At 69.4% G+C, this 96265-nt stretch carries 94 protein-coding genes and 2 rRNA genes; 46 read left to right on the top strand and 50 right to left on the bottom strand.

Going from position 1 to position 96265, the window contains the following annotated elements:
- Together E1292_RS09285 and rrf are read left to right on the top strand one after the other, a co-directional pair.
- Positions 1-114 (top strand): 23S ribosomal RNA (locus tag E1292_RS09285); the annotation flags it as partial.
- Positions 115-255: 141 nt separating this feature from the next.
- A 5S ribosomal RNA gene (rrf, locus tag E1292_RS09280) occupies positions 256-372 on the top strand.
- Between the two features lie 61 nt (positions 373-433).
- Here the strand turns inward: rrf and E1292_RS09275 are convergent.
- Positions 434-892: an Lrp/AsnC family transcriptional regulator gene (locus E1292_RS09275; protein WP_132594049.1), complete on the bottom strand. Its 459-nt coding sequence runs from the start codon at positions 890-892 to the stop codon at positions 434-436.
- 127 nt (positions 893-1019) lie between these two features.
- On the opposite strand from E1292_RS09275, the gene E1292_RS09270 reads away from it, so the two are divergent.
- Positions 1020-1907 carry a phenylalanine 4-monooxygenase gene (locus E1292_RS09270; protein ID WP_132594047.1) on the top strand — a complete coding sequence of 296 codons (888 nt, stop codon included), beginning with the start codon at positions 1020-1022 and terminating at the stop codon, positions 1905-1907.
- A gap of 460 nt (positions 1908-2367) precedes the next feature.
- Here the strand turns inward: E1292_RS09270 and E1292_RS09260 are convergent, their stop codons facing one another.
- Positions 2368-2850 (bottom strand): SRPBCC family protein, encoded by a 483-nt coding sequence (locus E1292_RS09260; protein ID WP_132594045.1) that lies wholly within the window; start codon positions 2848-2850, stop codon positions 2368-2370.
- A 384-nt stretch (positions 2851-3234) separates the two neighbouring features.
- Between E1292_RS09260 and E1292_RS09255 the strand changes: the two genes are divergently transcribed.
- A complete protein-coding gene (locus E1292_RS09255) occupies positions 3235-4176 on the top strand; it encodes a serine hydrolase (protein WP_246090019.1) in 942 nt (313 codons plus the stop codon).
- On the opposite strand, the gene E1292_RS09250 is transcribed toward E1292_RS09255, so the two are convergent.
- Genes E1292_RS09250 through pstS form a run of 5 tightly spaced genes read right to left on the bottom strand, consistent with a single transcriptional unit; the run spans position 4145 to position 8618 of the window.
- Positions 4145-4870, bottom strand: a complete 726-nt coding sequence (locus tag E1292_RS09250; RefSeq protein WP_132594043.1) for a winged helix-turn-helix transcriptional regulator — start codon at positions 4868-4870, stop codon at positions 4145-4147. The genes E1292_RS09255 and E1292_RS09250 overlap by 32 nt on opposite strands.
- On the bottom strand, positions 4870-5646 hold the full coding sequence (gene pstB, locus E1292_RS09245) for a phosphate ABC transporter ATP-binding protein PstB (RefSeq protein ID WP_132594041.1): 777 nt from the start codon (positions 5644-5646) through the stop codon (positions 4870-4872). The genes E1292_RS09250 and pstB overlap by 1 nt, the downstream gene beginning before the upstream one ends.
- Positions 5647-5661: 15 nt before the next feature.
- Positions 5662-6537 (bottom strand): phosphate ABC transporter permease PstA, encoded by an 876-nt coding sequence (gene pstA / locus E1292_RS09240; RefSeq protein WP_132594039.1) that lies wholly within the window; start codon positions 6535-6537, stop codon positions 5662-5664.
- Positions 6534-7514 carry a phosphate ABC transporter permease subunit PstC gene (pstC, locus tag E1292_RS09235; RefSeq protein WP_132594037.1) on the bottom strand — a complete coding sequence of 327 codons (981 nt, stop codon included), beginning with the start codon at positions 7512-7514 and terminating at the stop codon, positions 6534-6536. The genes pstA and pstC overlap by 4 nt, the downstream gene beginning before the upstream one ends.
- Positions 7515-7520: 6 nt before the next feature.
- Complete coding sequence (gene pstS, locus E1292_RS09230; RefSeq protein ID WP_132594035.1) at positions 7521-8618, bottom strand: phosphate ABC transporter substrate-binding protein PstS; 1098 nt, start codon at positions 8616-8618, stop codon at positions 7521-7523.
- A gap of 146 nt (positions 8619-8764) precedes the next feature.
- On the opposite strand from pstS, the gene E1292_RS09225 reads away from it, so the two are divergent.
- Both E1292_RS09225 and E1292_RS09220 read left to right on the top strand, forming a co-directional pair.
- The gene (locus E1292_RS09225; protein ID WP_246090018.1) at positions 8765-9211 is read left to right on the top strand and encodes a low molecular weight protein-tyrosine-phosphatase; all 447 of its coding nucleotides are present in this window, start codon (positions 8765-8767) and stop codon (positions 9209-9211) included.
- A complete protein-coding gene (locus E1292_RS09220) occupies positions 9198-9995 on the top strand; it encodes a fructosamine kinase family protein (protein ID WP_132594031.1) in 798 nt (265 codons plus the stop codon). The genes E1292_RS09225 and E1292_RS09220 overlap by 14 nt, the downstream gene beginning before the upstream one ends.
- On the opposite strand, the gene E1292_RS09215 is transcribed toward E1292_RS09220, so the two are convergent.
- The gene (locus tag E1292_RS09215) at positions 9992-10834 is read right to left on the bottom strand and encodes a TetR/AcrR family transcriptional regulator (RefSeq protein ID WP_132594029.1); all 843 of its coding nucleotides are present in this window, start codon (positions 10832-10834) and stop codon (positions 9992-9994) included. The two genes, E1292_RS09220 and E1292_RS09215, sit on opposite strands and share 4 nt — an antisense overlap.
- Positions 10835-10897: 63 nt before the next feature.
- On the opposite strand from E1292_RS09215, the gene E1292_RS09210 reads away from it, so the two are divergent.
- On the top strand, positions 10898-12604 hold the full coding sequence (locus tag E1292_RS09210; RefSeq protein ID WP_132594027.1) for a right-handed parallel beta-helix repeat-containing protein: 1707 nt from the start codon (positions 10898-10900) through the stop codon (positions 12602-12604).
- On the opposite strand, the gene hisN is transcribed toward E1292_RS09210, so the two are convergent.
- From hisN to aroA, 3 genes are all read right to left on the bottom strand, one after another.
- The gene (hisN, locus tag E1292_RS09205) at positions 12594-13412 is read right to left on the bottom strand and encodes a histidinol-phosphatase (RefSeq protein WP_439331881.1); all 819 of its coding nucleotides are present in this window, start codon (positions 13410-13412) and stop codon (positions 12594-12596) included. The two genes, E1292_RS09210 and hisN, sit on opposite strands and share 11 nt — an antisense overlap.
- Positions 13413-13595: 183 nt before the next feature.
- Entirely contained in the window at positions 13596-14639 is a 1044-nt protein-coding gene (gene rsgA / locus E1292_RS09200) for a ribosome small subunit-dependent GTPase A (protein WP_132594023.1), read from the bottom strand.
- 174 nt (positions 14640-14813) lie between these two features.
- Positions 14814-16085: a 3-phosphoshikimate 1-carboxyvinyltransferase gene (gene aroA / locus E1292_RS09195; RefSeq protein WP_132594021.1), complete on the bottom strand. Its 1272-nt coding sequence runs from the start codon at positions 16083-16085 to the stop codon at positions 14814-14816.
- 97 nt (positions 16086-16182) lie between these two features.
- Between aroA and E1292_RS09190 the strand changes: the two genes are divergently transcribed.
- Entirely contained in the window at positions 16183-16926 is a 744-nt protein-coding gene (locus E1292_RS09190) for an SOS response-associated peptidase (protein ID WP_132594019.1), read from the top strand.
- A gap of 158 nt (positions 16927-17084) precedes the next feature.
- Positions 17085-17417 carry a TraR/DksA family transcriptional regulator gene (locus tag E1292_RS09185; protein ID WP_132510083.1) on the top strand — a complete coding sequence of 111 codons (333 nt, stop codon included), beginning with the start codon at positions 17085-17087 and terminating at the stop codon, positions 17415-17417.
- A gap of 80 nt (positions 17418-17497) precedes the next feature.
- On the opposite strand, the gene E1292_RS09180 is transcribed toward E1292_RS09185, so the two are convergent.
- A complete protein-coding gene (locus E1292_RS09180) occupies positions 17498-18238 on the bottom strand; it encodes a class I SAM-dependent methyltransferase (RefSeq protein WP_132594017.1) in 741 nt (246 codons plus the stop codon).
- A 234-nt stretch (positions 18239-18472) separates the two neighbouring features.
- On the opposite strand from E1292_RS09180, the gene E1292_RS09175 reads away from it, so the two are divergent.
- The 7 genes from E1292_RS09175 to E1292_RS09145 all read left to right on the top strand — a co-directional run bounded on the left by E1292_RS09175 (position 18473) and on the right by E1292_RS09145 (position 24917).
- Positions 18473-19078: a sigma-70 family RNA polymerase sigma factor gene (locus tag E1292_RS09175; RefSeq protein ID WP_132510087.1), complete on the top strand. Its 606-nt coding sequence runs from the start codon at positions 18473-18475 to the stop codon at positions 19076-19078.
- Positions 19075-19341, top strand: a complete 267-nt coding sequence (rsrA, locus tag E1292_RS09170; RefSeq protein ID WP_132594015.1) for a mycothiol system anti-sigma-R factor — start codon at positions 19075-19077, stop codon at positions 19339-19341. The genes E1292_RS09175 and rsrA overlap by 4 nt, the downstream gene beginning before the upstream one ends.
- Before the next feature lie 10 nt (positions 19342-19351).
- On the top strand, positions 19352-20293 hold the full coding sequence (locus tag E1292_RS09165; RefSeq protein ID WP_132594013.1) for an NAD-dependent epimerase/dehydratase family protein: 942 nt from the start codon (positions 19352-19354) through the stop codon (positions 20291-20293).
- A gap of 223 nt (positions 20294-20516) precedes the next feature.
- Positions 20517-21872, top strand: a complete 1356-nt coding sequence (locus E1292_RS09160) for an HD-GYP domain-containing protein (protein WP_132594011.1) — start codon at positions 20517-20519, stop codon at positions 21870-21872.
- Positions 21869-23164 carry an HD-GYP domain-containing protein gene (locus E1292_RS09155; RefSeq protein ID WP_132594009.1) on the top strand — a complete coding sequence of 432 codons (1296 nt, stop codon included), beginning with the start codon at positions 21869-21871 and terminating at the stop codon, positions 23162-23164. Before E1292_RS09160 ends, E1292_RS09155 begins: the two co-directional genes overlap by 4 nt.
- Before the next feature lie 132 nt (positions 23165-23296).
- Positions 23297-24661 carry an acetyl-CoA carboxylase biotin carboxylase subunit gene (locus tag E1292_RS09150; protein WP_246090017.1) on the top strand — a complete coding sequence of 455 codons (1365 nt, stop codon included), beginning with the start codon at positions 23297-23299 and terminating at the stop codon, positions 24659-24661.
- A 40-nt stretch (positions 24662-24701) separates the two neighbouring features.
- Positions 24702-24917 carry a biotin/lipoyl-binding carrier protein gene (locus E1292_RS09145; RefSeq protein WP_132336371.1) on the top strand — a complete coding sequence of 72 codons (216 nt, stop codon included), beginning with the start codon at positions 24702-24704 and terminating at the stop codon, positions 24915-24917.
- Between the two features lie 7 nt (positions 24918-24924).
- On the opposite strand, the gene E1292_RS09140 is transcribed toward E1292_RS09145, so the two are convergent.
- Positions 24925-25314 (bottom strand): thioesterase family protein, encoded by a 390-nt coding sequence (locus E1292_RS09140; protein WP_132594005.1) that lies wholly within the window; start codon positions 25312-25314, stop codon positions 24925-24927.
- A gap of 274 nt (positions 25315-25588) precedes the next feature.
- On the opposite strand from E1292_RS09140, the gene E1292_RS09135 reads away from it, so the two are divergent.
- Positions 25589-27115: a protein kinase domain-containing protein gene (locus E1292_RS09135; RefSeq protein ID WP_246090016.1), complete on the top strand. Its 1527-nt coding sequence runs from the start codon at positions 25589-25591 to the stop codon at positions 27113-27115.
- Between the two features lie 66 nt (positions 27116-27181).
- Here the strand turns inward: E1292_RS09135 and E1292_RS09130 are convergent, their stop codons facing one another.
- From E1292_RS09130 to E1292_RS09105, 6 genes are all read right to left on the bottom strand, one after another.
- Positions 27182-28828 carry an acetolactate synthase gene (locus E1292_RS09130; protein WP_132594001.1) on the bottom strand — a complete coding sequence of 549 codons (1647 nt, stop codon included), beginning with the start codon at positions 28826-28828 and terminating at the stop codon, positions 27182-27184.
- 63 nt (positions 28829-28891) lie between these two features.
- Entirely contained in the window at positions 28892-29668 is a 777-nt protein-coding gene (locus tag E1292_RS09125; protein WP_132593999.1) for a DUF4097 family beta strand repeat-containing protein, read from the bottom strand.
- Positions 29665-30321, bottom strand: coding sequence for a response regulator transcription factor (locus E1292_RS09120; RefSeq protein ID WP_132593997.1), 657 nt, complete (start codon positions 30319-30321; stop codon positions 29665-29667). Before E1292_RS09120 ends, E1292_RS09125 begins: the two co-directional genes overlap by 4 nt.
- Positions 30312-31472, bottom strand: a complete 1161-nt coding sequence (locus E1292_RS09115) for a sensor histidine kinase (protein ID WP_132593995.1) — start codon at positions 31470-31472, stop codon at positions 30312-30314. The genes E1292_RS09120 and E1292_RS09115 overlap by 10 nt, the downstream gene beginning before the upstream one ends.
- Before the next feature lie 94 nt (positions 31473-31566).
- Positions 31567-32280: a dethiobiotin synthase gene (gene bioD / locus E1292_RS09110; protein WP_132593993.1), complete on the bottom strand. Its 714-nt coding sequence runs from the start codon at positions 32278-32280 to the stop codon at positions 31567-31569.
- A gap of 150 nt (positions 32281-32430) precedes the next feature.
- Positions 32431-33150: a GntR family transcriptional regulator gene (locus tag E1292_RS09105; protein WP_132331367.1), complete on the bottom strand. Its 720-nt coding sequence runs from the start codon at positions 33148-33150 to the stop codon at positions 32431-32433.
- 517 nt (positions 33151-33667) lie between these two features.
- Here E1292_RS09105 and E1292_RS09100 point away from each other — a divergent pair.
- Entirely contained in the window at positions 33668-35137 is a 1470-nt protein-coding gene (locus tag E1292_RS09100) for a PAS domain-containing sensor histidine kinase (protein ID WP_132593991.1), read from the top strand.
- A gap of 75 nt (positions 35138-35212) precedes the next feature.
- Here E1292_RS09100 and E1292_RS09095 read toward each other — a convergent pair whose 3' ends face one another.
- Positions 35213-35467, bottom strand: a complete 255-nt coding sequence (locus E1292_RS09095; protein ID WP_132593989.1) for a WhiB family transcriptional regulator — start codon at positions 35465-35467, stop codon at positions 35213-35215.
- A 275-nt stretch (positions 35468-35742) separates the two neighbouring features.
- Positions 35743-36702 (bottom strand): diacylglycerol/lipid kinase family protein, encoded by a 960-nt coding sequence (locus E1292_RS09090; protein ID WP_132593987.1) that lies wholly within the window; start codon positions 36700-36702, stop codon positions 35743-35745.
- An 89-nt stretch (positions 36703-36791) separates the two neighbouring features.
- Here E1292_RS09090 and E1292_RS09085 point away from each other — a divergent pair, with 89 nt between their 5' ends.
- Complete coding sequence (locus tag E1292_RS09085; protein ID WP_132593985.1) at positions 36792-37175, top strand: hypothetical protein; 384 nt, start codon at positions 36792-36794, stop codon at positions 37173-37175.
- Here the strand turns inward: E1292_RS09085 and E1292_RS09080 are convergent.
- The 3 genes from E1292_RS09080 to sodN form a co-directional block, all read right to left on the bottom strand.
- Positions 37172-37951: an RNA polymerase sigma factor SigF gene (locus E1292_RS09080; RefSeq protein WP_171055307.1), complete on the bottom strand. Its 780-nt coding sequence runs from the start codon at positions 37949-37951 to the stop codon at positions 37172-37174. The two genes, E1292_RS09085 and E1292_RS09080, sit on opposite strands and share 4 nt — an antisense overlap.
- 17 nt (positions 37952-37968) lie before the next feature.
- Entirely contained in the window at positions 37969-38415 is a 447-nt protein-coding gene (locus E1292_RS09075) for an ATP-binding protein (protein WP_132510121.1), read from the bottom strand.
- Positions 38416-38588: 173 nt separating this feature from the next.
- Complete coding sequence (gene sodN, locus E1292_RS09070) at positions 38589-38990, bottom strand: superoxide dismutase, Ni (RefSeq protein WP_132331356.1); 402 nt, start codon at positions 38988-38990, stop codon at positions 38589-38591.
- A gap of 17 nt (positions 38991-39007) precedes the next feature.
- On the opposite strand from sodN, the gene E1292_RS09065 reads away from it, so the two are divergent.
- Positions 39008-39430 (top strand): S24 family peptidase, encoded by a 423-nt coding sequence (locus E1292_RS09065; RefSeq protein ID WP_220446742.1) that lies wholly within the window; start codon positions 39008-39010, stop codon positions 39428-39430.
- A 1-nt stretch (position 39431) separates the two neighbouring features.
- Here the strand turns inward: E1292_RS09065 and E1292_RS09060 are convergent, their stop codons facing one another.
- From E1292_RS09060 to E1292_RS09045, 4 genes are all read right to left on the bottom strand, one after another.
- Entirely contained in the window at positions 39432-39857 is a 426-nt protein-coding gene (locus E1292_RS09060) for a CGNR zinc finger domain-containing protein (protein WP_132593981.1), read from the bottom strand.
- Positions 39858-39924: 67 nt separating this feature from the next.
- Complete coding sequence (locus tag E1292_RS09055; RefSeq protein ID WP_132593979.1) at positions 39925-40668, bottom strand: amino acid ABC transporter ATP-binding protein; 744 nt, start codon at positions 40666-40668, stop codon at positions 39925-39927.
- On the bottom strand, positions 40665-41492 hold the full coding sequence (locus E1292_RS09050) for an amino acid ABC transporter permease (RefSeq protein ID WP_132593977.1): 828 nt from the start codon (positions 41490-41492) through the stop codon (positions 40665-40667). The genes E1292_RS09055 and E1292_RS09050 overlap by 4 nt, the downstream gene beginning before the upstream one ends.
- Positions 41493-41495: 3 nt before the next feature.
- Positions 41496-42350: an ABC transporter substrate-binding protein gene (locus E1292_RS09045; protein WP_132593975.1), complete on the bottom strand. Its 855-nt coding sequence runs from the start codon at positions 42348-42350 to the stop codon at positions 41496-41498.
- Between the two features lie 275 nt (positions 42351-42625).
- Here E1292_RS09045 and E1292_RS09040 point away from each other — a divergent pair, with 275 nt between their 5' ends.
- Entirely contained in the window at positions 42626-43813 is a 1188-nt protein-coding gene (locus E1292_RS09040; protein WP_246090014.1) for an NAD(P)-dependent malic enzyme, read from the top strand.
- Positions 43814-44048: 235 nt separating this feature from the next.
- The gene (locus E1292_RS09035) at positions 44049-45401 is read left to right on the top strand and encodes an NsdA family TPR-like regulatory protein (protein ID WP_132593971.1); all 1353 of its coding nucleotides are present in this window, start codon (positions 44049-44051) and stop codon (positions 45399-45401) included.
- A 56-nt stretch (positions 45402-45457) separates the two neighbouring features.
- Here E1292_RS09035 and E1292_RS09030 read toward each other — a convergent pair whose 3' ends face one another.
- The 4 genes from E1292_RS09030 to E1292_RS09015 form a co-directional block, all read right to left on the bottom strand.
- On the bottom strand, positions 45458-46957 hold the full coding sequence (locus tag E1292_RS09030) for a trypsin-like serine peptidase (protein ID WP_132593969.1): 1500 nt from the start codon (positions 46955-46957) through the stop codon (positions 45458-45460).
- 174 nt (positions 46958-47131) lie between these two features.
- Positions 47132-48664: a trypsin-like serine peptidase gene (locus E1292_RS09025; RefSeq protein WP_132593967.1), complete on the bottom strand. Its 1533-nt coding sequence runs from the start codon at positions 48662-48664 to the stop codon at positions 47132-47134.
- 433 nt (positions 48665-49097) lie between these two features.
- Positions 49098-50627 (bottom strand): trypsin-like serine peptidase, encoded by a 1530-nt coding sequence (locus E1292_RS09020; RefSeq protein WP_132593965.1) that lies wholly within the window; start codon positions 50625-50627, stop codon positions 49098-49100.
- Positions 50628-51388: 761 nt separating this feature from the next.
- A complete protein-coding gene (locus E1292_RS09015; protein ID WP_132593963.1) occupies positions 51389-51823 on the bottom strand; it encodes a transposase in 435 nt (144 codons plus the stop codon).
- Positions 51824-52337: 514 nt separating this feature from the next.
- On the opposite strand from E1292_RS09015, the gene E1292_RS09010 reads away from it, so the two are divergent.
- Positions 52338-53321, top strand: coding sequence for an RHS repeat domain-containing protein (locus tag E1292_RS09010; protein ID WP_165974455.1), 984 nt, complete (start codon positions 52338-52340; stop codon positions 53319-53321).
- A gap of 261 nt (positions 53322-53582) precedes the next feature.
- The gene (locus E1292_RS09000) at positions 53583-54086 is read left to right on the top strand and encodes a hypothetical protein (protein ID WP_132593957.1); all 504 of its coding nucleotides are present in this window, start codon (positions 53583-53585) and stop codon (positions 54084-54086) included.
- A 98-nt stretch (positions 54087-54184) separates the two neighbouring features.
- Here the strand turns inward: E1292_RS09000 and E1292_RS08995 are convergent, their stop codons facing one another.
- Positions 54185-54520 (bottom strand): hypothetical protein, encoded by a 336-nt coding sequence (locus tag E1292_RS08995; RefSeq protein WP_132593955.1) that lies wholly within the window; start codon positions 54518-54520, stop codon positions 54185-54187.
- A gap of 315 nt (positions 54521-54835) precedes the next feature.
- Here E1292_RS08995 and E1292_RS08985 point away from each other — a divergent pair, with 315 nt between their 5' ends.
- The gene (locus E1292_RS08985; protein ID WP_132593951.1) at positions 54836-55912 is read left to right on the top strand and encodes a DUF418 domain-containing protein; all 1077 of its coding nucleotides are present in this window, start codon (positions 54836-54838) and stop codon (positions 55910-55912) included.
- 936 nt (positions 55913-56848) lie between these two features.
- Here the strand turns inward: E1292_RS08985 and E1292_RS08975 are convergent.
- Positions 56849-57961: a trypsin-like serine peptidase gene (locus tag E1292_RS08975; RefSeq protein WP_132593949.1), complete on the bottom strand. Its 1113-nt coding sequence runs from the start codon at positions 57959-57961 to the stop codon at positions 56849-56851.
- Between the two features lie 338 nt (positions 57962-58299).
- Positions 58300-59424 (bottom strand): trypsin-like serine peptidase, encoded by a 1125-nt coding sequence (locus tag E1292_RS08970; RefSeq protein ID WP_132593947.1) that lies wholly within the window; start codon positions 59422-59424, stop codon positions 58300-58302.
- Between the two features lie 284 nt (positions 59425-59708).
- Between E1292_RS08970 and E1292_RS08965 the strand changes: the two genes are divergently transcribed.
- The 6 genes from E1292_RS08965 (at position 59709) to E1292_RS08940 (ending at position 64859) form a co-directional block, all read left to right on the top strand.
- Positions 59709-61160 (top strand): TLP1 C-terminal extension domain-containing protein, encoded by a 1452-nt coding sequence (locus E1292_RS08965; protein ID WP_132593945.1) that lies wholly within the window; start codon positions 59709-59711, stop codon positions 61158-61160.
- A gap of 84 nt (positions 61161-61244) precedes the next feature.
- Positions 61245-61538, top strand: a complete 294-nt coding sequence (locus E1292_RS08960; protein ID WP_132593943.1) for a hypothetical protein — start codon at positions 61245-61247, stop codon at positions 61536-61538.
- Positions 61525-61953 carry a type II toxin-antitoxin system VapC family toxin gene (locus E1292_RS08955; protein ID WP_165974453.1) on the top strand — a complete coding sequence of 143 codons (429 nt, stop codon included), beginning with the start codon at positions 61525-61527 and terminating at the stop codon, positions 61951-61953. The genes E1292_RS08960 and E1292_RS08955 overlap by 14 nt, the downstream gene beginning before the upstream one ends.
- Before the next feature lie 45 nt (positions 61954-61998).
- Complete coding sequence (locus tag E1292_RS08950; RefSeq protein WP_132593939.1) at positions 61999-62904, top strand: hypothetical protein; 906 nt, start codon at positions 61999-62001, stop codon at positions 62902-62904.
- Between the two features lie 65 nt (positions 62905-62969).
- Complete coding sequence (locus tag E1292_RS08945; protein ID WP_132593937.1) at positions 62970-63926, top strand: zinc-binding dehydrogenase; 957 nt, start codon at positions 62970-62972, stop codon at positions 63924-63926.
- 75 nt (positions 63927-64001) lie between these two features.
- The gene (locus E1292_RS08940; protein WP_132593935.1) at positions 64002-64859 is read left to right on the top strand and encodes an oxygenase MpaB family protein; all 858 of its coding nucleotides are present in this window, start codon (positions 64002-64004) and stop codon (positions 64857-64859) included.
- A gap of 44 nt (positions 64860-64903) precedes the next feature.
- Here E1292_RS08940 and E1292_RS08935 read toward each other — a convergent pair whose 3' ends face one another.
- The 5 genes from E1292_RS08935 to E1292_RS08915 form a co-directional block, all read right to left on the bottom strand.
- A complete protein-coding gene (locus E1292_RS08935) occupies positions 64904-65644 on the bottom strand; it encodes a PadR family transcriptional regulator (RefSeq protein ID WP_132593933.1) in 741 nt (246 codons plus the stop codon).
- Positions 65641-66444, bottom strand: coding sequence for a DUF4097 family beta strand repeat-containing protein (locus tag E1292_RS08930; protein WP_132593931.1), 804 nt, complete (start codon positions 66442-66444; stop codon positions 65641-65643). Before E1292_RS08930 ends, E1292_RS08935 begins: the two co-directional genes overlap by 4 nt.
- Positions 66445-66542: 98 nt before the next feature.
- On the bottom strand, positions 66543-66722 hold the full coding sequence (locus E1292_RS08925) for a DUF6104 family protein (protein WP_020544136.1): 180 nt from the start codon (positions 66720-66722) through the stop codon (positions 66543-66545).
- Between the two features lie 95 nt (positions 66723-66817).
- Positions 66818-70456 carry a multifunctional oxoglutarate decarboxylase/oxoglutarate dehydrogenase thiamine pyrophosphate-binding subunit/dihydrolipoyllysine-residue succinyltransferase subunit gene (locus E1292_RS08920; RefSeq protein WP_132593929.1) on the bottom strand — a complete coding sequence of 1213 codons (3639 nt, stop codon included), beginning with the start codon at positions 70454-70456 and terminating at the stop codon, positions 66818-66820.
- A 204-nt stretch (positions 70457-70660) separates the two neighbouring features.
- Positions 70661-71305, bottom strand: coding sequence for a B3/B4 domain-containing protein (locus tag E1292_RS08915; protein ID WP_132593927.1), 645 nt, complete (start codon positions 71303-71305; stop codon positions 70661-70663).
- A gap of 46 nt (positions 71306-71351) precedes the next feature.
- On the opposite strand from E1292_RS08915, the gene E1292_RS08910 reads away from it, so the two are divergent.
- Both E1292_RS08910 and E1292_RS08905 read left to right on the top strand, forming a co-directional pair.
- Complete coding sequence (locus E1292_RS08910) at positions 71352-71978, top strand: winged helix-turn-helix domain-containing protein (RefSeq protein WP_220446741.1); 627 nt, start codon at positions 71352-71354, stop codon at positions 71976-71978.
- Positions 71975-73258 (top strand): MFS transporter, encoded by a 1284-nt coding sequence (locus E1292_RS08905; protein ID WP_132593925.1) that lies wholly within the window; start codon positions 71975-71977, stop codon positions 73256-73258. The genes E1292_RS08910 and E1292_RS08905 overlap by 4 nt, the downstream gene beginning before the upstream one ends.
- On the opposite strand, the gene E1292_RS08900 is transcribed toward E1292_RS08905, so the two are convergent.
- Positions 73206-74051 carry a glutathione S-transferase family protein gene (locus E1292_RS08900; RefSeq protein ID WP_132593923.1) on the bottom strand — a complete coding sequence of 282 codons (846 nt, stop codon included), beginning with the start codon at positions 74049-74051 and terminating at the stop codon, positions 73206-73208. The two genes, E1292_RS08905 and E1292_RS08900, sit on opposite strands and share 53 nt — an antisense overlap.
- A 55-nt stretch (positions 74052-74106) precedes the next feature.
- Between E1292_RS08900 and E1292_RS08895 the strand changes: the two genes are divergently transcribed.
- The 9 genes from E1292_RS08895 to E1292_RS54830 all read left to right on the top strand — a co-directional run bounded on the left by E1292_RS08895 (position 74107) and on the right by E1292_RS54830 (position 84136).
- Positions 74107-75165: an MBL fold metallo-hydrolase gene (locus E1292_RS08895; protein WP_132593921.1), complete on the top strand. Its 1059-nt coding sequence runs from the start codon at positions 74107-74109 to the stop codon at positions 75163-75165.
- A 135-nt stretch (positions 75166-75300) separates the two neighbouring features.
- Entirely contained in the window at positions 75301-76173 is an 873-nt protein-coding gene (locus E1292_RS08890; RefSeq protein WP_132593919.1) for an SDR family oxidoreductase, read from the top strand.
- A gap of 237 nt (positions 76174-76410) precedes the next feature.
- The gene (locus E1292_RS08885; RefSeq protein ID WP_132593916.1) at positions 76411-77568 is read left to right on the top strand and encodes an ROK family transcriptional regulator; all 1158 of its coding nucleotides are present in this window, start codon (positions 76411-76413) and stop codon (positions 77566-77568) included.
- 41 nt (positions 77569-77609) lie between these two features.
- Positions 77610-79094 (top strand): sugar ABC transporter ATP-binding protein, encoded by a 1485-nt coding sequence (locus tag E1292_RS08880; protein ID WP_132593914.1) that lies wholly within the window; start codon positions 77610-77612, stop codon positions 79092-79094.
- Positions 79094-80125, top strand: coding sequence for an ABC transporter permease (locus tag E1292_RS08875; RefSeq protein WP_165974452.1), 1032 nt, complete (start codon positions 79094-79096; stop codon positions 80123-80125). The genes E1292_RS08880 and E1292_RS08875 overlap by 1 nt, the downstream gene beginning before the upstream one ends.
- Entirely contained in the window at positions 80122-81168 is a 1047-nt protein-coding gene (locus tag E1292_RS08870; RefSeq protein WP_132593912.1) for an ABC transporter substrate-binding protein, read from the top strand. Before E1292_RS08875 ends, E1292_RS08870 begins: the two co-directional genes overlap by 4 nt.
- Positions 81169-81179: 11 nt before the next feature.
- The gene (locus E1292_RS08865) at positions 81180-82331 is read left to right on the top strand and encodes a Gfo/Idh/MocA family protein (RefSeq protein ID WP_132593910.1); all 1152 of its coding nucleotides are present in this window, start codon (positions 81180-81182) and stop codon (positions 82329-82331) included.
- 3 nt (positions 82332-82334) lie between these two features.
- Positions 82335-83336: a sugar phosphate isomerase/epimerase family protein gene (locus E1292_RS08860; protein WP_132593908.1), complete on the top strand. Its 1002-nt coding sequence runs from the start codon at positions 82335-82337 to the stop codon at positions 83334-83336.
- Between the two features lie 62 nt (positions 83337-83398).
- Positions 83399-84136, top strand: coding sequence for a Fic family protein (locus E1292_RS54830; RefSeq protein ID WP_132593906.1), 738 nt, complete (start codon positions 83399-83401; stop codon positions 84134-84136).
- A gap of 18 nt (positions 84137-84154) precedes the next feature.
- On the opposite strand, the gene E1292_RS08850 is transcribed toward E1292_RS54830, so the two are convergent.
- The 3 genes from E1292_RS08850 to E1292_RS08840 all read right to left on the bottom strand — a co-directional run bounded on the left by E1292_RS08850 (position 84155) and on the right by E1292_RS08840 (position 85945).
- A complete protein-coding gene (locus E1292_RS08850; protein ID WP_132593904.1) occupies positions 84155-85243 on the bottom strand; it encodes a Zn-dependent alcohol dehydrogenase in 1089 nt (362 codons plus the stop codon).
- Positions 85244-85304: 61 nt separating this feature from the next.
- Positions 85305-85496 carry a ferredoxin gene (locus E1292_RS08845; protein ID WP_132593902.1) on the bottom strand — a complete coding sequence of 64 codons (192 nt, stop codon included), beginning with the start codon at positions 85494-85496 and terminating at the stop codon, positions 85305-85307.
- Complete coding sequence (locus tag E1292_RS08840) at positions 85493-85945, bottom strand: pyridoxamine 5'-phosphate oxidase family protein (protein WP_132593900.1); 453 nt, start codon at positions 85943-85945, stop codon at positions 85493-85495. The genes E1292_RS08845 and E1292_RS08840 overlap by 4 nt, the downstream gene beginning before the upstream one ends.
- Positions 85946-86030: 85 nt before the next feature.
- Between E1292_RS08840 and E1292_RS08835 the strand changes: the two genes are divergently transcribed.
- Positions 86031-86660 carry a class I SAM-dependent methyltransferase gene (locus E1292_RS08835; protein ID WP_132594055.1) on the top strand — a complete coding sequence of 210 codons (630 nt, stop codon included), beginning with the start codon at positions 86031-86033 and terminating at the stop codon, positions 86658-86660.
- Here E1292_RS08835 and E1292_RS08830 read toward each other — a convergent pair.
- The 5 genes from E1292_RS08830 to E1292_RS08810 form a co-directional block, all read right to left on the bottom strand.
- Entirely contained in the window at positions 86657-87973 is a 1317-nt protein-coding gene (locus E1292_RS08830; RefSeq protein WP_132593898.1) for an MFS transporter, read from the bottom strand. The two genes, E1292_RS08835 and E1292_RS08830, sit on opposite strands and share 4 nt — an antisense overlap.
- An 82-nt stretch (positions 87974-88055) precedes the next feature.
- Entirely contained in the window at positions 88056-89051 is a 996-nt protein-coding gene (locus E1292_RS08825) for a DUF1702 family protein (protein WP_132593896.1), read from the bottom strand.
- 131 nt (positions 89052-89182) lie between these two features.
- The gene (locus E1292_RS08820) at positions 89183-90265 is read right to left on the bottom strand and encodes a glycoside hydrolase family 15 protein (RefSeq protein WP_165974450.1); all 1083 of its coding nucleotides are present in this window, start codon (positions 90263-90265) and stop codon (positions 89183-89185) included.
- Positions 90262-90972: a class I SAM-dependent methyltransferase gene (locus tag E1292_RS08815; RefSeq protein WP_181958203.1), complete on the bottom strand. Its 711-nt coding sequence runs from the start codon at positions 90970-90972 to the stop codon at positions 90262-90264. The genes E1292_RS08820 and E1292_RS08815 overlap by 4 nt, the downstream gene beginning before the upstream one ends.
- A gap of 30 nt (positions 90973-91002) precedes the next feature.
- Complete coding sequence (locus E1292_RS08810; protein ID WP_132593894.1) at positions 91003-92247, bottom strand: glycosyltransferase family 4 protein; 1245 nt, start codon at positions 92245-92247, stop codon at positions 91003-91005.
- Between the two features lie 249 nt (positions 92248-92496).
- On the opposite strand from E1292_RS08810, the gene E1292_RS08805 reads away from it, so the two are divergent.
- Positions 92497-93528, top strand: a complete 1032-nt coding sequence (locus tag E1292_RS08805) for a GDP-mannose 4,6-dehydratase (protein WP_132593891.1) — start codon at positions 92497-92499, stop codon at positions 93526-93528.
- 86 nt (positions 93529-93614) lie between these two features.
- Here the strand turns inward: E1292_RS08805 and E1292_RS08800 are convergent, their stop codons facing one another.
- Complete coding sequence (locus E1292_RS08800) at positions 93615-94694, bottom strand: AraC family transcriptional regulator (protein ID WP_132593889.1); 1080 nt, start codon at positions 94692-94694, stop codon at positions 93615-93617.
- A gap of 60 nt (positions 94695-94754) precedes the next feature.
- Here E1292_RS08800 and E1292_RS08795 point away from each other — a divergent pair, with 60 nt between their 5' ends.
- A complete protein-coding gene (locus E1292_RS08795) occupies positions 94755-95333 on the top strand; it encodes a winged helix-turn-helix domain-containing protein (protein ID WP_132593887.1) in 579 nt (192 codons plus the stop codon).
- Positions 95326-96159, top strand: a complete 834-nt coding sequence (locus E1292_RS08790; protein ID WP_132593885.1) for an SRPBCC family protein — start codon at positions 95326-95328, stop codon at positions 96157-96159. The genes E1292_RS08795 and E1292_RS08790 overlap by 8 nt, the downstream gene beginning before the upstream one ends.
- The last annotated feature ends 106 nt before the right edge of the window (positions 96160-96265 follow it).

The raw sequence follows: 96265 nt of genomic DNA, 5'->3' as shown, positions 1-96265 counted from the left end.
TCCCACCCTGTGAAGGGGTAAGGCTCCCGGTAGACGACCGGGTTGATAGGCCGGGTGTGGAAGCACGGTAACGTGTGGAGCTGACCGGTACTAATAGGCCGAGGACTTGACCACAAAGCATACTTTCTTGGTGTGTGCTGCGCTCTGTTACCTTCGCTGGGTCCGGAGCCGCGCCGCATCAGGGATTGGTTTCTTGCTCGCGTCCACTAGGCAATTCTGAGGCAGCAAACGGTGTCGTTTGGTGTTTCATGGGGTTACGGCGGTTATGGCGGGAAGGAAACACCCGGTTACATTCCGAACCCGGAAGTTAAGCTTCTCTGCGCCGATGGTACTGCACTCGGGAGGGTGTGGGAGAGTAGGTCACCGCCGGACAATTTTTGGAGGGGGTTTCGACGCTGAGCGCGTCGAAACCCCCCCTTTTTGTTTTCCGGGGTCAGGTGACGGCGTCTGCCAGGAGCGGTTCGATCCGGTGGGGGACCTGGGTGGACAGGGCGATGGTGGAGTCCGTGCGTTGCACCGCGGGAGACGTCAGGATGTGGGCGATGATCTCCTGGAGGTGTTCCGTGGTTCTGGCGACGACCCGGCACAGCAGATCGTGCTGTCCGCTCGTCCCGTGCACCTCCAGGATGTGCGGTACAGCGCGTAGCGCTTCCACCGCCTCCCCCAGGCGTCCCTGCGCGATCTGCAGCCAGACGAACGCCAGGATCGGATAGCCGACGCCGGCCGGTGAGACGGTGGGGCCGAAGTCCTCGATGACGCCTCTGGCGGTCAGTTTCTCGACCCGGGCCTGGACCGTGCCCCTGGCCACCCCGAGCAGGCGGGCGAGTTCGGTCAGGCCGATGCGGGGGTGGGCTCGCATGGTCACGAGCAGGCGGGCGTCTAGATCGTCCACGAGGGCGTCCTCCGCGACTGTGCGATTCGTCCAGGAAACGCATGGTTTGGCGTGCGGGAACTAGCGTATCGCTCAGTCAAGTTGGTCGCTCTTGCCAGTGAAAGCGGGACTTGTTGTCATGTGGGGCATGTTTGAGGAAGCGCAGTACTTCGCCCCAGTTGCGGCTCAAGCGGACGGCTCCGTTGTGGTCGAGCTGTCCGCCTCGCACCCGGGGTTCGCGGATCCGGTGTATCGGGCACGGCGCAACGCCATCGCGGGGCTGGCTGTCAACTACCAGCCTGGGACGCCCATTCCGATCGCCGAGTACACCGAGCAGGAGCACGAGGTGTGGGCGACGGTCACCAGGGAGCTGGGGATCAAGCACGCCAAGTACGCCACGGCGGAATATCTCGACGGCACCGCCAGGCTGGGGCTGCCTCAGGAGAGGATCCCGCAACTGGAGGAGGTCTCCCAGCTCCTGGAGCCGCTGACCGGTTTCCGCTATCTGCCGGCGGCCGGGCTGGTGCCGCTGCGAGAGTTCTACGGCGTGCTCGCGGACGGGCTTTTCCACTCGACGCAGTACATCCGGCATCACTCCGTGCCCTTCTACACGCCGGAGCCCGACGTCATCCACGAGGTGATCGGGCATGCCAACGCGCTCGCCAACCCCCGGTACGCCGCCCTCTACCGCCTGGCGGGCCAGGCCGCACGGCGCGTCGAGGGGGAGGAGGCGCTGGAGTTCCTGTCGAAGGTGTTCTGGTTCACCATGGAGTTCGGGGTCATGCAGGAGGCCAACGAGCTCAAGGCGTACGGGGCGGGGATCTTGTCGTCGTACGGGGAGATCGAGGAGTTCCGTGGCATGGACATCAGGCCGCTGGACCTGTCCGCCATGGGCACCACGCATTACGACATCACGAAATATCAGGATGTATTGTTCCGGGCCGAGACGGTCCAGCACTTGGAGGACGTCGTCGGGGACTTCTGGGACACGTGTGACGACGACTCCATCGCGAAACTGGTCGCCGCTCGCGTCTAGCGCGCTGACCGGAACGATCACCGGGTTGGGTGGTGCTCGGGCATCGCTGGTTGAGGTCGCTCGGTGACCGTAGTGGCTGATGCTTTCTCGCTGTCGCTGTCGCTGTCGCTGTCGCTGCCGCCAGCGCGGTGCGGTGCGGTGCTGCTAGTGCCGCTGCTGCCTATGTGGCGGTGCCGGTAGAGGTGCTGCCGCTGGCGCCAGTACTGCTGGTGCTGGCGCCGATGCTGGTGCTGCCGGTGATTGCGGTGCTGATGCCGAGGGCGGGGTGCGTCGTGGCTGTGGATGCGTCTGCGTTTATGGCCGGTGCGGGGGCGGACCTGAGTCCGGCGCGGACGGCACCCGGCGGGGGCCGCCGACCCTGGCCGGGGCGGTGGTGGCCGTGTGCACGGCTGGGCCGGGTCAGGGCAGAGCGGTGTCGCCTGCAGCTGAGGGCTCCGGTACTGGTGCTAGGTCGACGACATCACCTAGCGGAGACGAGCTCCGCCAGGTGGTGCAGCGAGTTGGTGAGGTGCTCGGGGCCGAACGGCGGGAACTGGATGTACTCCCGGATGGACGGCGGCACCGCCGACCAGTCGTAGGTGAGCGTGACCTCGGTCTCGGACGGACCGAGCGGCGCAAGGTCGTAACGCCAGATCCAGCCGCCGAACTCCACCTGGCCGTCGCCCTTCTCCTCCCCCGTCAGCCAGCCGATCGCGCGCGGCGGGTCGAGCACCTGGACCTGGTTCGCCACCTGGTAGTCCCCGTCTGGGTGGTTGGGGTGATACATGTCCATCCGGAAGATCTGCCCCACCTCGGTCAGCGGCGCCTGGTTGACCGCTTCGTTCACCCAGCCGGTGCCGTCGATCGCGGAATGGGTTGTCGGGTCCGCCAGCGCCGCGAACACGTTCGCGACCGGCATGGCGACGGTCAGGGTGGCGCTCACGTTCTCCTGGTTCGTGTGCACGCTCGCTCCTTGTCATCCTCCTAGAGGCCAGGAAGGTCCCAACATGCAGACGACGCGGCGTGGCGGAACTCATCGGTCGTGTGGGCGGAGCTTGCACCCATGCCGCCGATGGCGGGCTGGTGCGGGTCACGTGGCAAAGGGCCGGGGCTGAGCAGGCGCGGACGGTCCCTGCCGCAGGGGGTCCAGGCGGGCCTGCCCGGTCGCGTGGAATGGAGGGATCACTCTCCGCGTACGGTGTCCTCACCGGGACCGTGACCCCCGCCGGCGGAGAGCGGCGGCCTCATGCCCCGCCGGTGCTCGCGGAACGTGGGCTGCGGGCGGTCCGGTGATCGGGTTCGGTCGCGGCACTAGCGGCGAGTTGTGAAATGTCGTGATAATGCTCGGATGATCGCGCTTGGGGCGAGAGCGATACCACGACTGGTCATCATCCTCGCCCTGCTCCTGCCGCTGGTCCCGATGCCCCGGCCCGTGCCCGCGAAGATGCACGCCGCTATGCCGGCCGTGGTGGACGTGACCACGTCTTCCGAGGTGCACAGGGAACCGCGAGGAAGGATCGAGCAGAGCGCGCGCGAGGAGACGCTGCCGCCGATCCCGGCCAAGAAGATCACCGAACGCCTCGACCGTTATCTGCGGGGCCGTCCAGGGCCGGTCACGGCCATGGTCAAGGAGCTGGAGACGGGGCGGGTCTACCGCTACCGTCCCCGCGAGCGGCTGATCACGGCGAGCACCGCCAAGGTCCAGATCCTCATGGCGCTCCTGCTCGACACCCCCTGGAAGAAGCTTCCCGCGGCCGTCAGACACGACGCCGACGTGATGATCCGCTACAGCGACAACCACGCCGCCGACCGTCTCTGGCTGCGCATCGGCGGGGCGGCCGGCTTCACCAGGGCGGGAGAGAAGCTGGGCCTGAAACACACGCAGGGCGTTCCGGGGGACTGCCTCGACCTCTATTGCTGGGGAATCACCCGAACGTCCGTCGAGGACCAGATCCGCCTCATGCAGGCACTGGTGTCCGGCAAGAGCCCGCTCGGGGCCAAGGACCGCGAGCAGGTGCTCGGCCTCATGGGCCGGGTCGTCGACGGTCAGGAGTGGGGGATCAGCGCCGCGACGTGCCGGGGCGAGCGCGCGGCGCTGAAGAACGGGTGGCTCAGGCGTGTCTCGACCAAACGCTGGGCCACCATCAGCGTGGGGCTGATCAGGGGCGACGGCCGCGACTACGCCGTTGCCGTGCTCACCGAGGGAAGCCCGGAGGTGTGGCACGGCATAGCGACCGTCGAAGGCGTGACCGAGCGCATCATGCGGGATTTCCGGAAATGCTCGGAGTGACGAGCCGGTAGCCCACGCCGCGTACGGTCTGGATGAGCTGGTCGTCCTCGTCGCCCAGGCGCGCACGCAGGCGTTTGACGTGCACCGCGATCGTGTTCGTCGACGTGGTCGCCGCAGCGTTCCACACGTGACGCATGATCTGCTCGCGGGTGACCGTACGGTCGGCGTTGCGCATTAGATACTGCAGCAGCTCGAACTCCCGCAGCGGCAGGTGCACGGTCCGTCCGCCCACGCGCACCTGGTAGGCCTGTACGTCCAGCTCGACCCCGCCCACCGCCAGCACCTTGTGCGAATCGGGGGAGGCCGCCTGGATGAACGGCAGCAGTTCGGGCACCCGGTAGGGCCTGGCCACGCAGGCCGCCGCCCCTGCCGCGAGCGCGCGTACGGCCTGCTCGGCGTGGCCCTCCCCGACGCCGAGCAGCACCGGTACGGCCCGCGCGAGGCGTACCGCGCGGACGAAGTCCACGGCGTCGATGACCGGGAGCGTGGCCGAGACGAGCACCACGTCGGGCTGCAGGGCACCGGCCTGCAGCAGCCCCTGAGCGCCGTCGGGCGCGCCCGTGACGGCCACGCCCTCACGTTCGAGGGCGGCCGCCAGGGCGTCCACGACGGCGCCGTCAGGGTCGGCGATGAGCAGTACGGGTTTGGTCCTCGTGTCCCCGTTCATCGTGGATGCCGTCTGCTGTCGGGTCATCAACCGAAGCGTCCCGTGATGTAGTCCTCGGTGGCCTTGTGGGACGGGTTGGTGAACATGCGGGACGTCTCGTCCATCTCGATGACCTTGCCGGGCTTGCCCTGCTCGGCCAGGTTGAAGAAGGCGGTCCTGTCGCTGACCCGGGCGGCCTGCTGCATGTTGTGGGTGACGATGACGATCGTGTAGTCGTCCTTCAGCTTGGCCATGAGGTCTTCGATGGCCAGCGTCGAGATGGGGTCGAGCGCCGAGCACGGCTCGTCCATCAGCAGCACCTGGGGTTTGACCGCGATGGCCCGCGCGATGCAGAGCCGCTGCTGTTGCCCGCCGGACAGGCCCGCGCCGGGTTTGCTGAGGCGGTCCTTGACCTCGTTCCAGAGGTTGGCGCCCTTCAGCGACTCCTCCACGGTGTCGTCGAGTCGCGACTTGCTGATGCGACCGTTGAGCCGCAGGCCGGCGGCGACGTTGTCGTAGATCGACATCGTGGGGAACGGGTTGGGGCGCTGGAAGACCATGCCGATCATCCGGCGTACGGAGACGGGTTCGACGTTGCCGCCGTACAGGTCGTCGCCGTCGAGCAGGACCTTGCCCTCGACCCGGGCGCCGGGGATCACCTCGTGCATGCGGTTGAGCGTGCGCAGGAACGTCGACTTGCCGCACCCGGACGGGCCGATGAACGCGGTGATCGAGCGCGGCTCGATGGTCATCGACACGTCCTCGATCGCCTTGTGCGACCCGTAGTACGCGTCGAGGCCCGAGACCTGGATCTGCTTGGACATATCTGCGGTTACCCCCTATCGGCCCCTGGCGGGTGAACGCCACCAGGCGATCAGACGCGCCACCAGGTTGAGCAGCATGACGATCAGGATGAGCGTGAGGGCTCCGGTCCACGCCCGGTCGATGGCGGTGTCGTTGGGACGCGCCGCCTGGTCGAAGACGTAGAGGGGCAGGCCCATCTGCGGCCCGGAGAACGGGTCGTTGTTGATGGAGTCGGTGAAGAACACCGTCAGGAGCAGCGGCGCCGTCTCGCCCGCGACTCTGGCCACGGCCAGCATGACGCCCGTCACGATGCCGGTGAACGCGGTCGGCAGCACGACCTTGAGGATCGTGCGCCACTTGGCCACGCCCAGCGCGTACGACGCCTCGCGGAGGTCGTCGGGGACCAGTCGGAGCATCTCCTCGGCGGATCTGACCACGGTCGGCATCATGAGGATCGACAGCGCCATCGCGCCGGCGAATCCGGAGTAGGGCATGCCCAGGAACAGGATCCAGAAAGCCAGCACGAACAGGCCGGCGACCACCGAGGGGATGCCGGTCATGACGTCGACGAAGAAGCTGATGGCCCGGCTCAGCCGGCCGCCGTTGCCGTATTCGACCAGGTAGATCGCGGTGAGCAAGCCGATGGGGACCGAGATGAGCGAGGAGAGCAGGACCTGTTCCAGGGTGCCGATGATGGCGTGGTAGGCGCCGCCGCCCACGTCGCGCGCGCCGATTCCCCGCATCGAATGGGTGAGGAATGTCATGTCGAAGCGCGCCAGGCCGTTGGAGATCACCAGCCAGAGCACGGACACGAGCGGCACCACGGCCAGCGCGAACGCCAGATAGACCAGCCCCTGGACCATGCGGTCCTTGAGCCGGCGGCCGGTCGAGATGTGCTGGATCGTGGTCATGTGTCGGCCTTCATGAGCTCTTTGCGCCGGTTGATGATCATGCGGGCGGCCATGTTGACGAGCAGGGTGATGATGAACAGCACCAGGCCCGAGGCGATAAGCGCGCCACGGCCGATGTCGCCGGCCTCGCCGAACCCGTTGGCGATGTTGGCGGCGATGCTGTTGCCCTGCGGGGTGAGGATCTGGAAGCTGATGCCGAACGTCGCCGGGAAGATCAGCGCGACCGCGATGGTCTCACCCATCGCCCGGCCCAGGCCGAGCATCGCGGCGCTGATCACGCCGGGGCGGCCGAACGGCAGCACCGCCATGCGGATCATCTCCCAGCGGGTCGCGCCGAGGGCCAGCGCGGCTTCCTCGTTCATCTTCGGCACTTGCAGGAACACCTCGCGCGAGATGGCCGCGATGATCGGCAGGATCATGATCGCCAGCACGATGCCGCCGGCGAGCATGGTCTTGCCGCCGATCGCGCCCTCGCCGGCGAACAGCGGGAACCAGCCGAAGGTGTCGTTGAGCCACTGCGACGGCTCCCTGAGCAGCGGCACCAGGAAGGCCACGCCCCACAGGCCGTAGATCACGCTGGGCACCGCGGCGAGCAGGTCGATCAGGTAGCCGAGCGGCCCGGCCAGGCGGCGCGGCGCGTAGTGGGAGATGAACAGCGCCACGCCCACCGCGATGGGCATGGCGATGACGAGTGCGAGTGCCGAGCTGAGCACGGTGCCGAACGCCAGCGCGCCGATGCCGAACACCTGGCTGCTGTTCGGGTCCCAGGTCAGCTCGGTGAGGAAGTTGCCCTTGTCGGCCCGCAGCGCGGGGATGGCCTCGCCGATGAGGAAGACGGCGATGGCCGCCATGATCCCCAGCAGGAGGACGCCGGCCCCGGTGGACAGGAAGCGGAAGGGCGCTTCACCATGGCTGCGCCGCGAGGCGGACCGGCTCGTGGCCGGTCCACCTTCACGGATTTCCGTTTTGATCGTCATCAGCTCTTAGGAGATCGCCTCGACAGTGGAGCGCACCTTGGTGAGCAGCTCTCCGGACAGCGGGGCGTAGCCCAGGTCCTTCAGCGCCGCCTGACCCTCGTCACTGGCGGTGTAGGTGAGGAACGACTTGACCAGCTTCGACTCCTCGGCCGGCAGGCCCTTCTCGCAGGTGATCTCGTACGTCACCAGCACGATCGGGTAGGCGCCCGGCGTCTTGGTGGCGTAGTCGATCGACAGGGCCAGGTCGTTGCCGGTGCCCTTGACCTCGGCGGTCTCGACGGTCTTGGCCGCGCTCTCCGGGGTCAGCTCGACGAACTCGCCGGAGCCGTTGGCGACCTTGGCCTTCTGGAGCTGGGAGTTGTCGGCGTACGACATCTCGACGTAGCTGATCGCGCCCTCGGTGTCCTTGACCGAGGAGGCGATGCCGTCGGAGCCCTTGGCGCCCTGGCCCTTGGCCTCGGCGGGCCACGCCTTGGCGGCCTCGTACGGCCAGCCGGCGGTGGCCTCGAGGAACTTGGTGAAGTTGTCGCTGGTCCCCGACTCGTCGGCCCGGTGGAAGGCCTGGATCGGCGTGGACGGGAGCGTGGCGTTGGGGTTGTCGGCCTTGATGGCCGGGTCGTCCCACTTGGTGATCTTGCTGTTGAAGATGCCGCCGAGCGTCTTGGGGGACAGCTGGAGGCCCTCGACGCCGGGCAGGTTGTACACGACCGCGACAGGGCCGGTCACCATGGGGATGTTGACGGCCTTGCCGGTCTTGCACCGGGCGTCCGCCTTGGCGGGCTCGTCCTCCTTCAGGGCCGAGTCGGAACCCGCGAGCGCGACCGTGCCCTGGATGAACGCCTGGATGCCCGCACCAGAGCCGCTGGGCTGGTAGTTGATGCTCACCCCGGGGTTCTTGGCCTGGAACTCCTTCTTCCACTGGTCGATCGCGTTGGCCTGGGCAGAGGAGCCTGCGGCGTTGATCGTGCCGCTCAGACCGCTGTCTGCCGCGGCCTCGGTGGCGGCGGTGGTGCCGCTGGCCCCGGTGTTGTTGTCTGTGCCGCACGCAGCGAGCGAGAGCGCGCCGACGAAGGCGACGGCGGCGAGCCGGCCTGCATACCTCACGGTTGGGTTCCTCCCACTTGGTCCTTAGTCGCCATGAAGCTATGCAGCGAAGGTGACTCAGACCCCTAACAAGGGTGAACGTTCGGTGAACGCACCAGGTCACCCTCATGATGGGTGCTATGACTTATCGCGTATGCCTCGTATGCATGGGGAACATCTGCCGCTCCCCGATGGCGGAGGTGGTGCTCCGCCAGACGCTCGCCGGCCGCGGGCTGGGCGACCGGGTCACCGTCGAGAGCGCCGGGACCGGCGAATGGCACGTGGGGGACCCCATGGACGAGCGGGCCCTCGACATCCTGGCCCGGCACGGGTATGACGGCTCGGTGCACCGGGCACGGCAGTTCGCGGGCGACTGGTTTGCCCGCTATGACCTAGTTTTGGCCATGGATCGGGACAACCTGGCCACCCTGCGGCGGATGGCTCCGTATGAGGTGGAGGTGCGGCTGTTCCGGTCGTTCGACCCCGCCGCGCCGGAGGGGGCCGAGGTGCCCGATCCGTACTACGGAGGCACCGAAGGGTTCGAGGAGGTGCTCGCGCTGGTCAGGGCGGCATCCGAGGGCGTGGCCAAGCACATCGCCGATGAGATCGACTGAGGACCTCGGCTCGTCGCACGGCCGGCGGCTCCAGCGGGGCGTGCTGGACGACGGGCGCGAGGTGTTCGTGAAGAGCGGCCAGGGCGCCCGGCATCGCTCCGAGGTGTTCGCGTCCGAGGCCGCCGGGCTGTGCTGGCTGGGCGAGGCGATCGCGGTGCCCGAGGTGATCGAGGCCGGTCCGGACCGGCTCGTGCTGTCGTGGGTGCGGCAGGAGCCGCCCGGCGCCGCGGCGGCCGAGCGGTTCGGGCGTGCGCTGGCCCGGCTGCACCGCGAGGGGGCGGACGCCTTCGGCGCGCCGTGGCCGGGGTTCATCGCCGAGCTGCCGATGGACAACGCGCCCGCGGCCGACTGGCCGTCCTTCTACGCCTCGCGGCGGGTGCTTCCGTTCCTGCGGCAGGCCCGGCTGCCGGCGCGGGACGCCTCCCTGGTCGAGCGGGCGGTGGACCGGATCGCCGAGGTGGCGGGACCGGCCGGGCCGCCCGCGCGCATCCACGGTGACCTGTGGAGCGGGAACGTGCTGTGGTCGGGCGGGTCGGGGGTGCTGATCGATCCGGCCGCCCATGGCGGGCACAGGGAGACCGATCTGGCCATGCTCGACCTGTTCGGGCTGCCGTACCTCGATCGGGTGCTGGGTGCGTACCGGGAGGAGTGGCCGCTCGCGGCGGGGTGGCGGGAGCGGGTGCCGCTGCACCAGCTGCATCCGCTGCTCGTGCACGTGGTGCTGTTCGGGGGCGGCTACCGGGACGCCCTGATGAACGCGGTGCGGCGGGTGCTGGCGCTCTAACCGTTCCTGCGTCTGCGGTAGGCGCGCTGCTGGCAGGCGCGTGAGCAGTAGACGCGGGGACGGCCGGACGGAGCCGGTTCCAGCGGGCCGCCGCATTCCGCGCACATTTCATCACGAATTTCGTCACGCTGTCGGACGAGGACCTCGACGCCGTCGAGCAGCCGGCGCAGGCCGAAGTCGAAGGAGTCCTCAGGGTGGTCCCAGCCGCCCGCGGTCCACAGGTGGGAGAGCGTCGGATAGCGGTCGAGGCGTTCGTAGAGCGAGTCGCGCGAGCCCCACCACTCCTCCTCCGACACCCCGCTGCGCCGCTCCTCCCGCCGGGTCTCGACCAGGACCAGGGCCTCCGCGTCGACGAACCGGCCGACCATGCCCACGACCGCGATGACCTCCGAGGGGCGCAGCGCCGTGCCGGCGAGCGTGCTCAGCATGTAGTCGTAGTGGGCGACGGCGTTGGGGCCGGGGACGTGGCGGCTGCCGCGCACCTCGGCCAGCCACGGATGCCGCTTGCGGATCTCCCACGCGTGCCTGGCCACGGCCTCCAGGCGGGCCCGCCAGCCTCCCGTCTCCGGAGCCTGCGGGTGCTCGCCGAGCACCTCGTCGAGCATCAGGTCGACGAGCTGGCCGCGGCCCGGCACGTGGCGGTAGAGCGACATGGTCGTGAAGCCGAGCCGGTCGGCGACCTTGCGCATCGACAGGCCCGCCAGCCCTTCGTCGTCGGCGAGCTCGACGGCGGCGCGCACGATCCTGGGCAGGCTGAGGCCCTGCCTCGGCTCGCGGTCGCCGGCCCGCCACAGCAGCTCGACACCGTGGTCGGGATCGTCGGCCCGGCCCCTCGCCATGCGCGCCCTCCTCGTTTATGGTGTACTACTATGTGTACGGCATAAACAGCAAAGGTGGTTCAGATGTTCCAGTTCCACGTCGCGCCCTCCGGCGACGACTCCTGGCCGGGATCGGCCGGGCGCCCCTTCGCCACCCTCGACCGCGCCAGGGCCGCGGCCCGCGAGACCGGCGGCGACGCCGTCGTACACCTTAGGGGTGGCGTGCACGCGCTCGCGCGGCCGTTCGAGCTCACTGAGGCCGATTCGGGGATCGTCTTCCAGGCGTACGGCTACGGCACCCACGAGCAGGAGGAGCCCGTGATCAGCGGCGGCCGGGTCGTCACGGGGTGGCGGGAACGCGACGGCGTCTGGGTGGCCGAGGTCGGCGAGCTCGACACCCGCCAGCTCTACGTCGACGGGCGCCGGGCCGAGCGGGCCGCCGTCCCCGGGTTGCCCGGCGAGGCCCGCGCGACCGCCACCGGCTACGTCACCGACGGCGGCGAGCCGCTCGGCTGGCGCAGCCCTGGGGACGTCGAGTTCGTCTTCCGGGGCGTCTACCCCTGGACGGAGGCCCGCTGCGGGGTCGCCGGCGTCTCCCGCGACGGGGACGCGACCGTGATCACCATGGCGCAGCCCGCCTTCGGGTGGGCCGGCGAGCTGTACAACTCCACGTGGGAGGGTCAGTCGTCGAGCGGGCCCGGCCTGCCCACCCGCATCGAGAACGACGCCGCCTTCCTGGCCGAGCCGGGCACCTTCGTGCTCGACCGGTCGCGTCCGGGGCGGCACGTGCTGATGTACCTGCCCCGCCCGGGGGAGCACCCATCACGTACGCGGGTCGTCGCGCCCGTCCTGGAGCGCCTGGTGAGCGTCACAGGGGCACGGGACGTGTCGTTCAAAGGCCTGGTGTTCGCCGAGGCCACCTGGCTGCGTCCGAGCGCGCCAGAGGGGTTCCTGCACTACCACGGCACCGGCTACTACGAGGGCGGCGGCGTCGAGACGGCGGTCATCGGGGAAGGGGCGTCCGTGACGTATCCCTCCACTTCCGTCACGATCCCCGCCTGCGTCACCTTTGACGCCGCCGAGAACGCGACGATCGAGGGGTGCCGGTTCACCCGGCTCGGCGCCTCCGGGCTGGGCGTCACCGGCGGCGCCGGTCTCGCGGTGCGCCGCTGCGCGTTCGACACGTTGTCGGGCGCCGGCGTCGAGGTCTCCGGCAGCCGGGAGACCTCGATCGAGGACAACCGCGTGCACCGCATCGGGCTCGAGTTCAGCGGCGCGCCCGGCATCTCCGTGGCGGGCACGCGTGACTGCGTGGTCGCGCACAACGAGGTGTCCCACGTGCCCCACTGCGGGATCGTCGTGGGTACCGGGCAGGGCGCCCGCATCCTGCGCAACCTCACGGCGGACACCATGGAGGTGCTGGCGGACGGGGGCGGCGTCTACCTGTCGGGGCCGCAGGGCGACTCCCCGGACAACCAGGCGCTCGTCCAGGGGAACGTCATCAAGGACACGCGCACGCCGTACAACTTCGGGCTCTACACCGACTACGGGGCCTCGTGGGTGACCGTGGAGGGCAACGTCGTCCTGCGGGCGGACAACACGGCAGTCCTCGAGGTGGGGCCGCCGCTGGAGAACGTGGTCTACCGGGGGAACTTCTGGGACCAGGATCCGCTGGGACACGACAATCCGCCCAGCGGGGTCACGTATGGGGGAAATGTGACGTACAAGGATGAACGGGAGCTGAACGCCGCAACCGCCGGCATCCAGTCCGAGGCCGGGCCTAGGCGTTGAGCCGGCGGATCACCTCGTCGTGGAGGGTGCCGTTGGTGCAGACGAGGCTGCCGCCCTCCAGGCCCTTCACGCCCGCCACGTCGGTCCAGACGCCGCCGGCCTCCTCGACGATCACGGTGAGCGCCGCCATGTCCCACGGCGACAACTCGGGCTCCGCGGACACCTCCACCGATCCCTCCGCGACCATCATGTGCGACCAGAAGTCGCCGTACGCCCTCGTGCGCCAGCAGGCGCGGCCGAGGTCGAGGAAGTTGTCGAGGCGGCCCGTCTTCTCCCAGCCGTCGAAGCTGGAGTAGGAGAGCGACGCGTCCTCCAGATTCGAGACCGACGACACGGTCATCCTGGACGCCTTGGTCAGGCTCTTGCCGGTCCACGCGCCGCCCTCGGTGGCCGCCCACCAGCGCCTGCCGAGCGCGGGGGCCGACACGAGGCCGACGACGACCTGGCCGTACTCCATGAGCGCGATCAGGGTCGCCCACACGGGCACGCCGCGCACGTAGTTCTTGGTGCCGTCGATGGGGTCGATGATCCACGACCGGGCGCCCCACCCGGTCTTGCCGAACTCCTCTCCCACGACCGCGTCGCGCGGCCTGGCACGGCGCAGCGTGCCCCTGATGGCCTCCTCCACAGCGCGGTCGGCGTCGCTGACCGGCGTCAGATCGGGCTTGGTGTCGACCTTCAGGTCGACCGCCTTGAACCGCCGCATGGTCAGGTCATCGGCGGCGTCCGCCATGACATGCGCGAGGCGAAGATCATCGTTGTAACCCTGCACGGTCGCCCACGCTACCGTGAGTCGTATACCGAACATCAGTCACCAACGTCTCTTTTCTGGTAACCGGTATCCCTTTTCCCTGTCAGTGGTAAGTACGTCATGTCAAGAGAGATCACTGATCTTTCCTGGCATTCCGTCCCCTTTTGCCCAACCCATCGACCGCCGGAAAGGCAGCGCGTACGAGCGCGCCATGACGGCACGTAAGGGCACCTGAAAGGGTCAGGCAGAGTCGTCGGGCGAGCCCTCGCGGCTGGACAGGAGACGGCGGAGCGACTCCAGGCGGGCGGGGTCGGCGTTGCCGGCGGCCGCCCAGGCGTCGAGGGCGCAGCCGTCGCCCAGGTGGGTGCAGCCCTTCGGGCAGTCGACCGTGCCCTCCACCAGGTCGGGGAACCCGGCCAGCACCGTCTCCACCGACACGTGGGCCAGCCCGAAGCTGCGCACGCCCGGGGTGTCGATGATCCAGCCGCCCTCCGGCAGCTCCAGGGCGACGGCCGAGGTGGAGGTGTGGCGGCCGCGGCCCGTGACGGCGTTGACCTGGGAGACGGCGCGGTTGGCGTCGGGGACCAGGGCGTTGACCAGGGTGGACTTGCCGACCCCCGAGTGGCCGACCAGGACGCTGATGCGCCCGGTCAGGTGGTCGCGCAGCTCGTCGAGCGAGCCGCCCTTGCGCACGACGACGTGCGAGACGCCCAGCGGTTCGTACAGGGCGACCAGGGAGTCGGGCGGGGCGAGGTCGGACTTGGTGAGGCAGAGCAGAGCCTCGATCTCGGCGTCGAACGCGGCCACCAGCATGCGGTCGATCATGCGGGGGCGGGGCGGCGGATCGGCCAGGGCGGTCACGATGACGAGCTGGTCGGCGTTGGCGACGACCGGGCGTTCGATGCCGTCGGTGTCATCGGTGTCGTCGGCCGAGCGGCGCAACATCGAGCTGCGCGGCTCCACGCGGACGACCCTCGCCAGGGTGTCGGGACGGCCGGAGACGTCGCCGACCAGCGCGACCCGGTCGCCCACGACGATGCCCTTGCGGCCGAGCTCGCGGGCCTTCATGGCGACCACCAGGCGGCGCTGCGCCTGCTGCCGGCGTTTCTGGACCGAGCCCTTCGGGCGTTCCGGCTCGACCAGGACGGTGTAGCGGCCCCGGTCGACGGCGACCACGAAACCTCCGACGGCGTCCTCGTGCGCAGGACGGATCCGGGTGCGCGGCCGTGACCCCTTGCCCGGCCTGACCCGTACGTCGTCCTCGTCGTACTCCCGCTTCCTCAGCGGTCCGCTCCCATACGCTCGCTTCCCCTCTGTGGTCGGTGACAGGGTGCTCGGTGACGCGGGCCGGGTGCGGCGGGCAGGTGCGGGCAGCGCGCAGTCACGTGTCGCCCATCTCCCACGTGCCCGGGGTTTCCCCCGCGAAACCAGCGGCGGGCAGCGGCCGGATCTCCGTCGTCATCGAGTGTCCAGCATCGCCGCCCACATTTGGACGAACTCCGGCAGGGTCTTGGCGGTCGTCGCGACGTTCTCCACCCGCACGCCCGGCACCGCGAGCCCGATCACCGCGCCAGCGGTGGCCATGCGGTGGTCGTCGTAGCTGTGGAAGGTGCCGCCGCGCAGCGGGCGCGGGCGGATGACCAGGCCGTCCTCCGTCTCCTCGGCGTCGCCGCCGAGGCGGTTGATCTCGGTGGCCAGCGCGGCCAGGCGGTCGGTCTCGTGGCCGCGCAGGTGGCTCACGCCCCGGATGCGGCTCGGGGTGCGCGCGAGCGCGGCCAGCGCGGCGATCGTCGGGGTCAGCTCGCCGACCTCGTGCAGGTCGGCGTCGATGCCGGTGATCTCGCCCGTGCCCGTGACGGCCAGATCGGCCGTGCGGGTGACCGTGGCGCCCATGGAGGTGAGCAGGCCCCGCAGGGCGTCGCCGGGCTGGGTGGTCTCGGCGGGCCATGCCGGGATGGTGACCGTGCCGCCCGTGACCAGCGCGGCGGCCAGGAACGGGGCCGCGTTGGACAGGTCGGGCTCGACCGTGACGTCTCTCGCCGCGATCGGGCCGGGCTCGACGCGCCACACGTCGCGCTCGCCGTCGTCGACCGTGACGCCGGCCGCCCTGAGCATCTGCACCGTCATCTCGATGTGCGGTTGCGAGGGCACCGGCGGGCCCACGTGGCGGATCGTGACGCCCTTCTCGAAACGCGCGGCCGCCAGCAGCAACCCCGAGACGAACTGCGACGAACCCGACGCGTCCAGCGTCACCTCGCCGCCCGTGACGGGCCCGGTGATCGTGAACGGCAGCGCGTCGTTGTCGACCCGCGCCTCCAGCGAGCGCAGCGCGTCGAGGATGGGCCCCATCGGGCGCTTGCGCGCGTGCGGGTCGCCGTCGAAGTGGACCGGGCCGTCGGCCAGCGCGGCCATCGGCGGGACGAAGCGCATGACCGTGCCCGCCAGGCCGGCGTCGATGCTGACGCCGCCGCGGACCGGGCCGGGCGTCACGTGCCAGTCGACCCCCGCGGCGCTCTCGCCGCCGGCCACCAGCGTGGTGCCGAGCGCCCGCAGCGCGGCCGCCATCAGGTCCGCGTCGCGGCTGCGCAGCGCACCGCGCACGACGCCGGGACCGTCGGCGAGCGCGGCGAGCAGCAGCGCGCGGTTGGTCACCGACTTGGAGCCGGGCAGCGAGACGGTGGCGCTGACGGGGGTCGTCGCCGTCGGTGCGGGCCAGAGCGGAGCGGGCATGGTCAAAGAGTACTGGGAGTGGCAGGACGCGGTCGAAGTCCGCGCGCCGCCGCCGGGCGGGCACGCGAGTGAGGGAAGGACATGGCAGTGTGGTGACATGTGCGGTAGATACGCCTCGGCGCGCAAGAAGCACGAGCTGCTCGAGGAGTTCCAGATCGAGCAGGACGGCGACCCCGAGAAGGAGCTCGGCGCCGACTACAACGTGGCGCCGACCAAGAACGTCTACGCCGTCCTGAGCCGCGTGCCCCACGAGGCCGAGCGGGCGGTCCGCCAGCTCAGGATCGTCAAGTGGGGTCTGGTCCCCGCCTGGGCGAAGGACCCGTCGATCGGCTCGCGGCTGATCAACGCCAGGGCCGAGACGCTGGCGGAGAAGCCGTCCTACCGCAGGGCGTTCGCCAAGCGCAGATGCCTGCTCCCGGCCGACGGCTATTTCGAGTGGATGCCGGTTGAAGGCGAGAAGAAGAAACAGCCGTACTTCATCCATCCCGCGGACGGCGGGGTGCTGGCCATGGCCGGCCTGTACGAGTTCTGGAAGGATCCCTCGCGCGCCGACGACGACCCGCTCAAATGGCTCGTCAGCTGCACCGTCATCACCACCGACGCCGAGGACCACCTGGGCCGCATCCACGACAGGATGCCCATGATGATCGAGCGCGACCGCTGGGCCGAATGGCTCGATCCCAAGCTCACCGACACCGGGCGGGCCTCGGAGCTGCTGGTGCCCGCCGAGTCGGGGCGGCTCACGGCGTACGCGGTCGCCACGGAGGTGAACAACGTCAGGAACAACGGTCCCGACCTCATCAAACCGCTCCCCGAGGCGGGGGAGCCCGCGCTGTTCTAAAGGTGTAAGAAGCGCGGTAAGTGGGCATTCGGTGAGGAAAGCGATGCAACCGTTCACTCGGTGTCACCGCCACATAGGCCCCCATTGATCGCGCCGGCGGGGACATCCGGGGAGTCCCTGGCCGCAGGCTTCCCTCATTCACCCGGAGGTGCGGATTCGTGGACGTCACGACCGCTCGTGAGCGGCTGAAAGACATGCTCGCCGAACTGGACCGCTCGATCGGGGTCCTCAAAGGCGACCCCGTCGCCGTGCGGGAATACTCCGCGGCCGACGCGGGCTCCGACCTCACCGACGCCGACCGCGCGCAGGCCATGCTGACCGTGGCCACCGCGCAGCGCCGCGCGGTGGTGGAGGCGATCGAGCGCATCGACGAAGGCGCCTACGGCAGGTGCGTCGACTGCGGCAAGCCCGTGCCCGAAGGCCGGCTGGAGGCCCGCCCCGAGGCCGCGCGGTGCGTGCAGTGCCAGGGGAAGCGGGAGCGCCGCCGCTGACCGCGCCGGGGCCGCCGGCCACGAAGAACGGCGGCCCGCTCGGCCGGCAGGGCCCGTCAGAAGAGCCCGCCGGCAGGCCGTCAGCGCTTGCGGGCGCTGGCCACCAGGTGGATCCCGACGGTGTCGTCGTCGTCGGGATGGGCCTCGAGCTCCGTGCGCACCAGATAGGACAGGGCGCGCGCGTCGGACGACAGCACGTGGTCGACCGTGGACGGCGACAACACCGTGCGCGGCCGCATCCACTCCACCTCCAGCCCGGCGCCCACCAGCAGCTCGCGCAGCTGCCCGCTGCTGAAGCAGCGCGTGATGCTGCCGTCGGGCCACGGCACGAGCATCACCTCGCCGGTCTGGCGCAGGTGCTGCCACTGGCCCTGCTCGGCCAGGATCGCCATGCCCAGCACGAGCGAGTCGACGCACACCAGCGCCCGGCCGCCGGGGCGCAACACCCTGGCCACGTCGCTCATCGCCGACTCGGCCATCAGCTCGACCGACATCGCGCGCTCTTCGGCGAGGACGGCGTCCACGCTCTCGTCGGGCAGGAACGACAGATCGTCGGCGCGTACGTGACGGACGCGGTCGGCATCGCGCAATCGGGACTGCGCGTCGACCGTGCGGCGGAAGTCGAGCACCTCGATCACCCGGTGCCCCGCCCTGGCCGCCTGGCCGGACCACCGGCCGCGGCCGCCGGACAGGTCGAGGATCACGGAGGGCTGGCCGGGAAGCCATCGGTTCAGTTGCTCGGCGGCGACGGCGCGATAGAAGGTCCAGTACGGCCCGAGCGTCCCTGAGCCGTTCAGTTCCTCGGCCGGAATGGGCAGCACACGCGACTCCTGGGTTACGGAAAAAGGGCTACCAGCCGGTACGTTATGACGTTCCCCGCACCGGGTCCTTCGTACCTTCTATCTTGCGGGAACAGACGAGGGCGCGGGTGTGTTGCGACGAGCATGCTCACATTGCTCAGCCCCCAACCCGCCGACCAGGAGGTCATGGGCCAGCGGGTATCCTCCCCTGAGTACGGTGTTCCGCCACGGTCGGCCACCGGTGATCTTAGGGGGGTGGGTCCGGTGCCCGCGACAGGCGCGGAGACGCTGGAGCAGCGAAGCGAGCGATTCGAGCGCGACGTCATGCCGTATCTCGAGCAGCTCTACTCCGCCGCGCTCCGGATGACCCGAAATCCCGCGGACGCGGAGGACCTGCTGCAGGAGACCTTCGCCAAGGCGTTCGCGTCGTTCCACCAGTTCCAGCAGGGCACCAACCTCAAGGCGTGGCTCTACCGGATCCTGACCAACACCTTCATCAACAGCTACCGCAAGAAGCAGCGCGAGCCGAAGCAGTCGGGCGCCGAGGAGATCGAGGACTGGCAGCTCGCGCGGGCCGAGTCCCACACCTCGAGCGGGCTGAAGTCGGCCGAGGTCGAGGCGCTCGAGCACCTGCCCGACGGCGACATCAAGCAGGCTCTGGCGGCCCTGCCCGAGGAGTTCAGGATCGCCGTCTACCTGGCTGACGTCGAGGGCTTCCCCTACAAGGAGATCGCCGACATCATGGGCACTCCGATCGGCACCGTGATGTCGAGGCTGCACAGGGGACGCAGGCAGTTGCGGGGCCTCCTTGAGGACTATGCTCGCGAGCGTGGCCTGGTCCCGGCGGAGGGATCGAAATGAGCTGTGGCAACCCGCATGACACCGACTGTCGCGAGGTGCTCGACAAGGTCTACGCCTATCTCGACGGCGAGCTGACCGAAAGCGACGTCGCCGACATCCGCGTGCATCTCGACGAGTGCAGCCCGTGCCTGCAGGAATATGATCTGGACAAAGCGGTCAAGGCGCTCGTGCACAAACACTGCGGCTGCGACCCGGTCCCGGCCGACCTGCGTTCCAAGGTCCTGGCCCGCATCGCGCAAGTGAGGTCGGAGCTGGCCGACTAGGATCGACCGCATGCGCGCGTTGGTCACCGGGGGTGCCGGGTTCATCGGTTCGAATCTCGTCGATCGCCTGTTGGCCGACGGGCACGAGGTCGACGTGGTCGACGACCTGTCCTCAGGGCGCCGGGGCAACCTGGCGCAGGCGGCCGGGAGCGACCGCTTCCGGCTGCACGAGATCGACGTGCGCGATCCCGCGCTGATCGGGCTGGTCGCCGACCTCCAACCCGAGGTCATCTGCCACCTGGCCGCGCAGATCAGCGTGCGCAAGAGCGTCGCCGACCCGGTGCACGACGCGGGCGTCAACGTCGCGGGCACGGCGTCCGTGCTGGCCGCGGCCCACGAGGGGCGCACCCGCAAGGTGGTGTTCGCCTCGTCGGTGGCGGTCTACGGCAGGCCCTCGACGATCCCGGTGCCCGGTGACGCGCCGACCGACCCGCGTTCTCCTTACGCCGCCTCCAAGCTGAGCGGCGAGACCTACCTAGCCACGTTCCGGGCCCTCTACGGTCTCGAATACACCACGCTGGTGCTCTCCAACGTCTACGGCCCGCGCCAGTCGCCCGAGGGCGAGGCCGGCGTGGTCGCCATCTTCACCGACGCGCTGCTGTCGGGCACGCCCACGGTCCTCTACGGCGACGGCACCCAGACCCGCGACTACATCTACGTCGACGACGTGGTCGACGGCTTCGTCAGGGCGTGCGGGGCGGAGGGCAACGGCCGCAGGTTCAACCTCGGCACCGGCATCCAGACCAGCGACCGCCGGCTGCACTCGCTCATCGCCGACGCGGCGGGCGCCCAGGACAAGCCGGGGTTCGCGCAGCCGCGCGTGGGCGACCTGCCGGCGATGGCGGTCGACCCGGTGCCCGCCCACGACGGGCTCGGCTGGCAGCCGCGCACCGACCTGTCGACCGGCGTGAAGAGGACCGTGGAGTGGGCCGCCGCACATCGCGTCTCGTAGTTGCTTGATTACGCTTTGCTTGCTATTTCACACTCGGCCGGTGCGACCACGTCCTCTTCTGTAGCGTGAAACTCCACAAGTCGACCGTGGAGGCATGCGTATGTTGAAGGCTATGGTCGCCCGGCTGCTCATGGCCGCCGTGCTGGCCGCTCCGATGGTCATGGTGTTCGGGGGAGCGATCCCACCCGGGGTCTCCTGGACCTGACCGCCGTAGGGGGCCGCAATGCGTGATCTGCCGTGGCCCGCAAGGGCCTATCTGGTCGCTGTGATCGGGGTGGCGGCCGCTCTCATCGTTCGCGGCGTCGTGGTCTCCGGTGCCCCCGTGGCTCCGGAGGACCTCGACATCCTGCTCGTGCTCGCGCTGCTGTTCCTGGTCTGCGAGTCGATGCCGACGCTGCTCAACGTGGAGCAGTTCGCCGTCTCGGTGAGCTTCTCGGCCTCGCTGGCCGCCGTGGTGCTGCTCGGTCCCGAGGGGGCGGCGCTGGTGGGGCTGACCGCGTTCGTGAGCGTGCGGCCGGGACTGCCGCTGATCAAACGCCTGTTCAACGGCGCCCAGTTCGCCATCTGCGGCTTCGCGGCCGGGTGGGTCTACGTCGCGCTCGACGGGCAGGTCGGCGTGCCTCAGGTCAACGCGTTCGACGACCTGATCGGCCCCTACGTCGCGGCCACGGCGGTTTTCGTGCCGCTCAACATCGTCCTCACCCTCACCGTGATCGCACTGGCCACGGGGTCGCGCGCCACCGAGGTGCCGATGCGCGGCATGGTCCAGTTCCTGCTGTCCTATCTGGGCTACGGCACGTTCGGGCTGCTGGTGGCGGGGTTGTGGGCCACCGTGGCGTCGATCTCGGCGGTGCTGGTGCTGGTGCCGCTCTTCGTGGCGCGGTGGGCGTTCGGCCAATATCACGCGCAGCAGCGCTCCTACGACGCCACCATCGCCGCGCTCTGCCAGGCGGTGGAGACGAAAGACTATTACACGCGCGGCCACTGCACGCGGGTCTCGCACGCCTCCTCCATGATCGCTCAGGAGATCGGCATGGGGGTCGAGCGGGTGCGGGCGATCCGCTACGCCGGCATGCTCCACGACGTGGGCAAGCTCGGCGTGCCGACCAAGGTGCTGCAGAAGGACGGGCCGCTCACCGAGGAGGAGTTCGCCGCGATCCAGCTGCACCCGATGCGCGGGCTGGAGATCGTACGCGGCATCGGGTTCCTCGACGAGGCCTACGCCGGCATCATGCACCACCACGAGCGCCACGACGGCACCGGCTACCCGATGGGGCTGGCCGGTGAGGAGATCCCCGAGTTCGCGAAGGTCATCGCGGTGGCCGACGCGTTCGACTCGATGACCTCCGACCGTTCCTACCGCGGCGCCAGGCCGGTGCCGGTGGCCGTGGAAGAGCTGCGCAAGTGCGCCGGCACCCATTTCGACCCGGTCATGGTCGCGGCCTTCATCAGGGCGCTCGAGCGCGAGCCGTGGCAGCCGCCGCGCCGCGTCGATCCGCCGCCTCCCGAGGCCGCCGAGTCCCCGATCAAGGACCACGACGACCCGACCATGCCCATCGAGGTCGTGACCGGTCAATGATCACCACAGCGCGTCCCCGGAGGCGGGCCGAGCGGTCCGTGAGCACGGTCCTGCGCCGGCTCGACTCGGGGCAGCTCCTGCTCATCTGCGCGGCCGGGCTGGTCGCGGTGGCGGGGGTCGGCTACACCGCCGCCGCCGGGCTCGAACGCCCGGAGATCGCGGTCGGGTTCGGCGCGCTGATCGCGGTCGGCGAGCTGGCCAGGCTCACCATGCCGGGCAACAGGGAGGTCGCGCCCATCGGGGCCGCGGCGGCGCTCGGCTACACGTTGCTGCTCGACCTCAGCCAGAATCCGCTGCGCCACCCCGCGCTGCAGGTGGTCGCCGTGATCGCGGTCGGCATGACCGCGGGAGCGCTGCCGCACCTGGCCGTCGGCCGCCCGCCGCGGCTCGACGCGATGGCCAGGCGGCTGCTCACCGGCGCGTTGCCGGCGTTCGCGTTCCGGCCCCTGGCCGACCCGCTCTACGAGCTCACCAAGCCGCCGACCAGCACGTGGTGGCCGGCGCTCGCGGCGATGGCCACGCTCATCACGATCACCTTGCTGATCGACGTGCTGATCGCGGCGCTGCTCAGGGCGGAGCAGCTGCGCACCGCGTTCCGGGTGGCGGTGCGCGACGAGATCAACATGGCGTTCCCGCTGGGCGCCGCCGTGGGCTCGTCGGGCGTGCTGCTCGCGCTGGCCACGCACAGCATGGACCTGGTGGCGCTGCTGGTGTTCGCCGCCCCGCTGCTGGTCACCCAGGTCGCCTTCAGGAAATACGCCGGCATCCGCGCCACCTACCTGCAGACCGTGCGCGCCCTGTCCCGGGTGACGGAGGTCGGCGGCTACGTCGAGCCCGGCCACTCGCGCCGGGTGAGCCGGCTGGCCGTGGCCATCGGCAGAGAGCTGGGCATGGCCGAGCCCGAGCTGCTGGAGCTGGAATACGCGGCACTGATGCACGACATCGGCCAGCTGTCGTTGCGCGACCCGATCCCCGGCGGCGCCACCGTGCTCACCGAGCCCGAGCAGGCCCGCCGCATCGCCGAGCTGGGCGCCGAGGTGATCCGGCAGACGGGCGTGCTCGACCGCGTGGCCGAGGTGGTCAGGCGGCAGTGCGACCCGATCACCGAGGACCCGCCGCTGTCGAGTCGCATCATCAAGGTCGCCAACGCCTACGACGACCTGGTGGGGCCCTCGACCGACCGCGACCGCGCCGGGGCGGCGCTGGAGCGCGTCCGGCTGTCCCCCGGCGGCTCCTACGACCCCCACGCGATCGAGGCGCTCGGGCGTGTGATCGACCGTGGCCGCGTCTGAGCTGTTGTCGCCCGCACGCAGTCACCGGCCCGTGGAGCGCTCCTTATTGTGGGGTTCCTACAGATCGTGCTCGCCGCTTCGGTGGTTTCGGGGGAAAGGGGTCAAGCCGGTGGCGGTCATAAAGTGGTCGGCGTGCTTACTGAGACGCTCGGCCCTGTTCTGGTCGCCAACCGAGGTGAGATCGCGCGGCGGATCATCCGCACGGTCAAACGGATGGGCCTGCGTGCCGTCGCCGTGCACTCGGAGGCCGACGCCGACCTGCCGTTCGTCCGCGAGGCCGACGAGGCGGTGCTGATCGGCCCGGCCAACCCCGCGCAGAGCTACCTCGACGCCGGCAAGGTGCTGGAGGCGGCGCGCGCGGCGGGCGCGCGGTCCGTGCACCCGGGCTACGGGTTCCTCGCGGAGAACGCCGCGTTCGCCCGGGCCGTGATCGAGGCGGGGATGGTGTGGATCGGTCCCGCGCCCGAGGCCATCGACAGGATGGGCGACAAGATCAACGCCAGGAACCTCATGGAGGCGGCGGGCGTTCCGGTCGCGGCGGGCACTCGCGAGCCGGTCACCGACCTGTCGCTGGCGCTGCGGGCCGCGGAGTCCATCGGCTACCCGGTCATGGTCAAGACCGCGGCCGGCGGCGGTGGCATCGGCATGAGCGTGGCCTACGACGACGAGGGCCTGGGCAAGGCTTACGACCAGGCGGCCAGGGCGGCGGCGAGGTTCGCCGGGAGCGCGGGTGACGCGCTCGACGGGCCCGCCGTGCTGCTCGAGCGCTATATCGAGCGGGCCCGCCACGTCGAGGTGCAGATCCTCGGCCTGCCCGACGGCAGGGTCGTGGCGCTGGGCGAGCGCGACTGCTCGGTGCAGCGCCGCCACCAGAAGGTCGTCGAGGAGTCGCCGTCCCCCGGCATCACGCCGGAGCTGCGCGAGCGCATGCTCGCCGCCGCCGTGCGGGCCGGAGAGGCCGTCGGCTATGCCGGCGCGGGCACCGTCGAGTGCCTGGTCGACGCCGACCGGCAGGATTTCGTGTTCCTGGAGATGAACACCAGGCTGCAGGTGGAGCACCCGGTCACCGAGCTGGTCACCGGCGTCGACCTGGTCGAGCTGCAGCTGCGCGTCGCGGCGGGCGAGAGCCCCGAGGTGCCGGCCGAGCCGGCCGGGCACGCGATAGAGTTCCGCGTCTACGCGGAGGACCCGAAGCGGTTCTTCCCCGGCCCTGGCACGATCACGGTGTGGGAAGAGCCGACGGCCGACGGCGTGCGGGTGGACTCCGGCTATGAGGTGGGAAACACGGTCACCCCGTTCTACGACCCGCTCATGGCCAAGCTCTGCGTCCGCGGCGAGAGTCGCGCCGACGCGCTGGAGAAGGGCCGCAAGGCGGTTGCGGCGTTCACCGTAGAGGGACCCAAGAACAATCTGCCATTCTGTGCGGAGCTGCTGGAGAACGCGGAGTTCGTCGCCGGCGACTACGACACCGGTCTGGTCGCGCGCATGCGCGCCTAGATCGCGAACATTATTCGATCATGGGAAGAGGGGAGTCGCGGTGGCTGAGGTACGCGCCGAGATGGTGGCCAACGTGTGGAAGGTCGTCGTCCGCGAGGGCGACACCGTCTCCGAGGGTGACACGCTCGTCATCCTCGAGTCGATGAAGATGGAGATCCCGGTGCTCGCCGAGGACGACGGCACGGTGGCCCAGCTCAAGGTGGCCGAGGGCGACGTGATCCAGGAAGGCGACCTGATCGCCGTCATCGACGACTAGCGGCCCCTCAGGTCGTGCGCCGTTCGCTCGCGGCCAGGAATCTGGCGCGGTCGACGAGGACGCGCTCGATCGTGCCCTGGCCCACGACGGAGTGCTCGTCGTGGGCCTCGAAGGCGAAGGTCAGGCGACGGCCGTCGACCCGGGTCAGCTCGACGCCGATCTGCACGCGCGTGCCGAGCGGGCTGGCGGCCACGTGCTCCAGCTCGACCCGGGTGCCCACGGACGTCTGGCCCGGCGCGAGGTGCCGCTCGACGGCGCGCACGGTCGCCGCCTCGGCCAGCGCGAGCAGCCGGGGCGTGGCCAGCACGGGCACGTCTCCGCTGCCCACGCTCTTGGCGGTGTCGTCCATCTCGACCACCATGAGCGACTGGGCGCGAAGACCAGGAGCGAGCGTCATGGGATCAGCCTAGCGATCCGGCCGTCGAGTTCCGCGAAACGCGGACAAGGCCCGCCGTGAGGCCGCAGGATAGAGTTTGTACGGCTTGAGGCATTTGAGTGGCATGTGGGACAGGTGAGTCGTACACTCTCTGACTTCCGTGACCACTGTGTTACCTTACCGCGATAAAAGTTCGCTTTGTTGGAGACTCGCGGGGTGGGAGAGGTTACCGAAGTAGGGGGGTAACGGGGGCGTCATGGTGGCACAAGGGACGACGCTGGCGGGGCGGTATCGGTTGGATACTCGCATCGGCGCCGGCGGCATGGGCGAGGTGTGGCGGGGCGAGGATATCGTCCTGGCCCGCACCGTCGCCGTCAAGGTGCTGCTGCCAGGCCGTATGGAGGACCCGGGGTTCGTCGCTCGCTTCCAGGGGGAGGCGCGGGCGATGGCCACCATCAACCACTCCGGCGTGGTCGACGTCTACGACTACGGCGTCAGCGGCGACACCGTCTACCTGGTGATGAAGTTCGTCGACGGCGAGCCGCTCGACCGCTTACTGTCCAGGCTGGGCCGGATCGCGCCGCAGCAGGCCATGGAGCTGATCGCGCAGGCCGCCTCGGCGTTGCAGGCCGTGCACGACCAGGGCATCGTGCACCGCGACGTCAAGCCGGGCAACCTCCTCGTGCAGCGCGACGGCACGCTGGTGCTGACCGACTTCGGCATCGCCAGAGCCGATCTGGCCAACCGGCTCACCGACGCCGGCATGGTGCTCGGCACGGCCGCCTACTGCGCCCCCGAGCAGGCCGAGGGCGCGCCGGTCACGCCCGCGGTCGACATCTACGCGCTCGGCGTGGTCGCGTACGAGTGCCTGATGGGGCAGCGTCCGTTCGACGGCGACAGCGCGGTCACGATCGCGCTCAAGCACATCCGCGAGGCCCCGCCGCCACTGCCCGCCGAGATCCCCCCGGCGGTGCGCACGCTGGTCGAGGTCGCGCTGTCGAAAGACCCGACCAGGCGCTACCCGTCGGCCAGGGCCATGAGCGAGGCGGCCCGCGCGGCCGCCAGCGGGCAGCCATCGCCCGTGCCGGAGCCGGTGCAGGCGCCCCCCACCGGGACGGGCGCGGCCGCTCCGCCGATGGAGGCGTACCAGACCGGTGCGCACCAGCAGGCGTCGCAGGACACCAACGTGTCCGAGCGCCGCGGGGGCAGCCGTCGGGCGGCGAAGGCGCCGCGCAGGACCGGCCTGATCGCGGGCATCGCGGTCGCGGTGGTGCTCGGCGCGGGCGCCGGCGCGGTCGCCCTGACGGGCATGACCCCCGGCGAGCCGAAGGTCACCAAGACCGCCGTCCCCGAGGGCAACGAGTCGCCGCTCGACCCCTCTCCCACCAAGACCACCAGACTGCACAGGCCCGATCCGACGACCTCGGAGCCCAGGCCGACCACCAGGCCACCCAGGCCCGACCCGACGACCTCGGAGCCCAAGCCGACCAGGACGCCCACCCGCACTCCGACGCCCACTCCGACGCCCACCACCACGCCGTCGGGCTCTCCCACGCCCACCGCGGGCCAGAAGCGCGTGCCCAAGGTGGTCGGGATGAGGTTCCTCGACGCGCAGGAAATCATCCTGGCGATGGGCTTCGAGGTGGGCCTCGACGACCAGACCACCACCACCGACGGTCTGCGCTGCGGCACGGTCAAGGCCACGACGCCCAAGGGCGGCACCGTGGCGGACGAAGGCGACAAGGTCACGCTGGTCGTCGTCGACAGCCCCTGCACGAGCGGCAGCCCCAGCCCCACCCCGTCGGCCACCCCGAAACGGTGAGGCGATCTCCGGCGTGACCCCGGCACCCGGCCTGGAACCGCGGGCCGGGGCAGCCTGGACGTGGCCTCACACCCCCGTCGTGTTGCGGGGGTAGGCGATCTGCGGGTCGGTGGCGATGTTCACCATGTAGGGGATGCCCGAGTCGAACGCCCTGCGCAGCGCCGGCCCGATCTCCGACGGCTTGGTGACGAGCTCGCCGCCGCCGCCGAGCGCGGTCACGACCTGGTCGTAGCGGCACTGGGGCTGCAGCTCGGCCGCCACGTCGTAGCCGTACAACATCTGCATGGGGTGCTTCTCCAGGCCCCAGATGCCGTTGTTGCCGCAGACCATGACGACCGGCAGCCGGTGGCGTACGAGGGTGTCGACGTCCATCAGGGAGAACCCGGCGGCGCCGTCGCCGAGCAGCAGCACGACCTGTGAGGACGGCCTGGCCAGGCGGGCGGCGATGGAGTAGCCGAGGCCGGTGCCGAGGCAGCCGTACGGGCCCGGGTCGAGCCAGTTGCCCGGTTGCCGGGGCTCGACGTACTTGCCCGCGTAGGAGACGAAGTCGCCGCCGTCGCCGATGACCACGGCGTCGTCGGCCAGGATCTTGCCCAGCTCGCCGTAGATGCGCATGGGGTGGATCGGGTCGGAGTCGGAGGCCAGCAACTCGGCGTCGCCGGCGATGGCCGCGGCGGCCGTGTCGGACAGCTTCGTCACCCAGGGGGCGTAGCCGTCGGGTTTGACGCCCGCGTCGCCACAGGCGGCGCCGAGGCTCCAGAACACCACCGACAGGTCGCCGGCGGCGGACGCGGCCGGCTGCATGTGCGTGGCCAGCTGGGACGGCGCGTCGGCGATGTGGACCACGCGGGCCAGCGGCGCGCCGTCCTTGCCGCCGAACCAGCCGTAGCCCAGGCGGAAGTCGAGCGGGGTGCCGACCACGATCACCAGGTCGGCCTGGGAGAAGGCGAGCCCGCGCGCCCGGGTGACGAGCAGCTCGTGCCCGGACGGCAGGATGCCGCGGCCCTGGCCGTTGGGGATGACCGGCAGCCGCCACGTCTCGGCGAAGTCGCGGGCGGCCTCCTCGGCGCGCTCCATCCACACGTCGGACCCGTACACCAGCACGGGCCGCTCGGCCTCGGCCAGCAGCCGTGCGATGCCGGCCAGGTCGCCGGGGTCGGGCTCCAGCGGCGAGGGCGTCTGCGTCTGCACGTCGTGCACAGGCGACGGCGAGAACAGGTGGTCCATGTAGAAGTCGAGGAACACCGGGCCGCGATGGGAGGCGACCGCCGTGCGGAAGGCCATCTCGACCTCGTGGCCGACCGACTCGGCGGCGCTCGCGGTGAACGACAGCTTGGTGATCGGGTCGAGCAGCGGCGGGTGGTCCATCTCCTGCAGCGCGCCGCTGCCCCAGCGCGACTGGGGCGCCCGGCCGCCCATGACGACCACGGGAGAGCCGTTGAAGTGGGCGGTCGCGACGCCGCTGACGCCGTTGGTGATGCCGGGGCCGGCGGTCAGCACGGCCAGGCCGGGCTTCCTGGTCAGCCGGGCCGTCGCCTCGGCGGCGAAGACCGCGCTCTGCTCGTGGCGTACGTCGAGGATGCGCATCTCCTCGTGCACGGCGCCGTCGTAGAGCGGAAAGACGTGCCCTCCCGACAGGGTGAACATGGTCTCGACGCCATAGGCCTTGGACACGGCGACGGCGGCGTCACCGGCGTGCTTCGCAGACTCCATGCCGGGAACTTACCAACCAGTCACAGGAGTAAACAGACCTTAAGGCCCGTACACAAATGATCTTCACCGGCAGCACAGGTTGACGTTGCCGTCCGGCGCCGTCGCGGTGATCTTCCTCGGCGAGCCGGGGTCCTTGCCGATGTCCAGGGTGGTGTTGCGGCCGACCACCGAAACGTCGTAGGAGCCGCCGCGTACGTGCACGTCCACGTCACCGGACGTCCTGACGACGGCTCTCACGTCCGCCGGCGGGCTGACGAAGCTGATGTGCACGTTGCCCGCCCCGACCTCCACATCGGCCTTCTCGGCGTCGAGCCCGTCGGCGTTGATGTCGCCCGTGCCGACCCTGGCCCACAAGGAGCCGGCGAGGTCGTTGACGCGCACGTCGCCGGAGACGGAATTGAGGCGCACGTCGCCGAACACGTCGCCGACGCTGAGCCCGCCACGGGTCGTGCCGGCCTCGATGTCGGTCTCGGGCGGCACGAAAAGGAGGTATTCGGCCATGCAGCGGGGCCCTTCCGGCTGGTCGGCCTCGGGGCAGACCGCGTCGAGCCGGAGGGTGCTCGTACGCGCGTCCCAGTCTTCCGTGACGGTGGGCCGGTCACGCGTCCACCGCAGGGACCTGTGGATGAACACCTCGCCGGCCTTGCCCGGCAGGATGGACACGCGCACGTCACCCTTGGAAGCGCTGACCTTGATCTTGGGCGCGTCGAACGGGATGGACCGCTGCTTGGTGTCCTCGGGCATCCTGGTCGTGGCGAACCCCTGCCACAGCGCGGTCGTGGACAACAGCAGCGCCACCGCGGTGGTCAGCGCGCCCACGATCAGCCAGACCGCTCTCATGGCAGGCTCCTGATCCTGAGGAACCGCAGCACGGCGAGCACACGCCGGTGGTCGCCCTCGGCGGGTGACAGGTCGAGTTTGGTGAAGATGTTGCCGATGTGCTTGCCGACCGCCCCTTCGCTGAGCACCAGCGCCTGGCCGATGCCGGCGTTGGACCGGCCTTCCGCCATCAGCTGGAGCACCTCGTGCTCGCGCGGCGTCAGGCGCTCCAGCGGGTCGCTGTTGCCGCGCAGCAGCAGCTGGGCGACCACCTCGGGGTCGAGGGCGGTGCCGCCGGAGGCCACCCTGCGCAGCGCGTCGATGAACTCGGCCACGTCGGCCACCCGGTCTTTGAGCAGGTAGCCGACACCGCCGGTCGCGGCCGAGGCCAGCAGTTGGGCGGCGTAGCGCTCCTCGACGTACTGGGAGAGCACGAGGACCGCGAGGCCCGGCTGCTGGCGGCGCAGCAGGAGCGCGGCCCGCAGCCCCTCGTCGGTGTGCGTGGGCGGCATCCTGACGTCGGTGATGACCAGTTCGGGCCGGTGCTCCTCGGCCGCCCGCAGCAGCCCCTCGGCCTCGTCCACGGCCGCCACCACCTCCATGCCGGAGGCGTCCAGGAGCCGGATCAGGCCCTCTCGCAGGAGCACGGAGTCCTCGGCCAGCACTACTCGCACGGCAGTTCCACCTCGATCGTCGTCGGGCCGCCCAGCGGGCTGGACAGCCGGAGAGACCCGTCGACCGCGTCGATCCGCTGGGCCAGGCCGCGCAGCCCGGTGCCGCCGTCCAGCGCGGCGCCGCCGCAGCCGTCGTCGTACACCTCCACGTGCAGGCGGTCGCGCTCTCGCCGCACGTTCACCTCGGCCCTGGTGGCCGAGGCGTGTTTGGCGATGTTGGTCAGTGCTTCGGACACGATGAAGAACGCCACCGCCTCGATGGTCGGACTGGTACGCCGCTCGATGTCGACCCGGAGCCTGACCGGGACGGGCGCGCGGGCGGCGACGCCGGACAGCGCCGCGTCCAGGCCCTGGTCGTTGAGCACGGCCGGGTGCAGGCCCCTGACGAAGTCGCGCAGCTCCTTGAGCGCCTGCTTGGCCTCCTCGTGGGCCTGCTCGATCGCCACGCGCGCCGGCTCGGGCAGGTCGGTCAGGGTGGCCCTGGCCAGGCCGAGGTTCATGGCGAGGGAGACGAGCCGCTGCTGCGCGCCGTCGTGCAGATCACGCTCGATCCTACGGCGCTCGGCGTCGGCCGCGTCGATCACACCGGCCCGGCTCTCGGTCAGCGTCTCGATCCGCTGCCCCAGCTCCGAGCGGCTGGGCCCGAGGAGCGTACGCGCCACCAGCAGGTCGAGCGCCGCCATGCCGCGCGCCAGGAAGGGGGCGAGTATGAGCAGCACGAGTCCCACCCCCATGAAGATCCCGAGCACGCGCCCGTCGCGCAGGTTGTACTCGAACACCATGGGCGGGGGCTCCAGCCGCGGCGGCAGGAACGACAGCAGCCCCACGAATGATCCGCCCCAGGCCGTGGCCACCAGGAACGCCGCGGCGGCGCCCACGAACGGCGACAGCAGGTGGTAGGCGAGCTGCCGCCACGCCGCGGGGCTCCGCCATCCCGCCGGCGGCGGTGTGGGCGGGATGCGCACCCCCTGGAACGCCGCGAACCGGGAGCACTGCACCCGGGTGAACCACGGCAGGGCCCGCCACAGCAGGCGGGGGACCACGGCCAGCAGGACCGTCAGCCCGCCGAGCAGCACGGCGACCGGCAGGCCGGTCATGACGTGAGCCGTGTCGAGCCAGGCCCGTGCCGACCACGGACGGGGGACTGTCATGCCCCAACGGTATTGACCGGCGGGGGAGCCGCGAAATAGGCCTGGTGTGCTGGTGGATGGTGGGGCTAGCCCCACCATCGGGTCAGAGCCTGTTTCAGCGGACCTCCCGCCGGAAGGCGGCAGGGTCGAACGTGCCGCCCAGCGTGGCGCCCAGCCCTTTGCGCGCCACCTCGGCGAACGCCTGCCTGTCCAGGTCGCCCGCGCCGTCGGGCAGCGCCCCTGCCAGCGGCCGCGCGGCCAGCATCTCCAGGTCGGCCACGCCGCTGCGCGCGGCCGTCCCCGGCCGCCGCGGCCACCGGCCGATGACCAGACCGGCCAGGTCGAGCCCGCGATGGGCCAGCGCCTCCAAGGTGAGCGCGGTGTGGTTGACCGCGGCACCGCCGGCCCCGGCCACGACGAGCACCTGAGCGTTCAGGGCGCGCGCGAGGTCGGCGACGGTGGCGCCGTCCTCGTCGAAGCGCTCCAGCAGCCCTCCAGTGCCCTCCACGACCACCAGGCGGTTGCTCTCACCCAGCTCCCGCACCAGCTTGGCGGCCCCGGCCAGCGACACGGGCGGCATGCCCGCGGCCCTGGCCGCGGCGGCGGGGGAGAGCGGGTCGGTGAACCGGCGCAGCTCGAAGGTGGTGGCCACCCCGGACAGCCGGATCACGTGGTCGACGTCGCCCGGCGCGCCGGGCGCCACCCCGGTCTGGGCGGGCTTGACCACGGCGGTCGCCGCCCCGCGCGCCAGCGACAGCACGGCCACGGCCGCCGTCACCACGGTCTTGCCCACCCCGGCTCCGGTGCCGGTGACGACGAGAATGCTCATGGACGTCAGCCTAGGAGTCAGCGAAGAACACGGCCCGCGGCGCGCTCGTCACGGCGAGTGCCCCGTGAGCCCTCACGACCGGCGCTCGACGGAGCCGAGCCGGCGTCGGCGGGTCCGGGCAAGGTGGCCTGCCGTAACGCATGATGTCCGTCACGGACGGCGCAGGCGCGTGACGAACTTGTACCGGTCGCCGCGATAGAGCGACTGGGCCCACTCGACGGGGTTGCCGTCGGCGTCGAAGGCGTGGCGCGTGAGCAGCAGCATCGGCAGGCCGACGTCGACGCCCAGGGCCTTGGCGTCGTACGGCGTGGCCAGCACCGTCTCGATGATCTCCTCGGCGTCGGTGAGCCGCACGTTGTAGGCGTTGTGCAGGGTCTCGTACAGCGACGCGTGCACCTCCAGCTCGCGCCGCAGCCGGGGGAAGCGGCGGGCGGACAGGTGGGTCGTGTCGATGGAGACCGGCTCGCCGTTGGCCAGCCTGAGGCGGTGGATGCGCAGCACGCGCCCGCCGGGGTTGATGGCCAGGCGCCGGGCCAGCGCCTCGTCGGCGGTGATGTAGCCGATCTCCAGGATCTTGGTGTCCGGCTCCAGGCCGGCGGTGCGCAGGTCGCCGATGTAGGAGGTGAGCTGGAGGACCTGGGCCACCTTCGGCTGGGCCACGAACGTGCCCTTGCCCTGGATGCGCAGCAGCCTGCCCTCCACCACCAGCTCGGTCAGCGCCTGCCGGACCGTGGTGCGGGAGGTCTCGAAACGTACGGCGAGCGTGCGCTCGGGCGGCAGCGCGGTGCCGGGCGCGAGGCTCTTGGTGAGCTCGAGCAGGCTCCGTTTCACGTCGTAGTACTTCGGAACGCGGGGGCTGTCGTCAGTCACGCTCTCACCTTCACTTCTGCCACGGCGGTGAGGGCGTGTCTGGTCACCGCGAGATCATCGGAACTCACTTCGGCCCGAGCGGTCAACCGCGGGCCGGAGCCGCCGACCGGCGCCGAGCGCGTACGACAGCTGGCACGCACGGATCCGGGCTGCTCAGGTTGATGGTGAAGGATATCCACAGCGATGTGCGCGATCGCAACCGAGGCCGGTCCGCGAGCCGTGTCGCGGAGGGTCCACCCGCCCGTGCAGATCACCTCCGGCTGGTGGCGCGCAGCCCTTTTCCTGGAGCTGAGCGGTGTCGGCTGTGTGATGCTTCTCACCATATGAGATTTCATGAAAGGGGCATCATGGGGCACAATGCCGCATCTGTCGGCACTGTACGAGGATGAGGGCGTACGCCCGCACACGTTCGGAGTTGTTGCCGCGTACCGGCTCTGCGGTCAAACGCCCACCTCAGCGGGCCCGGCACCCGGTTGCCGGTTTGGCTGTTGCGGGGGAAAGCACGCATGATGCACTCGTGCCGACACTGAGCGACCTCGTAGCCCGCCACACCGCGCTGGACGAGGCGGATCTCGACTGGCTGCACTCGCTGGTCTCCGACTGGCAGTTGCTGGCCGACCTGTCCTTCGCCGACCTCATCCTGTGGGCGCCGCTGCTGGCGGAGAACGGCTGGATCGCGATCGCCCAGATGCGGCCGACGACCGGCCCGACCGTCTACCACGACGACATCGTCGGCACCGTGGCCGCCAAGGGCGAGCGCCAGCTCATCGACACCGCGTGGAACGAACGCCGCATCTGCCGCGAGGGCGACCCCGACTGGTCCACCGGCGTGCCCGTCCGGGAGGAGACGATCCCCGTGCGGCGCGCCGTCGAGGGCGGCGAGGCCCGCTTCCTCGCGGTGATCCAGCGCTCCACCAACCTCTCCTCGGCCCGCACGCCCTCCCGGCTGGAGCTGACCTACCTGCAGAGCGCCTCCGACCTGGCGCAGATGGTGGCGGAGGGCCGGTTCCCGTTCTCCGGCGAGGAGCCGATCCTGGTCCGTTCGCCGCGCGTGGGTGACGGACTGCTCCGGCTCGACCGGGCGGGGCGCGTCACGTACGCCTCGCCCAACGCCCTGTCCGCCTACCGGCGGCTGGGCCTGCACGCCGACCTGGTGGGGGCGGAGCTGGGGCGGGTCACCGCGCAGCTGTGCTATTCCGACGAGCCCATCAACGAAGACCTCATGATCGTGGCCAGCGGGCGGGCGGCGAAGGAGACCGAGGTCGAGTCCGGCGGCACGATCGTGCAGCTCAGGGCCATCCCGCTGATCGTCGGCGGCGGCCGCATCGGCGCCCTGGTGCTCATCAGGGACGTCACGGAGCTGCGCCGGCGCGAGCGCGAGCTGATGACCAAGGACGCCACGATCCGCGAGATCCACCACCGGGTGAAGAACAACCTGCAGACCGTCGCCGCCCTGCTCCGGCTGCAGGCCAGGCGGCTGCAGGTGCCGGAGGGCAGGGAGGCGCTCGAGGAGGCGGTGCGCAGGGTCGGGTCGATCGCGATCGTGCACGAGACGCTCTCTCATGCGCCGGAGGAGTTCGTCGACTTCGACGAGATCGCCGACCGGGTGATCGCGATGGCGGGTGAGGTGTCGTCGGCGGAGGTGGCCGTGACACCGCGGCGCGTCGGCGGCTTCGGCGTGCTGCCGTCGCTCATCGCCACGCCGCTGGCCATGGCGCTGACCGAGTTGTTGCAGAACGCGTTGCAGCACGGGAGGCCCAAGCGACTGGAGGTGGTGGTGGAGCCGGGGCCCGACCGGCTCAACCTCACGGTCTGGGACGACGGGGGCGGGCTGCCCAGCGGCTTCGACCTTGACAGCTCCACCAGCCTGGGGCTGCAGATCGTGCGCACGCTGGTGGTGGGAGAGCTGTCGGGCCGGCTGTCGATCCAGCCGCGGCTGGAAGGCGGCACGGAGGTGGTGATGTCGATCCCGCTCCCGCCGGCCTGACCCGGGCGAATCCGTGTCCGAGCCGCCGGCGGGCACATCCTGTGCGGACGCACCGGAGCAGGGGGTGTGACTGGGTCAGGCGGAGAGCCGGGTGCGGGCGCGGGCGGAGCGGCGCTTGAGGGCGCGGCGCTCGTCCTCGCTCAGCCCGCCCCAGACGCCGGCGTCCTGTCCGGACTCCAGCGCCCACTTCAGGCAGGCCTCCACGGCCGAGCAGGACCGGCAGACCTGCTTGGCCTCTTCGATCTGCAGGAGGGCGGGGCCGGTGTTGCCGATCGGGAAGAACAGCTCGGGGTCCACGTCACGGCAGGCAGCTCGGTGGCGCCAGTCCATGCGTCACTCCTTAGTAGATGGAGCCTCTAGGTCGGCTCCGTGCGGCTACTACTTTGTGAAGAGTTTCACTAACTCGCGCGAACGATCACCCGGGATCCTGTTGAGGACCGGGGTCACTCGCTTGACGCCTGGAGGACCTCGGGGTTGCGAAAGGTCCTACGTTCCGACGTCAGTGTTGAGCCTTTCAGTCACTTTGAGTGCACGCAAGAGGGTTGACGCGAAGTTTTGGCTGTTATGGATGTCGGATGCGTCACACAATGACCGAATGTAACCATCTAGACCAGAACCTGTAATGCGTTCGGCGTAGACCGAAATGTCACGGTTTCGCGTTCGCCCAGGTAGTCGCCGTCCAGCTCGAAGGCCACCGGGCGGCCCGCGGTGAGCGTGAACTCGGGCTCGTCGTGCAACTGGACGAGGTGCCGGCCCGACGGAAGTACGTCACTCTCCGTGAGGATCTGCCGGATCACCGGCGCGAGCGCGACCGGACTCATGCGCCGCAGCCCGAGCAGATCGAGCCCGGTCTCGAAGGAGGCCCACGGGGTGGGCGTCACGGGTCGCGTGCCGACGTACGTCCACGGCGAGGTGTTGGAGATGATCGCCATGAACACCCCCTCGGCGGTGGGGATCCCGGGGCCGGTCAGCGTCATCGCTGGATGCCGCTTGTCCGTGGCCAGATAGTGCCGCAGAGCCGTGTTCACATACCGCGTGGGGGTAGCCTTCCTGCCGGCGCCTCTCAGGCCCTCCACGGCCCGCACAACCTCCGCGTCATATCCCATGCCCGAGCAGAAGGTGAAGTAGCGGCTCTGCCCCTCCCAGAGGGCCTGCCCCAGCCCCACGGTCCTGCGCCGCCCCTCCCTGAGCGCCTCCAGCACCGCGCCCGTCGACTCGACCGGATCGTTCGGCAGGCCCAGGGCACGGGCGAAGACGTTCGCGCTGCCGCCGGGGATGACGATCAGGCCGGGGCGGCCCGCGCTCGGGTCGTCCCGCGCGGGCTCGCCGTCCACCGGGTTCAGCAGGCCGTTGACGGTCTCGTTGATCGTGCCGTCGCCTCCGAGCACCGCCACCAGGTCATATCCCTTGGCCCGTGCCGTGGACGCCAGCGAAGCGGCGTGGCCGCGGTAGCGGGTCTCCTCGACGGCGAGGTCGACGGCCGCGCCGAGCGCGCGGATCAGCACGTCACGCGTGCGAGCGTTGGTGGTGGTGGCCTTGGGGTTGACCAGCAGCATGGCGCGCATATCGCCAGCGTAGCCGGTTAAGCTCGTCCGCTTTGTGGGCCTAACGTCCTATTTCTCAGACCGTACGGCCCTGGCGGTAGGGTACGGGCGTGAACGGTCGCCCGCTTACCCTTCTCATCGCCGTGGTCGTCGTCGCCCTGGAAGGGCTCGTCGCGCTGGGGCTCGGCGTGCTCGTCGCGGTGCAGACGCTGACGGGAGCGCCGGACAACGTGACGACCGCCCTGGCGGAGTCGGGATTCGCGCTGCTGGTGGCCGCAGGGCTGCTCTGGGTGGCCTGGGGCGGTCTGTTCAGGATGGAGCGGTGGGGGAGGTCTCCGGCCGTGCTGACGCAGATCTTCATGCTGCTCATCGCCGTCACCCTCATCCAGTCGGACCAGCCGCAGCTCGGCATCCCGCTGATCGTGGTCGCCCTGACAGGGCTCGTGACCCTGCTGGCGCCCCCCACCACCCATGCTCTCTACGGAGACGGTTAGTCGTCGGCGGTCAGGCCCTCGCGCAGCTGGGCCAGCGTGCGGGCGAGCAGGCGCGAGACGTGCATCTGCGAGATGCCCAGCTCGGTGGCGATCTGCGACTGCGTCATGTTGCCGAAGAACCGCAGCAGCAGGATGCGTTTCTCCCGCGGAGGCAGCCGCTCCAGCAGCGGCTTGAGCGACTCGCGATATTCGACGCCCTCGAGCGACTCGTCGACGATGCCGAGAGAGTCGGACACCGCGGGAGCGTCGTCGTCGCCGGAGTCGGGGGCGTCGAGCGACACGGTCGAGTAGGCGTTGGCCGACTCGAGGCCCTCGAGCACCTCCTCCTCGGTCATCTTCAGGTAGGAGGCCAGCTCGGACACCGTCGGCGCCCGGCCCTCGCGCTGCGACAGATCGCTGATGGCCTTGGTGAGCGAGAGCTTCAGCTCCTGCAGGCGGCGCGGCACGCGGACCGCCCAGCCCTTGTCGCGGAAGTGCCGCTTGATCTCGCCGACGATCGTGGGCGTCGCGTAGGTGGAGAACTCGACGCCCCGGTTGAGGTCGAACCGGTCGATCGACTTGATCAGGCCGATGGTGGCGACCTGGGTGAGGTCGTCGAGCCACTCGCCCCTGTTGCGGAAGCGGCGCGCCAGGTATTCCACCAAAGGAAGGTGGAGCTCGACCAGCTCGTCCCTGATGCGCTGGCGGCGCGGCTCCTCAGGACCCAGCTCGGCCAGCTCGGCGAAGAGCCTGCGGGCACGGACCCTGTCGGGCACGGCGTGTTCGCTGGTGGCCATGGCTCCAGTCCTTTCCGTCACGCCGGCCCCGCCGTTCTCTGGGCCGCGCCTCGGCGCTTACGCAGGACGATCGCCATGCGATCCGGGAAGCCCTGGGAAGGTGCCACGGCATCCACGTCATCGGCCAGGGCGGTCAGCACCATCCAGGCGAAGTCGTCACGCTTGGGAGCGGAGCTGCCGACGGTCGCCACCTCGACCCTGACCTGCATCTCCTGGCCGGTCAGCTCGAACTCGGCAGTCAGGTCGGTGCCGGGCACCGCCTCGCTCAGCAGCATGGCGCACGCCTCGTCGACCGCGATCCGCAGATCCTCGATCTCGTCCAGCGTGAAGTCGAGCCGCGCCGCGAGCCCGGCGGTGGCCGTGCGCAGCACGGACAGGTAGGCACTAGCGGCGGGGAGCCTGATGCTCACCACGTCGCGGATGCCGGCCACGCCCTCCGCGCGGGTCTCGGTTTCCTCGGTCACGTTCCTCCTCGCGTACGTGGGAACCGCCACGTGGCGGGCCGCTGACCGCGACCCACCGTATCCGACGCCAACTGCAACTTACCGCCCCTGAGCGGTGCTTGGACGCTTCAGACTCGCCATCAATGGAAAAGGCTCTGCGCGGTCACCGACCGCGCAGAGCCTTAGGTGCCCTTTTAGGCGGCCTTGGTCTCCCAGAAGATCTTGGAGATCTCGTCGATCTTGCCCAGCAGATCCTCGGCCTTGCCGACGTCGACCGTGCCCTTGGCGCCGGCGGCGCCCGCGAGCTTTGTCGCGTCCCAGAACAGCTGGTGAAGCTGAGGGTACTGCTCGAGGTGCGGCGGCTTGAAGTAGTCGGTCCAGAGCACCCAGAGGTGGTGCTTGACCAGCTCCGCGCGCTCCTCCTTGATGGTCACCGCGCGGGCGCGGAAGACCGGGTCCTCGTTGGCCGCGTACTTCTCCATGATCGCCTTGACCGACTCGGCCTCGATGCGGGCCTGAGCGGGGTCGTAGACCCCGCAGGGCAGGTCGCAGTGTGCGGATGCGACATGCTTGGGTCGTAGCAGTCGTGCGAGCATCGGAAAGTCCTTCCTTGATGCTGAATCAGCTTGGTCCACAACCGACCTTACTCGGGTCCCAGTGCCCGTGGAGTAGGGGGTCGCAGCCCATGAGAGTGCGTGTCGAAGGCGATTCGATGCGTCCCGCGCTGGTGCCGGGAGACTGGCTTCTCGTCCGGCGCGGCGCGACCGTGCGCCCGGGGGACCTCGTGGTGGCCAGGCTCCCCGGCGACCCCGAACGCCTCATCGTGAAACGGGCACAGTGGCACGGGGCGGACGGCTGGTGGCTGGAGAGCGACAACCAGCGGGCCGGCGGCCGGCGCGACAGCTGGGACTTCGGCCCCGTTCCCGACATCGTCGGCCGGGTGGTGCTGCGCTACTGGCCGCTGGTGCGCCGGGCCGGCGCCGGGAGCGCGTCCGGGCTGCTGAGACGGCGCCGGGCACGCCCGCCGGCGCGCTGAGTCAGGAGGCGTTCTTGCGGCGGGCGCGGAAGGCGGCCACGTTCGCGCGGCTGGCGCAGCGGGCCGAGCAGTAGCGGCGCGAGCGGTTGGACGAGGTGTCGAGGAACGCCTGGCCACAGCGGGGGTCGAGGCACCGGCCGAGCCGGTCGACGCCCAGCTCGGCCACGACCGAGGCCAGGCCCATCACGGCGCAGGCGGCGTAGTCGTCGGCCAGGTGGAGGTGCCAGGGCCGGCCGTCGTGGTCGGAGAGCTGAGGGCGTACGGGATAGCGCACGAGCAGGGCGTTGAGCAGCGCGACCACCCGCCGGTCGTCGCCGGCCGCGTCGAACACGGCGGCCAGCTCGTCGCGCAGGCGGGCGAGGTCGGGCGGCGGGGCGGGATCGTCGGCCAGCCGGACCGCCCACTCGGCGTAAGAGGTCAGGTCCATCCTGGTCCATTACACCACGGCCGCCGGGGCGGCGGGGCGGCCAAGGAAGACGCCCCGCCGGTCGCGGCTATCCCTCGGGGTGCAGCACCCGGTGCAGGAACGCCTGGGTGCGCTCATGCCGCGGGTCGCCGATGACCTGCGACGGAGGGCCGTCCTCGACCACCACGCCGCCGTCCATGAACACCACCCGGTCGGCCACCTCGCGGGCGAAGCCCATCTCGTGGGTGACCACGAGCATGGTCATCCCCTCCTCGGCCAGCTTGCGCATGACGGTCAGCACGTCGCCGACCAGCTCGGGGTCGAGCGCCGAGGTCGGCTCGTCGAACAACATCAGGTCGGGGTCCATGGCCAGCGCCCGCGCGATGGCCACCCGCTGCTGCTGCCCGCCCGAGAGCTGGCCGGGCAGCGAGTCGCACTTGGCGCCGACGCCGACCTTGTCGAGGTTCTCCCTGGCGGTGACCTCGGCCTCGCGCTTGCCGCGCCTCAGCACCCGCTGCTGGGCGATCATCACGTTCTGCAGCGCGGTCATGTGAGGGAAGAGGTTGAACTGCTGGAAGACCATGCCGATGCGGCGCCGGACGGCGTCGATGTCGACGTCGGGGTGGGTGACCTCGACGCCCTGCACGAACACCTTGCCCTTGGTGGGCTGCTCCAGCATGTTGACGCAGCGCAGCAGGGTGGACTTGCCCGATCCCGACGGGCCGATCACGCAGACCACCTGCCCGGGCTCGACCGTCATGTCGATGCCCTTGAGCACCTCGTTCTTGCCGAAGTATTTGTGGAGGTCCTTGAGTTCGATGGCGTGCGTCATCGGTTCCTCCCCTTACGTCCCTCCAGCCGGGACGCGAGGTATCCCAGCGGGATCGTGACGATCAGGTACGTCACGCCCGCCACCATGATGGGCGTGGCGTTGGCGTACTGGGAGGCCAGGTCGTTGCCGAACTTGGCGAGCTCGACATATTCGCCGGAGACGCCCAGGAACAACACCAGCGACGAGTCCTTGAGCAGGGAGACGAACTGGTTGGTCGTCGGCGGGATGACCATGCGCACGGCCTGGGGGATCACCACCGTGACCTGTGCCCTGCTCGCCGACATGCCCAGCGACCTGGCGGCCTCGGTCTGTCCTTTGGGCACGGCCTGCAGCCCGGCGCGGAAGACCTCCGCCTGGTAGGCGGCGCCGACCAGGCCGAGCCCGAGGATGCCCTGGCCGTAGGTGCCGAACGGCACCTCGAACCCGGGCAGCGCCAGCGGCAGGAAGGTGATCATCAGGAAGATCAGCAGCGCGGGCAGGCCACGGAAGATCTCGATGTAGAGGAGCGCGATCCAGCGGTAGGGCCGGACCTGGGAGATTCGCATGAGCGCCAGCAACAGGCCCAGCACGAACGCGAAGATGAACCCGCCGGCCGCGTAGATGATCGTGTTGCGCAGCGCGATGGTGAAGAGGTCGGGCAGCGCCTGCTCGGCCACGTCGGCCTTGGCGAAGTTCTGGGCGAGGCTGCCCCAGTCGGCGTACAGCGCCACGACGACGAGCGCCACGACCAGGATGGCGTACTGGACCCCGCGGCTGATCTGCTGTTTCTTCCGGGGGCTGAGCCTGGCGCGGACAGGCTCAGCCGTCGTCGGCTGGTCGGCCATGGATCAGCTCAGCTCGCCCGGCTTCTTGCCGAACCACTTCACGAAGATCTTCTCGTACGTGCCGTCCTGCTTGGCCTTGGCGATCTCCTCGTTGATCGTCTTGAGCAGCACCGGGTCGGCGTCCTTCTTCAGGCCGATTCCGTACTGCTCGCCGGTGTCGAGGCTGGCGACCATCTCGAACTTGGCCGCGATCTCGGGCTTCTTCAGCCAGGTGAGCACCACGGGCAGGTCCTGGACGATCACGTCGGCCTGGCCGGCCTGCAGGGCGAGCAGTTCCTTCGACGAGTCGGCGTACTCGGTCGGGTTGTGGCCGTTCTTCTTGACGTAGTCGAGGCCGGTGGTGCTGGCCTGCGCGCCCAGCTTGAGCCCCTTGGCCTTGACGTCCTCCAGCGACTTGGCGCCCGTGCCCTTCTTGGCCAGCAGCGCCTGCGTGGCGTCGAAGTACGGGTCGGAGAAGGTGATGTTCTGCTGGCGCTCCGGGGTGATGGTCATCCCGGCGGCGGCCACGTCGCACTTCTTGGCGGCCATGGCGGCACCGCTCTTGATCACCGCGAAGTCGATGTCCACGATGTTCTGGGTCACGCCGAGCTTCTTCGCGGCGAGGTCGACGATGTCCACGTCGAACCCGACGATCTTGCCGGTGTCGTCCTTGAACTGGAAGGGTTCGTACGGGATGTTGGTGCAGACGGTGAGCTTGCCCGGCTGGACGAGCTGGGCGCCACCGGCTGCGGAGGCGCTGGCGCTCGTGGTGCCGGAGCTCGAGCCGGATTCGCCGCCGCAAGCGGTGAGTGCGAGAGCGGCGGTCAAGGCGAGCGCGCCGGCGGCGTAGCCACGGCGGCTCTTGAGGCTGAGGGCCATGAAAGGCCTCCTAGGAGTGAAAAGCCACGAAACTTGCGTTTTGTGCAGTTTAAATGGGGTTTTGTGCAGGTACGTCATCTGTGATTTAACGATGCGTCAACGGAACGGCGTCGGCGCCGACACCATCTCACCATGTGGCAAGATGGGCACACGGGTGACCCCCGTAAACCCCCTCCGAGATGACCGACGAGGGGATCCTGGCAGCTACCGAGGCCAGCCCGCTCGCGCTCGTCCGCCGAAGGTCTCTTCCGCTACCGATCAACACAGGGGTCGTTGTGGCTGCCACGCCCGCATCTTCTCTCGACGCACTCGACGCCGATCCTGCTTTCGCGCTGCACCGCGGGGGCAAGCTCGAGGTCCGTTCCACCGTTCCCGTCCGCGACGCCGATGACCTGTCGCTGGCCTACACGCCCGGCGTCGCCCGGGTCTGCACCGCGATCGCCGACAACCCCGCGCTGGCCGGCGACTACACCTGGGTCCCCAACGTGGTCGCCGTCGTCTCCGACGGCACCGCCGTGCTCGGCCTGGGCGACATCGGCCCCTCGGCCGCCATGCCGGTCATGGAGGGCAAGGCCCTGCTGTTCAAGGAGTTCGCCGGCGTCGACGCCGTGCCGATCTGCCTCGACTGCACCGACGTCGACGCGCTCGTGGAGACCGTCGCGCGGCTCGCGCCCTCGTTCGGCGGCATCAACCTGGAGGACATCAGCGCCCCGCGCTGCTTCGAGGTCGAAGACCGGCTGCGCGACCTGCTCGACATCCCCGTCTTCCACGACGACCAGCACGGCACCGCCATCGTGGTGCTCGCCGCGCTCAAGAACGCCGCCCGCCTGACCGGACGCGCGCTCGGCGACCTGCGCGCCGTGGTGGCCGGCGCGGGCGCCTCCGGCGTCGCGGTCACCAAGATCCTCCTGGAGGCGGGCATCGGTGACATCGCCGTCGCCGACTCCAAGGGCATGATCTACGAGGGCCGGGAGGGCCTCAACCCGGTCAAGGAGGCGCTCGCCCGCAGGACCAACCGGGCCGGGCACGCCGGGTCGACGGAGGACGCCCTCGCCGGCGCCGACGTGTTCATCGGGCTGTCGGGGTCGACGGTGTCCGAGCAGGCCATCGCGTCCATGGCCCCCGAGGCCGTCGTGTTCGCCCTGTCCAACCCGACGCCCGAGGTCGAGCCCGACGTGGCCGCCAAACACGTCGCCGTCGTCGCCACCGGGCGCTCCGACCACCCCAACCAGATCAACAACGTGCTGGCCTTCCCCGGCGTCTTCCGCGGCGCCCTCGACGTGCGGGCCACCACCATCACGGAGAACATGAAGGTGGCCGCGGCCACCGCGCTGGCGGCCGTCGTCGGTGACGACCTGGCGGCGACGTACGTCATCCCGAGCCCGTTCGACGACCGGGTCGCGCCCGCCGTGACGGCCGCCGTGGCCGCCCAGGCCCGCGCCGACGGCGTCGCCCGCGCCTGACCTGCGGCATCTCTTCCGAGCGGGGGCCGACGGCCCCCGCTCTCTTCTTGCCGCGGTTATCCCGTGCGACGGCGGGTAGATGCGGAGCCCTCCACGAGGAGGGATCGCCGACGGGCCTGCTGCGGGACGGAGTCTGGTTGAGGTCAGCGAACTGCCATATTCTCTTTACGCTAGGTGCTATAACTGTAGCTCTCTGTAAAGATTGTGGGCGCCGGCTCCTGCGACGAGGAGAGCGATGGAACGCGAGCCTAACCGTCTGCTGCAGCAACTCATCGCGGAGGCGGGGTTCTCCCACAAGGGATTGGCCAGACGTCTCAACGATCTTGGAGCCGCACGCGGGACACCAGGCCTCAAGTACGACCACAGTTCCGTGCTGCGCTGGATCAGCGGTCAGAGGCCGCGCGATCCCGTGCCAAGTCTGCTCACCGAGATCTTCGCGCTACGGCTGGGCAGACGGGTCACCTCGGACGACTTGGGCATGCCGGTCATCTCCCCCCTCGATCTCGGACAGGAGTTCACGCACACCTGGCAGGAGGGGGTCGCGACCGTGACGGCGCTATGGCGTGCCGATGTAGAGCGACGAAGGTTCCTGATCGACTCGACATTCGCGATCGGAGCCGGCTCCGTAGGAGCCATACGCTGGCTGACGTTCCCCACCGAGGGACGCCCGAGCGGCATGGGCGCGCGGCGGGTGGGCCGCGCGGACATCGTCGCCATCCGCGAGGTCACCCGATCGTTCGGTGAGCTCGACAACCGCTTCGGCAGCGGCCGCGTCCGCTCGTCCGTGGTGAGATATCTCGACAACGCCGTCTCGCCGCTGCTCAAGGACGGCTCCTACGACGACGCCACCGGCAAGCAGCTGGCCTCCGCGGCCGCCGAGCTGACCCGGCTGGCCGGGTGGATGGCCTACGACATGGAGCAGCACGGCCTCGCCCAGCGCTACCTCATCCAGGCCCTGCGCCTGGCCAGGGGCGCCGACGACCAGACCCTGGGCGGCGAGATCCTGGCCGGCATGGCCCACCAGGCCATCTACATGGGCCAGCCGGCGCACGCACTCGACCTGGCCAGGGCCGCCCAGATGGCGGCCCGCAGCGCCGGCGTCAAAACCCTGCTGGCCTCCTCGCAGGTCCTGGAGGCCCACGCCCACGCCGGCATGGGCGACACCCGCTCCTGCTCCGCCTCGCTCAACGAGGCGGAGCGCGCCTTCGACGCCCGCAGGCCGGCCGACGAGCCCCCGTGGCTGAGCTACTTCGACGAGGCCTACCTGTCGGCCAAGTTCGCCCACTGCTTCCGCGACCTGGGGGAGGGCGAGCAGGTCGTCCGCCACGCGCACCGCTCGCTCGACATGGACTCCCGCTACGTGCGAGGGCGGATGTTCAACCTGTCGCTGCTGGCCGCGGGCCTGCTGCAGTCGGGCGAGCTGGAGGAGGCCTGCCAGGTCGCGTCCGGCGCGCTGGCGTTGTCCGGCGAGCTGCAGTCGGCCAGGTCCCGCTCCTACGCCGACGACCTGCGGCGGCGCCTGAAGCCCTACCGCAACGAGCGGCCCGTGCGGGCGCTGCGCGAGCGCGAGCTGTCCACCGCCGTCTGAACACGGACCGGCCCGGACCGCCCTCGCGGGCGATCCGGGCCGGCACGCTCTACGTCTTACTTGAGAAGCTCGCCGTGCGGGCCGACGATCTTCTTGGTGGTCGCGTAGTTGGCCTTGTTGTACACGTCGGCCGTCTCACTGTCGAAGACGGCCGAGCTGATGTAGTCGATCCGGCCGTTCTTGTCGGTGTCGTGGAACATGCTCGTCACGCCGTTGAGGTAGCCCACGCGCTTGGCGTTGCTGTACTTCATGAGCCACGGGCCGCCGTCGGCGCCGGGGGTCATCGAGCACTTGAGCACCTGGTGCGTGTCGACCCTGAACATGTTGACCTGATACTTCTTGGTGCCGGTCTTCCCGTAGCAGTGCTTCGGCGTCACACCGCTGAAGGGCTTGTCTCCGTCGGGGTGCGGGGCGGAGGGGTAGCCGAAGGCCATGACCGTCTGGTTCAGCGGCTGGTTCCAGGCGAAGCCCTGACCGCCGACGGTGTCGCCGAGCCGGCCCATGTCCTTGGCGATGCCGATGATGTACTGCGCCTCGTAGTACTTGCGGGACGTGCCGGGCTTGACCCACTTCTGCACGTAGTAGTGGGTGATCTTGTAGTTGCCGAGGGCGTCGGGGCCCCTGCCCTTGTCGCCGGGGCCCTTGTAGGCGGCCCACTTGGGCTGGGTGACGTGCTCGACGACGGGCTCACCGAACTTGAAGCCCTGGCCCTTGCCGAGCCTGGCGGCCTTGTACTTGGCCGCGCTGACCTCGACCTTCTCGAGGACGGCGCCGGGGTAGTCGGGGCCGACCAGGTCAGCCGGCGTGTCCTTGCCCTCGGACCAGCAGTCGCCGAGGTTCAGCACGCACTTGATGTACTCCTCGCGGCTGATCTCGCGCGGCTTCACCCACTTGTCGCCGGCCCAGGCCTTGAACTCCTTGGCGGTGACTCGCTTGTCCGGGCCCAGGCCGAAGCCGTTGTGCACGGCGACGAAGGCGTAGTCGCCGTCGTAGTCGTCGTAGGTGTCCAGGTCGTACGCAGTGAAGGCGTACGCGCCGACGTAGACGCCCCAGGGGGCTTTGCCCTGGTAGTAGCCCGGGACGAAGATCCACTTGTCGTAGACGTCGTCCTTGCCGTTCTCGAACACGCAGTGCCCGGCGGTGGCGACCAGGTTGCGGTTCCTGGACTGGATGGACGTGGCCGTGCACCAGCGGTAGCGGCCGGCCTTGTCGAGGAAGAAGACCTTGCCGACGGTCTTGGGCAGGTTGACGTTCGACACCTTGGCGGAGCTCTTGGTGGTGCCGGTCGGGGCGGTGCTCCCGGGCTTGCCGTCGGACGAGCTGCCGTTGCCACCCGAGCTCACCAGCTTCGGCGGGGCCTTGGTGTCCAGGTTGTACTGAGTGGCCTTCTTCAGCGCGGCTCCGTTGGAGTCGAGCCAGAAGAAGGCGGCGCCGTAAGCGTCGGCGGGCTTGGGCTGAAGGTTGTCGGACGCCCAGTGCGGTTGGGCGTTGGCGGGTGCGGCAAGGGTTACGGCGCTCAGGCCGGCGGCGGCTAGGGGGATGAGCAGGCGCTTCACGGGAGGCTCCACAGTTGTCAAAACGGGCGTAAGAACCCTATCGACCCTTGAGTCACTCTTGTAAGGGGATTCACGGATTTCACGCTAATAAAGGGCAAAGGGCCCGGCTGGATGCCGAGCCCTTTGGTCGTGCTGGTGAACGAAGACAAGTCCTCGCTCAGGTACCGCAGCTAACTACGGGATGAGCTTGCCGGACCACGCGGCCGCAGCGGCCTTGTAGACCGTGTTGGCCTCACCGTCGAAGTACGCCGAGGTGATGGTGTCGTAGCGCTTGTTGTCGTCGCTGTCGACGATCAGGCTGGTGACACCGTTCACGTAGCCGAGACGCTTCGCGTTGCTGTACTTGGCCAGCCACGGGCCACCGGCGTAGCCACCGGTGACGGCGCACTTCAGCGCCACCTGCTCCTCGACCCGGTACTGGGCGATCTTGTAGCTGTTCGTGCTGGTCTTGCCGTAGCACCACTTCGGCGTAACGCCCGTGTAGGCCTTGTTGCCGTCGGGGTGCGCGCCCTGCGGGTAACCGAACGTCCGGACCGTCTGACCCGGCTTCTGGTTCCACGCGAAGCCCTGGCCACCGACGTTGTCGCCCAGCTTGCCGACGCTCTTCACCTCGTGAACGATGATGAAGAAGTCGGTGCGGAAGTACTTCTTGTCGGTGCCCGGCTTGTACCACGCCTGCACGTAGTAGTGCGTGATCGTGGAGTTGCCGCGCTTGTCCAGCTTGACGGTGCCGGGGTACTTGGCCGGGTTGTCCTTCTGGTTCTGCAGGTAGGCGAAGGCCTCGTTGTAGGTCACGTTCTCGACGATGGGCTCGCCGAACTTGCGACCGTTGCCCTTGCCCATCGGGGCAACCTTGTACCGACCCTCGCTGACCTCGACCTTGGCAACCTCAGCGCCAGGGTAGTCGGGGCCGGCGAGCTCAGCGTCGCTGCCCTTCTGACGCCAGTAGTAGTCGGAGGTCTTCGGGTCGAGCTTGCCCTTGCGGAACTCTTCCCTGCTGACCTCGACGTCCTTGGCCTCCTTCTCGCCCTTGTAGGCGTCGAACTCGGCCTTGGTGACCTGCTTCGGCTTGTTCAGCGTGCCGCCGATGCCGTCGTAGACGGTGACGAACGCGTAGTCGCGGTCGAAGTCCTCGTACACGTCGAAGTCGTAGTGGGTGAAGGCCTGCTTACCCACGTAGACGCCCCAAGGAGCCTTGCCCTGGTAGTAACCGGGGACGAAGACCCAGCGAGACACGGTCTCCTGGTTGGCCTTGATGTCGTACACGCAGTGACCGGCCGTGGCGACCAGGTTGCGGTACTTCGACTGGATCGAGGTGCCCGAGCACCAGTACAGCTTGCCGTCGCGACCCTCGAAGAACACCTTACCGATGGACTTCGGGAAGTTGACGTTCTGGGTCTTGGAGGAGGACTTCTTCTCCTCGCCGATCGGCGCGGTGGAACCGGGCTTGGTGTCCGCGGAATAACCGCCGCCGTTCTGGATCTTCTTGACCTCGAGGGAGTCGGGGCTGAACGCCACGGCACCCTTGAGGGCAGCGTTGTTGGACTTGGTCCAGAACTCGAGCGTCTCCGCCGCCTTCTGCTGGTTCGCAGCAAGAGCGTCGCTGGCGACGGTGTTGTCGGCGGCCTGAGCGGTGCCGGCCAGGCCGGCAGCCAGCAGACCGGTGGCCAGAACCACGCCACCAGCCGGGATGAGGATGCGCTTCACAATGACTCCTTGCGCTGTCGTGGAACGCCTCTTGCGTCCCATGCGTCAGTAAAGGGATAGCCAGGAACATACAGTGTCGATCTTGGGGACCGGTAGCCGCTTTGCTAGGAAAAGCTGCGACAAGTCGGGCGTGATCATTTCGTGATGTTTAACTGGCTGAACCGCAGGAGCTGAGCGAAGCTCATCTTGTCGCCGTTTGCCCTGATCAAGATAAGTGCGTTGTCAGTGTGACTCGCGAGGCTCGGGGGTCACGCGGATCAAGGCCGACGGTCTTGTGTGATACAGATCACAATGGATGCATGGCACCATCCGGCGGCCCCATGCGTCCAAACGCCTTCACTTCTGAGCCGGAAAAGCAGAAGGGCTCGGCAGATGCCGAGCCCCTTGCTTGTAACGCCTAACGAACGGTTCAGGGCCGGTCGCTATGAGTTACTTAGACGACCTTGCCGGACCACGAGGCCGCAGCGGCCTTGTAGACGGTGTTGGTCTCGCCGTCGAAGTACGGCGACGAGATGTAGTCAACGCGGCCGTTGCCGTCCTGGTCGTTGAAGGTGCTGATGACACCGTTCACGTAGCCGAGACGCTTGGCGTTGCTGTACTTGTACAGCCACGGACCACCGTCGGCGCCCTCGGTCATGGCGCACTTGAGGGCGACGTGCTCCTCGATCTTCTTGGCAGCGGAGCCGACCAGCTTCTTCGTGGTCTTGCCGTAGCACCACTTCGGAGTAATGCCGGTGTAGGCCTTGTTGCCGTCGGGGTGAGGAGCGGCCGGGTAGCCGAACACGCGGACGTACTTGCCGGTGGGCTGGTTCCAGGCGAAGCCCTGACCGCCGACGTTGTCACCGAGACGACCCGCGTCCTTGGCGAAGTCCTCGATGATGTAGAAGACGGTCTTGAAGTACTTCGCGTCCGAACCGGGCTTGTACCACTGCTGGACGTAGAAGTGCGTGATGGTCCAGTTGCCGCGGCGGTCCTTGACCACCTTGGCCGGGTACTTCGTCGGGTCCTGAGCCTGCTTGGCCTTGTAGGCGGCAGCCTCGTTGTCGGTCACGATCTCGGTGATGGGCTCACCGAACTTGCGGCCGTTGCCCTTGCCCACGCGGGCAGCCTTGTACTTGGCCTCGGAAACCTCGACCTTGCCGACCTCGGCGCCGGGGTAGTCGGGACCCGTCGCCTCAGGCGCCGAGCCCTTCTGACGCCAGTAGTAGTCCGAGGTCTCCGGGTTGAGCTTGCCCTTGCGGAACTCCTCGCGGCTGACCTCGACGTCCTTGGCATCCTTGATGCCCTGGTACTTGTCCCACTCTTCCTTGGAGACGTTCTTGGACTTGCTCGCGTCCAGCTTGACACCGTTGTACACGGTGACGAACGCGTAGTCGCGGTCGTAGTCCTCGTACACGTCGAAGTCGTAGTGGGTGAAGGCGGTCTTGCCGACGTAGATGCCCCACGGGGACTTGCCCTGGTAGTAACCCGGGACGAAGACCCACTTGTCCATGGTGGCGGAGTTCGTCGCGGTGTCGTACACGCAGTGACCGGCCGTGGCGACCAGGTTGCGGTACTTCGACTGGATCGAAGTGGCGGAGCACCACTTCTTCTCGCCCTTGCTGTTGACGAAGAACACCTTGCCGATGGTCTTCGGGAAGTTGACGTTCTGCGTCTTCGACGAGGACTTCTTCTCCTGGCCGATCGGAGCGGTCGAACCCGGCTTGGTGTCCGAGCTGTAGCCGCCCTTGCTCTGCAGCTTGGCGACGTCGGACTTGGTCCAGACGTCAGACTGCTTGGCGGCCTTCAGGGCAGCACCGTTGTTCTCCGCCCAGAAGTTCGCGATGGCCTTCGCGTTGGCCGCGCTGGTCGCCATGTTGTCCTTGGCGACGTCGCTGTCGGCCTGAGCCGTACCGGCGAGGCCGGCGGCCAGAAGACCGGTGGCGAGAACGGCACCACCGGCGGGGATGAGAATGCGCTTCAAGGGAACTGCTCCTTGCTCTGTCGTGGGTCGCAACTTGCGTCCCATGCGTCAGTAAAGGGATAGCAAGGAACATAGCGTGGTGATCTCCGCAGGTGGAACCCGGTTTGGAACATCCGGAAGTGGCCCCTAGCGCCGTTACCGCGTCGTTATCAGTCAGAGATCTTCGCGTATGGTGACCGAGAGGTTACGTCTTTGCAGGGTATGGGCGACATGTTGCTGCCGGGACGAAAGTTCCGTTAGCACCCTGACACATACCGTAGCCAGCAAAACGTGACTTAGATCACAGGAACCAGATCGGAGCCTGCCCCGTCTAAGATGCTCTGCACCGTTCAGGTGATCTTCAGGTTCCGACCCAATACATCCGCATTGGCCCTGTTTGTCGGGATTTCGTTGCTGGAGCAACGACGGGCGTTCTCCTCGGATCGCGGGGGAAGTGGGCGGTGAGGATGGCTCGGCGGTGGGTCGGTCGCGCCCTTGCACGGCCGGTTCCGAGCAACGGCGGTCGTCGCCCTCATCGGTGCCCGGTCCTTCGTGCCCCTGGAGGGCTGGTCGGCCCAGGCCATCGAAGAACGGTCCCCTCTCTATAAACGGTCCCTCTATATAGAGAGGTGAGGACCGGGCCCATATATAGAGGTGAGGGCCGGACCCACCGACGGCGCAGGCGGCAACGCTCCTGCGGGTGACGTCCGGCGGCGGCATGCCACCAAGGGCGCGGTGTCGGACGTCGAGAGCCGTCGATTACGAGCCCGGCTGGTCGGAACCTATACGGTCCTCTGGCCGACGACCTCCGCCAGGTGGGCGCGCAGCCGCACCAGCACCGGATCGCTAGGAGTCGCTCTCTTACGCCGAGGTGCCGGCGGCGGGACGGCGCGCAGCTTGGGGCGACGACTCGATGCATCGCTGCGCGCTTGGGCGCTCGTGCCCCGCACGACTTCGATCGCCGACAGCAACTGTTGCCAGGTCCCGTCCGCCGCCCACCGCCGATGACGCTTATATATGGCGACCCAGCATCCGAACCGCTGTGGCAGATCTCGCCAGTGCTCCCCGGTGCGGGCCTGGTAGAGCATCCCGTTGATCGCCGCCCGATGGCCGGTCCGCGGACGCCCGCGTCTGTCATCAAGGGGTAGGAGCTCTTCTGGGGGCAGCAGCGGCGCCAGCCGTTCCCATTCGGCGTTCGTCAGATCACCACGACGCATGCGCCCATGGTGACAAGGCAAACACTCTCTGTCAGTAGAACCATAGAAGATCTTCCTGGGATGGCCCGCTCACCTAACTCCACCGCGGTTCCCCTCAGCCGAGTCCTGGATGCCTGTCGGGTCGTGCGGGTTCGTTTATGCCCGTCGCGGGCCACCGCCATGTACTCTGCGATCTCCAGGGCGGTTAAGCAGTGCCGGACGGCCGCCTCAGATCACCCAGGCATGACACGTGCCGCCAAGGTTGTGCAGCGCCCTGCAGTCCAGGCGTCGGCCAGGCAGTTGTCTCGCCAGAGCGAGTCCCTCTTCCTGAGCACGGAGAGCATCGATTCGCAGCAAGTCATGCCGTACGGCATCGAACTGTCAGAACGCGTACGCAGACTATTGCCTCAATGAGGATGACGACTTCGACGCGCGCGTAACGGCAAGATGGCATCGGGATGCCCGCTCTGTCTGACCTGAAGTGCTGGTCGAGTTGGGCTGCGACGCGTTAGGCAGGCTCCGGGAGAGCTCGCAGGTGTCCGAAGCCCATCCCGGCGGGGTGAAGACCGTCCTGACCTATGACGTGCTGGGCCGTCTGGCGACGCGGACCGAGCCGGGCGTGAAGAACGAGGTGTCCGGTGTCACGCACACCAGGCGTACCACGTACGTCTATGACGCGGACGGCGCCGGGCTGCGGGAGACCGTCAGCGATCTGACCAGCGGCGACGCCGAGCGCGCGACCGTCTATACCTATGACGATCATGGCAGGGTGGAGACGATCACCGACCCTGAGGGCGGTGTGGTGCGTCAGAGCTGGAATGTCATCGGCAGGCCGGCGACGGTGACGGATGCCAGGGGCGCGGTGGTCGAGCACGCCTACAGCGAGCGCGGCGAGCTGATCACCCAGACGTTGAAGGGCTGGACCGGCAGCCCGGTCGACCCGCAACCCGCCACGGACAAGGTCCTGGCGTCGTTCGGCTACGACGCGGCGGGCCGCCTGGCGACCCAGTCGGACGCGATGGGCCGCAAGATCTCCTTCGACTACTTCGGCGACAACCTGCTCGCCAAGAAGATCGCCGACAACGTGAAGCTGAACGGCTCCGACGCCGCGCGGGACGTCGAGCTGGAGAACCACACCTACGATGCGGCGGGCAACCAGATCAAGCTGGTCACCGGCGGCGAGGAGGAGTCGACGACCGAGCACGACCACTTTCGAGTACGACAGGCTCGGCCGCCAGGTGCGCGTCACCGACCCCGCCCCTATGGGGCAGCAGGGCGGAACGTGGGTGACGGAGTACGACATGGCCGGGGAGAAGCTCGCTGTGGTCGACCCGACCGGGGCGCGTACCGGGGCGACCTACGACGACCTCGGCCGGCAGATCACCGCCACGCAGATCGAGCGCAAGCCGTCCACGGCGTCCTACACCACCACCATGGAGTACGACGACGCGGGCAGGCTGGTCAAGCAGGTCGCCCCGGGCGGCAAGGTCACGTCTTACGGGGTGAACGCGGCCGGTGAGGTCACCTCCGTGACCGGTCCGCTGAACAACACGACCAGCATGGACTACGGCCGGGAAGCTGCAGTCGCCTATGGCGTCGAATGGCGCGATTTCCGGCGATGGAAGAGTGGCGGAAGTGCTCCCACGGCTGGATTCCAGAGAGACGGGACACCATATAGTGTTGGGGTCAGGAACGCGGCAAACGAATACTGGGCTTATGTTAGCAGACTGTCAGGGGCGTCGGCGCCTGATAATAATCCATGGCATAGGGAAGTGCGGCAATGTCGCAGATAAGTGTCAGGTCCTTAGCTCTGTCGGCGGCTGTTGTTGTACTGGTCATCGGTCTACTCTGTGGCCTGGCTCATGCGGCTATCGGCTGGTTTTGGGTGGCCAAGCCGTTACAGGTGGAACCTGGAGTCGTCCGTCAGATCGAAGAGATCAGTGGTATTGCGGCGCGAGCCGAATCACGATTTACGGAGTCGGACTCCATCGTCGTAACTAAATATCTGATCTTCGATCGCCGGCTTGCCGATGAGGGGAGAGCCGTAGCTGAGGTTTCCAGCGCCTTGCAATCGAAGAATTGGAAGGTTGTGGCAGAGCTGAGCTATCCCGGAGTGCAGATGAAATCCAGCCAATGGCCGGACCATCTATTGACTCTTGAGACGCCCGAAGGCGCGTATCTGTCCCTCAACGATGATCTTGAGCAGTCGCTCGGAGAGGCGCGAACCGTGGCGCGGTATCCAAACGCTCTTGTTATCCTGCGTCTGCGCCGGACGGACACTTAAGCCTCCGATCCGCCGTGAGCCGTCGGCGTCCTCAGCATGGCCCCAGCGCTGGTGCGCGTTGTTGGATGGGATCAGCCGGCGAGTGCTCTGTGCCGGTTTCATTCGGCGTCTTGGCGCGGGGTGGTCCACGATTCTGTGACGTGGCCCTCGGGCACTGAAATGTGCAGTTGTCGGCACCAGGATCGGAGCGGTGTCCAGCCCTCGGCCGGCGTGAAGTTCAGACACAGCAGGCGGGCTGAGCTGGGAACGGGCCCACCGAGGTGGCGCGTTCCATGTGTGGCGGCCTTGCCGTTTGAAGCGAAGGCGCCAAGGTTGTGGTCGTTATAGAGGGAGTTGAGATCGTCCTCCGTGGACAGTATCCAGTTCCAGAAGAAGGGTCCCCTGGTTTCTTCCTCCTCTTGCCGCAGTCCGGGCACGAACTCGTAGTGCAGCACGCCGCCGGGCCCCCTCAACTCCAGCCCGCGGGCGACCACGTGGTGGCCTTCCACCAGTTCCCCGAGATCGACGTCGAAGACGATGTCGAGACGTGTCAGCCCACCCTTCTGGAGAGGTAGGCGTCGGTGGCCGTGCGTGGCGGAATCTGGATCATGGCACCAGCATCGGGCAAGAACTGGGACTGGCCGACCATAGACGTCGCCACCGTCTGCGCAACCTCGCCGGTGAACCGGTCAAAAGTACGATCATGGATGCCGCTGACCCTGCTTTCGACCGATACCGTCCCCGCGGGCGTCCCTGTTGTATTCGGCTTCATGCCTCGCGAAGAGTTCCCCCGAGAACCGACCGGCCATCCCGGTCAGCGTCTCCCGCACGACGCCGAATCCTCTACCGTCGCGCCCGCGTCCGGCCAGCCGCCGACAGCCGCGCTCTCCTCCGGCCGGCCCCGGATCATCGCGCTCGACGTGCTGCGCGGGTTCACGCTGTGCGAGATCCTGTTCGCCAACATCCAGTTGATCGCCAATCACGGCACCGCCGTCGTGACGCAGCCCATGGGCGACTGGGATCCGTGGCTCGGGTTACCGATCTTCTCCCTGCTGTTCGGCATCGGGTTCACGCTGCTGCTGGACTCCGCCGCCGACCGCGTCTCTCGCCCGCGGCTGGTGCTGCTGCGACGGCTTGTGGCGCTGCTCGCGATCGGGCTCGCGCACATGGTGTTGTGGCCGGGGGAGATCCTGACCAAGTACGCGGTGGTCGGCGTGCTGGTGCTGCTGCCTTCGTCCTGGCTGCCGCGATGGGCCGTGGCCGGCCTCGCCGCCGTGCTCGTTCCGGTGGCGCTGTTCGGCGGGGGAGGACCGCTGTTGATTGCCGGGCTGTTCCTGCTCGGCTCGGCGCTGGTCGGGTACGGGGTGATCGAGCAGATCGAGCGGTCCACCCGATGGCCGCTCCTGCTGGGGCTGGTCTTCGCCGTGGGGGCGGCGTCTGCCCTGTGGGTGCACGCCCAAGTGGAGTCCGGGGCGGACCCGATGCAGCCGTCGTTCACGTCCAGCCTGGCCGACCTGCTGATCGCCGGCGTGGTCGTGTGCGCCCTGCTGGTCCTGCTCAGAACGCCGCTGCGGCCGGTGCTGCGAGTCGTCTTCGCGCCGCTCGGCCGGATGGCCCTGACCAATTACCTGACCGCCACGCTGCTCGTCCTGGCGGCCAGTCGCCTCCTCGGCCTGCCGGTCGGCCAGTCCTTGCAGGTGGCGTTCCCGACCGCGGGGGCCATCCTCGCGGCGCAGTGGCTGCTGTCCACCCTGTGGTTGCGCCGCTACCGCCAAGGCCCTCTCGAATGGCTGTGGCGCTGGGCCACCTGGGCCCGCCGCCCGCCCTTCGGCCGGGTTGGTACGTGATGAGCTCGGTACTCGGGTCGGTGGGCCGCGAGCGTCCTAGCCACAGCATCCCGTTCATGCGCCGTCGGGCTGTTGACGAAGCTGCCCATGCCTCACCGTGTAGATAGAGCCCTCCTCCCGGAGGGCTCTCATGGCCTTGTGCGCTGTTTTGCGAGCGATGTCGAACTCCTGCATGAGGTTTCTCGCTCGGGACCCGGGACCCTGCACTGTACATCCCCTTGGCGATGCACTCGCGGATCACCTGGGCAGCCTGCCCCCATCCGGGCTGGTCTTCGCCTCACCAGGCCACAGCAGACCTCATAGACGGCTTTCAGCGTTCCGCTGCTTTCCAGGCGGTTGTCGTCGTCCAGGGATGCGGGTCAACGGACGGCTCCGTCGAGGAGCGCGGCCCAGAGTGACCAGGCGTCGTTGATCGACACTGTCCTCGTCTCGTGCACCCGATGCCCGTCGTCGGGCTGGTAAGTCCGGCGTAGGAGCCTCTTGCCGCCGCTGGAGCACAATTCGTACACCGTGGCCCGGCAGGCGCAGGTCCAAGCAAGTGGGCGGAGGCGCTCAAGGGCGCCACGCGGTGGCTCCCACTCCAAGCGCACGTGACCTTTGCGGGGCGTGGTCAGGTGTCGGCTCACGCACTCGCCGAGCGCGATGGCCGCCAGTTCCTTCGTGACCACGCCTGAAGAGCGCCGGGAGTTGGAGGCGGCCCGCTCGCGGTCCGAGTGACGGTCCGGACGGTGTCCGGTCGTGGCTGGGCGGACGTGAAAGGTCACCCGGGAGGCCGTGTTCCTCGTTCTTCGCGGGTGGTGCCTGGGCGAAGCCCCTGAAGGGAGTGCAGCCCGAGCGGAGCGAGGACCGCTCGGGGTGGGCATCGGACGGTCAAGCTGGTAGACGGGCCAGGGGTGGGTGGCCGTGGGGTGGCGATCCGGTGCGCGAGGGCTGGGGTCAGGTGATTTGGGAGATCGTGCGTACGGAGGCGGCGTGCCGGTAGACCTCGCCCGTGGTGGTGTCGAAGTACGGTGACGACACGGCGTCGTACCAGCCCTGGGCGTCCCGGTTCCAGGTGAGGCTGTTGACCCCGACCAGGGTGCCGAGCCCGCGGTTCTCGTTCCAGCCGATCAGCCAGGGCCCGCCGCTCGCGCCGTGGCTGAAGTCGCACGGCTGGAGTTGTACGCCCTTCTGCAGGTCGAAGGCGGGGGCCACGGCTGCCCACTGGGTGGTGGTCCGCTTGATGCAGAAGCGCAGCTTCTTGCCGTTGAAGGGGCGGCTCCTGTCGGGCTGCATGCCCGCCGGGTAGCCGAACGGCACCGCGGAGTACGTGCCGGGCTTCTTGTTGAGTTCGAGTCCCTGCCCGCCGACGTTGTCCTGGAGGCGGCCGATGTCCTTCAGGACGTAGGAGCCGTTCTTCTTCGTCCAGGTGAAGCCGCGGTGCACGGTCACGAACGCGTAGTCGTAGTCGTAGTCGCCCTTGCCCGACCAGTCTTCGTGCATGCTGATGGCGGCGCCGACGTAGATGCCCTTGGAGGCCTCGCCGTTGGGGCCGGGGTCGGGGACGAAGATCCAGGAGTCGGCGGCCCTGGCCTGGCGCGAGTCGTACGCGCAGTGGGCGGCCGTGGCGACCACGCTGCGGTTGCGGGCGGCGACGGCGCTGGCCGAGCACCAGTATTCCTTGTTTCCGAAGCGGAAATAGACCTTGCCCATGGTCGTGGCCATCTTGCCCTTGCGCGGCATCGCGGACGCCACGCTCTGCGCGGCGAGGGTGCGTCTGATGGCGGCGACGGGGTTGCCCTGATCCGTGGCGGTCTGGGGTTCGGACGTCGGGGCGGCCTTGGCGCCGGGCGTGGCCGGGCTGTAGTTGTCGGCCACCTTGAGCCGGTCGGGCTTCCAGTGCTCGGCGACCCTCTTCACGTCCGCCTGGGTCGTGGCCAGGGGGACGGCGTACACCTTGCTGTTGGCGGCGCGGTTGGCTGTGGCGTCGGCGATCCCCGTGAGGGCGGACAGCACGAGCAGCGCGCTGCTCAGTGCAGCGAGTGCGACGTGCCTGGCCCGGGGGATCATCTTTTGCCTTTCTTAGGGTCGTAAGGTGGGATTTTTCCAGATGTACAGACGGTATTGCAGCGAGGATAGAGATTCGTTACCTGATCAAGGGTGCACTTCGCACTATAAGGATGCTGTCAGACATCCACTCCGCATACCTCTAAATGATCATTAACCGTAAGCATCTTCGCAGGTCAGCATGGGTGCGCGACCCTGATGATGTGTCGTGAAATGTCGTCATTCAGGTGGCTTTCGGCGTTGATCGAGTGGCGCACACCACGTCGCCGCCGACCCCATTCCGCCGCCAGGGGAAGGCCCCGGATCCCCTCCGGGAACCGGGGCCTGGGGTGCCAGCTTGATCACGGCATGTTGCCGGTCCATCGGTTGGCGGCGGCCTTGTAGACCTTGTAGGTGTCGGTGTTGAAGTACGGCGACGAGATGTGGTCGTAGCGGTCGTTGCCGTCGGTGTCCCACGCGACGCTGTTGACACCGATCAGGTAGCCGGTGCGCGACGCGCTCTTGTAGGAGTAGAGGAGCGGCCCGCCGCTCGCTCCGGCGGTGAAGGAGCACTTGAGGCCGACGTGCTCCTGCAGGTTGTACTTCCTGGCCTCGGGCATCGGCTTGGTCTTGCCGTAGCACCACTTCATCGTGCGCCCGCTGAACGGCTTGTCGCCGTCAGGGTGCTCGCCGGCCGGGTAACCGAAGCTGAACACGGTCGCCTTCGTGCTCCGGTTCCAGGTGAAGCCCTGCCCGCCGACGTTGTCACCGAGGCGGCCGACGTTCTTGACCGTCCACTTCCAGCGGCCCCTGTCCTTCGCCCAGTCGACCTTGATGCCGTTGTAGACGTTGACGAACGCGTAGTCGTAGTCGAAGTCCTCCTTCACCACGAAGTCGTCGTGCGCGTTGAACGTCTTGGCGGCGTAGATGCCGTAGGGCGCCTTGCCGTTCCAGACGCTGTTGCCGTCCCAGTACGACGGAATGAAGACCCAGTTGTCGTAGAAGGTGTTCTTCTTCGTGTCGTACACGCAGTGGGCGGAGGTCGCCACGAGGTTGCGGTACTTGCCCTGCACCGAGCTGGCCGAGCAGTAACGCCAGTTCTTCGGGTTGCGCGGGTCGGCCTTGGGCAGCGTGAAGAACACGCGGCCGACGGTGTTCGGCAGGTTGACCTGCTTGCTCTTCTTCGCCTTCGTCTTCTTCTCTCCGCCGATCGGCGGAACGGACCCGGCAGGGCCGTCGGGGGTGCTGTTGCCGCCTCTGATGCCCTTGGTGGTCAGGTCGATGGCGTCGTCGTAGTCGGTCGCCCGCTTCACGCGGTCCGGCGTCCAGAACTGGATCGCCTGCTCCGCGGGGGTGGCCGCATTCTTGGACACGACGTCTGAGGGTGCCGTCGCGCCGGTCGCGGCGCCGCTGACCGTTCCCGCGGCCAGCCCGACGGCCACCAGGCCGGCCAGCGGGATCGCGATGCGCCTTGCTCGGGAATTCATGGAGCTCCTCTCGGCTTTCGGCGGCCCAGAGCGGGGTGCTGCGCCCCGGGTGGGCCAGGAAAACGATCGGAACGTTAATGAATGGCCGGACCGGCGGCCAGGAAACGACGTGAAAAAGCATGGCCTGGTTCCGTTCCGTTATAGAGATAGCGAGATCGCATGTATTCCTGATCGGCATTTCCGCAGGTGGGGATTGCTGGTATTTCTTCTCCGGCAACAGTGGTAACTCGGTTTATCAGATGCCACTGCTTATCAACCGAATTTTGTTCTGGTTAGATGGTTTCATGGATCCTCGCACGCCCTGCCTCATTGGCATCGCACAACGCACCATTCGCGAGCAGCCCGGCCCCGAACCGCTCGACCTGTGGGAGGAGGTGGCGCGCGCGGCCGCCGCCGACGCCCGCCTCCCCGCCGGGCGGCTCGACTCGATCCAGCTCGTCTACACCGACTCCTGGCAGTACGACTCCCCGGTGGGCCGCCTCGCCGAGCGCCTCGGCGCCGCGCCGCGCCACCGCGCCTACTCCAAGGTCAGCGGTACGGCTCCGCACCTGCTCATCGGCGAGGCCGCCGCGAGGATCGCGGCAGGGGAGATCGACTCGGCGCTGGTCGCGGGGGCGGAGGCGCTGGCGACGCGCCGGGCGTACCGGCAGGCGGGCGAGAGCGTGCCGTGGAGCCACCCGGCCGTGCCCAAACCCCCTTACGGATGGGAACGGCCGCCGCATCCGGCGGCGCTGGCCCACGGGCTGTTCATGCCGGTGCACACCTACGCGATCATGGAGACGGCGCGGCGGGCGGCGCTCGGCCTCACGATCGAGGATGAGATGCGCGAGCGGGGGCGCATGATGGCGCCGATGACCGAGGTGGCCGCCGCCAACCCGTACGCCTGGCGCAGGACCGCGCGCACCCCCGGCGAACTGGTGCACGGCAACCGCTTCGTCGGCTGGCCCTACACCAGGAACACGGTCGCCGTCATGGAGGTCGACCAGGCGGCCGCCGTCGTCCTGGCCAGCTCGCGGCTGGCCGACCGGCTCGGGGTGCCCGCCGGTCAGCGCGTGTACCTGCGCGGGTGGGCGTACGCGGAGGACACCTGGGAGGTGGCGGCGCGGCCCGCGCTCGGCCGCTCGGAGGCCATCGGCAGGGCCGCGGAGACCGCCTTCAAGCGCGCGGGGCTCGGGCCGGACGACCTGCACGCCCTCGACCTCTACAGCTGCTTCGCGATCGCGCTGCGGCAGGCGTGTGACGCCGTCGGGCTCGACCCGCTGGACCGGCGCGGGCTCACGGTGACCGGCGGGCTGCCGTACGCGGGCGGGCCGGCCAGCGGCTACGTGCTGCACTCGACGGCCACGATGGCGGGGCTGCTGCGAGCGCGGCCCGGGCACGGGCTGGTGACCGGGGTGGGGATGCACCTGACCAAGCACGCCTACGCAGTCTGGTCCAGCGAGCCAGGCGGGCGTCCCGGCGGGCTGCTCGATGGGGCCGCGCCGGTGTTCGTGGCCGAGGAGACGCCGATCGTGCCGGTCTTCTCGGGGGAGGCGGTCGTCGCCGGGTACACGGTGGCGCACGGGCGGGACGGCGCGCCCGAGCGAGGGGTGCTCGTGGTGGACGTGCCCTCCGGCGGGCGGGCGTACGCGGTCGTGACGCGGGACGAGCTGCTGGCCGACGCCGAGTCGCGCGAGCTGGTCGGGCAGGTGGTGCTGGTGGTTCATGACGGTGAGGTGAACGTGGCGACCTGGTGATCCTCTGAAGTGGAGGCAAAATCTGTGATCGCGTGACTACTATGTGGTGTTGACATTTTTATGTCACTCGCCCACGCTGGAGTCATGCGGAGGACCACGGTACGCATCGACGAGACGCTCCTCAACGAGGCGAAGGCATACGCGGCGAGAAACGGACGCAGTCTCAACTCGGTGATGGAGGACGCCTTGCGGCAACTCATCAACCGCTTCACGGAAGTGGCGGAACGCCCCCGGGTGGAGCTGATCACATCAACCGCCGAGCCCGGCTACCAGACATGGGTCCAGAGGCGGCTGGACGCCGGCGAGAAGCTGGAGCACATCGTCTACGACCTCGATGACGAGGAGCGCTACCCGGAGCTGTTCGATGCTCCTCGCTGACATCAACATCCTGGTCAACGCCTTCCGCCACGAGTCTCCCGATCACGATCGATGCCATGTGATCGTGGAACAGATGGTGAACGGTGACTCCAGCTACGCCGTGAGCGATTTCGTCGTCAACGGCTTCGTCCGCACGGTCACCAACCGGCGCATCTACAAAAACCCCGACGACCTCGATCGTGCCCTGACCTTCGCCTCGTCCTACCGCAACCAGCCGCATGCCCTGGTGGTCAGTGGCGCGGACAGGCACTGGGAGATCTTCGTCAGGCTGTGCCGGCAGGCAGGGGCGTCGGGCAACTTGATTCCCGACGCCTACCTCGCGGCGCTCGCCATCGAGCACGGTTGTGAATTCGTGACCTGTGACAAGGATTTCGCCAGGTTCGAGGGCTTGCGCTGGCGGTCCCCCCTCAACTGAACTGGAGGGAAAGGGCGCAAGCCAGGCTACTCGGCGAGGAACGTCGTGGCTGACCGGTTCGACGTCATCGAGTCAGGCGGCGAGCGCGGACGCCGCCGCTGGATCGGGCTGGTGGTGGTGCTGGCGCTCCTGCTGGTCCCTGCCGTCGGCCTGCTCGTCAGCCGGGAGCCCGAGCGCGATCCCGGCCCCGAGTCCGTGCTGCCGCAGCCGGTCCCCGAGCCCATCAGGTCCTTGCGCACGATCGACAACCCGCCCAACGTCCTGCACGCCGAGGCCGCGAAGAAGGGCGGCGACGAGGTCATCGACGTGGTGTTCCCGCACGGCGCGCGCGCCGAGCTGCGCTATCCGGCCGAACTCGGCCTCGCCGAGATGGGCTCGCGCCCGTTCCAGGGCGCCTGGGTGGAGGGCAACTACCGCCAGTTCGTCGCCCCGTACGGTGGCGAGACGCAGGTCACCCAGGGCGGCGAGCCGATCAGAAACTACGCCCCCAACGTCACGCTCTGGCCGCGCCAGGCGGGCAGCGGCGGCTACGGGCAGGTGCTGATGTTCTCGTTCGGTCCGTGGCGGCTGGCGATGTACGACCGGGGGAGAGGGCTGTCGTTCGAGCAGCGCACGGCACTCGCCGAAGGGCTCAGAGGCAAGGTGACGAAGGACGGCTACCTCGTGTTGTCGGCCGAGGACTCCGCGGACGGTGTGCGGCTGGCCGAACCGGGAGACACCGTGCGGGGAGAGCCGGTGGGGCCGCAGTTGTGGTTCGGCGGCGGGACGGGGACGATGGTGGTGCTGACGCCGGCGCCCGGCTGCAAGCGCACCGCCGGGATCCCCGACGTCATCGGCGGGCGCGGGCGGCCCGTCGACTCGGTGTGCCGCAGCGGGGTGCAGGTCACCGTCACCGGCCCTCACACGTTCCGCGAGCAGGCCATCAAGGGCATCCGGATCGCGTTCGAGTAGGACGTGCGGCGCGCGGCGGCAGGGCGGCGGGCCGTCGAACGAAATCTTGTTAGTAAGGTGCGGCCATGTTCGCCGTAACCGCCACACAGACCGATCCCGACCATCCGCTCGCCGGGCTGACGCTTGGCGAGCACCCTGAGCCCGAGACGCCGGACGGCTGGACGACCGTCTCCGTGCGGGCCGCCGCGCTCAACCACCACGACCTGTGGACGCTCAAGGGCGTCGGCATCCGGCAGGACCGGCTGCCGATCGTGCTGGGCTGCGACGCCGCCGGCGTGGACGAGGACGGCAACGAGGTCATCGTGCACGCGGTGATCGGCTCGGGCCCCGACGAGACGCTGGACCCCAGGCGCAGCCTGCTGTCGGAGACGTACGACGGCACGTTCGCCGAGCGGGTCGCCGTGCCGCGCCGCAACCTCGTGCCCAAGCCGGCCGCGCTCAGCTTCGAGCACGCCGCCTGCCTGCCGACGGCCTGGCTGACCGCGTACCGCATGTTGTTCGACAAGGCCGGGCTCCAGCCCGGCTCCACGGTGCTGGTGCAGGGCGCGGGCGGCGGCGTCGCCACCGCGCTGATCGCGCTCGGCCGGGCAGGCGGCTACCGGGTCTGGGCGACCAGCCGTACGGAGTCCAAGCGCGAGCGTGCCCGCGAGCTCGGCGCCGACCAGGTCTTCGAGACGGGCGCGCGGCTGCCCGAGCGGGTCGACGCCGTCATGGAGACCGTCGGGCAGGCGACCTGGGACCACTCGCTCAAGTCACTCAAGCCCGGCGGCCGCATCGTCGTGTCCGGCGCCACCAGCGGCGCGGTCCCGCCCGCCGATCTCAACCGGGTGTTCTTCCTGCAGCTGTCCGTGGTCGGCTCGACGATGGGGACGCGTGACCAGTTGCAGCGGCTGGCGGTGTTCCTGGAGCAGACCGGCGTGCGGCCGGTCGTCGACCGTACGTTGCCGCTGGCCGGGGCCCGGGACGGGTTCGCGGCCATGGCGGAGGGGGGAATCTTCGGGAAGATCGTCTTTTCCGGGTGAATAAGTAAATGGTTACTCTGGCGCTCCTGGGTGATACAGGTAGAGAAGGCCCGTATCACCCGGGAGGCCGTCAGCATGGACGTCGAACCCTTCGGCCCAGGTTCGCTGCACTGGGACACGGCCGGCGAATATCGCAACCTGCTCGTGGCCGGCAGCGCGCTGGTCCTCCAGACCATGCATCCGGCCGTCGGCGCGGCCGTCGCCGAGCACTCCACGTACAAGTCCGACCCCTGGGGGCGGCTCACCCGCACGCTCACCTCCGTCCAGACCTGGGTGTACGGCGGCGCCGGCGGCCCGGCGGAAGGCGAGCGGCTCAGGAGGCTGCACCGCGACATCAGCGGGGTGGACGAGCACGGCAGGCACTACCACGCGCTGAACGGCGAGGCGTGGGCGTGGGTGCACTTATCCCTGTTCGAGCGCTTCATCGCGCTCAACCGGTGGTTCGGCACCCCGTTCACCCACGAGCAGGAGGAGCGGTTCTACGCCGAGTCACGGCAACTCGGCGCGATCCTGCAGGTGCCCGAGCGGGAGATGCCGGGCGACCTGGCGGCGTACTGGCGGTATTTCGACGACATGGTGGCCGGCCGGCTGGAGCCGCACCCGACCGCGCTGGAGGTGCTGGCCGTCATGCGCGGCACACCGGCGCCGCCCGGCCTGCCCCGGCCGCTGCGCGGGCTGTGGACGCCGGTCGGGGCAGGATCGGGGGAGTTCAACCACTTCGTGACCGTCGGGACGCTGCCGCCGGCCGTACGCGCGAAGTTGGGGCTGCGGTGGACGGCCCGGGACGAGCGGCGGCTGCGGCAGGTCGGGCACGCGGTGGCGACGCTCACGCCGCGCCTGCCCGAACGCCTGCGCTACATGCCCATCGCCTACCGTGCCCGCCATGCCGCGCGGAGGGCACGCCGCGCCGAGCGTCTCCTGCGTCCCGCCTGACGCCCACGGGCCCATCCCGCGCGGGGCGGCGTGCGCGGGTGGTGTCAGCGTTCGAGGATGTCGCGGACGTTGCGGGCGGCGTCGTCGAGCGTCACGCGCAGCGCCGCCACCTTCTCCGGTGTCAGGCGCGTGCCCGACGCCTCCTCGCGGGCCTGGGCGACGAAGTCGGCCAGCAGCTCGCCCAGCTCGGCGTCGAGGTCGGCCCGGTTGGCCGGCGCGCCCCCGAGCGTGGACCAGACCTCCGACCAGATCCTGCGCCATTCCTTGCTGAGCCGTTCGCCCTCGCCCTGCCAGTGGTTGGCGTGCTCCATCCACTGGCGTTTCTGCTGCTCCTTGAGCCGTCTGAGGTCGTCCCGCTGCTTGTCGAGCAGGTCTCTGGCGTCGTCGCGGCTGCTGGTCCGCACGTCCTTGGCCATCCGGGTCAGCTCGTCGCGCAGCGACTTGACGGTGTCGCGGACGTCCTCCTTGACCTCGCGGGCGATGTCGCGCACGGAGGCGGAGATCTCCTCCTCCAGGTCGTCGAGCTCGTCGAGCCGGTCGTTCAGCTCCTCGCGGCCCCTGTCGGTGATCGAGAACACCTTCTTGCCCTCGACCACCTCGTGCGTCACCAGGCCCTCCTCCTCCAGGCGGGCCAGGCGCGGGTAGATCGTGCCGGGCGAGGGCGAGTAGACGCCGAGGAACCGGTCCTGGAGCAGCCTGATGACCTCGTAGCCGTGGCGCGGGCTCTCGTCCAGCAGCTTGAGCAGGTACAGCCGGAGCCGGCCGTGACCGAAGACAGGGCTCATTCCTTCTCCCCCTTGAGCAGCGTGACCTCACCGGAGACCGTGATCGCCGACAGCGAGGCCATGCCGCCACCCAGCCGCCCCGACAGCGCTTTGGAGCCGGGGCCTCCCGTGTCGGACAGTTCGTCGAACGTGCTGACCAGCCTGCCCGAGGTGGATCTGAGGCTGACGTCCGCCTCGACGTTCTCCGGCAGCCTGACCAGGATGTCACCGGAGACGCTGTTGAGCGTCACGTGACCCGTGGGACGGAGTGCCAGGTCGGCCGTGAACCGGCCGGAGATCGTGGTGGCCTTCAGCCGGCGCGGGGAGCCGTCGGCCACCGTAAGGTCGCCGGAGACGCTCTTGAACGCCAGGTCGCCGGACATCGCACGGCTCTCGACGGGGCCCGAGACGGTGTTGGCCAGCACGTCACCGCTCACGGCGTCGAGCACGATCTCGCCCGACACGCTCTTGACGTGGGTCTTCGTCTCGAACCCGGCCACCACGGCGGGCGCGCTGACCACGCCGGCGTTGACCTTGCAGGTCTTCGGCACGGCGATCGACAGCACCGTCCTGCGGCGGTCGCGGCGCAGCCAGCCGAGCATGCCGTCCCAGGTCAGGTCCTTGTAGGCGACGGTGAGCGACCGGGTGTCCTCGTCGTAGGTCACGATGAGCGGCGCTGCCGAGTCCATCTCGGCCACCTCCAGCGTGGGTGGACCCTCGCTGGCGAGGACGGCCAGCCGTCCGGCCACGATGCGTACGTCCAGCGTTTCCACCTGGCCGAACGTGAGCTGCTCGGGTGCCTCGATCGCCCACTGTTGCATGATCCCTGCCCTTCTTGGCGACACGTCTACTAGAGACACGATATGTCGCGTCTGCCGAGAGCTCAAGATGTATCGCGTTTTGCGCCGCCAGGAACGGGTTACTCGTCGTCCTCGTCGTCCAGCCGCGCCAGCCACGTCGCCAGCCGCTCGACGGGCGTCTCGAATTCGGGGTTGAGGTCGACGAACTCGCGCAGCCGCTCGCCGAGCCACAGGAGGCTGACCTCCTCCTCGCCCCGCCGCTCGACCAGCTCTTCGATCCCCCGATCGGTGAAGTACATCGTCGTCCATTCCTTCCACGGGCGGATCGCCCGGCTCAACCTGTGAAAACGCCAGTGAGCCCCCGGACGGGCCGGGGGCTCACGTTCGTGACTGCTCAGCTGAAGAGCTGCTCGACAATGCTCTCGAGCTCATGGTCGTGCGTGTTGTGCGAGCCCGTGGCCGGCGAACTGTTGGGTGTGCGCGACACCCGGTGCAACCGCCGCCCGCCCAGGACCTGCGGGTCCTCGGCCAGCTTGAGCGTCAGGTAGGGCCACGGCCCCATGTTGACCGGCTCGTCCTGGGCCCAGACCAGCTCCGCCTGCTCGCCGTAGCGCGCCAGCTCGGCGGCCAGCTCGTCGGACGGGAACGGGTAGAGGCGCTCCAGCCGGACCAGGGCGACGTCGTCACGGCCCGTCCTGTCGCGCTGCGCGGCCAGCTCGTAGTAGAGCTTGCCCGAGCAGAGCACGACCTTGGTGACCTTGCCGGGGTCGACCGTCGTGTCGCCGAGCACCGGCTGGAAGGTGCCCGAGGTGAAGTCGGACGCCTTGGACGTGGCCGCCTTGTGGCGCAGCAGCCACTTGGGCGTGAAGACCACCATCGGCTTGTGGCGCTTCGACTCGACCTGCCAGCGCAGCAGGTGGAAGTAGTTGGCCGGCGTGGTCGGCTGCGCCACCGTCATGTTGTCGAGCGCGCAGACCTGCAGGAACCGCTCGATGCGGGCCGACGAGTGGTCAGGGCCCTGGCCCTCGTAGCCGTGCGGCAGCAGCAGCACGACCGAGGACTTCTGGCCCCACTTCTGCTCGCCCGACGAGATGAACTCGTCGATGATCGTCTGGGCGCCGTTGACGAAGTCGCCGAACTGCGCCTCCCAGGCGACCAGCGCGTCGGGCCGCACGACGCTGTAGCCGTATTCGAAGCCGAGCGCCGCGAACTCGCTGAGCAGCGAGTCGTAGACGTAGAACTTCGTCGTGCCGTGGTTGAACGTCTTGAGCGGCGTGTGGTCGGCGCCCGTCATCCGGTCCACCAGCACGGCGTGGCGCTGGGTGAACGTGCCGCGCCGGGAGTCCTGGCCGACCAGGCGCACCGGGTGGCCGTCGATCAGCAGCGAGCCGAACGCCAGCGTCTCGCCCATCGCCCAGTCGATGGCGTCCTGCTCGACCATCTGGCCGCGGCGCTGCAGCACCGGCGCCAGGCGCGGGTGCGGCGTGAAGCCCTCGGGCAGGCTCAGCTGGGTGTCGACGATGCGCTTGAGCGTCTCGTCGCTGATCGCCGTCTGCGTGTCGTCGTGCGACCACTTGACCACCTCGGCCGGCGGCACCCGCATGGCGCCCGCCTCCAGCGGCTTCTTGGCCGCCTCGCGGGTCTCGGTGAACGCCTGCTCCAGCTTGGCCTGGTAGTCGCGCAGCGCCTGCTCGGCCTCCTCGACCGTGATGTCGCCCCGGCCGATCAGCGCCTCGGTGTAGAGCTTGCGGGTCGAGCGCTTGGCGTCGATCAGGTCGTACATCAGCGGCTGGGTGAAGGCCGGGTTGTCGCCCTCGTTGTGGCCGCGGCGGCGGTAGCAGATGAGGTCGATGACGACGTCCTTGCGGAACGCCTGGCGGTATTCGTAGGCCAGCTCGCCCACGCGCACCACGGCCTCGGGATCGTCGCCGTTGACGTGGAAGATCGGCGCCTGGATCATCCGCGCCACGTCGGTCGCGTAGACCGACGAGCGGGACGAGGCGGGCGAGGTGGTGAAGCCCACCTGGTTGTTGACCACCACGTGCACGGTCCCGCCGGTGCGGTAGCCGCGCAGCTGCGACAGGTTGAGCGTCTCGGCCACGACACCCTGGCCGGCGAAGGCCGCGTCGCCGTGGACGAGGACGGGCAGGACGGTGAAGCCCTCCTCGCCGCGCTCCAGAAGGTCCTGCTTGGCGCGGACGACGCCTTCCAGGACCGGGTCGACCGCCTCCAGGTGGGAGGGGTTGGCGACCACCGACGCGGTGATCGTCTTGCCGCTCGGCGCGGTGAACTCGCCCGCCGCGCCCAGGTGGTATTTCACGTCGCCGGAGCCGTGCGCGGTGCGCGGGTCGATGTTGCCCTCGAACTCGCCGAAGATCTGCGCGTAGGACTTGCCGACGATGTTGGCCAGCACGTTGAGCCGGCCGCGGTGGGCCATGCCGATGACGACCTCGTCGAGGTCTTCGTCGGCGGCGTCGCTGATCACCGAGTCGAGCAGCGGGATCAGGGACTCGCCGCCCTCCAGCGAGAAGCGCTTCTGGCCGACGAACTTCGTCTGCAGGAACGTCTCGAACGCCTCGGCGGTGTTGAGCCGCGACAGGATGTTGAGCTGCTCGTCGCGCTCGGGCGACTTGTGCGGCTTCTCCACCCGCTCCTGGATCCAGGCCCGCTCCTCGGGGTTCTGGATGTGCATGTACTCGATGCCGACCGTGCGGCAGTAGGAGTCGCGCAGCACGCCCAGGATCTCGCGCAGCTTCATCAGCGGCCGGCCGCCGAAGCCGCCGGTCGCGAACTCCCGCTCGAGGTCCCACAGCGTCAGGCCGTGCGACTGGATGTCGAGGTCGGGGTGCTTGCGCTGCTTGTATTCCAGCGGGTCGGTCTCGGCCATCAGGTGGCCGCGCACGCGGTAGGCGTGGATCAGCTCCAGCACCCGCGCCGACTTGGACACGTCGTCGTCGTGCGACGTCGACACGTCCTGGACCCAGCGGACCGGTTCGTACGGGATCCGCAGCGCCTCGAAGACCTCGTCGTAGAAGCCGTCCTCGCCGAGCAGCAGCCGGTGGATCTGGCGCAGGAAGTCGCCCGACTGGGCGCCCTGGATGATCCGGTGGTCGTAGGTGCTGGTCAGCGTCATGACCTTGGAGACGGCCAGGCGCGAGAGGGTGTCGGGCGAGGCGCCCTGGTATTCGGCGGGGTATTCCATCGCGCCGACGCCGATGATCGTGCCCTGGCCGGGCATCAGGCGCGGCACGGAGTGCACGGTGCCGATGGTGCCGGGGTTGGTCAGCGAGATCGTGGTGCCGGCGAAGTCGTCGACGCCGAGCTTGCCGGCCCGCGCCTTGCGGACGACCTCTTCGTAGGCCATCCAGAACTGCCGGAAGTCCATCTCCTCCGCGCCCTTGATCGAGGGCACGAGGAGCTGGCGCTCGCCGTTGCTCTTCTGCACGTCGATCGCCAGGCCGAAGCCCACGTGCTCGGGCTTGACGAGCGTGGGCTTGCCGTCGATCTCCGTGTAGGAGTAGTTCATCTCCGGCATGGCACGCAGCGCCTTGACGATCGCGAAGCCGATCAGGTGTGTGAAGGACACCTTGCCGCCGCGGCCCCGCTTGAGATGATTGTTGATCACAATGCGGTTGTCGACCAGCAACTTGGCCGGGATGGCGCGCACGCTGGTCGCGGTCGGCACCGACAGCGACTGCTCCATGTTGGCGGCCGTGCGGGCCGCGGCCCCGCGCAACTTCACCTCCTCGGCGCCCTTGGGCACCGGAGTGGCCGGTTGCTTCGGCTTCTCGGCTGCCGGCGGCGCCTTCGGCGCCGCCTTGGGAGGCGCGGGGGCGGTCACAGTGCCGTTCCCCGCCTCCTTGGCCGGGGTCCGGCCCGGTCCGTAGTCAGGGTTGTAGTCAGCGAAGAAATTCCACCAAGCCTTGTCGACCGACTCAGGGTCTTGGAGGTATTTCTGGTACAGCTCGTCGACAAGCCACTCGTTCTGACCAAAGCTTGCCAGCGGGTTTGTCCGCGACGACTCAGACGACACGGCGGAAATCGCCCTCTTCCGCAGATCGGCGTTGATGTTAGAGAACCTTTCCAAGGCTACTCGCCCGGACTGGCAGCGCGCGCCTAGGTGGGCGTGCCGCCACGTACGATCCTCTCAGGACAGCGCGATGAGGGCACGACCCCCTAGTCAACCCAGGGGGTGGCGCGATTATCACTATTTGGTATCAACACCCTGTCCGGAGGTTTACTTCCCTCCAGACACCAATCTGCTGGCGATGCGCACCTGAGGGGACAACTCGGACAGTAGGTCCGCGAGTTCCTCGCCCGCCTGCTTGAGCTCCTCCAGTGACATCGGCTCCAGGCGCTCGAGCAGGAAGATCGCGTTGGTGGTCCCCTCGGTGAGCCGGGTGCGCGCCACCTGGCGCCAGTTCCACCTGCGGCAGGTCACGCCGAGGTCGTCGCGCCAGATCACCTCGCCGGGGTCGGGCGTGCCGAGCGCCTCCTCGGACGCCTCGTCGCCGCGCGCCCTGACCAGCCGTGCCGGGCCGGAATAGCGGTCGAGGTCTTCCCCGCCGATGGGCAGCGCGTGCTTCACGCTGATCGCGTTGTAGGCGTCGACGACCTGGTTGATCTCCGGCAGCGGCATCCGGCGGGTGAGCGCGTCGACCGAGGGCCTCGTGCGCTGCGGCCTGGCCCCGAACGCGCGGTAGGCGTCCTTCCAGGCGTCGATCTTGCCGGTCTGCACGGGGACGGCCGCGGCCTCGGCGAGCCAGGCGCGTGAGCGCTCGTCGGTGGGCCCGTTGCGCAGGTCGCGGGCGGTCATGACGAGGACCGCGAAGTCGGGGCGCAGCGCGAAGATCGCGTCGTCCACCTGGATGTCGTCAAGCATCCCCACAGTTTATGAGCGGAGAAATCGCCAAATATCCTTTGCAAAAATGCCTTTGCGGTCTACGGTCGAGGACATGGAGGAGCAGTACAAGATCAGCGACGCGCAGGTGCTCAAGGTCGTCGCCCACCCGCTGCGGGTGCGCCTGCTGGGCCTGCTGCGCTCCGACGGGGCGGCCACCGCGAGCGAGCTGGGCCGCAAGGTCGGCGAGAGCTCCGGCTCGACCAGCTACCACCTGCGCGAGCTGTTCAAGTACGGCTTCATCGAAGAGGACCCCGACCGGCGCGACGGGCGCGAGCGCCGGTGGCGGGCCCGCCACCGCTACACCTCGTGGGACGCCGTCGAGCTGTCCGGCACCGAGGAGGGTCGCGAGGCCGTCAAGGTCGTGCACCTGCGGCAGGCCGAGATGGTCGGGCGGCTGATGGAGGCGTTCGACCCCGGCGACTGGGCCGACGACTGGGTGGAGGTCTCCGGGATGAGCGACCACGTCCTCTCGCTGCCGCCCGCGGCGGTGCGGGAGTTGAAGGACAGGGTCGAGGAACTGGTGGGCGAGCTCTCCACCCGCTACGCCGCCGATCCGGCCGCCAGGCAGGTCACCGTCTGGTTCGGCGCGATGCCACGCAACCGTGAAGACGCGATGCCACGCAACCGTGAAGAGGGGCGGGACGACCGATGACCGCGCGATCAGCCTTACACCGCTACATGCTCGTCAGCTTCCTGACCTGGCTGCCGCTCGGGCTCGCGATGGCCGCCCAGGTGCTGCTGATGACCGAGCGAGGTCTCAGCCTGGCGCGGATCGGGCTGGCGACGACGGTGTTCTCGATCGTGACCGTGTGCCTCGAGCTGCCCACCGGCGGGCTGGCCGACGTCCTGGGGCGGCGCGTGGTGCTGGCGGCCTCGGCCGCGTTCACCGTCGCGGGCCTGGCGCTGATGAGCGTGGCCACGACGCTCGGGATGTTCATGGTGGCCGGCGTGCTGAAAGGCGTGGCCAGGGCCCTGTCGAGCGGCCCCGCGTCCTCCTGGTACGTCGACACGCTGCACGGCATCGAGGGCCGCGACGCCGACCTCAAGCCCGGCCTGGCCAGAGGCGGCGCGATGGAGTCCGTGGCCCTGTGCGTCGGCGTCCTGGCGGGCGGCGGCGTGCCGCTCCTGGTGCCGCCCTCGCTGATCCTCCCCCTGGCCGCGCCGTCCCTGCTGGGCGCCGTCGCGGCTGCGGTGCTGCTGCTCGTGGTGATGCTCGCGCTGCCCGAACCGGCCCACCGGCGCCGCACGCTGTCGAGCGTCCTGCGCGAGGTGCCCGCGACGGTGGCGGGCGGCATCCGGCTGGCCGCGGGCCGCGCGCTGCTGCGCAGGCTCATGATGGTCGCGGCGGCGACGGGCGCGGTGCTGATGACCATCGAGTTGCTCACCCCCGGACGGCTGGCCGAGCTGGCGGGCACGGCGGAGGAGGGCAGCCTGGCCTACGCCGTGGTCGCGGCGCTCGGCTTCGCGGGCAGCGCGATGGGCAGCGCGCTCGTGCCGCGCGTGGCCCGGCTGGCCGGCGGCTCGGCCGGGGGAGCGGTCGTGGGGACGGTGCTGGCCGCGCTGTCCGTGGGCGCGCTGGCCGCGACGGCGGGACTGGACGCCCTGCCGGGAACGCTGAGCGCGGGGCTGGCCTACGTCGTGCTGTTCGTCGGCATCTCGCTGACGGGCGTGCTCTGCCTGGAGCTGACCCACAAGGCCGTCACCGCCACCGAGCGCACCACGGTCACCTCGACGAGCTCCATTGCCCTGCAGTCCGGCGGGACCCTGGCCAACCTCACGCTCGGCGCCCTGGCCGCCCAGTCGGGCCTCGCCGCCGCCTGGGGTGTCGTGGCCGTGATGATGCTGGCCTCGGCGCTGCTGTTCGTCCGGTTGCCCGCGCCTACAGGCTCCAGTCCAGATCGGGCCCTACCGGCACGATCCGGCTCGGGTTGATGGTGGTCTGGGAGAGGTAGTAATGACGCTTGATCTGGTCGAAGTCGGTGGTTTCGCGGAAGGCCGGGACAGCGTACAGCCTGCGCGCGTACGCCCACAGCGCCGAATAGTCGATCAGCCGCCTGATGGAGCACTTGAAGTGCGCGTGGTAGACGGTGTCGAACCTCGCGAGGGTCGTGTAGAGGCGCACGTCGCTGTCGGTGAGCGTGTCGAAGAGGAACTCCGACCCCGCCAGGCGCACCTCCAGGAAGTCGAGGGTGGTGAAGACGCGGGCGACCGCCTCCTCGTACACCTGCTGGTCGCGGGCGAAGCCGGCCTCGTACACCGCGTTGTTGAGGCCGTGGTAGAGGCGGTCGTTCATGATGGCGATGTCCGGCCGCAGACGCTCCGGGTAGAGGTTCGGCGAGGTGCCCCATGACGTCTCCAGATCGAGGGTGATCTGGGGGAAGTCGTTGGTGACTATGCGGTTGTCCTTCGTGTCCCAGACGCAGGGGACGGTGTAACGGCCGGTGTAGCCGGGGTCCGACGCGTGGTAGAGCTCCGAGAGATATTCCGGGTCGCCGCCGGGAACGCGCCAGCCCTTCTCGTCGCGGACGGGATCGACGATCGTGACGTCCAGCAGGTCCTGCAGCCCGAGGAGCGACCGTACGATCAGCACCCGCTGCGCCCACGGGCAGGCGTAGGAAGCGTAGAGCCGGTACCGCCCCGGCTCGGGCGGGCCGAGCCGGTCCGTGAAACGGTTGGGCTGCCGGACGAAGCGGCCAGTGTCGGAAAGTTCGCGGCTCGGCTTCATGGTCCTAGTAGAACATGATTCGGATGCCGAACTTCGTTCGGGCACAATCGAGGCCATGACGAAATTCGTGGTGACCCCTGCCAATGTGGCACAGCGGGACGCGTGGGCCGGCGGGGCGATCCCCGAGGTCGAACGGGTGCGCCCGGGGCTGTGGTCCGTGCCGGTGCCGATCCCGGTCAATCCTCTGCGGTACGTGCTGGTCTACGTCCTGGAGCTGCCCGACGGGGTGGCGATCGTCGACGCCGGCTGGAACACGGACGAGGCGTACGACGCGCTCGTCGCCGGCCTGGCCGTCGCCGGCTACGCGATCACCGACGTCAAGGGCGTGCTCGTCACGCACATCCACCCCGACCACTACGGGCTGGCCGGGCGAGTCCGTGAGATGTCGGGCGCGTGGATCGCGCTGCATCCGGCCGACGCGCGGCTGGTCCGCGAGCGTTACGACGACGCGGCCATCGACTCCCTGGTGGAACGGGAGCGCGAGCTGCTGCGCCGCTGCGGGGTGCCCGCGCTGACCCTGGACGAGCTGGCCGGGGCCTCGATGATGATCCGGCACATGGTCACCATGGCCAAGCCCGACCGGCTGGTGGAGGACGGCGACGAGCTCGGGCTGCCCGGCTGGGACCTGCGGGCCGTCTGGACGCCCGGCCACTCGCCCGGGCACCTGTGCTTCGTCTCGCCCGGGCGCAGGGTGCTGTTCTCCGGCGACCACGTGCTGGCCAAGATCACGCCGATGGTGGCCGTGCACCCGCAGTCGGGCCCCAACCCGCTGGCCGACTACCTCGGCTCGCTGGCCGCCGTGCGCAAGCTGGACGTCGAGGAGGTGCTGCCCGCGCACGAATACCGTTTCCTGGAGCTGGCCGAGCGGGTCGACAGCGTGATGGCGCACCACGACGAGCGGCTGGCCGAGATCGAGCGGGTGGTGGGCTCGCTCGACGGCGCCGCCTGCTGGGACCTGGCCACCCGGCTGACCTGGTCGCGGCCGTGGGAGACGATCCCGCCGTTCATGCGGCGCGCGGCCAACAACGAGACGCTCGCGCACCTGGCCTGGCTGGAGGCCAGGGGGCGGGTGCGCCGGGTGGCGGGCGAGCCGGACCTGTGGTTCCCGGCCTGACCAAGCGCCGGACCTGTGCTTTCCGGCCGGACCTGGCCGCTGGGGTGAAGGCGCCCGAGCGCCGGGCGAGCGCTGGAACCGGGGGCGGGTTATCGTACTCGTACTAGAATGTTGTTCTCCTGCCTGGGAGGTTCGATGCTTCGGTTCGATGACAGGGTCGCGATCATCACGGGGGCGGGGCACGGCCTCGGCAGGTCGCACGCGCTGCTGCTGGCGGAGCGCGGTGCCAAGGTCGTGGTCAACGACCTCGGGGGCGCGCTCGACGGCACCGGCGCCTCCGCGGGGCCCGCCGCCGAGGTGGCCGAGCTCATCACGAAGAACGGCGGCCAGGCCGTCGCCAGCACCGACAACGTCGCCACGCCCGAGGGCGCCAGGGCCATCGTGGGCACCGCCGTCGACGCGTTCGGCAAGGTCGACATCGTCGTCAACAACGCGGGCATCCTGCGCGACAAGTCGTTCGGCAAGATGACGGTCGAGGACTTCGACGGCGTGCTCGCCGTGCACGTACGCGGCTCCTACCTGGTCACCCAGGCCGCCTACCCGCTGATGAAGGAGGCGGGCTACGGCCGCATCGTCAACACCTCCAGCCCGGCCGGCCTGTTCGGCAACTTCGGCCAGGCCAACTACTCGACCGCGAAGATGGGCCTGGTCGGCCTGACCAAGACCCTGGGCATCGAGGGCGCGCGCAACGGTATCAAGGCCAACGCCATCGCCCCCATCGCGTGGACCCGGATGACCGAGGCGCTGCTGCCGGCCGAGTTCGAGGCCAAGTTCACGCCCGAGCGGGTGAGCGCGCTGGTGGCCTGTCTCGTGCACGACTCGTGCGAGGTCAGCGGCGAGGTGTTCAGCGTCGGCGGCGGCCGGGTGGCGCGGGTGTTCGTGGCCGAGGGGCCCGGCTGGAAGACCGACGACCTCACGCCCGAGACGATCGCCGGCAACTGGGAGGCGATCATGGCCGAGCAGCCGTACGTGCTCACGGCGGGTGACTCGATGAAGGCCATGCTCTGATCGCGGCGGCCTCCTGAGCCGGTCCCCTTCCTGGGCCGGTCCCCTTCCTGGGCCGGTCCCCGCCTGCGGCGGGGGCCGGTTTCGTCGTTTCTGGGTCATCAGACGACTGCCCAAATGTCGGGAATATCGGGGAATGGGGCCAAATAGGCAGGCTTTGTTCGATCTTCGGCGGAAGTTGGGGGAGTTTGGGCGATCCATACTCTTGATTTGCCGTATCGGTGATCTTATTGTCGCCACATGACCCCCCAGCCGGGCTCCGCCGGCGACGTGCTGACGCTGATCAGCGCCGGATCGGCGACGACCCGTTCCGATCTCGCGCGGCTCACCGGCCTGGCCAGATCGACGATCTCGCAGCGGGTCGACGCGCTGATCGAGCGCGGCCTGGTGGAGGAGACCGAGAGCGGCGAGTCCACCGGCGGGAGGCCGCCGCGCCAACTGCGCCTGCACACCGAGGACCACGCCTTCGCCGGCGTCGACCTGGGCGCCACGCACTGCCGCGTCGCGCTGATGGACATCTCCGGCGACGTGCTCGCCGAGTGCGAGGACTCGATGCTGATCGGCGAGGGCCCCGAGAAGGTGCTCGCCCACGTCGACCAGCGGCTCGACCGGCTGCTCGGCACGGCGGGACGGCCCAGGTCCGCTCTGCGCGCCGTCGGCATCGGGGTTCCGGGCCCCGTCGAGTTCGCCACCGGGCGGCCGAACAACCCGCCGATCATGCCCGGCTGGAACGACTACCCCGTCCCCGACTACTTCGACGGGGTGGAGGTGCTGGTCGACAACGACGTCAACGTGATGGCGCTCGGAGAGCATCGCAACTCCTTCGCCGACGCCGCCCACCTGCTGTTCGTCAAGGTCGGCACCGGCATCGGCTGCGGCATCGTGGCCCAGGGCAGGCTGCACAGGGGCGCGCAGGGCTCGGCGGGCGACATCGGCCACATCAGGGTCAGCGGCCACGAGGACGCCGGCTGCCGGTGCGGCAACAGCGCCTGCCTGGAGGCCGTGGCCGGCGGCGCCGCGATCGCCCGGCGGCTGACCGAGCTCGGCCTGGCCGCCGAGACCGGGGCCGACGTGGTGGCGCTGGTGCAGGCCGGCAACACGCAGGCGCTGCGGCTGGTCAGGGAGGCGGGCCGGCTCATCGGCGAGGTGCTGGCCAGCCTGGTCAACTTCTTCAACCCCGAGGTCATCGTCATCGGCGGGGCGCTGTCGCGCGTGCACGAGCACCTGCTCGCCGGGATCAGGGAGACGGTCTACCGCAGATCCCTCCCGCTGGCCACGCACCACCTGTCGATCACACCCAGCCGTACGGGCATCAACGCCGCCGTGCTCGGCGCCGGGATGCTCGCCATCGAGCACTACCTGTCCCCCGACAACATCAACCGCATCGTCAACGCCTGAGCAGAACGACCGCCCGACGAGAACGCTGAAAGGGATCTCCGATGCTGGTCATGAAGGGCATCGTCAAGCAGTTCCCCGGCGTGCGCGCGCTGGACGGCGTCGACCTGGACGTGCGGGCGGGCGAGGTGCACTGCCTGCTCGGCCAGAACGGCGCCGGCAAGTCCACGTTGATCAAGGTGCTGGCCGGAGCGCACCAGCCCGACGAGGGCACCATCGTGTTCAACGGCGCCGAGGTGCGCCCGAGCAGCCCGATCGACGCCATCAGGCTCGGCTTCGCCACCATCTACCAGGAACTCGACCTGGTCGACGGGCTCAGCGTGGCCGAGAACATCTTCCTCGGCCACGAGCACGCCCGCTTCGGCTTCGTGAACAGGCCGGCCGCCCGGCGCGCCGCCCGCGAGGTGCTCGAACGGCTCGGCCACGGCGAGATCCGCCCGTCGGCCGAGGTCGGCCGGCTGTCGCCGGCGGCCAAGCAGGTCGTCTCGATGGCCCGCGCGCTCTCCCACGACGCCCACCTGATCATCATGGACGAGCCGTCGGCGGCGCTCGCCCACGACGAGGTCGCCAACCTCTTCCGCATCATCCGCGAGCTCACCGCCCAGGGCGTGGCCGTGGTCTACATCTCCCACCGCCTGGAGGAGATCCGCGAGATCGGCGACCGGGTCACCGTGCTGAAGGACGGCCGTACGGTCGCCGTGGGCCTGTCCGCGCGCGACACCCCCACCACGCAGATCGTCTCCCTCATGACCGGCAGGAACGTCGAATACGTCTTCCCCGCCAAGGCGGGCCGGTCGCCGGGGGATGAGGTGCTCACCGTCGAGGGGCTGAGCTCGCCAGGGGTCTTCTCCGACGTCTCGTTCTCCGTGCGGGCGGGCGAGATCGTCGGGCTGGCCGGCCTCGTCGGCTCCGGGCGTTCGGAGATCCTCGAAGCGGTGTACGGAGCGCGCCCGGCCACCGGCCGCGTGCTGCTCGACGGCCGGCCGGTAGGCCGCACCGTCGTCGACACGGTACGCCACGGCATGGGCCTGGCCCCCGAGGAGCGCAAGGCCCAGGCGTTGCTGCTCGACCAGAGCGTCACCGCGAACATCACGCTGGGCGGCCTGACCGGGTTCGCCCGGTTCGGCTGGCTCGACCGTAAACGCGAGCGGGAGGAGGCCAGGCGGCTGGCGGAGATGCTGGACATCCGGCCGCCCGACCCCGAACGCCCGATCAGGACCCTGTCGGGCGGCAACCAGCAGAAGGCCGTGCTCGCCCGCTGGCTGCTCGGCGGCCGCAAACTCCTCCTGCTGGACGAGCCCACCAGAGGCGTGGACGTGGGCGCCAGGGCCGAACTGTACGCGGTGATCCGCGACCTGGCCGAGCAGGGCATCGGCGTGCTGCTGGTCTCCAGCGAGGTGCCCGAGGTGCTCGGCCTGGCCGACCGCGTGCTGGTGGTGCGCGAGGGGACCGTCATCCACGAGGGCGACGCCGCCGGGCTGGACGAGCACGGCGTACTCGACATGATCATGAATGGGAGGGCGGCGTGATGAGCGAGCCCACGAAAGCGCAGGCGCCCTCGGCCGCGGGAGGCGGCGGGCCGTCGCGCGGAGGCATCCCCGGGCTGGGGGCGCTGGGCGGCCTCGGCGAGATGCGGCACCTCGGCCTGCTCGGCGCGCTGGCGCTGCTGGTCGTCGTCGGCATGGTCACCCGGCCGGACAACTTCGCCACCGCCTCCAACCTGGTCAGCATCCTGTCGCTGGCCGCCACGATCGGCGTGATCACGGTCGGGGCCACGTTCGTGATCATCGGTGGCGGCATCGACCTGTCGGTGGGCGCGGTCATGGCGCTGGCATCGGTGTGGGCGACGACGGTGGCCACGCAGTCGTACGGGCCGGTGATCATGGCGATCTGCGCGATCCTCGTCGGCACCGGGGCGGGGCTGGTCAGCGGGCTGCTCATCGCCTACGGGCGGCTCGTGCCGTTCATCGCCACGCTCGCCATGCTCGTCGCCGCCCGCGGGCTGGCGCAACGCATGTCCGACCGCAAGACCCAGCTCATCGACGCCGACAACGCCGCTCTCGTGGACCTGTCGACCACCCGCGTTCTGGGCATCCCGCTGCTCGTCTACATCTTCGCGCTCGTCGTGGTGCTGGGCTGGGTCGTCCTCAACCGCACGACGTTCGGGCGGCGCACGTACGCGGTCGGCGGCAACCCCGAGGCGGCCAGGCTCGCCGGGATCGACGTGCGCAGGCACACGATGCTGCTCTACGCCCTGTCGGGGATGTGCTGCGGCATCGCCGCCATCCTCATCATGGCCCGTACGACGACGGGCTCGTCCACCCACGGAGACCTGTACGAACTCGACGCCATCGCCGCTGTGATCATCGGCGGCACGCTGCTCACCGGGGGCCGGGGCACGATCATGGGCTCGATCCTGGGCCTGCTGATCTTCACGCTCATCACGAACCTGTTCATTCTCAACGGCCTCAACACCAGCGACCAGCTGATCGCGAAGGGCCTGATCATCGTCGCCGCCGTCCTTCTCCAGCGGCGGAACCTGAAGGAGAGAGCACCATGAGTGAGAACGTCGCGCGCAGGGGATTCCTCGTCGGCGGAGCCGTCCTCTTAGCGGCGGGCTGCACCAGCAACGAGCCCGAGGCCGCGCCGAGCAGCGCGGCCGCCGTTCCGGCCCCCGCGGCCAGCGGCAACGACGAGCCGGGCCAGAAGGTGGTGATCGGCTTCTCGGCGCCGGCGGCCGACCACGGGTGGATCGCGGCCATCGCCAAGAACGCCGAGGCCACCGCGAAGCAGTACACCGACGTCGAGTTCAAGCCGGTCGAGCCGACGAACGACATCAACCAGCAGATCTCCGCGGTCGAGTCGCTCATCGCGGCCAAGGTGAACGCGCTGGTGATCCTGCCGAACGACGGCCAGCAGCTCAACCAGGTCGCGCTGCAGGCCACCGAGGCCGGCATCCCCGTCGTCAACCTCGACCGCGTCTTCCCCGACAAGCTGGCCTACCGGACGTGGGTCGGCGGCGACAACTACGGCATGGGCGTGGCGGCCGGGCACTTCATCGGCAAGCAGCTCAAGGACAAGGGCGTGGCGAACCCGGTGATCGTCGAGATCCAGGGCATCGCCACGCTGCCGCTGACCCAGGACCGCACCAAGGGCTTCGCCGACGCGCTCAAGACGTACGGGTTCAGCGTCACCGCCAAGCAGGACGCGCAGTTCACGGTGGAGACCGGCAACGAGGTGGCCACGTCGCTGCTGCAGGCGCACAAGAAGATCGACGCGCTGTGGAACCACGACGACGACCAGGGCGTCGGCGTGCTCGCCGCCATCAAGGAGGCCAACAGGAACGAGTTCATCATGGTGGGCGGGGCCGGCTCGCTGAACGCGATGAAGGAGATCCAGTCGGGCACCTCGGTGCTGCAGGCCACCGTCACCTACAGCCCGACAATGGCCTCCTCGGCGATCAAACTGGCGCGTCTGATAGCACAGGGTAAGGGCATGAGTGATCTGGTGGAGAACCAGGTTCCGCAGTCCATCACACTCGCGTCCGAGACCATCACCAAGGAGAACGTCGAGAAGTACCTGTCGCTCGGCTTCGAATCCTGATCGGGGGTTGCATGTCAGACAGAACCACCATCGGCGTGGGCATGGTCGGCTACGCCTTCATGGGCCGCGTCCACTCGCAGGCCTGGCGGAGCGTGGGGGCCTTCTTCGACCTCCCGCTGGCACCGCGCATGGCGGTGCTCGCGGGCAGGTCGAAGGAGCGCACCGAGACGGCCGCCGCGCAACTCGGCTGGGACGCCGTCGAGACGGACTGGAGAGAGCTGGTCAAGCGCGACGACGTGCAGATCGTCGACATCTGCACGCCGGGCGACTCGCACGCCGAGATCGCCGTGGCCGCGCTGGAGGCCGGCAAGCACGTCCTCTGCGAGAAGCCGCTGGCCAACACCGTCGCCGAGGCCGAGGCCATGGTGCGGGCGGCCGCGGCCGCGCCGGGGAAGAGCATGGTGGCCTTCAACTACCGGCGGGTGCCCGCGGTCGCGCTCGCCCGCCGGTACGTCGAGGAGGGCAGGCTCGGCGAGATCAGGCACGTGCGGGCGCAATACCTGCAGGACTGGATCGTCGACCCGGAGTTCCCGCTGGTCTGGCGGCTGCAGAAGGACAAGGCGGGGGCCGGCGCGCTCGGCGACATCGGCTCCCACATCGTCGACGCCGCCCAGTTCATCACCGGGCAGAACGTGGTGGGCGTGTCCGCGCTGACGGAGACGTTCATCAAGGAGCGGCCGCTGGCGGCAGAGTCGGCCGGGCTCGGCGCGACCGGCACCTCCGCCACGGGCCAGGTCACCGTCGACGACGCCGCGCTGTTCATCGGCCGGCTCTCGGGCGGGGCGGTGGCCTCGTTCGAGGCCACCCGCTTCGCCACCGGACGCAAGAACGCCATGCGCATCGAGATCAACGGCTCGCACGGCAGCCTCGCGTTCGACTTCGAGGCCATGAACGAGCTGTGGTTCAGCGCGGGCGGAGGCGGTTTCGAGCGCATCCTCGTCACCGAGCCCGACCACCCCTACGTGGGCGCCTGGTGGCCGCCCGGGCACGGGCTCGGCTACGAGCACACCTTCACCCACGAGGTCAGGGACTTCCTGGAGGCGGTCGCCACCGGAGCCGATCCCACGCCGTCGTTCGCCGACGGGCTGCGGGTGCAGCGGGTGCTGGCGGCGGTCGAGCAGAGCGCGGCTGAGGGCAGCCGCTACACGAACGTGGAGGACTGACTCATGCGACCCGTCACGCTGTTCACCGGACAGTGGGCCGACCTGCCGTTCGAGGAGGTGTGCCGGCTGGCGGCGGAGTGGGGCTACGACGGCCTGGAGATCGCCTGCTCCGGCGACCACTTCGACGTCGCCCAGGCCGTGGCCGACCCGTCGTACGTGGAGCAGAAGCGCGCCCAGCTGGACAAGCACGGCCTCAAGGTGTGGACCATCTCCAACCACCTGGTCGGCCAGGCCGTCTGCGACCTCATCGACGAGCGTCACAAGGCCATCCTGCCGGCACGCATCTGGGGCGAAGGCGACCCCGAGTCGGTGCGCCAGGCCGCCGCCGAGGACATGAAGAACACCGCGCGGGCCGCCGCGCTGCTGGGCGTGAACACGGTGGTCGGCTTCACCGGCTCGTCGATCTGGCACACCGTCGCCATGTTCCCGCCGACGCCGGCCTCGATGGTGGAGGCCGGCTATCAGGACTTCGCCGACCGCTGGAACCCGATCCTCGACGTCTTCGACGAGGTCGGCGTGCGCTTCGCGCACGAGATCCACCCGAGCGAGATCGCCTACGACTACTACACCACCCAGCGGACGCTGGAGGCCATCGGCCACCGGCCGGCGTTCGGGCTCAACTGGGACCCGTCGCACATGGTCTGGCAGGACCTCGACCCGGTGGCGTTCATCCTCGACTTCAAGGACCGCATCTACCACGTCGACTGCAAGGACACGCGCATGCGCGTGGGCGACGGCCGCAAGGGCCGCATGTCCTCGCACCTGCCGTGGGCCGACATGCGGCGCGGCTGGGACTTCGTCTCCACGGGCCGGGGCGACGTGCCGTGGGAGGACTGCTTCCGCGCACTGAACTCCATCGGGTACGACGGCCCGATCTCGATCGAATGGGAGGACGCCGGTATGGACCGGCTGGACGGGGCGCGGGAGGCGCTGAGCTACATCCGCACGCTCAACTCCATCACCCCGCCCGCCACGGCCTTCGACGCCGCCTTCTCCACCGAGTAGCACTCACGGCGATCATCCCTTCATCGGGACCACCGCGATGAAGGGATGATCGCCGTGGCGGCATGCCTTCTCGTCACGCATGCGGCGTGTCGTACGTCAACCGGGCGGAGCACGCGCCCTTGATCCAGGCGGCCATGGCACATGCACAGTTCGAGACGATCCACCCGTTCACGGATGGCAACGGCAGGGTCGGCCGGGCAATGGTCCACACGATTCTCACCCGACGTGGCCTGACACCCCATGCGATTCTCCCTATCAGCCTGGTGCTCCTCACCCGATCGGACGCCTACATCAACGGTCTGACGGCGTACAGGTACGCCGGAGACGCCGGGTCGCAGGATGCCAGGCAGGGGATCGACGCGTGGCTCCGTGTGTTCCTGGCGGCCACCGTGACCGCCGTCGAGCAGGCCGAAAGGTTCGCGGACGAGCTTGAGGAGTTGCGCCAAGTGTGGCGTGAGCGGCACCCCCGATTCCGCGAATCCCAAGGGCTGCGGCCGGTGCCGCGGGCTGACTCGGCCGTCGTGCGCCTGCTGGACCTCCTGCCCGCCGCGCCGCTCGTGACGGCCAGAACAGTGCAGGGTCTGCTCTCAGTCACGCATCCGGCCGCACGGCAGGCCCTGGAAGAACTCTCGGCGGCGGGCATCCTGCATCCGAAGCAGGTCGAGAGGAACACCAGGGGATATCTCGCTCGTGAAATCTTCGACCTGCTCACGTTGACGGAGCGCCACCTGGCGAGCACTCGCTGGGACACCCGCGAATCACCGCCGGCCCGCCTCGTGCCCGCCCGCCCTCAGCGGTGAAGGGCCAGGGCCGGATTGTCAGTCCATGATGACGATCTGGCGAAGGACCTCGCCGCCGCGCAGGGCCGCGACCGCGTCGTTCAGGTCGGCCAGGCGGATGCGTGAGCTGATCATGGATTCCAGGTCGAGCCTGCCGGCCTTGTGGAGCTTGGCGAAATACGGGAAGTCGTGGCGGACGTCCGCCTCGCCGTACAGGCTGGACAGGAGGTTCTTGCCCTCGAACAGCAGGCTGAACGCCGAGATCGACACCATGTCGTCCGCCGCGCCCGCGCCGACCACGACGACGTCGCCGCCCGCCCGCGTGACCTGCCAGGCGCCTTGGATCGTGGCCGACTTGCCGACGACCTCGAACCCGTAGTCGAAGCCCGCACCGCCGGTGAGCTCGTTGACCGCCTCGGGGACCTGCTCGGGCGTCACCGCGTGGGTGGCCCCGACCTTCTTGGCCAGCTCGTGCTTGGACTCCAGCGGGTCGACCGCGAGGATCGTGCGCGCGCCGGAGAGCCGGGCGCCCTGGATGACCGACAGGCCGACGCCGCCGCAGCCGATCACCGCCACCGTGGAGCCGGGGCGGACCTTGGCGGTGTTGATCGCGGCGCCCACGCCGGTCGTGATGCCGCAGCCGATCAGGGCCGCCGCCTCCCACGAAACGTCGTCGTCGATCTTGATGGCGCCCTGCCACGGCACGATGATCTCCTCGGCCCAGGTGCCGCACCCCGCCATCCCGAAGACCGTCGCCTCGTCGCCGCCGAGCCGGAAGTTGCCCTTGCTGAAGGACTCGATCACGTACTTCATGCACAGGTACGGCTGGCCGCCCACGCACAGGTCGCACTCCTGGCAGGCCGGGCGCCAGCTGATGACGACGTGGTCGCCCGGCTTGAGGGAGGTGACGTGCTCGCCCACCTCGACCACCTCGCCCGCGCCCTCGTGACCGGGGACGAGCGGCACGGGCTGCGGGAGCACGCCGCTCATGGCCGACAGGTCCGAGTGGCAGACGCCCGTCGCCCTGACGCGCACGCGTACGTCCGACGGCCCGACGGGGGCCAGGGTGACGTCGTCGCGGATGTCGAGCTTGTCGTTGCCTACGGCGTGCAGGATCGCGGCGCGCATGTGGAGTTCCTCCTCGGTGGGACGTGTGCGGGGGTGCCGGGGGCGGTGGACCCCCGTCGGGCTATTCCTCCAGCGAAAGGGCGGCCTTGGGGCAGGACCTCACCGCGTGGCGGACGCGGTCCCGCATCTCGGGAGGCGGTTCGGGCAGCAGGATGTGCAGCTGGTCGTCGTCGTCCACCTCGAACACCTCGGGCGCGAGGCCCATGCACACGGCGTTGGCCTCGCAGACCAGCTCGTCCACGGTGACTTTCATGCGAGCCTCCTGTGATCCCATGAGACCACTTTTGTGCGCTCGACGACGTACGCAACCCGTTTGAGCCCGGTTTTCTCCACGTACGGGCGCAGCAGCTCGTCCGGCACGCCGGGCGTCGTCCTGCGGGCGACCATCATGCCGACGTCCATGACGCGGTCGCGGTCGTCCAGCCGCCCTGCCTTGCCGTACACCAGGACGCCGCGCAGCTCGTCGTAGGCGTCGCCGGTCTCGACGAGGCAGGTCACCCGGGGATCGCGGGCGAGGTTGCGGGCCTTCTGCGACTTGGCGTACGTCCAGAAGGCGATCCGTCCCTCGGAGAGGCCGTAGAACATGGTCACCAGGTGCGGCGTGCCGTCCCTGTTGACGGTGGCCAGCTGCAGCTTGCGTGCGGCCTCCAGGAAGGCGGTGACGTCGTCGTCGGACATCGCGATGCGAGCGCGCTGATTCACGTTGCCAAGTAGAACAGGTTGCAGAAGTGCCGGGCAAGAGCCCGACGGAATGTTATTCGGTTCGGCTAGGGTGCATGCCATGACCATGCCGTCAGAGCTGCTCCGCGCGGCCGAGCACGCCAAGGGGTTCATGCCGCCCGAGGAGGGGATCGCCCTCTTCGAGACGGCCCTCCGCTACGGCGCGCTCGGCCCCATCTGCGAGATCGGCACCTACTGCGGCAAGTCGGCGATCTACCTCGGCGCGGCGGCCAGGCAGGCAGGGTCCGTGGTCGTCACCGTCGACCACCACCGGGGCTCCGAGGAGATCCAGCCGGGCTGGGCCCACCACGACCCGACGCTGGTCGACGTGCGGTTCGGGAAGATGGACTCCCTGCCGACGTTCCGGGCCACGATCGCGGCGGCGGGCCTGGAGGACGAGGTGATCGCGGTCGTCGGGAGGTCGGAGCGGGTCGCCGGGCTCTGGAACACCCCGCTCGGCATGCTGTTCATCGACGGCGGCCACTCCGACGAGCCGGTGACCCTCGACTACGAGGGCTGGGCGCCGCACGTGATGGAGGGCGGCGCGCTGGCCTTCCACGACATCCATCCCGACCCGGCCGACGGCGGGCAGGGCCCCTACCGGGTCTACCAGCGGGCGCTGGCGTCGGGCGCGTTCGCCGAGGTGGCGGTGCACGGCTCGCTCCGCGTGCTGGAGCGCGTCGGCCAGGGGATCTAGACGCGCGATCGGGCGTTGCCCGCAGCTGCTTCCCCGACCCGCGTCTCGGGCGTCGTGAGCGCCACCGCGAGCGCCACGAGGGCGACGACGAGCAGGTAAAGGCCCGGCGACACCGGCGTGCCCGTGAAATCGACCAGCCAGGTGGAGACGAACGGCGCCGTACCGCCGAAGAGCGCGAGGGCCACGTTGTAGCTGATGGCGGCGCCCGTGACGCGGGTCGCCGGCGGGAGCAGCTCGACGAAGAAGGTGTAGCTGCCCCCTCCGTACGCGCACAGCGCCGCGGCGAGCAGCAGTTGCCCGGCCGCCGCTGCGGCCAGGGAGCCGCTCGTGACCAGGAGGAACGCGGGCATGCTGACCACCGCGACCGCCGCGGCGCCGGCGATCAGCATAGGCTTGCGGCCGAACGCGTCGGAGAGCCTGCCGCCGACCGGCAGCAGCACCGTGAAGGTGAGCAGCGCGACGGCGTTGGCCACGAGCGACTCCAGCAGGCTCAGCCCGGCGACCGTCTGCAGGGAGGTGACGAGATAGCCGACGAGGACGTAGAAACCGAGCCCGGACAGGGCCATGACGGCGAAGATCCGACCCAGCCGGGTCCCGTTGCCGCGCAGGCTGCCGCGCACCGGGTGGCGCTCGATCGCGTGGTCCCGCTCGAGCTCCCGGAACACCGGGCTCTCCTCGGTACGCCCGCGGATGTAGCCGCCGATCAGGGAGAGCGGCAGGGCCACCAGGAACGGGACGCGCCAGCCCCACGAGGCGTAGGCCGCGTCGGGGAGCGCTCCGGAGACCGCAATGATGAACACCAGGGCGGCCACGGACGCCGCCCCCGTGGCCGCGACCGAGATGGCGATCCAGGTGCCGCGGCGCTCGAACGGCGCGTGTTCGAGCACGAACGAGGGCGCGCCGACCGCCTCACCACCCGCCGAGAACCCCTGCACCAGGCGGCACAGGACCAGCAGGACGGGCGCCACGGTCCCGGCGGCCGCATACGTCGGCAGCAACCCGATCAGCGCGGTCGCCACGCCCATGCACATGAGCGTCGCGTAGAGGACGGCCCGTCGCCCGGCGCGGTCGGCCAGCGCGCCGAAGAACACCCCGCCGAGCGGCCGGGCCACGAACGCGACACCGTACACGGCGAAGACCGACAGGAGGCTCGCCACCGGGCTCGCGCCCGGGAAGAACGCCTCGGCGACGGCCACGGCCGAGAAGCCGTAGATCGCGAAGTCGTAGAACTCGACGAACTGGCCCGTTCCGGCGCCGAGGAGCACCCGCCGCTGCGCCGCGGTCGTGCCACCGGGGCTGATGAAGTCGCTCATCAAGGAGGGAGATGTTTCCTTTCGACCTGGTGGTCAGACCGAGAAGGTTAGCGTGCGTGCGGGCCGGAGCCAGAGCCGGTGGTCAGGTGCGCAGGCGGCGGGTCCATGAGCGGCGGGTCTGTGCCTGCCAGCCGCGGAAGTCCTCGTGCGTGTGCGCCTCGTGCCCGAGCGCGATGAGCGCCTGATCGGTCCACGAGGCCGCCTCCTCCGGGTCGGTGCCGGCCAGGATCGGCACGGCTCGCGCCGCGTGGCCGGGCAGCAGGCCCGACCGCAGCCGCGCGGCCACGGCGAACGCGCACCCCTGCGCCAGGTGTGCCCGGAACCCGTCGGCGCCCGCGTGCTCGGCCAGCCACCACAACTCGTCGGTCCCGGCCCCGCCCGTGTAGGTGGCGGCGAACCCGATCCCGCTCCACAGATCGGCCCGCCGCCCCGCGGGGAACCCGGCGATCCTGGCGGCGAGGTCGCCGGCCGAGGCGCCATCGTGGTACCACAGCAGCCGCCCCAGCCCCTGGTCGAACACGGCGCAGTGCGCCCTGGTGAGCAGGTCGGGCATCATCCGCTCGCCCACCATCCGGTCCGCCCTGGCCAGGCTCCACTGGAACCCGAACCCGTCGACGGCGAGCCAGCGCAGCAGCGGATGGGCGCGCCGGGCGCCCCGGACGGGCCGCAGGCGCAGCAGCGCGTACCCGCGGCCGGCGCCGAGGTAGGCGGCGTGGCGGTGGTGCTGGGCGGGGCCGGCCAGTAGCTCGTGAAGGCGCCGGCCCCGGGTCAGCGTGAGAAGGTCGAGGACGGTGCAGGCGGCGGCAGCCCCTTCGTAGCCGAAGGGCCGCTGCTCAGCCGAGACTTCCTCGATCTTCTCGACTTCTCGCGACATCACCGCGTTGAAGCCGAAAACGTACGACTTTTCGGCATCGGTGAATTCTGTCGGAGAAGCTCCATCTCTGAGCCGGAACCTTCGCCGGCCCAGATCGGACTCCCGTGCGTCTTTGGCCAGGAACCTCCGCCATCCGCGCGCCGGAGACAGTGTCGGCTCGGTCCTGACCTGGTCCAAGAACGTTGTTGTGCCCGTGTCGCCCACGCTTCCCCCGAAGACGTCTCGTACCGGCCACTGACGAAGCTAGTTACCTCATTGGGCCTTTCATCGGCGGCGCACCGGATTTCCCCGGCAAAGAACCCGCAAAAGCCCTTGTGGACCGCCGAAGTACCAGGTCAGACGCCTTCGCCCGGGCGCCCTTCGGTCACCGGGGGAGGCAGTCGCCGGCCTGTCCCGGCGGCGCAGCCGCAGACGTCCGGGTCGAACACGGACGTTCCCGCGATGTCGCGGAACAACCCGGATCCCGGGGAGATGCCCAGCAGCGCGTCGGCCGCCAGGACGACCGCCGCCGCGGTGTAGCCGGACCGCTCGTGCGGGAAGTGCTTGCGGTTGGCGTACTGCCAGCCCGTCCAGTACGAGCCGTCCTCGTGCCGCAGATGCTGCACGTCGGCGAACAGCGCGGCCGCCCGGTCCCGATCGCCCAGCGCGTCGAGCGCCAGCACCAGCTCGCACGTCTCCGCCCCCGTCACCCACGGCTGGTCGGACACGCACCTGATGCCGAGACCCGGCACCACGAACGTCGCCCACTCGCGCTCCAGCAGTTCGTACGCCTGCCGCCCGCGCACCGCCCCGCCCAGCACCGGGTAGTACCAGTCCATGGAGAAGCGGCTCTTGTCCGCGAACGCCTCGGGATGCGCCGCCAGCACGTGCGCCAGCCGGTCGGCGGCCAGCTCCCAGTGGGGTTGCGGGTCGCCCAGATGGTCGGCGAGCAGCACGCCGCAGCGCAGCCCATGGTGGATGGAGGAGCAGCCGGTGAGCAGCGCGTACGCCGAGGGCCTGCCCTGCGCGTCGCGCTCCCAGGCGATCTCGCCCCGCTCGGTCTGCAGCCCCGCCACGTAGTCGAGCGCGGCCTTGACCATGGGCCAGCTCTCCTCGGTGAAGCGCTGGTCAGCGGTGACGAGATGGTGGTGCCAGACGCCGGCGGCGACGTAGGCGGCGTGGTTGGTCTCGCCGCCCGGCTCCGTGGGCACGCCGTCGACCAGCTTCATCGGCCACGAGCCGTCGGCGCGCTGGTGGCGGGCCAGCCAGGCGTAGCCGCGGCGTACCGGCTCCGCCAGCCCGGCGACGGACATAGCCATCAGGCACTCGATGTGGTTCCACGCGTCGACGTGGCCCTCCGGCCACGGCACGCCGCCGTCGTCCTGCTGTATCGCCGCGATGCTCCCGGCCGTACGCACGACCTCCGCGTGGGAGATCATGGCTTCCGGACGTAGAGGACCACGCTCTTGCCGATGACCGGGTTGAGCACGGCCTCGGCGATCCTGGTCGCGGCAGGGCGTTTCATGATGTCCCAGACCAGCAGCTCGTGGTACGCCTTGGCGAGCGGGTGGTCGTCGTTGTTGACGCCGACCGCGCACTTGATCCACCAGTAGGGCGCGTGCAGGCCGTGGGCGTGGTGGTGCGGTCCGATCACGAACCCGGCGGACTTCAGCTTGGCCGACAGCTCCGCCAGCGTGTAGATGCGCACGTGGCCGCCTGGCGCCGTGTGATAGTCCTCGTCCAGCGCCCAGCAGATGCGCTCGGGCAGGAAGCTCGGCACGGTCACCGCGGCCGTGCCGCCGGGCCGCAGCACGCGGAAGATCTCACGCATGGCCGCCATGTCGTCGGGGATGTGCTCCAGCACCTCGGCGGCGATGACCCGGTCGAAGGCGCCGTCGTCGAACGGCATGTCCAGCGCCGTGCCCTGGACGGTATCCCCGGCGCCGCCCTCGGGCACCTCACCCGCCTTGTCCATGGCCGCGAACATGGCCGCCACGCTGTCCAGCTCCGCCTGATCCATGTCGAACGCGGTCACGTCCGCGCCCCGGCGGAGCACCTCGAAGGCGTGCCTGCCGCCGCCGCATCCCAGGTCGAGCACGCGTACGCCGGGGCCGACGGGAAACCGGGCGAAGTCCACGGTCAGCACTTGTCGCTTCTCCTCGTGATCGAGTTCTGGTCAGCTCGCGCGGGCCGCGATGGCCTCGCGGTAGGCCTCGACGGTCCGCTTGGCCACGACGTGCCAGGTGTAGCGCTCCATGACGCGGTCGTATCCGGCTTTGCCGACGCGTTCGCGCTCCTCGGGGGAGTCGTGCAGTCGGCGCAGCGCCGCGGCCAGCTCCTCGGCGTCGCCCGGCGGCACCTGCACGGCCGCGTCGCCCACGACCTCGGGAAGCGCGCCCGTACGGCTGGCCACCAGGGGCGTGCCGCAGGCCATGTGCTCGACGGCGGGCAGCGAGAAACCTTCATAGAGCGAGGGCACGACGGAGATCTCCGAGGTGGCGATCAGCTCGCCCAGCTCGTCGTCGGAGATGCCGTGCACGAAGCGCACGCGGTCCTGCAGCGACAGCTCCTGGACGAGCTGCTCGGTGGGGCCGCCCGGGGTGGGCCGGCTGACGACGGTGAGGTGGACGTCGCGCTCGGTGGCCAGTTTCGCCACGGCCCTGAGCAGCGTCGCGACGCCTTTCATCGGCGAGTCGGCGCTGGCCACCGCCACGATGGACCCCTTGCGTCGGGGTTTGCCGGGGCGGGGGTGGAAGTAACGGGTGTCCACGCCGAGGGGGATCAGGCGCATGTTGGCCTGGGGGACGTTGAAGTCGCGGTGGATGTCGGCCAGCGACGACTCGCTGACGGTCAGGATCGGGCTGAGCCGGGGAGCGACGCGGGCCTGCATCTTGACGAACGCGTACCACCGGCGCATGGTCAGCTTCTTCGTGCCGCGGGCGGCTTCGAGCTCGATGCGGCGGTCGACGCTGATCGGGTGGTGGATGGTGCCGACGACGGGGAACAACTTCTGGATGCCCAGCAGGCCGTAGCCGAGGGTCTGGTTGTCCTGCACGACGTCGAAGTCGCCGACCCGCTTCTTCAGCTCGCGGTAGGCCCGCAGTGTGAACGTCAGCGGCTCGGGGAAGCCGGCCGTCCACATGGTGCCGACCTCGAGGCAGTCGATCCAGTCGCGATATTCGCGCAGCTTGGGCGTTCTGAACGGGTCTTCGTCGCGGTAGAGGTCGAGGCTGGGCACCTCGCGCAGGATGACGCCGTCGTCGAGCTCGGGGTACGGCTGGCCGGAGTACACCTCGACGTGGTGCCCGAGTGCGACGAGTTCGCGGCTCAGATGGCGGAGGTAAACGCCCTGGCCGCCGCAGGTGGGTTTGCTGCGGTAGGACAGCAGCGCGATCCGCAGCGTTCGCTCCCGCACGGACACCCCTTTCTCGCCGGTAAGGCCCGGAGACGGGCGTGTACCGTAAAGATGACCTTAGTCCGAGAAGGCTACCATCCGGTAGGTTGCCGAGAATTGTTCACAGTGGCTCTCACAGGCCGTGCGAACTGCGAAGTTGCAGTAACCGAGCGTGGTTCGGTGGAACGCGTTCTAGGTGGCTTGATGCCCTATCAGGGCGCTTAGCTGTACATTCCCGTCCCAAAGGGACGCGGGACGCGATCGTTGGAGGACCCCTTGGCCAGGCGCGCTCTGATCACCGGCATCACCGGCCAGGATGGTTCTTACTTGGCGGAGCACCTGCTGGAGCAGGGCTACGAGGTCTGGGGGCTGGCCAGGGGGCAGGCGAACCCGCGGGTGTCCAGGATGCGCAAGCTGCTCGCCGACGTACGCGTGGTGCGGGGCGACCTGCTCGACCAGGGTTCGCTGATCTCCGCGGTGGAACGCGTTCAGCCCGACGAGGTCTACAACCTGGGCGCGATCTCGTTCGTGCCCATGTCGTGGGAGCAGGCCGAGCTCACGGCCGAGGTGACCGGGATGGGCGTGTTGCGGATGCTTGAGGCGATCCGCGTGTGCTCGGGCGTGTCGCGGGGCGGTGGGGGTGCCGGCTCCTCCGGACAGATCCGCTTTTATCAGGCTTCGTCCTCCGAAATGTTCGGCCAGGTCAGCGAAACCCCGCAGACCGAGAGCACCGCGTTCCACCCGCGCTCGCCGTACGGGGTGGCGAAGGCGTACGGGCACTTCCTCACCCAGAACTACCGCGAGTCGTACGGGATGTTCGCGGTGTCCGGGATCCTGTTCAACCACGAGTCGCCGCGGCGCGGCGCCGAGTTCGTCACCAGGAAGGTGTCGCTCGGGGTGGCCAGGATCAAGCTGGGGCTGGCCACGCAGCTGCGCCTCGGCAACCTGGAGGCCCGGCGCGACTGGGGGTTCGCCGGCGACTACGTCAAGGCGATGCACCTGATGCTGCAGGCCGCCAGCCCCGAGGACTACGTGATCGGGACCGGGCGGATGAAGTCGGTCAGGGAGCTGACGGAGGCGGCGTTCGCGGCCGCGGGGCTCGACTGGGAGCGGCACGTCGTGACCGACCAGGCGCTGCACCGGCCGGCCGAGGTCGACCTGCTCTGCGCCGACCCGAAGAAGGCGCGCACGCAGCTGGGGTGGGAGCCGAAGGTCTCCTTCGACGAGCTCGTCGCCATGATGGTCGACTCCGATCTGCGGCTCCTCACCGACGGCGGCGATCCCGATCAGGACTCTTCCTGGCCATAAACCATCTTCGTTCTTCACGGCACAGCCAGGGCCTGCCAGTCGTCGTCGTTGGCTCGCGTCTGTCCAGGGGAACGGCCGCTGACCGGTCAGCGGCGCGCCACCGTTACGGCGCGCACGTTCACCGGGGGCGTGGTTGATCCGGCGCCGGCCGTCGCCCCTGGCACGGTGGTCCCGGTTCGCGCGGTCGTTGCCGGTGTGGCTGCCTTGATGCGCGCGGTAGTCGTCGGTGTGTTCTCGGTTCGTACGGTTGTTGGCGATGTGGCCGTCCCGGTTCGCGCGGTCGTCGTCGGCGGGGTCGTTTCCTTGTCCGGTTCGCCGATCTCGCCGGGTTGGACGGGTTCGCCGGGTTGGACGGCTCGGCGGTAGGCGCCTGGGGTCAGGCCGAAGTAGCGGGTGAACCAGCGGGTCAGGTGGCTCTGGTCGGCGAAGCCCGTCGTGGTGGCGGCCGCGCTGATGGGGACGCCGTCGGCGATCAGCGCGCGGGCGGTCCTGAGCCGTAGCTGGCGCTGGTAGTCGCTCGGCGGCAGGCCGTACTCGGCGTGGAAGGCACGGTAGACCGTGTAGCGGCTGGCGCCGGCGGCGCGGGCCAGGTCGTCGATGGTCAGATCGTCCAGCAGGCGGTCGTGCAGGAGCTGCCTGACCTGTCGCGCCACCCGCGCCGACCTTCCCGCCGGGCCCGCCGGGTGGATCGGGCGGGTGGCGGCGCGGCGTACGAGCTGGGTGATCGTCGTCGTGAGCAGCTCGTCGCGGCGCAGCGACGGCGCCTCGCCCAGCAGGGCGCTGTGCAGGGAGCGCAGCGCGCCCGCCAGGCCGGGGTCGTCGACCACGGGCTCGATGAAGAGAGGCAGGCCCGTCGGGCGGCCCGTCGCGTCCGTCAGGGTGTCGGAGACGAGCTCGGGGCCGATGTGCACGATCCGGTAGGTGAACCCGAGGGCGTCGGTGGCGTGGCCGTCGTGCGGGTCCTCGGGATTGAAGGCCATGATCATGCCCGCCGCGCTGGTGTGCGCGGACCCCCTGCAGCTGAACGACTGCGCGCCGGTCTCCGTGACCCCGAAAGAGTAGGTCTCGTGGCTGTGCCGGTGGTAGACGTGCCGTTCGAAGTGGGCGTGCATGACCTCGAGCGGGCGGTCGGGTGAGCGCCAGTAGCGCGACCAGTCCTGCGCCATCTCTGCATTCTCCCCTCCCTATTGACAAGAAGTATTTTTACGTAAAGGATAGTTTTTGCGATGAGAGACATCCTGTACCTGGAAGAGATCGAGCAGGCCGAGGCGCTGCTCAAACCGCAGCGCGTGGAGGTGCTGCGGCAGCTGGCCGAGCCGCGCACCTGCTCGCAGGTCGCCGAACGGCTCGGCCAGACGCCGCAGCGGGTCTACTACCACGTCAAGCGGCTGGTCGACGCCGGCCTCGTCGACCTGGTGTCCGAGCGCAAGGTCCGCGGGATCAGCGAGGGCATCTATCAGGCGGGCGCGCGGTCGTACTGGCTGTCGCCGCGCCTGGTGGGCCGGATCGGGCTGCGCAAGGCGCGCGACGAGCTCAGCCTCGGCTACCTGCTCGACCTCATGGAAGAGGTGCAGGCGGACATCGCGGCGCTCGACAGGACCGCGCCCGAGCTGCCGTCACTCGGCCTGTCCGGCGAGATCCACGTCCGCCAGGAAAACCGGCACCAGTTCATGACCGAGCTGCAGGCCATGCTGCAGGACCTGTTCACCCGGTACGGCGGCGCGGAAGGTGACGCCTTCAAGATCGCCGTCGCTTGCTACCCCAAGACCACGGACCACACAGAGGAAGAGCAAGACGATGACTGAGCCCATGATCATTCGTGTCCGCGTCCAGGCGCCGCTCAAGACGGTCAGGCACGCGCTCACCGACCCGGCCGCGCTGCGCGTCTGGCTGGCCGAGCACGCCGAGGTGGCGCTGCCCGCCACGTTCGGGTTCTGGGGGCGCACCATCCCCGAAGGCGACGCGCCGCACCAGCGGCCGCTGCACGCCGACGAGCGCACCCTGCGGTTCGCGTGGCTGCTCGACGGCGAAGAGACGACCACCGAGTTCACGCTGGAGGAGGACGGCGACGCGACCATCGTGTCGGTGTCCCAGACGCACTTCGACTTCCAGGACGTGATCACGGGCAAAAGCATCCGGGGCGTGCTGCAGACGTTCTGGTGCTGCGCCCTCGCCAACCTCGCCGAGCACCTCGAAGGGCGCGAGCTCACGCCGAAAGTCGACTTCTCCACCTCGGAGATGCGGGCCCAGATCACGATCGACGCCTCGCCGTCCGACGTGTTCGACTCGCTGACCGACTCGGAGGCGGTGACGCGGTGGTTCGGCTATCCCGTCGACATCGAGCCGTACGTGGGCGGGCGCTTCGCCATGGGCGGGCTGGCCAACAACCCCGACCCGGCCAAGGTGGTCGAACTCGAGCCCGCCCGCAAACTCTCCGTGGACTGGGGCGACACGGGCATCGGGACGTGGGAGCTGGAGGGGTCCGGCGGCAAGACGCGGATGACGATGGTGCAGAGCGGGTTCGACGAGGACCGGCCCCCGTACGCGGCGTGGGGCGGGTTCCTGTCGGGGCTCGCGGAGCTGCGGCGCTACCACGAGGTGGCGGACTGGACGCCGATGTTCCTGCCGTAACCTCCCGCAGCCTTGGTTGGCCGCCCTGGCCCGTAACCTTGGTTCGCCGCCTTGGCCCGCCGCCTTGGCCCGCCGCCTTGGCCCGCCGCCCCCACCGCCTTGGTCC

The sequence above is a fragment of the Nonomuraea deserti genome, assembly GCF_004348685.1.
Taxonomy (GTDB): Bacteria; Actinomycetota; Actinomycetes; order Streptosporangiales; family Streptosporangiaceae; genus Nonomuraea; species Nonomuraea deserti.
The sequence above is the reverse complement of the archived record's forward strand: the minus strand, read 5'-3'. Positions and strand labels throughout refer to the sequence as shown.

What these genes read in the sequence shown, in the direction of transcription:
- E1292_RS09270 (WP_132594047.1), top strand. Translation starts at nt 1,020, where the DNA reads ATGTTTGAGGAAGCGCAGTACTTCGCCCCAGTTGCGGCTCAAGCGGAC.
- E1292_RS09255 (WP_246090019.1), top strand. Translation starts at nt 3,235, where the DNA reads ATGATCGCGCTTGGGGCGAGAGCGATACCACGACTGGTCATCATCCTC.
- E1292_RS09250 (WP_132594043.1), bottom strand. Translation starts at nt 4,870, where the DNA reads ATGACCCGACAGCAGACGGCATCCACGATGAACGGGGACACGAGGACC.
- pstB (WP_132594041.1), bottom strand. Translation starts at nt 5,646, where the DNA reads ATGTCCAAGCAGATCCAGGTCTCGGGCCTCGACGCGTACTACGGGTCG.
- pstA (WP_132594039.1), bottom strand. Translation starts at nt 6,537, where the DNA reads ATGACCACGATCCAGCACATCTCGACCGGCCGCCGGCTCAAGGACCGC.
- pstC (WP_132594037.1), bottom strand. Translation starts at nt 7,514, where the DNA reads ATGACGATCAAAACGGAAATCCGTGAAGGTGGACCGGCCACGAGCCGG.
- E1292_RS09225 (WP_246090018.1), top strand. Translation starts at nt 8,765, where the DNA reads ATGGGGAACATCTGCCGCTCCCCGATGGCGGAGGTGGTGCTCCGCCAG.
- E1292_RS09220 (WP_132594031.1), top strand. Translation starts at nt 9,198, where the DNA reads ATGAGATCGACTGAGGACCTCGGCTCGTCGCACGGCCGGCGGCTCCAG.
- E1292_RS09215 (WP_132594029.1), bottom strand. Translation starts at nt 10,834, where the DNA reads ATGGCGAGGGGCCGGGCCGACGATCCCGACCACGGTGTCGAGCTGCTG.
- E1292_RS09210 (WP_132594027.1), top strand. Translation starts at nt 10,898, where the DNA reads ATGTTCCAGTTCCACGTCGCGCCCTCCGGCGACGACTCCTGGCCGGGA.
- hisN (WP_439331881.1), bottom strand. Translation starts at nt 13,412, where the DNA reads ATGTTCGGTATACGACTCACGGTAGCGTGGGCGACCGTGCAGGGTTAC.
- aroA (WP_132594021.1), bottom strand. Translation starts at nt 16,085, where the DNA reads ATGCCCGCTCCGCTCTGGCCCGCACCGACGGCGACGACCCCCGTCAGC.
- E1292_RS09190 (WP_132594019.1), top strand. Translation starts at nt 16,183, where the DNA reads ATGTGCGGTAGATACGCCTCGGCGCGCAAGAAGCACGAGCTGCTCGAG.
- rsrA (WP_132594015.1), top strand. Translation starts at nt 19,075, where the DNA reads ATGAGCTGTGGCAACCCGCATGACACCGACTGTCGCGAGGTGCTCGAC.
- E1292_RS09165 (WP_132594013.1), top strand. Translation starts at nt 19,352, where the DNA reads ATGCGCGCGTTGGTCACCGGGGGTGCCGGGTTCATCGGTTCGAATCTC.
- E1292_RS09160 (WP_132594011.1), top strand. Translation starts at nt 20,517, where the DNA reads ATGCGTGATCTGCCGTGGCCCGCAAGGGCCTATCTGGTCGCTGTGATC.
- E1292_RS09155 (WP_132594009.1), top strand. Translation starts at nt 21,869, where the DNA reads ATGATCACCACAGCGCGTCCCCGGAGGCGGGCCGAGCGGTCCGTGAGC.
- E1292_RS09140 (WP_132594005.1), bottom strand. Translation starts at nt 25,314, where the DNA reads ATGACGCTCGCTCCTGGTCTTCGCGCCCAGTCGCTCATGGTGGTCGAG.
- E1292_RS09130 (WP_132594001.1), bottom strand. Translation starts at nt 28,828, where the DNA reads ATGGAGTCTGCGAAGCACGCCGGTGACGCCGCCGTCGCCGTGTCCAAG.
- E1292_RS09125 (WP_132593999.1), bottom strand. Translation starts at nt 29,668, where the DNA reads ATGAGAGCGGTCTGGCTGATCGTGGGCGCGCTGACCACCGCGGTGGCG.
- E1292_RS09115 (WP_132593995.1), bottom strand. Translation starts at nt 31,472, where the DNA reads ATGACAGTCCCCCGTCCGTGGTCGGCACGGGCCTGGCTCGACACGGCT.
- bioD (WP_132593993.1), bottom strand. Translation starts at nt 32,280, where the DNA reads ATGAGCATTCTCGTCGTCACCGGCACCGGAGCCGGGGTGGGCAAGACC.
- E1292_RS09095 (WP_132593989.1), bottom strand. Translation starts at nt 35,467, where the DNA reads ATGGACTGGCGCCACCGAGCTGCCTGCCGTGACGTGGACCCCGAGCTG.
- E1292_RS09090 (WP_132593987.1), bottom strand. Translation starts at nt 36,702, where the DNA reads ATGCGCGCCATGCTGCTGGTCAACCCCAAGGCCACCACCACCAACGCT.
- E1292_RS09080 (WP_171055307.1), bottom strand. Translation starts at nt 37,951, where the DNA reads ATGGCCACCAGCGAACACGCCGTGCCCGACAGGGTCCGTGCCCGCAGG.
- sodN (WP_132331356.1), bottom strand. Translation starts at nt 38,990, where the DNA reads ATGCTCGCACGACTGCTACGACCCAAGCATGTCGCATCCGCACACTGC.
- E1292_RS09065 (WP_220446742.1), top strand. Translation starts at nt 39,008, where the DNA reads ATGCTGAATCAGCTTGGTCCACAACCGACCTTACTCGGGTCCCAGTGC.
- E1292_RS09060 (WP_132593981.1), bottom strand. Translation starts at nt 39,857, where the DNA reads ATGGACCTGACCTCTTACGCCGAGTGGGCGGTCCGGCTGGCCGACGAT.
- E1292_RS09055 (WP_132593979.1), bottom strand. Translation starts at nt 40,668, where the DNA reads ATGACGCACGCCATCGAACTCAAGGACCTCCACAAATACTTCGGCAAG.
- E1292_RS09050 (WP_132593977.1), bottom strand. Translation starts at nt 41,492, where the DNA reads ATGGCCGACCAGCCGACGACGGCTGAGCCTGTCCGCGCCAGGCTCAGC.
- E1292_RS09045 (WP_132593975.1), bottom strand. Translation starts at nt 42,350, where the DNA reads ATGGCCCTCAGCCTCAAGAGCCGCCGTGGCTACGCCGCCGGCGCGCTC.
- E1292_RS09035 (WP_132593971.1), top strand. Translation starts at nt 44,049, where the DNA reads ATGGAACGCGAGCCTAACCGTCTGCTGCAGCAACTCATCGCGGAGGCG.
- E1292_RS09015 (WP_132593963.1), bottom strand. Translation starts at nt 51,823, where the DNA reads ATGCGTCGTGGTGATCTGACGAACGCCGAATGGGAACGGCTGGCGCCG.
- E1292_RS09000 (WP_132593957.1), top strand. Translation starts at nt 53,583, where the DNA reads ATGTCGCAGATAAGTGTCAGGTCCTTAGCTCTGTCGGCGGCTGTTGTT.
- E1292_RS08985 (WP_132593951.1), top strand. Translation starts at nt 54,836, where the DNA reads ATGCCTCGCGAAGAGTTCCCCCGAGAACCGACCGGCCATCCCGGTCAG.
- E1292_RS08975 (WP_132593949.1), bottom strand. Translation starts at nt 57,961, where the DNA reads ATGATCCCCCGGGCCAGGCACGTCGCACTCGCTGCACTGAGCAGCGCG.
- E1292_RS08970 (WP_132593947.1), bottom strand. Translation starts at nt 59,424, where the DNA reads ATGAATTCCCGAGCAAGGCGCATCGCGATCCCGCTGGCCGGCCTGGTG.
- E1292_RS08965 (WP_132593945.1), top strand. Translation starts at nt 59,709, where the DNA reads ATGGATCCTCGCACGCCCTGCCTCATTGGCATCGCACAACGCACCATT.
- E1292_RS08960 (WP_132593943.1), top strand. Translation starts at nt 61,245, where the DNA reads ATGCGGAGGACCACGGTACGCATCGACGAGACGCTCCTCAACGAGGCG.
- E1292_RS08955 (WP_165974453.1), top strand. Translation starts at nt 61,525, where the DNA reads ATGCTCCTCGCTGACATCAACATCCTGGTCAACGCCTTCCGCCACGAG.
- E1292_RS08945 (WP_132593937.1), top strand. Translation starts at nt 62,970, where the DNA reads ATGTTCGCCGTAACCGCCACACAGACCGATCCCGACCATCCGCTCGCC.
- E1292_RS08940 (WP_132593935.1), top strand. Translation starts at nt 64,002, where the DNA reads ATGGACGTCGAACCCTTCGGCCCAGGTTCGCTGCACTGGGACACGGCC.
- E1292_RS08935 (WP_132593933.1), bottom strand. Translation starts at nt 65,644, where the DNA reads ATGAGCCCTGTCTTCGGTCACGGCCGGCTCCGGCTGTACCTGCTCAAG.
- E1292_RS08930 (WP_132593931.1), bottom strand. Translation starts at nt 66,444, where the DNA reads ATGCAACAGTGGGCGATCGAGGCACCCGAGCAGCTCACGTTCGGCCAG.
- E1292_RS08925 (WP_020544136.1), bottom strand. Translation starts at nt 66,722, where the DNA reads ATGTACTTCACCGATCGGGGGATCGAAGAGCTGGTCGAGCGGCGGGGC.
- E1292_RS08915 (WP_132593927.1), bottom strand. Translation starts at nt 71,305, where the DNA reads ATGCTTGACGACATCCAGGTGGACGACGCGATCTTCGCGCTGCGCCCC.
- E1292_RS08910 (WP_220446741.1), top strand. Translation starts at nt 71,352, where the DNA reads ATGCCTTTGCGGTCTACGGTCGAGGACATGGAGGAGCAGTACAAGATC.
- E1292_RS08905 (WP_132593925.1), top strand. Translation starts at nt 71,975, where the DNA reads ATGACCGCGCGATCAGCCTTACACCGCTACATGCTCGTCAGCTTCCTG.
- E1292_RS08900 (WP_132593923.1), bottom strand. Translation starts at nt 74,051, where the DNA reads ATGAAGCCGAGCCGCGAACTTTCCGACACTGGCCGCTTCGTCCGGCAG.
- E1292_RS08895 (WP_132593921.1), top strand. Translation starts at nt 74,107, where the DNA reads ATGACGAAATTCGTGGTGACCCCTGCCAATGTGGCACAGCGGGACGCG.
- E1292_RS08890 (WP_132593919.1), top strand. Translation starts at nt 75,301, where the DNA reads ATGCTTCGGTTCGATGACAGGGTCGCGATCATCACGGGGGCGGGGCAC.
- E1292_RS08885 (WP_132593916.1), top strand. Translation starts at nt 76,411, where the DNA reads ATGACCCCCCAGCCGGGCTCCGCCGGCGACGTGCTGACGCTGATCAGC.
- E1292_RS08880 (WP_132593914.1), top strand. Translation starts at nt 77,610, where the DNA reads ATGCTGGTCATGAAGGGCATCGTCAAGCAGTTCCCCGGCGTGCGCGCG.
- E1292_RS08875 (WP_165974452.1), top strand. Translation starts at nt 79,094, where the DNA reads ATGAGCGAGCCCACGAAAGCGCAGGCGCCCTCGGCCGCGGGAGGCGGC.
- E1292_RS08870 (WP_132593912.1), top strand. Translation starts at nt 80,122, where the DNA reads ATGAGTGAGAACGTCGCGCGCAGGGGATTCCTCGTCGGCGGAGCCGTC.
- E1292_RS08865 (WP_132593910.1), top strand. Translation starts at nt 81,180, where the DNA reads ATGTCAGACAGAACCACCATCGGCGTGGGCATGGTCGGCTACGCCTTC.
- E1292_RS08860 (WP_132593908.1), top strand. Translation starts at nt 82,335, where the DNA reads ATGCGACCCGTCACGCTGTTCACCGGACAGTGGGCCGACCTGCCGTTC.
- E1292_RS54830 (WP_132593906.1), top strand. Translation starts at nt 83,399, where the DNA reads ATGCCTTCTCGTCACGCATGCGGCGTGTCGTACGTCAACCGGGCGGAG.
- E1292_RS08850 (WP_132593904.1), bottom strand. Translation starts at nt 85,243, where the DNA reads ATGCGCGCCGCGATCCTGCACGCCGTAGGCAACGACAAGCTCGACATC.
- E1292_RS08845 (WP_132593902.1), bottom strand. Translation starts at nt 85,496, where the DNA reads ATGAAAGTCACCGTGGACGAGCTGGTCTGCGAGGCCAACGCCGTGTGC.
- E1292_RS08835 (WP_132594055.1), top strand. Translation starts at nt 86,031, where the DNA reads ATGCCGTCAGAGCTGCTCCGCGCGGCCGAGCACGCCAAGGGGTTCATG.
- E1292_RS08830 (WP_132593898.1), bottom strand. Translation starts at nt 87,973, where the DNA reads ATGAGCGACTTCATCAGCCCCGGTGGCACGACCGCGGCGCAGCGGCGG.
- E1292_RS08820 (WP_165974450.1), bottom strand. Translation starts at nt 90,265, where the DNA reads ATGATCTCCCACGCGGAGGTCGTGCGTACGGCCGGGAGCATCGCGGCG.
- E1292_RS08800 (WP_132593889.1), bottom strand. Translation starts at nt 94,694, where the DNA reads ATGGCGCAGGACTGGTCGCGCTACTGGCGCTCACCCGACCGCCCGCTC.
- E1292_RS08795 (WP_132593887.1), top strand. Translation starts at nt 94,755, where the DNA reads ATGAGAGACATCCTGTACCTGGAAGAGATCGAGCAGGCCGAGGCGCTG.
- E1292_RS08790 (WP_132593885.1), top strand. Translation starts at nt 95,326, where the DNA reads ATGACTGAGCCCATGATCATTCGTGTCCGCGTCCAGGCGCCGCTCAAG.